We start from the raw sequence: 91,714 nt of genomic DNA, 5'->3' as shown, positions 1-91,714 counted from the left end.
CGGGGCCTGCGGGGCGGCCGGGCGCTCCGGTGCCGGGGCCGAGAACTCGGCGGCCGGGACCGGGGTGGCCGGTGCCTTCGGGGCAGGCCTCGGGCCCGGACGGGGGCCCGCCGACGGCGCGGAGGGCGCTGCCGGGGTGCTGCTGGGGGCCTCGGCGGCGGCCGGCTTGGGGGCCGGGGCGCCGGGCTTCGGGGCAGCGGGACGTGCCGCAGCGGCCGGGGAGGGCGCTGCGGGCTTCGCGGGCGTCGCCTTACGGGGCGCGCCAGGCTTGGCAGCGGGCTTGCCGGCGTTGCCGCCGGGCCCCTGCAATGCGTCGGTCAACTTGCGCACAACCGGCGCCTCGATCGTCGAGGACGCCGAACGGACGAATTCACCGAGTTCTTGGAGCTTGGCCATGACGACCTTGCTCTCGACGCCGAACTCCTTGGCGAGTTCGTATACCCGGACCTTAGCCACTTCGCTCCTTTTAGGTCCGGGTTACCGCCGGACCGTCGCTACTTCATGGGCGTACTCATCGCGTACTCATCGAGTGCTCATCGCAATCTCGACCTACTTCCAACTCGCGAGGTACCTGACCGCACGGGGTCCCGTGCCGTTCACTTTCTTACGGTGTCACCCGTTCGACGAACCGCGTGAGTGCCGCGGTGTCGAACGGCCCCTTGGCCTTGAAGGCCCGGGGGAATGCCCGGCGGCGAACCGCCAGGTCGAGACAGACAGAGGTGGGGTGCACATACGCACCCCGGCCGGGCAGCGTACCGCGTGGATCAGGGGCGCAGGCGCCCTCGTCCACCACGATGCGCAGCAGCTCGCTCTTGGTCACTCGCTCCCGGCATCCCACGCAGGTTCGCTCGGGGCAAGCGCGGGCTTGCGTCCGGCCAGACACGTTTAAGTCTACCTCCCCGTACCGACCTCACCCCTTTGGGGCAAAAATCGAACGGATGTTGTCGTGATCTCAGCGGCGTGCGTCCAAGATCTATTCCCTGGAGCGGCTCCGGGTCAACGCCTTTCCGAGCGCTCCCGGGCCCGCTCGGCCCGCTCGCGGTCGGCGTTCTCCCGCTCCTCGTCCGTCTCGGTGTCCGGCCGGATGTCGATCCGCCAGCCGGTGAGGCGGGCGGCGAGGCGGGCGTTCTGTCCCTCTTTGCCGATCGCCAGCGACAGCTGGTAGTCCGGCACGGTGACGCGGGCGGAGCGGGCGCCGAGGTCGACGACCTCGACCTTGCTCACCCGGGCGGGCGAGAGCGCGTTGGCGACCATCTCGGCCGGGTCGTCGGACCAGTCCACGATGTCGATCTTCTCGCCGTGCAGCTCGGCCATGACGTTGCGCACCCGGCTGCCCATCGGGCCGATGCAGGCACCCTTGGGGTTCAGTCCCGCGCGGGTGGAGCGTACGGCGATCTTGGTGCGGTGACCGGCCTCGCGGGCGATGGCCTCGATGACCACCGAGCCGTCCGCGATCTCCGGGACCTCCAGCGCGAAGAGCTTCTTCACCAGGTTGGGGTGGGTGCGCGAGAGCGTCACCGACGGGCCGCGGACGCCCTTGGCGACCCGGACGACGTACGTACGCAGACGCAGGCCGTGGGTGTACTCCTCGCCCGGGACCTGCTCCTGCACCGGAAGGATGGCTTCCAGCTTGCCGATGTCGACCAGGACGTTCTTGGGGTCCTTGCCCTGCTGGACGACGCCGGTGACGACGTCGCCCTCGTGGCCGGCGTACTCGCCGAAGGTCTTGTCGTCCTCGGCGTCGCGCAGCCGCTGGAGGATGACCTGCTTGGCGGTGGTCGCCGCGATCCGGCCGAATCCGGAGGGGGTGTCGTCGAACTCCTTGGGCTCCTGGCCCTCTTCGAGGTCGGCCGGGTCCTCCTTGGCCCACACGGTGACGTGGCCGTTCTCGTCGAGCTTCACGCGCGCGCGGCGGTAGCTGCCGTCGGTGCGGTGGTACGCGATGAGGAGGGCCGACTCGATCGCCCCGACGAGCACGTCGAAGGGGATCTCCTTGTCCTGCGCCAAGCCCTTCAGAAGCTTCACATCGATGTCCACGGCTACGCCTCCTCTTCCTTCTTGTCCTTGCGGTTGAATTCGATCTCCACGCGCGCCTTGGCGATCTCGTCGAAGGCGAGGCGGCGGGCGGTGGGCTTGCGGCCCTTGACGCCGGGCACTTCGAGGTCGAGCCCGTCCTCGTCGACGGCGAGGATGCGGGCGACCAGCTCGCCGGAGCCGCCGCCGGTCAGGTGGAACCTGGCCAGTCGGCCGGTGGCGCGTACGTAGTGGCGGTGCTCGGTCAGCGGGCGGTCCGCGCCGGGGGAGCTGACTTCGAGGACGTACTCGCCCTCGCCCATCGCGTCGGTCTCATCCAGCTTCTGCGAGATCGCGCGGCTCAGCTCCGCACAGGCGTCCAGCTCCACGCCCTCCTCGGAGTCCACGATGACCCGCAGCACTCCCCGTCGGCCGGCCCGGGACACCTCGATCTCCTCGAGGTCCAGCTGCTGCGCGCTGACGAGCGGTTCCAGCAGCCCGCGCAGCCTCTCGCTCTGGGTGGTGCTCATCCGGGTGACTCCTCGGCCGCGTGTGCTGTTGTGGGGATCGTCGTGCGTCAGGTCAAAGGGTATCCGGTCGCCAGGGGTGTTGCCGTCCGCCTGCCGCTCGGCCGCGGGTACGCTCGCCTGCGGTGATCACATCAGGACAGATCCTGTCAGGACCGGTCCAGGCCCGAAGGAGAAACGTGCGGCGCACGGGGACGACGCGCAGGGGGGCGCTCACCGCGACGGGAGCGCTCGCCCTGGGTGCGGTGCTGACCGGCTGCGGGGGCGACGACGAACCCGCCGGGGGGAAGAAGCCCGCCCGGGACACCACCGCGAAGGCTGAGAAGACACTGCGCGAGAAGGCGGTGCGCGACGGCGCCCTTCTGCTCGCCCAGTACGACCTGGTGGCCGAGGCGCATCCGGCCACGGCGGCGGGACTCGTACCGCTGCGGGCGGCCGTGGCCGAGCACGGCAAGGCGCTGGCGCCGCCGCGCGCGAAGGACGCACCGAAGAAGAACGAATCGGAGAAAGGTGCGCCGAAGGGCGACGAGGCTCCTCCGGCACCCCCCGGTCCGGTGTCGGCCGATCCGAAGGCCGCGGTGCGGGAGCTGGCCGTCGCCGAGCGCCGCCGGGCCGACGCGTACGCCGAGGCCCTGCTGAGCGCCGGACCGGAGCTGGCCCGGCTGCTGGCCTCGGTGGCGGCGGCCGCGGCGGCGCACGCGTATCTGCTGACCGAACTGGCCGAGGAGACAGCCGTATGAGCACCCGTTCGATCCGGCGGTCCGATGACGACTCCGACTCCCCCGAGCTGACCGCCGTACAGGCCGCCCTGGCCGCCGAACACGCCGCCGTGTACGGGTACGGCGTGCTGGGCGGCCGTCTCGACGGGAAGCGGGGATCCGAGGCCCGGTCGGCGCACGACGCGCACCGGGCCCGCCGGGACGCGCTGGCGCGCACCGCCCGGGACCTGGGCGGACGCCCGGTGGCCGCGAACGCCGCGTACGCCCTGCCGTTCGCCGTGCCGGACGGGCGGGCGGCGGTGCGGCTCGCCGCGGTCCTGGAGGACCGGGTCGCGGGCGCCTACGCCGATCTCGTACGGGCCACCGAGGGCCCCCGGCGCAAGGACGCCGCGGGCGCGCTGCGGGAGGCCGCGGTGCGGTCGGCCCGGTGGCGGGGCGGCAACGTAGCCTTTCCGGGGCTCGCCGAGCGGGCCGCCGGCGCGGATCCGGCCGCGACGGGCCCGGTGGAGGCCGCGGGCGCGGACGGGACGCGCTGATCCGAAGGATCCGGAAAGGGAACACACGACGTATGGGTTGCGAACCGCCGCAGCGCCTGGTACGCGCGCTCGGTGAGATGTACGGGGACGCCGCGGCGGCCGACTGGCTGGCCGGGCTCCCCGCGCTGACCGAGCGGGCGCTCGCCGCCGGGGACGGCCTGACCGTGGAGCGGGTGGCCGCCCCCGGCGGGCGCAGCTCCCTGGTGGTGCTGGTGCGGCGGGCCGACGGGACCCCGGCCGCCCTGAAGATCGCCCCGCCGGTCGCCGCGCCGGAGCTGGAGCGGGCGGCGCTGGAGCACTGGAACGGCTGGGGCGCGGTGCAGCCGCTGGACGCCCCGGACCCGGCCGGAGCGGAGTCCGGCGCGTCGGGGGTGCTGCTGCTGGAGCGGCTGCACCCCGAGGTGTCGCTGCGCTCGCTGCCGGAGGCGAAGGCCCTGCTGGAAGCGGCGGGCACGCTGCGCCGGCTGTGGGTGGAGCCGCCCGCCGGGCACACCTTCGAGACGGTGGCCGGTCGGACCAAGGCGCAGAGCGCCGGGATGCGGGCGGCCGCCGAGGCCGACCCGGAGCTGGCGCCGCTGGTGGACGCGGCGCTCGCGGCCCGGGCGGAGCTGGTCGAGAACGCGCCCGAACTGCTTCTGCTGCACGGCAACTTCCGGCAGAGCAAGGTGCTGTCCGGGGAGCGGGCGCCATGGCTGACGGTGGGCCCCGAGCCGCTGGTGGGCGAGCGCGCCTATGACCTGGCGCGGCTGGTGCGGGACCGGGCGGAGGATCTGATCGCCTCCCCCGGCGGCCCGGCGACGGCGCGGCGGCGGGTCAAGAAGCTGGCGGAGTCGCTGGAGGTGGAGCAGGCGCGGCTGCACGGCTGGACGCTGTTCCGGGCGGTCGAGTCGGGCACCCGCGCGCTGGCCGAGGGGCGGCGGCAGATGGGCGAGGTGAACCTGGAGTTCGCGGGCTGGCTGTAACGGTTCTCCGTACGGACGGGAAGGGGCCCCCACGCTCGGTGCGCGGGGGCCCTCGTCGTACGCCGATGTGCCGAGCAGGCACGGGCGAAGGCCCCCGCGCAACGCGTGCGCGGGGGCCTTTCCCATCGGCTGATCAGGCCAGGTCGGCCGTCAGGCGGGCGATCGCCTCGTCGACGGTCAGTTCCTCGCGCTCGCCGGTGCGGCGGTCCTTCAGCTCCAGGACGCCGTCGGCGGAGCGGCGGCCCGCGACCAGGATCTTGGGCACGCCGATCAGCTCGGAGTCGGTGAACTTCACGCCGGGCGAGACGCCGGGGCGGTCGTCGACCAGGACGCGCAGGCCGGCCGCGTTGAGCTTCTCCGAGACCTCCAGGGCCAGTTCGGTCTGGAGGGCCTTGCCCGCGGCGACGACGTGGACGTCGGCCGGGGCGATCTCGCGGGGCCAGCACAGGCCCTTGTCGTCGGCGGTCTGCTCGGTGAGCGCGGCCACGGCGCGGGAGACGCCGATGCCGTACGAGCCCATCGTGACGCGGACGGGCTTGCCCTGCTGGCCGAGGACGTCGAGCTGGAAGGTGTCGGCGTACTTGCGGCCGAGCTGGAAGATGTGGCCGATCTCGATGGCGCGGTCCAGGACGAGGCCGGTGCCGCACTGGGGGCAGGGGTCGCCCTCCTCGACGACGACGACGTCCAGGTACTCGTCGACCTCGAAGTCGCGGCCCGCGACGACGTTCTTCGCGTGCTTGCCCTCCTTGTTGGCGCCGGTGATCCAGGAGGTGCCGGGGGCGACGCGGGGGTCGGCGAGGTAGCGGACCTTCTCCAGGCCCTGGGGGCCGACGTAACCGCGTACGAGGTCGTCGCGGCCGACGAAGTCCTCGGCGGTGACCAGCTCGACGACGGCGGGGGCCAGGTGCTCGCCGAGCTTGCCGAGGTCGACCTCGCGGTGGCCGGGGACGCCGACGGCGACGATCTCGCCGTCCACCTTGACCAGCAGGTTCTTCAGCGTGGCGGAGGCGGGGACGCCCAGGTGCTCGGCGAGGGTCTCGATGGTCGGGGTGTCGGGGGTGTCCAGCTCCTCGACCGCGCCGTGCGCCGAGCCGTCGACCGGGGCGAGCGCGAAGGTCACGGCCTCGGTGTTGGCGGCGTAGTCGCAGTTCGGGCAGTCGGCGAAGGTGTCCTCACCGGCGGCCGCGGGCGCCAGGAACTCCTCGGAGGCGGAGCCGCCCATCGCGCCGGAGACGGCGGAGACGATGCGGTGGTCCAGGCCCAGGCGCTCGAAGATCTTGATGTACGCGGCCCGGTGCAGGGCGTAGGAGTGCGCCAGGCCCTCGTCGGTGGTGTCGAAGCTGTACGAGTCCTTCATCTGGAACTCGCGGCCGCGGAGCACGCCGGAGCGGGGGCGGGCCTCGTCGCGGTACTTCGTCTGGATCTGGTAGAGCATCACCGGCAGGTCCTTGTAGGACGTGCACTGGTCCTTGACGGTCTGGGTGAAGATCTCCTCGTGGGTCGGGCCCAGGAGGTAGTCGCCGCCCTTGCGGTCCTTGAGGCGGAAGAGCAGGTCGCCGTACTCCTCCCAGCGGCCGGACGCCTCGTAGGGCTCCTTGGGCAGCAGGGCGGGCAGCAGGACCTCCTGGGCGCCGATGGCGTCCATCTCCTCGCGGACCACGTTGGAGATGTTGTCCAGGACCTTCTTGCCGAGCGGCAGCCAGGTCCAGATGCCGGCCGCGTTGCGGCGCACGTACCCGGCGCGGACCAGCAGCTTGTGGCTGAGCGTCTCGGCGTCCGCCGGGTCGTCGCGCAGTGTCTTGATCATCAATCGGGACATGCGCTGGACCTGGGCCATGGTGAACTCCTGCTCGCGAAAGTGGTGAGCCCGAGGTTAGCCGGGGGGTGCGGGCAGGCGGAAATCCATTCAGGCCCGGGGCCGCTGGAGCGGCAGGGGCGCTCCCATGACCGCGTACGGCTGCGGGGCGCTCGGGAAGACGACCTGGCGGGCCAGGTCGCGGTAGCCGAGGGCGCGGTAGAGGGCGCGGGCCGGGCTGTCCTTGTCGATCGCCGAGAGGATCGACCGGGGGTGGTCGACGGCGTCGGTGATGGTGGTGATCAGGGTGCGGCCGATGCCGCGCTGCTGGTGGTCGGGGTGGACATGGAGTTCGGTGATGACGAAGGAGTCGTCGAGCCAGCCGTCCGCCCCGGTGGCCCGCAGATAGGGCTCGACGACGGTGGACCACCACTGGGAGCGGTCGTTGGGCAGCCCGTAGACGAAGCCGACGAGCCGTCCGTCGGGGGTGGTGGCGCCGAGTGCCCGGGCGCGGGGGTGTTCCAGGTGCCTGAGGACGATGTGGCGGCGTACGTCGATCTCTTCCCGGCTGAGTCCGAAGGCGGCCGCCTGGACGTGCAGGGCTTCGTCGACGCGGGCGGCGAGGTCGACGGGGCCGATCCGGGCGTCGGGTGCCGCGGGTCCTTCTGCGGGGGCTGCTGCCATGCGGGAACCCTACTGGCCCGGGCGGGTGCCCGGGTGAGCGCGGCGGCTCAGAACAGGACGCTCATGAACGCGCCGACCTCGCGGAAGCCGACGCGGTGGTAGGCCTTGCGGGCGGGGGTGTTGTAGTCGTTCACGTACAGGCTGACGACGGGGGCGACGTCGGCGAGGGCGTAGCGCAGGACGGCGGCCATGCCCGTCTCGGAGAGGCCCTTGCCGCGGTGTTCGGGGGCGACCCAGACGCCTTGGATCTGGCAGGCCTGGGGGGTGGCCGCGCCGATCTCCGCCTTGAAGACGACCTTGCCGTCGTCGATACGGGCGAAGGAGCGGCCGGTGCTGATGAGTTCGGCGACGCGGGCCTGGTAGAGGAGGCCGCCGTCGCCGGCGAGCGGCGAGATGCCGACCTCCTCGGTGAACATGGCGACGCAGGCCGGCATCAGGACCTCCACCTCGTCCTTGCGGATGCGGCGGACGAGCGGGTCGGGCGTGATGTCGGCGGCCGGGCTCTCGGTGACCATGAGGGGCTGGTTGGCGCGGACCTCGCGGGCGGGTCCCCAGCTGGGTTCGAGGAGCCGCCACAGCTGGGTGGTGGGGTCGGCGGGGCCGACGATGGACGAGCAGCGGCGGCCGGCCCGGCGGGCGCGGTCGGCGAAGGCGCGGACGGCTTCGGGCCCGGCACAGATGGGGACGAGGTTGGCGCCGGAGTAGCACAGGGAGCGGAGCCTGCCGTCGGCGTACCAGCCCCACATCTCGCCGCCGAGGCGCCAGGGGTCGAGCCCCGCGACCTGCACGCGGGACGTCACGAAGGCGTTGGCGACGGGCTCGCTCTCGAGAATGGCGAGCGCGGCGCCGAGGTCGCTGGGTTCGAGGACCCGGGTAGTGGTGTGCGTCAACACGAGGGGGCCTCACCATACGGTCTGCTGATTTCCGCACTGTAACCGACAAAACCCTCGAACACCGCTCGAGTCCGGGAGACGGCCTTCGCGGACGCGGCCGCCCCGCCGGGCACGAAGGCTGGCGGGGCGGTGATCGTGCGGAAAGATGCAGGTCAGGCGCCGATGGAGACCTGGGGTTCGCCGGACGCGATGCCGTCCTTCTCCATCTGCTCGGCGATCTTCATGGCCTCTTCGATGAGGGTCTCGACGATCTTCGACTCGGGGACGGTCTTGATGACCTCGCCCTTCACGAAGATCTGGCCCTTGCCGTTGCCGGAGGCGACGCCGAGGTCGGCCTCGCGGGCCTCGCCGGGGCCGTTGACGACGCAGCCCATGACCGCGACGCGCAGCGGCACCTCCATGCCCTCCAGACCGGCGCTGACCTGGTCGGCGAGCTTATAGACGTCGACCTGGGCGCGGCCGCAGGACGGGCAGGAGACGATCTCCAGGCGGCGCTGCTTGAGGTTCAGCGCCTCCAGGATCTGGAGTCCGACCTTGACCTCCTCGGCCGGCGGGGCCGAGAGGGAGACGCGGATGGTGTCGCCGATGCCCTCGGAGAGCAGCGCGCCGAACGCGACGGCGGACTTGATGGTGCCCTGGAACGCCGGTCCAGCCTCGGTGACGCCGAGGTGGAGCGGGTAGTCGCTCTGGGCGGCGAGCTGGCGGTAGGCGTTGACCATGACGACCGGGTCGTTGTGCTTGACCGAGATCTTGATGTCGCCGAAGCCGTGCTCCTCGAAGAGGGACGCCTCCCACAGGGCGGACTCGACGAGGGCCTCGGGGGTGGCCTTGCCGTACTTCTTCAGGAGCCGGGCGTCCAGGGAGCCGGCGTTGACGCCGATCCGGATCGGGGTGCGGGTCTCGGAGGCCGCCTTGGCGATCTCCTTGACCTTGTCGTCGAACTGCTTGATGTTGCCCGGGTTGACCCGGACGGCCGCGCAGCCGGCGTCGATCGCGGCGAAGACGTACTTCGGCTGGAAGTGGATGTCGGCGATCACCGGGATCTGCGACTTCTTCGCGATGGTGGCCAGCGCGTCGGCGTCGTCCTGCGTCGGGCAGGCGACCCGGACGATCTGGCAGCCGGACGCCGTCAGCTCGGCGATCTGCTGGAGCGTGGCGCCGATGTCCGACGTACGGGTCGTCGTCATCGACTGCACGGAAACGGGTGCGTCGCCGCCGACCGCGACCGAGCCGACCTGGATCTGTCGGCTGACCCTTCGGTCGGCGAGCTTGGTCGGAACGGCCGGCATTCCGAGAGAAATCGCAGTCATGCGCTGTGCATCCCCAAGGTGTGGATCAAGGTCCCGAGATCGGCGGGCTCCAGCCTTCGAGGTTACGGCACCGGAGCCCCGGCGGCCGCACCCGTGTCGACATGTCCATCCGTTGGTGAGCGACCGGACACAACGCGTGTGCCCGGTCGCAACCTGTGACGTGGAAGGAACGATCAGGTGATCTTGACGGGGTTCACGATGTCGGCCACCAGGACCAGCAGCGTGAAGCAGATGAAGAGTCCCGCGACCACATAGGCGACCGGCATCAGCCGGGCCACGTCGAACGGGCCCGGGTCGGGGCGCCGGAAGACCTTGGCCACATTGCGCCGCAGCGACTCCCAGAGCGCGCCCGCGATGTGTCCGCCGTCCAGCGGGAGCAGCGGGAGCATGTTGAACAGGAACAGCGACAGGTTGAAGCCGGCGAGCAGGAACAGCATCATCGCGACCTGGTTCTGGGCCGGGATGTCGAGGTTCATCACCTCGCCGCCGATCCGGGCCGCGCCGACCACGCCGACCGGCGAGTCGTCGGCCCGTTCGCCGTCGCTGAAGGCGGCGTCCCAGAGGGCGGGGATCTTGCCGGGCAGGGCGATGATGGAGTCGACGCCGTTCTCGATCATGTCGCCCATGCGGACGACGGAGTCGCCGAAGGAGAGCGGCACGATCTCGGTCTGGGCTGCGAAGCCGAGGTAGCCCGCCGTGACGAACTCGTTCGGGATGACCTCGCCCCGGCTGTCCTTCTTGGCGACCTTGTTCTCGCGCAGGACCGCGTCGAGCGTGACTTCCTTGCCGTCGCGTTCGACGACGATGGTGGCGGGGCCGATCGTCTCGCGGATGCGGTCCGAGAGGGTCGCCCAGTCGTCGACCTTCGTACCGGCGAAGGCGATGATCTTGTCGCCCTCGCGGAGCCCGGCGGCCTTGGCGGGCGAGGGGTCGTCGCCGGCCTTGCAGGTCTGGCGCTTCTCGCTCTGCGAGATCACGCACTGCTGGACGCCGCCGACCTCGGTGGTCTGGGTCTGGAAGCCGAAGGTCATCGCGACGCCCATGAAGATGGCGACCGCGAGGACCAGGTTCATGAAGGGGCCGGCGAACATGACGATGACGCGCTTCCACGGCTTGCGCGTGTAGAAGAGGCGCTTCTCGTCGCCCGGCTCCAGCTCCTCGAAGGCGGCGGAGCGGGCGTCCTCGATCATGCCGCGCCACGGTGAGGTGGAGCGGGCTTCGAGACGGCCGTCGGGGCCCGGCGGGAACATCCCGATCATGCGGATGTAGCCGCCGGCCGGGATGGCCTTGATGCCGTACTCCGTGTCGCCCTTCTTCTTCGACCAGAGCGTGGGGCCGAACCCGACCATGTACTGCGGGACCCGGATGCCGAACATCTTGGCCGTGGAGAGGTGGCCCAGCTCGTGCCAGGCGATGGAGAAGAGCAGGCCCACGACGAAGACGGCGATCCCCAGGACCGTCAGCAGGATCGAGGTCAGACTCATGCGCGCGCCTCCGCTGTCGCTTTCGCCGAGAGTTCCCGGGCCCGTGCGCGGGCCCACGTTTCCGCTTCGAGGACGTCCGCGACGCTGAGCGAGGTTCCCGGGGCGGGGGTGCCGTGTTCGGACACCACAGCCGTGACCGTATCCATGATTCCGTTGAAGGGCAGCTGTCCGGCGAGGAAAGCGTCGACGCATTCCTCGTTGGCCGCGTTGAACACGGCGGGCGCGGTGCCGCCGAGGCCGCCGACGTGCCGGGCGAGACCGACGGACGGGAAGGCCTCGGTGTCCAGCGGGAAGAACTCCCACGTGGAGGCCTTCGACCAGTCGAAGGCGGGGGCCGCGTCCGGGACCCGCTCGGGCCAGCCGAGGCCGATGGCGATGGGGCCGCCCATGTCGGGCGGGGTGGCCTGGGCGAGCGTGGAGCCGTCGGTGAACTCGACCATGGAGTGCACGTACGACTGCGGGTGGACCACGACCTCGATCCGGTCGAACGGGATGTCGTAGAGGAGGTGCGCCTCGATGACCTCCAGGCCCTTGTTGACCAGGGTCGCGGAGTTGATCGTGATGACCGGTCCCATGGCCCAGGTCGGGTGGGCGAGGGCCTGCTCGCGGGTGACGTCGGCCAGCTCCTCGCGCGTACGGCCCCGGAAGGGTCCGCCGGAGGCGGTGACGACGAGTTTGCGGACGTCGGCGCGTTTACCGGCCGCCAGCGCCTGGAAGAGCGCGGCGTGCTCGGAGTCGACCGGGATGATCTGGCCGGGGGCGGCGAGCGCCTTCACCAGCGGGCCGCCGACGATCAGCGACTCCTTGTTGGCGAGGGCGAGCGTGCGGCCCGCGCTCAGCGCGGCGAGGGTCGGGGCGAGCCCGATGGAGCCGGTGATGCCGTTGAGCACGGTGTGGCAGGCGCTCGCGGCGAGGGTGGTGGCCGCGTCGGGTCCGGCGAGGATCTCGGGGAGCGGCTCACCGGCCCCGTACTGGTCCCGCAGCGCCTCGCGCAGGGCGGGGACCGCGTCCTCGGCGGCGACGGCGACCGTGTTCACGCGCAGCCGGCGGGCCTGCTCGGCCAGCAGGGCGACCCGGCCGCCGGCGGCCGAGAGCGCCGTGACCCGGAAGCGGTCGGGGTTGCGCAGGACCAGGTCGATGGCCTGGGTGCCGATGGACCCGGTGGAGCCGAGGATCACGAGATCCCGGCGGCCGTCCGCGGCGTCGAAGAGGAGATGCGGATCGGCGAGGGGGGCGGGGCTGTCGCTCATGCCCCCATTGTTGCCGCTCCGGCTGTGCGCGGGGACAGCGCGTCCCGGGTGAGCCGCGCATCGGCCACGGAGGCGGGGCCGGTCGTCAGCCCTGAAGGGCACGGGCATCAGCCCCCGCGACCCCGTTCAGTGCCCCTGGAGGTCGTGCGCGAAGTCCGCGAACACGTCGTGGAACGCCGGGAACGTCTTGCGTACGCAGCCGGGATCGTCGTACGTCAGGCCCGGTGTGCGCAGTCCGGCGACGGCGAAGGACATCACGATGCGGTGGTCGCCGTGGGTGGCGATCTCGGTGGGCTTCGGCGTACCGGGGTGGATCTCGATCCGGTCCGGGCCGGTGTGCACGGTGATGCCCATGGCGCGCAGGTTCCCGGCGCACGCCTCCAGCCGGTCGCACTCCTTGACCCGGGTGTTGGCGACGTCCTCGATGACGACGGGCCCGTCCGCGTAGGGCGCGATCGCGGCGAGGGTCGGCATGGTGTCGGAGATGTCGCGCATGTTGACGGTGATCCCGCGCAGCCGGCCGCCGGAGCGGACGGTGGTGGCATCGGCGCCGACGCTCACCTCGGCGCCCATGTCCCGCAGGACGTCGACGAAGCGCAGATCGCCCTGGAGCGCGCCGGTGCCGAGGCCGGGGACGGTGACCTCGCGGCCGGTGAGCGCTGCGGCGGCGAAGAAGTAGCTCGCGGTGGAGGCGTCGGGCTCGACGGCGTAGGAGGTGGCCCGGTAGCCGCCGGGAGGGACGGCGAAGGTGTTCCCCTCCCGCTCCACCTCCACGCCGAAGTCGCGCATCATCGCGAGGGTGATCTCGACGTACGGCGCGGAGACCAGCTGGGTGACCTCGATGCGCAGGCCCTTCGCGGTGAGCGGCCCGAGCATCAACAGGGCGGTGAGGTACTGGGACGACTCCCCCGCGTCCAGGGTGAGTTCGCCGCCCTCGATCCCGGCGGCGCGCACGGTCAGCGGGTGGTGCCCTTCTTCTCCCCCGTGGCGCAGGTCGACGCCGAGGGCGGTGAGGGCGCGGGTGAGCGGGGCGAGCGGGCGGCGGCGCATCTGGGCGGAGGCGTCGAAGCGGTACGTGCCGGAGGCGGCGGCCGCGACGAGGGTGGGCAGGAAGCGGGCGGTGGTCGCGCCGTCGCGGCAGTAGACGTCGGCGTCGGTGGCGGCGGGCCCGGCCGGACGCCCCTGGACGCGCCAGCGGTCGGCCTCCTGCTCGACCGCGTAACCGAGGTTCTTCAGCCCTTCGGCGAAGCCCTCGGTGTCGTCCGAGCGCAGCGGCCGCAGCAGGGTGGTGGTGCCGTCGGCCGCGGCGGCGAGGAAGAGGGCGCGGGCGGTGACGGACTTGGAGCCGGGGATGTCGATGACGGTCACGGCGCTCATCCTGCCCTGCGGAGGGCGGGCGGGGCGGGGTGCGTCCGGTGCGTGGACGCGGCGGGCGTGGTGGGCGCTGTAAGCGCTGTGGGCGCACCCGCCGTGCCGGACGTACCCCGTACGGTGCCGTGCCTAGCGGACCGGCCGGTGCTGGTTCTCCTGGACGGAGGGGCCGGGGGTGGCGTCCGCGATCCAGGGGCCCTCGCCACTCGGGTCGATGACGCCCTCCTCCAGCCAGGTGTACGTCCCCGACAGGACGCCGTCGACGACGCGCCGGTCGAGGTCGTCGGTGTTGGACCACAGCCGGCCGAACAGCTCCTCCACCCGGATGCGGGACTGCTGACAGAAGGCATCGGCGAGCTGGTAGGCCTCACGGCCGTGCTCCCCCGCCCCGCGCAGATGCTCGGCACGGACGCAGGCGGCGCTCATCGCGAAGAGTTCGGCGCCGATGTCGACGATCCGGCCGAGGAAGCCCTGTTTGGTCTCCATCCGGCCCTGCCAGCGGGACATGGCGTAGAAGGTGGACCGGGCGAGCTTGCGCGAGCACCGCTCGACGTAGCGGAGATGCCCGGAGAGGTCGCGGTGCCCGGCGGGATGGAACTCCCCGTACGTACGAGGCAGCTGCCCGGCCCCGGTGACGAGCTGGGGCAGCCAACGGGCGTAGAACCCGGCGGCGTTGGCCCCGGCCTTGGCTTTCGCGCCGAGGGGCTTGTCGGGATCGATGATGTCACCGGCGACCTTGAGGTGGGCGTCGACGGCCTCACGGGCGATCAGCAGGTGCATGATCTCGGTGGAGCCCTCGAAGATCCGGTTGATGCGCATGTCGCGGAGCATCTGCTCGGCCGGGACGGCCCGTTCGCCGCGGGCGGCCAGCGAATCGGCGGTCTCGAAACCGCGCCCGCCGCGGATCTGGACGAGTTCGTCGGCGATCAGCCAGCCCATCTCGGAGCCGTACAGCTTGGCGAGGGCGGCCTCGATGCGGATGTCGTTGCGGTCCTCGTCGGCCATCTGCGAGGAGAGGTCGACGATGGCCTCCAGGGCGAAGGTGGTGGCCGCGATGAAGGAGATCTTGGAGCCGACCGCCTCGTGCTTGGCGACGGGCCGGCCCCACTGCTCGCGTACGGCGGACCATTCGCGGGCGATCTTCAGCGACCACTTGCCGACGCCCACGCACATCGCGGGCAGCGAGAGGCGGCCGGTGTTGAGGGTGGTCAGGGCGATCTTCAGCCCGGCCCCCTCGGGCCCGATCCGGCAGGCACCGGGCACCCGGACGCCGTGGAAGCGGGTGACGCCGTTCTCGATGCCGCGCAGCCCCATGAAGGCGTTGCGGTGCTCCACGGTGACGCCGGGGGCGTCGGCCTCGACGACGAAGGCGGTGATGCCACCGGGGTGCCCCTCGGATGCGGGGACCCGGGCCATGACGACGAGCAGATCGGCGACGACGCCGTTGGTGGTCCAGAGCTTCACGCCGTCGAGGAGGTAGTCCGGCCCCTCGGGCACGGCGGTGGTGGCGAGGCGGGCCGGGTCGGAGCCGACGTCCGGTTCGGTCAGCAGGAAGGCGGAGATGTCGGTGGTGGCCAGCCTGGGCAGGTAGACGTCCTTCTGCTCCTGGGTGCCGAAGATCTTCAGGGGCTGCGGTACGCCGATCGACTGATGCGCGGAGAGCAGCGCGCCGATCGCGGGGCTGGCGGAGCCGACGAGAGCGAGCGCCTTGTTGTAGTACACCTGGGTGAGTCCGAGCCCGCCGTACTTGGTCTCGATCTTCATCCCGAGGGCGCCGAGCTCCTTGAGCCCGCTGATGACTTCATCCGGGATCCGCGCCTCGCGTTCGATCCGCGCGCTGTCGATGTGCGTCTCGCAGAACGCCCGCAGCCGCGCCAGGAACTCCTCGCCGCGCCGTATGTCGTCGGGCGGCGGCAGGGGATGCGGATGGATCAGATCGAGCCGGAACCGCCCCAGGAACAGCTCCTTGGCGAAGCTGGGCTTGCGCCAGTCCTGCTCCCGGGCGGCCTCGGCGACCCGTCGCGCTTCACGCTCGGTGACTTTGGGGGCCTTGGGGACCTGGGGCGTGTTGTGTGGTGCGGACATGAGGGACCTCACCTCGCCGCGCATGACCAGGAGGGATGATCCGCCCGGACGCACGGACTGCTAGTCGCTGCTTACTGGTCCGTATGTAACCCGTGTACCCGCGGTTCGGCACCCGCACCAGTCCTCGCGCACGAGGTGGACTGCTCGGGCGAAGGTTCGTGGGTCCGTACTGTGCGTCCTTCACGACTGTGCGTCCTTCACGCACCCTTGGAGGCTCCCGAATGTCCCTGATACCTCCGCTGCTGGGCGGCGCTGTGTTCCTGGCCGGCCTCGCGCTGGCGGCCGACCACCGCGGGGCGGCCCGGTGGGTCGTGGAGGTTCTGCTGAACCCGGCCCACGCCGATCCGAGCCTTCTGCGGCGCTACGCCCGGCGGGGAATCGAACATCCGCAGATGGACTTCTACCGCGACGCACTCCGGCAGCGGCGGCTCGTGCGGTTCTGGGGAGGACTCGCGTCCGCCCTCGGCCTCCTCGTCCTGACGATGAGCACGGTGTTCTTGGTGCTCGGCTGATGGCCGATCGCGGCGGGCGTCCCGCTTCGGGACCGTCTGCCCCGGGAAGAGGCAGGAACGGCCCGAACCCCCGCACAGTGGGTTCGGGCCGTCCGTTGCGCGCCCCCGCCCGTGCTCGCTGTCCGGGCGGGGGCGTGGGCGGGGGTCGTCCGGGGTGTTACAGGGCGAGGCCCGTGAGGACCAGGACGCGTTCGTAGGTGTAGTCGTCCATGGCGTAGCGGACGCCCTCGCGGCCGACGCCGGACTGCTTGGCGCCGCCGTACGGCATCTGGTCGGCGCGGTACGAGGGGACGTCGCCGATGATCACGCCGCCGACCTCCAGGGCGCGGTGGGCGCGGAAGGCGGTCTGGAGGTCGTGGGTGAAGACGCCTGCCTGGAGGCCGTACTTGGAGGAGTTGACGGCGGCGAACGCCTCGGCCTCGCCGTCGACCTTCTGGAGGGACATGACCGGGCCGAAGACCTCTTCGCAGGCGAGCTGCACGTCGTCCGGGAGGCCCGCCAGGACCGTCGGGGTGTAGGTGGCGCCGTCGCGCTTGCCGCCGGTGAGGAGTTCGGCGCCGCCCTGGACGGCCTCGTCGACCCAGGACTCCACGCGCTTCGCCGCGTCCTCGCTGACCAGGGGGCCGACGTCGGTGGTGGCGTCGGCCGGGTCGCCGGTGGCCAAGGCCTCGACGGCGGCGACGATCTTCGGGACCAGGCGGTCGTAGACCGAGGCGTCCGCGATGACGCGCTGGACCGAGATGCAGGACTGGCCGCCCTGGTAGTTGGAGAAGGTGGCGATCCGGGTGGCCGCCCAGTCCAGGTCCTCGTCCGAGGCGTAGTCGCCGAGGACGACCGCCGCGCCGTTGCCGCCCAGCTCCAGGGTGCAGTGCTTGCGCGGCACCGACTCCATGATCGCGTAGCCGACCGGGCCCGAGCCGGTGAAGGAGATGACCGGCAGGCGCTCGTCCTGGACCAGGGCGGGCATCTTGTCGTTCGGGACCGTCAGGACGGACCAGGAGCCCGCCGGGAGGTCGGTCTCGGCCAGCAGCTCGCCCAGGATCAGGGAGGAGATGGGGGTGGCCGGGGCCGGCTTCAGGATGATCGGGGCGCCGACGGCGATGGCCGGGGCCACCTTGTGGGCGCTGAGGTTCAGCGGGAAGTTGAAGGGCGCGATGCCCAAGACCGCTCCGCGCGGGAAGCGGCGGGTCAGGCCCAGGCGGCCCGTGCCGCCGAGGTCGGTGTCCAGGCGCTGCGCCTCGCCGCCGTTGAAGCGGCGGGCCTCCTCGGCCGCGAACCGGAACACCGAGATCGCCCGGCCGACCTCGCCTCGGGCCCACTTGATCGGCTTGCCGTTCTCCGCCGAGATCAGCTGCGCGATCTCCTCGGTGCGCTCCCCCAGCCGCCGTACGACGTGGTCGAGGGCCGCGGCCCTCACGTGCGCCGGGGTGGCGGCGAACTCGTCGCGCACGGCATGGGCGGCGGCGACGGCCTCCTCGACCTGGGCGTCGGTCGGCACGCTGACGGTGCCGACGAGGCGTCCGTCGTACGGGTTGGTGACGTCGAAGCTGTCGGCACCGGTGGCCCGGCGGCCGGCCACCCAGAAGGCATGGGGCGAAGTCATGGAGGTTCCGGCCCTTCGGAGGTCGTGAGGAGGAGATCGTGAGGTGGTGATGACGTACGTCGTGGGCGCCCGGAAGGCTCCCCTCTGTGGTCCCACGGTAGGGCGGACAGGCGCTCAGGGCGTTTGTCCGGCGTGGAGCGGAGCGGGGGCCGGGTGCTCCGAATTGGCGGAAGACGTGTCCGTGGCGCGCGAGACGTCCGCTCGGCGGGTGGCGTTCGGTGCGCGACGGGCGGCGGTCAGTCCTCCGGCAGGTGGCGTTCCGTCCTCGGCGGGCGGCGGTCGGCTCTCCGGCGGGTGGCGGTCACTCCTCGACGGGCGGCGGTCAGTCCTCCGGCGGGTGGCGTTCCGTCCTCGACGGGCGGCGGCCAGCCCTCCGACAGGTGGCGCTCAGCCCTCGACGCGCGGCGGGCGTCCCCCTGCTGGTGGCGTTCACTCCTCGACAGGCGTGCTCGCCGCCGTCGCCTTGAGGGCGAGCCACAGCTCCATGCGGACGTCCGGGTCGTCCAGCGAGCGGCCGAGGATCTCCTCCACCCGGCGCATCCGGTAGCGCAGGGTGTGGCGGTGCACGCCCAGGTCGGCGGCGGCGGCGTCCCACTGGCCGTGGCGGGAGAGCCAGGCGCGCAGGGAGGCCACGAGGTCGCCGCGGCCCTTGGCGTCGTGTTCGCGCAGGGCGCGGAGCATGCCGTCGGCGAAGGCCCGTACGGCGTCGTCGGCGAGGAGCGGGAGGACCGAGCCTGCGGCCAGTTCCTCGTGCTCGACCAGGGCCCTGCCCCGGCGGCGGGCGACGGAGAGGGCCTGTTCGGCCTGCTTGTACGCGGCGGAGACGGCGATCGGGCCGGCGGGGGCGGAGAGCCCCACCACGATGTCGTTGTCCTCGGCGCCGCCTTCGCGCGGGGCGCGGTCGTCCTGGGCCTCGGCGTAAGCCGCGCAGGCGGCGACGGCCGAGCCTCCGTCGGCGGCGAGCACGACGACGCGTTCGCCCTCGGGGACCAGGAGCAGCGCCTCGCCGGTGCGGGCGGCGGCGGCCTCCATCGTCTCGGTCAGCGGCTCGGGTCCGGCGGGCGCGGCGGCTTCGGCGATGAGCAGCCGGAACGGGGCGTCGAGGAGGTCGCCGTAAAGGTCTCCGGCGACGGCCCGGGCGTGGTCGGGCTGCCCGGCGAGCAGCATGCGCAGGACGGCGGCGCCCAGGCGTTGCTCGGCGCCCTGGAGGGAGCGGGAGCGGGCGGTGGTCAGGGTGAGCAGGGCGACGGCGGAGTGCACGGCGTACCGTTCGGCGGTCCCGAGCGCCGCTCCCGTACCGACGGCCAGGGCGCCGCGCGCCCGGCGGCCGGTGCCCAGCGACTGGAGCTCCACCCGGTCCTCGCTGTCGGCGACGACGATGCTGGCGGGTGCGGGCCGGTCCCGGAGGCGTTCGACGTCGGGGGTGAGGGCGGCGGCGCGGCGGGCGGCCCAGTCGGGGGCGGCGGCGAGGACGGCGCCGGAGGTGTCGTACAGGGCGGCCCAGCCGTCGATGTGGGCGGCGAGCCGGGCGAGGAGGTCGGCGGGCCCGTCCCCGGCGAGCGCGGCCTTCGTCAGCTCCCGCTGGGCCTCGAAGCCGGCGGTGACCGCGCGGTACTGGTCGGCGGCGATGGCGGCGGAGACGGCCTTGCTGATGGCGAGGAACGGGGTGCGGCGGGGCACTTCGAGAAGCGGCAGGCCCGCTTCCTCGGCGGCTTCGACGAGCGCTTGCGGGACGTCGTCGTAGTTGACGCCGACCGCGAAGCCGACCCCGGCGACTCCGGCTCCGGCCAGCCGCCGTACGTACCGCCGCATGGAGTCGGCGTTCTCGGCGTCGAGGTTGGTGGCGGTCACGAGGAGGAGTTCGCCGCCGTCCATGTACGGGACGGGGTCGGCGAGCTCGCTGGCGTGGGCCCAGCGCACGGGGGTGTCGAGCCGGTCCGCGCCCGCCCGCACGGTGAGCTTGAGCGCCGAGTGCTGGACGAGCGAGGCGAGCGTGGGGGGCATGGGCCGGGAACCCTCGGGGTCGGGGATGAGGTCGCGCGCGCCGCCGTACGGACGACCGGTCCCCCGGCCGCGACGGCGACCCCGCATTTCGCCGTCCCGTATGAACGACTCCCTCCGATTCTGCCAGGCTGGCAGGGTGCCGGTAACCGCTCTCCGTCGACCGTCGCGTTACTTCCCGGTAGCCGTTTCGGTCGTCTCAGCCGTCCAGGTGGACCAGGAGAGGGGGTGCGTGTTCTCCCTGGACGGTCGTGAGAGAGAGCACCGCGTGCCCGGCCGGAACCTCGTACGCCAGCTCCGAGGCGGACCAGCGCTCGCGCTCCACCTGTCGTACGGTCACGGCGTCCGTGGTCACGGCCTTGCCGGTGACGAGCTTGCGCAGGGCGTGCATGGCGCGGGTGAACGGCTGATCGGCGAAGACGGTGTGCTGGGCGACCTCGCGGGTCTCCACCCATTCCTTGCCCCAGGCCTCGGCGAAGCGTTTGCCTTCCCAGGTGGTGATGCCGGGGAACGTCATCAGACAACCGACCGCACCGAGCAGCGCGGCGTGGAGATGCGGCCCAACATCATCAAGGGATCGCACGGCGAGGACTGCTCCGGCGTTCAACTGCCGCAGCCGTTGCACCGCCCGGACGGAGTCGGTGGTCATGGCGCTCGCGGCGTCATCGAGCACGAGCGCCGCGAACAGCGACGTGTCGCGACGGGCTCCGACGCTGGACACGAACTGCGCGAGGACCAACCGGGTGAGAATGCGCGAGGCCTCGGGGTGGCTCCGCTCGGGCAGCACGATCCGGACACGTACCGGATGCTCCAGGGCGCGCAGGGAGAAGGGCCGTGATCGCCCCCGGGTGTCGAAGAAGGCGCTGAAGGCGGGCCTGTCGAGGAAGGCGACCCGGTCCGCGAGCACCCCGCTGAGATCCGCGGACGTGCCGAGCTGACGTTCGCGTGCGTCGACTTCCCGTAGATAGGAACGGTGCTCCTCCGGATGGAGGTCTTCGCGGAGCCGGTCCAGCGCCTGGCGGCCGCCGTCGAGGAGTTCTCTCAGTTCCGGCAGCGACGGAAAGCGGCCGTGGACGGCGTTGAAGGGACCGATCAGCTGGCCCAGCGTCACGGCGGCGCGGCGGCTGTCGACGTCCGGCAGGTCACCGGTGAAGGCCTCCGACAGGAGCATCGCGGCCTCGTCCGGATCGGTGACCCCGCCATACAGATCGAGGTCGTACAACGACCCGGCATCACCGATCTTCACCACGACGTCGTAGGAATCCTCGGGCCCCAGCTCGACGCCTTCGGCGGAGACGACGACCACGGCCGCCCGGCCGGCCAGAGCCTGGAGGGACAGCGACTCCACCACGGGCCTCACCAGGCGCCGCGTCCGGTCCGGGCCGTGAGGGCCGACGGCAAGGAGTGAGGTGCCGAGGACTGCGGGGTCGAGAGCCGCTCCCGCACCTCGCCGCGCGGAAGGAGTGCGCGGATGCTCCGCATAGGCGCCCATCCTCACCTGCGCGGTCAGCAGATCGTGGGTGGCTGCGCGGACCGGGAGATCGCGGGCTCCGGAGGGATGCAGACAGGCCGCCGCCCCCTGCTTCATCACTCCGTCGACGAAGACACCGGCGGACAGCGCCCCGGCTTCCACTCGCGACCACGCATGACCGATCCGGGCGCAGTCGACATCGTTCATGCGTCGGGCCGCCACCTCGGCGGCCAGCCTGTCGGCGGCCCCGGGCTGTCCCGCCGCCCGCAGGTGCGGCCATCCCGCGGGGTCTTCCCCCGTCCCGGGTGCGGTCTCGGGGAGGGCGACGGGTGCGGCGGGCTTCCGGAAGAAGTCCAGCCACCCGCCCGTCCGGGCGAACGGCCACAGCAGGGCCGCCGCGATCAGGACGTAAATGGCCACGCCCACGACGGCGGCCACCTGCGGATCGCCCCTGAGCACGGACACGGGGACCAGCACATGGAGGATCGCGTAGAAGAAGGGGAGCAGACTCGTTCCCAGGACGATCCACACCACCAGGAGCCCCGAAAGCGCGGCGCCGAGCGCCCTGCCCGGCTGCGGCCTGTCCAGGACGACCCTTCGGTACAGCGCCGGCCAGTTGCCGAGCCGCCCGCAGAAGTAGATCAGGAGGGCGGCGAAGAGGCTGTTGTAGACGGCACTGGCCGTCCGCGCCGACTGCCCGGGCTCACCACGCCACCAGTCGGAGGGTGTGAACAGTTTCAGAGGGAGCCGCTGCACCGCGATGTAGTCGGTGCGCCAGACCGCCCAGGCGAATACGCCACAGGCGATCGAGATGAGCGCGCCCACGACCAGCGCACGGGTGGGCACCTCGTCGGCGTCGTCGGCCGCCTTCGGCCGGTGCCCGTAGCGCCAGAGGCCCGGCTCGGCGTCCGCGCGATGCGCCCGGAGCCAGTTCCGCGCGTCGAAGACGGCCGCGGGAGACCGGGGCGGCACCGGCGGCATGGGGGGCGGAGGCGAGGCCGGCCCGGGGACTCGGGCGATTCCGGCATCGATTCCGAAGGGGCGGTCGAGCCGCCGCGCGTCGGCATCGTCCGCACTCTGCCCGCCCTGCTCACGCCGCGCGTCGTACGTGCCCTCGGTGCCCATTGCCACTGCTCCCCTGACGTGCCAAGGCGGTATTTAGGTGCAGTCGTTCAATCTAGTACCCGGATTCAGCGCCACATGGTCATTCCGGTTGGTGGACCGCCCCGCCCCCCACCTGTCCGCCAAGGACAAGGACACACCCCCACCACTCCCGATCGGAGCATGCCCGCACCCCTCCCCCACCCCTAGCCTGCAAAAAGAAGAGCGTCCGAAACACCCCCAGGAGCCCCGCATGACCGCAATCCCGCAGGAGCGCCGCGTCGTCACTGCCATTCCCGGCCCGAAGTCTGTCGCGTTGCAGGCTCGTCGTACCGCGGCCGTCGCCGCGGGTGTGGGCTCCACGCTGCCGGTGTTCACCGCCCGGGCCGGCGGCGGGATCATCGAGGACGTGGACGGCAACCGGCTGATCGACTTCGGGTCCGGGATCGCCGTGACCTCCGTGGGCGCGTCCGCCGAGGCCGTCGTGCGGCGGGCCTCCGCGCAGCTCGCGGACTTCACCCACACCTGTTTCATGGTCACGCCGTACGAGGGGTACGTCGAGGTCTGCGAGCAGCTCGCCGAGCTGACGCCGGGCGACCACGCGAAGAAGTCCGCGCTGTTCAACTCGGGCGCCGAGGCCGTCGAGAACGCGGTGAAGATCGCCCGCGCGTACACCAAGCGCACCGCCGTCGTCGTCTTCGACCACGGCTACCACGGCCGCACCAACCTCACCATGGGCATGACGGCGAAGAACATGCCGTACAAGCAGGGCTTCGGCCCGTTCGCGCCCGAGGTCTACCGCGTCCCGGTCGCCTACGGCTACCGCTGGCCGACCGGTGCCGAGAACGCCGGGGCCGAGGCGTCCGCGCAGGCCATCGACGCGATCACCAAGCAGATCGGCGCCGACAACGTCGCCGCGATCATCATCGAGCCGGTGCTCGGCGAGGGCGGCTTCATCGAGCCGGCCAAGGGCTTCCTCCCGGCGATCGCCCAGTTCGCCAAGGACAACGGCATCGTCTTCGTCGCGGACGAGATCCAGTCCGGCTTCTGCCGTACCGGCCAGTGGTTCGCCTGCGAGGACGAGGGTGTCGTCCCGGACCTGATCACCACCGCCAAGGGCATCGCGGGCGGCCTGCCGCTCTCCGCCGTGACCGGCCGCGCCGAGATCATGGACGCCGCGCACGCGGGCGGCCTGGGCGGTACGTACGGCGGCAACCCGGTCGCCTGCGCCGGTGCGCTGGGCGCGATCGAGACGATGCGTGAGCTGGACCTGAACGGGAAGGCCAAGCGGATCGAGGAGGTCATGAAGGGCCGCCTCGCCGAGATGCAGGCGAAGCTGCCGAACGGCGACATCATCGGTGACATCCGCGGCCGCGGCGCGATGATCGCGATCGAGCTGGTGAAGTCCGGCACGAAGGACCCGAACCCGGAGGCGGCGGGCGCGCTCGCGAAGGCCTGCCACGCCGAGGGTCTGCTCGTCCTGACCTGTGGCACGTACGGCAACGTCCTGCGCTTCCTGCCGCCGCTGGTGATCGGCGAGGACCTGCTGAACGAGGGCCTCGACATCATCGAGCGGGCGTTCGGCACGCTCTGATTCCTCGAACCCGGGCGCGTACGGCGGCGGCCCCGCGCCGCTGCCGTACGGCGTCCGGGTGAGGGCCTGTGAAGAACGTGTGCGGGGGCGATGGCGGGAGGCGGTGGCGACTGTCGGCCGCCCCTCCGCTGCCGTACGGTTTCGGCAGATGAGAGAAACACCTCGGCCCCGGGAAACCGCGGCCGACTCCGGGTCGGGGCTTCCCCAGCGCCGTCCGGGGCGTGCGTTCGCGCATGCCGGAGCCGATGGCTCCGGGACTCCTCACCGATCGGACGGCCGCCCGCCCCACACCCCCCGGGGCGCGCGGCGAACCGATCTCGCCGGCCATCCCGGAACAACCCCCCCTGTTCCCGGGTGGCCGGCCCCCCTCGTTTCTGGATACGTCTCCGCAGTTCTCGGCCTGCTCGCGGTTCTCTTCGCGCTGATCACCTGGCAGGTCGTCGTCGAAGGTCCGCTGTTCCGGCTGGACGAGCGGGTGGGCGGGAAGCTCTTCGGGGTCGGCCCGGCGTCGCTGACCCAGGTTCTCTCCGACCTCGGTGGGATGGCGGTGGCGCTGCCCGTGCTGACCTGCGCGCTCGCGTACGCCTTGTGGCGCCGTGCCCTGCGGCTCGCCGTGTACGCGGCCCTCACCATGGCGGCGGTGCCGGCTCTGGTGATCCCGCTGAAGGTGGCCACCGCCCGGCAGGGACCGCTGACGGAGGCCGTGAACTACTACCCGTCCGGTCATACGGCGACGGCCGCCGTGGCGTACGGGGCGACCGCCCTGGTGCTGCTGGCGCTGGAGCGACCGGCGTGGCTGCGGGAGGCCTCCTGGCCCCGGGTGTGGATGATGCCCGTCGCCGCGATCCTGCTGACCACGGCGACGGGCATCGGTCTGGTGCTGCACGGCTACCACTGGCCGCTGGACGTGCTGGCCAGTTGGTGCCTGGGGCCGTTGGTGCTGGCGCCCCTGTGGTGGGTCAGCTGCCGAAGTAGGCGTCGAAGTTCCGGCTGAACTCCCAGTTGTTGAAGCGGTCCCAGTTGATCGACCAGGTCATCAGGCCGCGCAGGTCGGACCAGGTTCCGTGGGTCTGGTAGGAGCCGCAGTCGGTCTTCTTGATCAGGCAGTTGAGCGCCTTGTTGACCTCGGCCGGGGTGGTGTGGCCGTTGCCCGCCTGAGTGGAGGCCGGGAGCCCGATGGCGACCTGGTCGGGGCGCAGGCCGGGGAAGACCTTGGTGGTGTCGCCCGCCACCGGGAAGCCCGCGAGCAGCATGTCGGTCATCGCGATGTGGAAGTCCGCGCCGCCCATGGTGTGGTACTGGTTGTCCAGCCCCATGATCGGGCCCGAGTTGTAGTCCTGGACGTGCAGCAGGGTCAGGTCGTCGCGCAGCGCGTGGATGACCGGGAGGTACGCGCCGGCGCGCGGGTCCTGGCCGCCCCAGGGGCCCGAGCCGTAGAACTGGTAGCCGAGCTGGACGAAGAAGGTCTCCGGCGCCATCGTGAGGACGAAGTCGGAGCCGTACTTCGCCTTGAGGGACTTCACCGCGGAGATCAGGTTGACGATCACCGGTGAGGTCGGGCTGCGGAAGTCGGTGTCTCCCGTGTCGAGGGAGAGCGAGTGGCCCTCGAAGTCGATGTCGAGGCCGTCCAGGCCGTAGGTGTCGATGATCTTCGAGACCGAGGTGACGAAGGCGTCCCGGGCGGCGGTGGTGCCGAGCTGCACCTGTCCGTTCTGACCGCCGATCGAGATCAGCACCTTCTTGCCCGCGGCCTGCTTGGCCTTGATCGCGGCCTTGAACTCCGCCTCGGACTCGACGTTCGGGCATTCGGCGACCGGGCAGAGCGAGAAGCGGATGTCGCCGGAGGTGACGGAGGTGGGCTCGCCGAAGGCGAGGTTGATGACGTCCCAGGAGTCGGGCACGTCCGCCATGCGCGTGTAGCCGGAGCCGTTGGCGAAGCTGGAGTGGAGGTAGCCGACGAGCGCCCGGGCGGGGAGCTTGGTGTCGCCGCCTCCGCCGCCCTCCGTGGTGGTCGCGGTGACGGCGGCCGACTTCGCGGACTCCCCGGCCGCGTTGGTGGCGGTCACCTGGAAGCTGTACGCGGTCGAGGGCGTCAGGCCCGTCACGGTGGCGGAAGGACCGGTGGCCGTGGCCACCTTCGTACCGCCGCGGTAGACGTTGTAGCCGCTCGCGCCGGACACGGCGTTCCAGGAGAGCGCCACGGAGGTGGAGGTGAGCGCGGTGGTCTTGAGGCCCGCGGGGACGGCCGGGATCACCACGGGCTCGCCGCCGGGGCCGATGAGGGTGAGGTCGTCGACGTAGTGGTCGGGGGTGCCGTACCAGCCGTGGGTGTAGACGCTCACGGAGGTGGTGGAGGGGCCGGTGGTGAAGGTGGTGGTGAGCTGCTTCCACGCGTCGGGGGACTGGGTCCAGGTGGAGACGTCGGTGGTGCCGGTGCCGGACGCGCCGAGGTAGACGTAACTGCCCTGCACCCAGGCGCTCAACGTGTACGAGGAGTTGGGCTTGACCGTGATGGTCTGGGAGCACTTGGCGTGGTCGCTGCCGGCCGGGGTCGCCTTGAGCGCGTAGTCGCCGGTCCGCTTGGGCGCGGTGACGGCCGCCCCGCTGGAGTTCGCGCAGTCCCAGCCGTCCAGGCCCGCCTCGAAGCCGCCGTTGCGCACCAGGTCCGCGTCCGCGGCGTCCACCGCCGGGGCCGAGGCGACCAGGGCGCCGGCGGCGAGCAGGCCGGCCGAGCAGACGGCCAGAAGTCTGGAGAATCTGACGACGGTTCCGGTGCGTTCCACAACAGCCTCCGCGCAGGGGGGAATTCGGGGTGTGGCGTGCGCACAACATGGTCCAGACCAATCAGGTTGTCAAGACCTCTGGCAGCCTGCTCAGCCCTCAGGGCGTCCGTCGCGGGCGTCACGGGCACCCCGGGCCTCGCGTCCGTCGCGGGCGGCGGCGCCGGCCGCCTCGTGCATCGCGAGTTCGAGGAGCGCGGCGTCGGTGAGGGTCCCCGAGCCGTCCGGCGGGATGAGCCAGCGCACTCCCCCGGTGGCGCGCCCCGGATACGGGACGACGATCCAGGTGCCCTGGCCGCAGCCCCTGATCCCGGTGCCGATCCAGCGGGAAACGGTGCCCGGCGGGACGAAGAAGCCCATGCGGGACTCCCCGAAGTCGGCGAGGACGGGGCCCGGGCGGTCGATGAGGCGGGTGAGGACGTCGAGCGTCGGATAGCCCAGCTCGCCGGGGAGGATCAGCACGTCCCAGCGCCTGCCGGCGGGAAGGAGGGCGATCCCCTGCGGGTTGCGCTCCCATTCCCACCGGCAGGCGCCGGGATCCGGTGCCACCGATGTGAGCCACTCGATCGCGGCTTTCGTTTCCGGTCCCGTCATGACCAGCCTCCCGTGGACGTGGGAACCGGCGGGGTTCCGCCGGTGCGTACACGTGCGAGAGAGCGCTCGGCCCCGGCTATGACGCGGGTTCGGCCCACGCGTGACCGTGACGTGCGTCACATTGCTGGACGGGGTGTCAGCTGTCGAAGCCCAGACCGAGCTTGTCCATGGTCTTCAGCCACAGGTTGCGGTGGCCGCCGTTGCTGTCGGCGCGGGCCAGGGACCGCTTGGTGATCTCGATACCGGCCCAGGCGAAGGGCTCCGGCGGGAAGGGCATCGGCTTGGAGCGGACCATCTTCAGACGGGTCCGTTCGGTCTCCTCGCCGGAGAGCAGATCGAGCATCACATCCGCCCCGAACCGGGTCGACCCGACGCCGAGACCGGTGAATCCGGCGGCGTAGGCGACCCGCCCCTGATGGGCCGTTCCGAAGAATGCCGTGAAGCGGGAACAGGTGTCGATCGCACCGCCCCAGGCGTGCGAGAAATTCAGCCCGGAGAGCTGCGGGAAGCAGGTGAAGAACTGCTCCGCCAATTTCAGGAACGTCTCCGGCCGCTGGTCGAGATCGGCGCTGAGCCGGCCCCCGTACGGATAGATCGCGTCGTATCCGCCCCAGAGGATCCGGTTGTCCGCGGAGAGCCGGAAGTAGTGGAATTGGTTGGCGCTGTCGCCGAGCCCCTGACGGCCCTTCCAGCCGATGGATTCCAGCTGCTCGGGGGTGAGCGGTTCGGTCATCAGCGCGTAGTCGTAGACCGGCACGGTGTAGGGCCGGACGCGCTTGACGAGCGAGGGGAAGATATTGGTCCCGAGCGCGACCCGGCGGGCGAAGACCCTGCCGTACGGGGTGCGGACCGCCATCCCCTCCCCCGAGCGGACGAGGTCGAGGCCGCGCGTGTGCTCGTAGATCCGTACGCCCAGTTCCTGGCAGGCCCGCTTGAGGCCCCAGGCGAGCTTCGCCGGGTGCAGCATCGCGACGCCGCGCCGGTCCCAGAGGCCGCCGAGGAACGTGGGCGAGTCGACCTCGGCGCGCAGGGCGTCCCGGTCCAGGAAGTCGACGCCGGTGATACCGAGCTTGACGATCTCCTCGTGCCATTCCCGCAGCTCTTCGAGCTGGTGGGGCTCGGTGGCGACGTCGATCTCGCCGGTCCGCTCGAATTCGCAGTCGATGCCGTAACGGGCGACGGCGGCCTCGATGGCGTCGAGGTTCCGCTCCCCCAGCTCCTCCAGCCGCGCGATCTCGTCCGGCCACCGCTCCACGCCGTTGGCCAGCCCGTGGGTGAGGGAGGCGGCGCAGAAGCCGCCGTTGCGGCCCGAGGCGGCCCAGCCCACCTCGTGCACCTCGATGAGGACGACGTCCCGCTCAGGGTCGCGCTCCTTGGCGATGAGCGCGGTCCACAGTCCGCTGTAGCCGCCGCCGACGACCAGGAGGTCGGTGTGCTCGTCGCCGGTGAGGGCGGGGAGCGGATCGGGCCTGGCCGGGTCGTCGAGCCAGTAGGAGACCGGCTTGGCGCCGGAGAGGGATTGTGCAGCAGTACGCATGGCAGCTGGGGCCATGGTTTCCAACTCCTTCAGGAATTTCAGGTTCGAGCGGTGCTCTTTCGCCGGTTCGCGATGAGCTGGCCGACGAGAACCATCAGTACCGCAATGATGAACATGGCGGTGCCGATGACATTGATCTGCACGGGCGTGCCGCGCTGGGCCGATCCCCAGACGAACATGGGGAACGTGACGGTGGAGCCCGCGTTGAAATTCGTGATGATGAAATCGTCGAACGAGAGCGCGAAAGCGAGCAGCGCTCCCGCCGCGATGCCGGGGGCGGCGATGGGAAGGGTCACCCGTACGAAGGTCTGCACGGGACCCGCGTACAGGTCGCGGGCGGCTTCCTCCAGTCTCGGGTCCATCGACATGACGCGCGCCTTGACGGCGGTCACCACGAAGCTGAGGCAGAACATGATGTGCGCGATCAGCACGGTCCAGAAACCGAGCTGGGCGCCCATGTTCAGGAAGAGGGTGAGCAGGGAAGCGGCCATGACGACCTCGGGCATCGCCATCGGCAGGAAGATCAGCGAGCTGATCGCGCCGCGCGCCCGGAAGCGGTAGCGGACCAGCGCGAAGGCGACCGCCGTGCCGAGCGCGGTCGCTCCCAGGGTCGCCCAGAAGGCGATCTGGAGGGAGAGCGAGAGCGAGCCGCACATGTCGGCGACGCCGCAGGGGTCCTTCCAGGCGTCCAGCGAGAACCGCTGCCACTCGTAGTTGAACCGCCCCTTGGGCTTGTTGAACGAGAACACCATGACGACGATGTTCGGCAGGATCATGTACGCGAGGGTCAGCAGACCCGCGATGACGACCAGGTTCCGGCGTATCCAGCGCAGTACGGGCATCAGACCAGGTCCTCCGTCCCGGAGCGGCGGATGTAGAAGGTGACCATCAGCAGGACGATCGCCATGAGGATGAACGAGAGCGCGGCGGCCGTCGGATAGTCCAGGACCCGCAGGAACTGGCTCTGGATGACGCTGCCGACCATCTTGGTGTCGGTGGAGCCCAGCAGTTCGGCGTTGACGTAGTCGCCGCTGGCCGGGATGAAGGTCAGCAGGGTGCCGGAGACGACGCCGGGCATGGAGAGCGGGAACGTCACCTTACGGAAGGTGGTGGCGGGGGTGGCGTAGAGGTCGCCCGCCGCCTCGTGCAGCCGGCCGTCGATCCGCTCCAGCGAGGTGTAGAGCGGCAGGATCATGAACGGCAGGAAGTTGTACGTCAGACCGCAGACGACCGCCATCGGGGTGGCGAGGACCCGGTTGGACTCGGTCCAGCCGAGCCAGCTGGTGACGTCCAGGATGTGCAGGGTGTTGAGCACGTCCACGACCGCGCCGCCGTCGGCGAGGATCGTCTTCCAGGCGAGCGTACGGATGAGGAAGCTGGTGAAGAACGGGGCGATGACCAGCACGAGCACGAGGTTGCGCCAGCGGCCCGCCTTGAACGCGATGAGGTAGGCAAGCGGGTAGCCGAGCAGCAGACACAGGATCGTGGCGGTGCCCGCGTACAGCAGGGACCGGATGAACTGCGGGTAGTACTCGCGCAGCGCGTCGACGTACGTCTGGAAGTGCCAGGTGACCTCGAAGCCCTCCTCCAGCGAACCGGTCTGTACGGAGGTGGAGGCCTGGTAGACGAGCGGCAGGGCGAAGAAGACGAGCAGCCAGAGGATGCCGGGGAGCAGCAGCCAGTAGGGGACGAGCCGTTTGCGGGTGGAGGGCTTGCGGAGCGTGAGCTCCCGGGGCTCCTCGGGCTTCGGGGACGGCGCGGGCGGCGCCTCGGTGGCGCTCATTCCGCGTCCTCCACGCTGGTGGCGCCCGCGTCGATGTCCTGGGCGGCGTCGAGTCCGAAGGTGTGGGCGGGGTTCCAGTGCAGGACGACCTCGGCGCCGGGCACCAGGCGGGTGTCGCGCTCGATGTTCTGCTCGTACACCTGGAGGGCGGTTCCGGCCGGGCTCTCGACGACGTACTGGGTGGAGACGCCGATGAAGCTGGAGTCGGTGACGCGGCCGGTGACGCGGTTGCGGCCGGCGGGGACGGAGTCGGCGTCGTCCGCGTGGGCGAGCGATATCTTCTCCGGCCGGATACCGAGGAGAAGCCGGCCGCCGCCGCTGGTGGAGGAGGCCGAACATCGCTCGCGGGGCAGCGAGAGCTTCCCGCCGCCCGCGGCCACCACCAGGTCGTCGCCGGTGGAGACGATCTCGCCCTCGATGAGGTTGGAGGTGCCGAGGAAGTTGGCGACGAAGGTGGTGCGCGGGTTCTCGTAGAGGTCGGCGGGGGCGCCGAGCTGCTCGACGCGGCCGCCGTTCATCACCGCGACGGTGTCGGCCATGGTCATGGCCTCCTCCTGGTCGTGGGTGACGTGCACGAAGGTGATGCCGACCTCGGTCTGGATGCGCTTGAGCTCCAGCTGCATCTGGCGGCGGAGCTTGAGGTCGAGGGCGCCGAGCGGTTCGTCGAGCAGCAGGACCTGCGGGTGGTTGATGAGCGCGCGGGCGACGGCGACGCGCTGCTGCTGGCCGCCGGAGAGCTGGTGCGGTTTGCGGCGGGCGAAGTCCCCGAGCTGGACCAGCTCCAGCATCTCGTCGACCTGCTTCTTCACCGACTTGATGCCGCGCCGCCGCAGCCCGAAGGCGACGTTCTCGGTGATGTCGAGGTGCGGGAAGAGCGCGTAGCTCTGGAAGACGGTGTTGACGGGCCGCTTGTACGGGGGCAGGTCGGTGATGTCCCGGTCGCCGAGGAACACCGTGCCGGTGGTGGCCTCCTCCAGGCCCGCGATCATCCGCAGGGTGGTGGTCTTGCCGCAGCCGGAGGCGCCGAGCAGGGCGAAGAAGGAGCCCTGGGGAACGGTCAGGTCGAGCGGGTGCACGGCGGTGAAGGAGCCGTAGGTCTTGCTGATACCGGCGAGGCGGACATCGCCGCCGGCGGTCTGCTGCTGTGTCATGGGTCGCGGTCCCAGTGTGTTCGGGGGAGGTGAGGAAGGGGTGACCGGGCGGAAGGGGCGCGGCCCGCGGCGGGGCCGGTGGCCGGGGCGCCGGGTCAGGCGCCGATAAGTTTGGCGAACTTCTCCTCGTACGCCGTCTCTTCCTCCGTACTCAGGGAGCGGAAGGCGCGGGACTTCGACGCCATCTCCTTGTCGGGGAGGATCAGGGTGTTGGAGGCCATCGACTTGTCGATCTTCGCCAGTTCCTCGCGTACGCCGTCGACCGGGCAGACGTAGTTGATGTACGCGGCGAGCTGGGCGGCGACCGGCGGCTCGTAGTAGTAGTCGATGAGCTTCTCGGCGTTGGTCTTGTGCCGGGCCTGCGCGGGGACCAGGAGGCTGTCGCTGGAGATGATGTAACCGGCGGCCGGGATGGCGAACTTGATGTCCGGGTTGTCGGCCTGGAGCTGGATGATGTCCCCGGCCCAGCCGACACAGGCGGCGATGTCGCCCTTGCTGAGGTCGGCGGTGTAGTCGTTGCCGGTGAAGCGGCGGATCTGCTTCTTGTCGACGGCCTTCTGGAGGCGGCCGATCGCGCCGTCGAAGTCGGCGTCGGTGAACTTCCCCGGGTCCTTGCCCTGGTCGAGGAGGGTCATGCCGACGGTGTCGCGCATCTCGGAGAGGAAGGAGACGCGGCCCTTGAGCTTCGGGTCGTCGAGGAGCTGGGTGACGGAGTCGACCTTGCGGCCGCCGGTGGCCTTCGCGTTGTACGCGATGACCGTGGGGATGCCGGTCCAGGGGTAGGAGTAGGCGCGGCCGGGGTCCCAGTCGGGGCTGCGGAACTGGGCGGAGACGTTGGCGAAGGCGTGCGGGAGGTTGGAGGCGTCGAGCTTCTGGGCCCAGCCGAGCCGGATGATCCGGGCGGCCAGCCAGTCGGTGACGCAGATGAGGTCGCGTCCGGTGTCCTGCCCGGCCGCGAGCTGCGGTTTGATCTTCCCGAAGAACTCGACGTTGTCGTTGATGTCCTCGGTGTACTTGACCTTGATGCCCGTCCGCTTGGTGAAGGCCGCGAGGGTGGGGCGGCTCTTCTCGTCGTCGCTGACGTCCATGTACTCGGTCCAGTTGGAGAAGTTCACCACCTTCTCCCGCTCCGAGTGGTCGTCGGCGGCGGCTGCTCCCTCGGCGCGTCCGGCGGGCGGGATGCCGCAGGCGCCGAGGGTGGCTATGCCGCCCAGCGCGAGGGCGCCCATGCCGGAGGCGCGCAGCAGGGAACGGCGGGTGAGGGCCCCGCGTCCGCTGGTCAGGGATCGCCTCATGGCCGCCAGTTGGACCGGCGTGAGGCGCTCGGGCTCGTAACTCTCCATACGCTGTTTGCCCTTTCGGGTGGGAGGCCGCGGGGGCCCGCGGTCGTGGACGGGCCCCCGGGATGCGGCAGCTTCTATCGGTCCCCGAAGATCGTGCGGTGCCAGTCCTTGCGGGCGACCGCGGTGTTGTCGTACATGACGTGCTTGACCTGCGTGTACTCCTCGAAGGAGTACGCCGACATGTCCTTGCCGAAGCCACTGGCCTTGTATCCGCCGTGCGGCATCTCGGAGAGGATCGGGATGTGGTCGTTCACCCACACACAGCCCGCCTGGATCTCGCGGGTGGCGCGGTTCGCGCGGTACAGGTCGCGGGTCCAGGCGGAGGCGGCCAGTCCGTACGGGGTGTCGTTGGCGAGCGCGATGCCCTCGTCGTCGGTGTCGAAGGGGAGGACGACCAGGACCGGGCCGAAGATCTCCGACTGGACGACCTCGCTGTCCTGGGCGGCGTCGGCGATGAGGGTCGGCCGGTAGTACGCGCCGTCGGCGAGGTCACCGCCGGGGGCCTCGCCGCCGGTGACGACCCGGGCGTAGCCGCGGGCGCGCTCGACGAAGGCGGCGGCCCGGTCGCGCTGGGCGTGGCTGATGAGGGGGCCGAGGTCGGTGGCCGCGTCAAAGGGGTCGCCGAGGCGGACAGTCTCCATGAGGGCCGCGACGTCGCGGACGAAGGCGTCGTAGAGCGGGCGCTGGACGTAGGCGCGGGTGGCGGCAGTGCAGTCCTGGCCGGTGTTGATGAGGGATCCGGCGACCGCGCCGTGGACGGCGGCCTCCAGGTCGGCGTCGTCGAAGACCACGAAGGGGGCCTTGCCGCCGAGTTCCAGGTGGAGGCGTTTGACGGTGGCGGTGGCGATCTCGGCGACGCGCTTGCCGACGGCGGTGGAGCCGGTGAAGGAGGTCATCACGACGTCGGGGTGGCCCACCAGGTGCTCGCCGGCCTCCTTGCCGGCGCCGGTGACGATGTTGATGACCCCGTCGGGGATACCGGCCTCGGTGGCGGCCTGGGCGAACATCAGCGAGGTCAGCGGGGTGAGTTCGGCGGGCTTGAGGACGATGGTGTTGCCCGCGGCGACGGCCGGGAGGATCTTCCAGGCGGCCATCTGGAGCGGGTAGTTCCAGGGGGCGATGGAGCCGACGACGCCGATCGCCTCACGCCGTACGTACGAGGTGTGGTCGCCGTCGTACTCGGCGGCGGCCTTGCCCTCCAGATGGCGGGCGGCGCCCGCGAAGAAGGCGGCGTTGTCGACGGTGCCGGGCACGTCGAACTCGGTGGAGAGCTTGATCGGCTTGCCGCACTGGAGCGACTCGGCGTACGCGAAGTCGTCGGCCTGCTCGGCGAGGACGGCGGCGAAGCGGTGCAGGGCGTCGGAGCGTTCGCCGGGGGTGGCGCCGGACCAGCCGGGGAAGGCCGCGCGGGCGGCGGCGACGGCCGCGTCCACGTCCTCGGTGCCCGCCAGCTCGTAGCGGAGCACGCTCTCGCCGGTCGCGGGGTTCACGATGTCGTGGTGGCGGCCGGACGTGCCGGGGAGCAGCTTGCCGCCGATGTACTGCGCACCTTCCGCGAAGCGGTCCTGAACCTGGAAGCCGTTGCTCATGACGCTCTCCTCCGCCGCTGTACCCGCTGGGCGGGGTCGGCGTAGCTTCTTCGTGAATTGAGTGCCGATCCTGACAGAGGGGTTCACGCCCAACAAGTGATTCCGTTGTTGCCTTTTGGTTACGCGACGGAATCTGTCGACCATGTGTCGTGTCGGTGCGGAAATCCCCGTACGGAGTGTCAGTGGCGGATGCCACACTCACATGCATGGGACCGATCGATGAACTTCTGGCGGACGTGGCGCGGGGCAAGCGGGTGAAGTATCTGCCGTTCTGGGGGCACCGCCCGCGCCCGGACGGGCAGATCGGGCCGAGCTGTCTGAGCCAGTGGTGGCCGTCGCCGTTCACGGTGGACGGGGTGACGTATGCGAGCGCCGAGCACTGGATGATGGCGGGCAAGGCGCGGCTCTTCGGCGATGCGGAGGCCGAGGCGGCGGCGGTGACCGCGAAGAGCCCGGCGGCGGCGAAGAAGGCGGGGCGGCTGGTGCGCGGCTTCGACGAGGACGTGTGGATACGGGAGCGGTTCGCCCTGGTGGTGGAGGGCAGCGTGCACAAGTTCGGGCAGGACCCGGAGCTGGCCGGCTATCTGCTGTCCACCGGTGACCGCGTGCTGGTGGAGGCGTCCCCGCTGGACCGGATCTGGGGCATCGGGCTCGCGGCGGACGACGCGCGGACGGAGCGGCCGCAGGAATGGCGGGGGAAGAATCTGCTGGGCTTCGCGCTGATGGAGGCGCGGGAGAGGCTGCGGGCGGGCGCGACGGGCTGAGGTGCCGGGCCGCGGCGACACGGGCGGGCGGCGGGCGCGACGGGCTGAGGCGGGGCCTCGCCCCGCTGTGACGCGCCCGGCCGGGCGGGGGACGGGTCCCTCTGCCCGGCCGGGCGTGGCTCGCGCAGCTGCGTGACCTGCTGGTCGCCTCCAGGACGGTCCCTGCCCGGCCGGGCGTAGCGGCGGTGTGCGGGATCCGCTGGCGGCGGTCCTCGCGGCCGTGTGCTGGGTCCGCTAGCGGCGGTCCTCGACGACCAGCGACGTGGCGAACGGGTCGTCGTAATCGCTGTCGTAGTCCCGGTCGCTGTCCCGGTCGGCCGTCGTCGCGGCCCAGATGATCAGGCCGAGGATCGCGGCGCCGACGACGATGCCGACGGAGCCGAGGATGACCCCGGCGAGCGCCATGCCCCGGTTGGTGGCCTCGCCGCGCTTGGCACGGCCGAGGCCGATGATGCCGAAGATCAGCGCGAGGATGCCGAGGATGATGTTGAGGCCGTAGAGGCAGAAGCCGACCACGGAGATGATGCCGATCACCATCGCCGCCGTGCCCAGACCGTTGTTGGGCGCCGGACCCCAGGCGCCCGGACCGACGCCGTAGGCGCCGTAACCCGGGTATCCGCCGTACGGCTGCGCGGGCGGGGCCGGGTAGCCGTAGTGCGCGGCGGGCGGCGGGCCCGCGTGGCCGGGGCCGTTCGGGCCGATCGGCGGCGGCGGTACGTCCGCGGGCGCCCCGAAGCCCCCGGCCCGGGGTATCGGGCCGGTGCCGTCCCCCGGTCCGGCGCTCGGCATGGACGTCACGGTCGGCTGGTCGTGGACCGCGGGCGGCGTGTGCGCGGCGGGCGGCGGCGTCTGCCCGCCCTGCTTGCCCAGATCCACCCTGGTGCTGTCCGGCGGTGCCCACGGATCGCGCGGCGCGGCCCCGCCCCCGGGCTGCTCTGTGTTCTCTGACATGGGCCTCCCCCATCGTGGTCCCGTCATGCTACGGCCAGGCCTGACGGGCCCGGACGCCGCCTGCGATGATCGGTGCGGCCGGTACGCCCGGCCGATGTCACGCCGAACCGGGAGATTTCCGATGACCGATCCGCACCCCTTCATCGCCGGGCTGCCCAAGGCCGAGCTCCATGTCCACCACGTCGGGTCGGCCTCGCCCCGGATCGTCGCCGAGCTGGCCGCCCGCCACCCGGACTCCAAGGTCCCCACGGATCCGGAGGCGCTGGCGGACTACTTCACCTTCACCGACTTCGCGCACTTCATCGAGGTCTATCTGTCGGTGGTGGACCTCGTCCGCACCCCCGAGGACGTCCGGCTGCTGACCTTCGAGGTGGCGCGGGACATGGCCCGGCAGAACATCCGGTACGCGGAGCTGACCGTGACCCCGTTCAGCTCGACCCGCCGGGGCATCCCCGAGGTCGGGTTCATGGAGGCCATCGAGGACGCCCGCAAGGCCGCGGAGGCCGAACTGGGCGTGGTCCTGCGCTGGTGCTTCGACATCCCGGGCGAGGCAGGGCTCCAGGCGGCCGAGGAGACCGCCCGGCTCGCGGTGGAGCGGCGGCCCGACGGGCTCGTCTCGTTCGGTCTGGGCGGGCCGGAGATCGGGGTGGAGCGCCCGCAGTTCAAGCCCTACTTCGACCGGGCCATCGCCGAGGGCCTGCACTCGGTGCCGCACGCCGGGGAGACCACCGGGCCGCAGACGGTCTGGGACGCGCTGACCGCGCTGCGCGCCGAGCGCATCGGGCACGGCACCAGCTCCGTGCAGGACCCGAAGCTGCTGGAGCACCTGGCCGAGCACCGGATCGCCCTGGAGGTCTGCCCGACGTCGAACATCGCCACCCGCGCGGTCACCGACATCGAGCGGCACCCGATCCGCGAGATGGTCCAGGCGGGGGTGCTGGTGACGGTCAACAGCGACGACCCGCCGATGTTCGGCACCGACCTCAACAACGAGTACACGGTGGCGGCCCGGCTGCTGGAGCTGGACGAGCGCGGTATCGCGGACCTCGCGAAGAACGCCGTGGAGGCCTCGTTCCTGGACCCGGCGGGCAAGCGGAAGCTGGCCGAGGAGATCGACACGTACACGACGAACTGGCTCCGGGCCCCCGGCCGCTGATCCCGGTCGTCACAATGGCCTCATGGCCGACACCGTCTCCCGCGTCACCGCCGTCGCGCACCGCGGCGATCCCTACCTCGCCCGCGAGAACACACTGCCCTCGATCCGCTCCGCCCTCGAACGGGGGGCGGACGCGGTCGAGATCGACGTACGGGTGACCCGCGACGGGGTGCCCGTGCTGCTGCACGACGCGACGCTGGAGCGGCTGTGGGGCCACGACCGGCGGCTGGACCGGATCGACCACGCGGAGCTGAAGGAGCTGACCGGCGGCGGGGTGCCCACGCTCCGCGAGGCGCTGCTCGCCGCCGGGGCGCACCGGGTGATGGTGGATCTGCCCGGCTCCACGGACGCCTCGGTGAAGAAGATCGTGGGGACGGTCCGCGAGTGCGGGGCGGGCGAGCGGGCGTACTACTGCGCGAACACGGACGCGATGCTGCGGGTGCGCGCCGCCGACCCGTCCGCCGAGATCGCCCTGACCTGGACCACGCTGGCCCCGCCGCGCCCGGAGCTGCTGGCCGCGGTGAAGCCGCGCTGGCTGAACTACCGGTTCGGCCTGATCAGCCGGGAGCTGGCGGACCGGGCGCACCGGGACGGGCTGCTCGTCTCCGCGTGGACGGCCGACACGAAGCGCACGATGCGCCGGCTGATCGAGCGGGGCGTCGACTCGATCACCACCAACCGGATCGACACGCTCCACCGGCTGCTCGCCAACTCGCCCGGGCGCGGGGGCTCTTGATCGGTCCGGCATGACGGAGGGCCTCGCGAGGGCCCGCAAGAACCCCAGGACCACGCAAGGGCCCGCACCGCCCGCCGCCGCACCCACCCCACGCGGCACGCGGGCCCCTCCGCCACCGAGGAGCCAGCCGTCATGGCCCCCAGGACCAGCCCGCAGGCAGCCCCCGCCCGGATACGTTCCGACGTCGCGCACAACGCGCGGGTGTGGAACTACTGGCTGGGCGGCAAGGACAACTACCCGGTGGACCGGGCGGTGGGCGACCAGGTCACCGGGATGTATCCGAGCATCGGTGAAGTGGCCCGCACGGACCGGGCGTTCCTCGGCCGGGCGGTGCGCCATCTGGCGGGAACGCCACCCCGCCGATCACCGCCCGCAGCCGGGAGGAGTTCGCCTCGTTCCTGGACGGTCTGGAGATCCTGGAGCCGTGAGGCTCAGGCGCTCGCCGCGGGGACGGGTGCGGCCGCTGCCGTCTGCTCCAGCGCCTCCAGCCGCTTGATCATGCGGCGGACGATCAGCAGCGGGATGACGCCGAAGACCCCGAAGGACATGTCGATCACGCTCCACCAGAACGGGATCCCGCGGATCGGGCCGCAGATCAGGGCGAGCGGGATGATCCCGGCGCAGGCGATCATGCCGAACTCGATGACCCAGATGTTGCGGACCGGGTCGCGGTAGGGGCCGTAGAAGGCGACCGCGATGACCAGGTGGGCAAAGGCCAGCCAGTCGGTGCCGTACAGCATGAAGGGCTGCTCGCGGTCGATGGTGTCGAGCCCTTCGCTGACCCGGGTGATCCACTCCATCAGACCGGGGAAGTGCTCGGGGACCGGGGAGGCGGAGGCGCTCAGCAGCTCCTGTGTCCAGCGGAGTTCGGTGACGAGCGGGAAGGCCGTGAGCCCGCTCAGCACCAGACAGACGATGAAGAAGACCAGCCACCTGCGTATCCCCCGTGTGAGGGCCTGTCTTTCGCTCATATCCGCAGCGTACGCCCGGGTTTACCGCCCCTTTACGGCACCCCTGTCACCGCTTCACAAGCCGACGATGGAGTTCCACTTCTTGGCGAAGTCCATCCGCTCCTCGGAGGTGATGTCGCGGGCGATGGCGAGCCGTTGGCGCATCGCGTCGTCGGGGAAGATCAGCGGGTCCTCGGCGAGTGCGGCCGTCTCCTCGTCCTTGGAGGAGGCGAGGACGTCACGGGCGGCGGGGACCGGGCAGACGTAGTTGACCCAGGTGGCGAGTTCGGCGGCGACCTCGGGTTCGTAGTAGTAGTCCACCAGGCGTTCGGCGTTGCGCTTGTGGCGGGCGAGGTTGGGGATCATCAGGGACTCGGCCCACAGTTCGGCGCCCTCCTCGGGGACGACGAACTCGATGTCCGGGTTGTCGGCCTGGAGCTGGATGACGTCACCGGAGTAGGCCTGGCAGGCGAGCACATCGCCGGTGGCGAGGTCCTTGATGTAGTCGTTGCCGGTGAAGCGGCGGATGTGCTTGGAGCGGACCCGCTTCTCGGTCTGCTCGCAGATCTCGTGGAAGTCGTCGGCCGTCCAACGGGTGATGTCGACGCCGTTGCCCTGCATCAGCAGCGCGAACGACTCGTCGAGCCCGGAGAGCAGGGTGACCCGGCCGCGCAGGTCGTCGGCCCACAGGTCGCCTGTGGACCGGATCTCGCGGCCGAGCTTCTTGCGGTTGTACGCGATGCCGGTGATGCCGGACTGCCAGGGGACGCTGTGGCGACGCCCCTCGTCGAAGGCGGGCGAACGCAGTTGCGGGTCGAGGTACTTGGCGACGTTGGGCTGCTTGGCCCGGTCCATCTCCTGGACCCAGCCGAGCCGGACGAAACGGGCGGCCATCCAGTCGCTGATGACGATCAGGTCCCGGCCGGTCTGCTGGTGGTTCATCAGCGCGGGGCTGATCTTCCCGAAGAACTCGTCGTTGTCGTTGATCTCCTCGGTGTACGTCACGGAGATCCCGGTCCGCTTCGAGAAGGCGTTCAGCGTGGGCCGCTTGGACTCGTCCTCGTCGTCGGTGTCGATGTAGAGGGGCCAGTTGGCGAAGTTCAGGGTGTGGTCGGTGGCCGAACTGTCGTGCCCGGCACGGTCCCCCGGCTCGACGAAGGCCGCGGGCACCCCGCAGCCGGCCAGCGTGGCACCGGCCGCTCCGGCCCCGAGGGCGCGCAGCAGGGACCGGCGGGACATGGGGTTCTTCCTGATCGCTCGCACCCGCGCAGAATGCCGGTCGGCGCCCGCGCGGACAATGGACCAAGCGTCCAGCGCGGCGGGCCCGCCCCGCACACCTTGTCCAGCGCACACGGAGACGGCCCCGGGCCGGAGCCCGGGGCCGTACGACCGTGACGACGATCCGAGGATCAGTCCTCGATGGACGTCATGACGTGCTTGATGCGGGTGTAGTCCTCGAAGCCGTACGCCGAGAGGTCCTTGCCGTAGCCGGACTTCTTGAACCCGCCGTGCGGCATCTCGGCGACCAGCGGGATGTGGGTGTTGATCCACACGCAGCCGAAGTCGAGGTTCTTGGACATGCGCATGGCGCGGGCGTGGTTCTGCGTCCAGACCGAGGAGGCGAGCGCGTACTCGACGCCGTTGGCGTACGTGACGGCCTGGTCCTCGTCGGTGAAGGACTGGACGGTGATGACGGGGCCGAAGACCTCGCTCTGGATGATCTCGTCGTCCTGCTTGAGGCCGGAGACGACGGTCGGGGCGTAGAAGTAGCCCTTGTCGCCGACCCGGTGGCCGCCCGCCTCGACCTTGGCGTGGGCGGGGAGCCGCTCGATGAAGCCGCTGACCTGCTTGAGCTGGTTGGCGTTGTTGAGCGGGCCGTACGCCGCGTCCTCGTCGTCCGGCTGCCCGGTCTTCGTGTCGGCGGCGGCCTTGGCGAGCGCGGTGACGAACTCGTCGTGGATCGACTCGTGGACCAGGACGCGGGTGGCGGCCGTACAGTCCTGGCCGGCGTTGAAGAAGCCCGCCTCGGAGACGCCCGAGACCGTCTTGGCGATGTCGGCGTCCTCGAAGACCACGACGGGCGCCTTGCCGCCGAGCTCCAGGTGGACGCGCTTGACGTCCTTGGCGGCGGACTCGGCGACCTGCATGCCGGCCCGTACCGAACCGGTGATGGAGGCCATCGCCGGGGTCGGGTGCTCGACCATGGCACGGCCGGTGTCCCGGTCGCCGCACAGGACGTTGAAGACGCCCTTGGGCAGGATCTGCCCGATGATCTCGGCCATGAGGACCGTCGACGCCGGGGTGGTGTCGGACGGCTTGATGACGACCGTGTTGCCCGCGGCGAGCGCCGGGGCGAACTTCCACACGGCCATCATCATCGGGTAGTTCCACGGCGCGACCTGGGCGCAGACGCCGACCGGCTCGCGGCGGACGATGGAGGTCAGGCCCTCCATGTACTCGCCGGCCGAGCGGCCCTCCAGGAGGCGGGCGGCCCCCGCGAAGAAGCGGATCTGGTCCACCATCGGCGGGATCTCTTCGCTGCGGGTGAGGCCGATCGGCTTGCCGGTGTTCTCCGACTCGGCGGCGATGAGGTCCTCGGCCCGCTCCTCGAACGCGTCCGCGATCTTGAGCAGGGCCTTCTGGCGCTCGGCGGGCGTGGTGTCGCGCCAGGCGGGGAAGGCCGCCGCTGCGGCCTCCATGGCGGCATCGACGTCGGCCTGGCCCGAGAGCGGCGAGGTTGCGTAGACCTCTTCCGTCACCGGGCTGACCACATCGATGGTCCGCCCGTCCGCGGCGTCCCGGAACTCTCCGTTGATGTAGTTGCGCAGACGGCGCACCTCGGTGGTCACAACCACCCCTCCTGTCGGCTGTCCGATGGGTGAGACATCCACCCTAGTCGCTTCGGTGACGCTTTCGACATACCCAACCGCCCTCAACTTCGGATTCAGTCGACTCTGAGCACTCTCTCAACGAATTTCATCGATCTGGGGTTGCGAGACAGACGAGGAGCGGTGCATGGTGGGTGCGTGGCCAGTCGCAGCGCAGACTCCAGGACAGGGAACGGATCACCGCCGGCGGTCGATGCCGTCTCCCTCGCAATCATCGAGCAGCTCCAGGAGGACGGACGGCGTCCGTACGCCGCGATCGGCAAGGCCGTCGGCCTGTCCGAAGCGGCCGTGCGCCAGCGCGTCCAGAAGCTGCTCGACCAGGGCGTGATGCAGATCGTCGCCGTCACGGACCCGCTCACCGTGGGATTCCGGCGGCAGGCGATGGTCGGCATCAATGTCGAGGGCGACCTCGATCCGGTGGCCGAAGCCCTGTCGGCCATGGCCGAGTGCGAGTACGTGGTCATGACCGCGGGCTCCTTCGACCTGATGGTGGAGATCGTCTGCGAGGACGACGACCACCTGCTGGAGACGATCAACAAACGCATCCGGACCCTTCCCGGCGTGCGCTCCACCGAGAGCTTTGTTTACCTCAAGCTCAAGAAGCAGACCTATATGTGGGGAACCCGATAGCCGTGAGCAAGGACCTCAGCCGAACCGCGTACGACCACCTGTGGATGCACTTCACCCGCATGTCGGACTACGAGAACGCGCCCGTTCCCACCATCGTGCGTGGCGAGGGAACGTACATCTTCGACGACAAGGGCAAGCGCTACCTGGACGGCCTCTCCGGCCTGTTCGTGGTCAACGCCGGTCACGGTCGTCACGAGCTCGCCGAGACGGCGTACAAGCAGGGCCAGGAGCTCGCCTTCTTCCCGGTGTGGTCCTACGCCCACCCGAAGGCCGTCGAGCTGGCCGAGCGGCTCGCCGACTACGCCCCGGGCGACCTCAACAAGGTCTTCTTCACCACCGGTGGCGGCGAGGCCGTCGAGACCGCCTGGAAGCTGGCCAAGCAGTACTTCAAGCTCAAGGGCCGGCCGACCAAGTACAAGGTCATCTCGCGTGCGGTCGCCTACCACGGCACCCCGCAGGGCGCGCTGTCCATCACCGGGCTCCCGGCCCTCAAGGCCCCCTTCGAGCCGCTGGTCCCCGGCGCGCACAAGGTGCCGAACACCAACATCTACCGCGCCCCGCTCTTCGGCGACGACCCGGAGGCCTTCGGCCGCTGGGCCGCCGACCAGATCGAGCAGGAGATCCTGTTCGAGGGCCCCGAGACCGTCGCGGCCGTCTTCCTGGAGCCCGTGCAGAACGCGGGCGGCTGTTTCCCGCCGCCGCCCGGCTACTTCCAGCGGGTCCGCGAGATCTGCGACAAGTACGACGTGCTGCTCGTCTCCGACGAGGTCATCTGCGCCTTCGGCCGGCTCGGCACGATCTTCGCCTGCGACAAGTTCGGCTACGTGCCGGACATGATCACCTGCGCGAAGGGCATGACCTCGGGCTACTCCCCGATCGGCGCCTGCATCGTCTCGGACCGGATCGCGGAGCCGTTCTACGAGGGCGGCAACACCTTCCTGCACGGCTACACCTTCGGCGGCCACCCGGTCTCCGCGGCCGTGGGCCTCGCCAACCTCGACATCTTCGAGCGCGAGAACCTCAACCAGCACGTCCTCGACAACGAGAACGCCTTCCTGACGACGCTCCAGAAGCTGCACGACCTGCCGATCGTCGGCGACGTCCGCGGCAACGGGTACTTCTACGGCATCGAGCTGGTGAAGGACAAGGCGACCAAGGAGACGTTCACCGACGAGGAGACCGAGCGCGTCCTGTACGGCTTCCTCTCCAAGGCGCTGTTCGAGAACGGCCTCTACTGCCGGGCCGACGACCGTGGCGACCCGGTCATCCAGCTCGCCCCGCCGCTGATCTCCGACCAGTCCACGTTCGACGAGATCGAGGGCATCCTGCGGACCGTCCTCACGGAGGCGTGGACCAAGCTCTGACCGCCACCAGGTCCCCCGGTCGATAGCCGCCCAGCGGTCATTTCATCGGCCCACGCGGCCCGGATACGCCCCTTCGAGTGAGAAGGGGGTATCCGGGCCGCGTGCCGTGCTCCCGGACCGGTCCGACTATCTACGGTGCCCAGTGACCGATCGGCCGCGTCTTCGTTCCCCCGTACGGGGGAACGGGAAATCTGACCTGAACCGAGGTGTACGCCATGGTGGCCCCGCCGGACAACGATGTGATCTGGGCGCGTTCACTGCACCACTCCCACAACGGATCGCCCGGTCTCGGCGGTGTCTCCATCGGCGTCCGGGACGCGGAGATCCTCGCCGTGACCGGCCCGCGCGGCAGCGGGAAGACGACGCTGCTGCACTGTCTCTCGGGCCGGCTGGTGCCCCAGGAGGGCGAGGTCTGGTTCAACAGCGTCCCCGTCCACACCATGGCCCCCCGGGTCCGCGAACAGCTGCGCCGGGAACGCTTCGGCTGGATCGCCGCCGACCCGGAGCTGGTCCCGGAGCTGACCGTCTGGGAGAACACCGCGCTGCCCCTGCTGCTGCGCGGTGTGTCGCACCGGGCCGCCAGGAAGGCCGCCACCGAATGGCTGGAGCGCCTGGACATCGCCGCGTTCGCCAAGAAGCGGCCGCACGCCCTGCTCCAGGCGCAGCGCCAGCGGATCTCCGTGGCCCGCGCCCTGTGCGGCGCACCGACCGTGATCTTCGCGGACGAGCCCACCGCGACCCTGCACCGCGCGGACCGCTCCCAGGTGCTGCGCACGTTCACCACGGCGGCCCGCTCGCACGGCATCACCGTCGTGCTGGCCACCCATGACGCGGAGGTCGCGGCGCTCGCCGACCGGACCGTGCCCCTGCTGGACGGCCGCCGCGTCGCCACCGTCACCCTGCCTTCGAAACCGGAAGCGGAGGGCCGCGCGGCGTGCTCGCTCTCCGTCTAGCCCGCGGTTCCCATCCCCTCGTCCTGGTCCGGCGGCTGCTGGTGGCCGCCGCGTCGGCCGGTGTCGGATTCCTCCTCCTGTGCGCCCTCGGGTACGCCGCCGCGCACCCCGCGTCCGCCGGTTCGGTGCTGCGGCTGCTGTGGTGCTTCGTGCCGCTGGCCGCCACCGTGCAGTTCGCCGTGGCGGTGGCCCGGACCGACCCGAGCACCCGGCCCCGGCCGGGCCTCTCCTCGCTGGGCCTCGGCCCGGTCCGGCTGTCCGCGCTGGCCGCGGTCTCCACGGCCGTGTCGACCACCCTCGGCTCGATGGTGGCGCTGTTGTTCTTCCTGCATCTGCGCGGCGATCTGACCGGGATGCCGTTCGACGGGGACGCGGCGGAGTTCCTCGGCGCGGGCACCCCGCTGCCGCTGGCCGCCGCCCTGATGCTGCTGGCGCTCGTGCCGGTGGCCGCGTCGACGGCGAGCGCGCTGGCGCTGCGGTCGCGGCCCGACCCGGCCCGGGACACCTTCGGCTCCGAGGAGCTGCCGGAGCCCGCACCGGCCCCGGCCGGGCTCCCCTGGGGCGTGGCGCTGACGGCGGCCGGACTCGCGGTCGAGGCGATCGCCTCGCGGGGTGCGGCGGGGAACGCGTTCCCGCTGCCCGGACGGTACGACTCCACTCCGGTGGCGGTCCTGATCGGGTGGACGCTGACCGCGGTCGGCCTGGCGCTGGCCGGACCGAGCCTGACGTATCTGTGCGGCCGGGCCTTGCAGTCGGTGCGCCCCGGGGCCGTACGGCTGCTGGCGGGCCGGGTCCTGATGGACGAGGCACGCCGGATCGGCCGCCCGCTCGGCATCGTCTGCGCGGTGGTGTCCGCGGCGGTCGCCGCTTCGGCGCTGTACGGGGGCGATCAGCGCCCGTACGGTCCGCTCACCGCACTCGGCGCGGTGCTGGTCCTCGGCTGTACGACGGCGACGCTGCTGACGTCGGCGCTGGAGGCCAAGCACGCCCGCGCCCATACGGCGGAGGCGCTGCTCAGGATGGGCGCCCCGGCGGCCACGCTGCGCCGGGCGACGCTGCTGCGGGCGGGCGCGCTGCTGGCCCTGTTCGCCCCGCTGACCTGGGTGATCGCGCAGCTCGCGGCGCTTCCGCTGGCGTAGTTCAGGGGTGAGCGGCGAGGCGGTCGGCGAGGGTGTCGAAGAAGGCCTCCCAGCCGTCCTCGGCCGCCGCGTACTGCTCGGGGGTGAGGTTCCCGCCGCGCTGCTGGAAGGCCAGTTCGGTCCGGCCGCCCCCGAGGTCGCTGAAGGTGACGGTCACGGTCTCGCCCTCGGCGTCCTCGGGGGCGGAGCCGTCCTTCAGCGTGAAGACCAGCCCGTCGGGTTCGCTGACCTCGCGGTAGACCCCGTGGAAGGGCATCTCGACGCCCGGCATCACGATGACCAGGCTCCACGAGCCCCCGGGCCGTACGTCCATCGCCACCCGGTCCAGGGGGACGTCCGCCTGGCCCCCGTACCAGGCGGCGAAGTCCTCCGGTGACGTCCAGGCGGCGAAGACCCGCTGCTGCGGGGCGTCGAGGACGCGGGTGAGGTCGATGCCCTCGCGGGTGCCACCGGTCATGGTTCACGGTCCTTCGTCGCTGTCACTGTCGCTGTCGCTGCCGTACGGGTACGGGGCTCCGGACCTCCAGCTTGCCGGGCCCTGGCCGCGCTGTCGCGGCGTACGGCACGCGCTCCGGCGGCGCGGTCAGGGCCGCAGCAGTCCGGCGAGGGTGGCGTACGCGCTCTCCCAGCCCCATGCCTCGCGGACCCACGCCCGGCCCTTCTCCCCCATCGCCGTGGCCGCCGCCCGGTCCCGCAGCAGCGCGACGAGCCGGTCCGCGACGGCGGCCGTATCGCGCCCGTCGACCAGGTACCCGGTCTCCCCGTCCCGTACGGTGTCGGGCGCGCCGCCCGAATCGCCGACGAGGACCGGCAGCCCGGCGGCCGCCGCTTCCAGGAAGACGATGCCGAGCCCCTCCACCTCCAGGCCGCGTCTGCGGGTGCGGCAGGGCATGGCGAAGACGTCGGCGGCCGCGTAGTGCTCCGGCATCTCCGGGTGCGGCCGTCCGCCGGCGAGGACCACCGCGTGCGCGACCCCGGTGTCGGCGGCGAGCCGGTGCAGGGTCCGGGCGTACGGTCCGTCGCCGGTCAGCAGGAGTACGGCGTCGGGCACCGAGCGCAGGACGGCGGGGAGGGCGCGGATCAGGGTGTCCTGCCCCTTGCGCGGGACGAGCCGCGCGGCACACAGGATCACGGGCCGCGCGCCGAGGCCGTACCGCCGGCGGACGCTGTTGCGCGCACTGGGGCGTACGCGCGCCCGGGGCGGTCCGCCGCCGTGTGCCCCTTCGCGTCCGCCGTCGCGCGCCGGATCCCGTACGGCTTCGCGCGCCCCGGGCCGTACGGCGAAGGCCTCCGCGTCCACGCCCGGTGCCAGGCGCACCATGCGGCGGGCGGCGGCCGGACCGAGCGCGGCGGCGATGGGCGCGCGGGTGGCCGCCCCCAGATAGGTCACCGCGTCCGTCCGCTCACCGATCCGCCGGAGCAGGGACCGGGCCCCCGGGGTACGGGCCCACCACACCTCGTGCCCGTGCGTCGTGGCGACGGCCCGCCGCACCCCGCTCTCCCGGCGCAGCCGGTCCGCCATGAGCCCGAGCGGGGCGGCGGCCCCGAACCAGACGCTGTCGCAGCCGTGGCGGCGGGCGAGTCCGGCGGCGCGGGCGGCGACGCGCGGGACGGGGAGCAGCATCCGGGCCGGGTCGCGGACCACGGGGTAGGGCAGGGCCGCGTCATGAACGGCCGCCCCGGGTTCGGCCGAGGTGTAGACGACGACGGCGTCCGTGGGGAACCGGTCGGTCATCGCCCGCACGAAGGTCTCGATGCCGCCCTGGCGCGGCGGGAAGTCGTTGGTCACCACGAGGGTGCGGCCGCCGGTCATCGGGACACCTGCTTCCGTACGCGTACGAGAAAGGGGGGCTGGTCGGGTGTCTGCCGGGCCGCCGCCCACGCCACGAGGACCAGCGGGTGCACCAGATAGCCGACCCGGCTCGCGGGCATGAACGCGATGGCCAGAAGCAGCCCGAGCGCGAGCCTCACCGCCGCGTCCGCCGTCGTCGCCGGGGGCCGGACGAGGAGGGAGAGGGCGATCAGGAGGGCGCTCACCCCGAGCAGCAGGAGGGCCAGGGTGCGGCCGCCGGGGACGTGGGTGGCCAGCAGATGGCCGGGGAGCGGGCTCGCGGCGGACGAGACCGCGTCGGTCAGCCCGAGCGGGAAGTCGACGACATGGGCCCGGAAGGCTCCCGGGTCGCGCAGTGCGACGGGAAGGACGAGGGCGGCGGCGGTGAGCAGGGCGACGATCCCGCAGCGCGCGGCAGCGCGGTCCGCCGTCCGGCCCGCTGACCGGGAGGCCGCCGCCAGCAGGGCCAGGGCCACCGGAATCGCGGGCCAGGCCGTCCACTTGAGGGCGGCGGCCGCGCCGAGCGCCAGCCCGGCCGCGCCCGCTCGTTCCCGTCCGGCCAGGGCGAGCCCGAGGCACATCAGCCCGGCCACCGGCAGATCGACGCCCCCGACCGCGAGCGGCAGCGCGACCAGCGGGCAGGCGGCGATCCACCGCAGCGGTGCGCTCCGGAACCCCGCCGGGAGGGCGAACGCGAGCGCGCCGAGGAACGCCGCGCCCATCCACAGCCGGGGGTCGGTGAGCGGGCCGGGCCCGGCCACGGCCTCCGGCAGACCGAAGACGGCCATGCCCGGGAGGTACGGGTTGAAGTCCTCCGGAACCATGGGCCGTTGGAGATACGGGGTTCCCTTGGCGAGCAGCAGCCCGGCCGACCGTGCGACCACCCGCACCTCCAACTGCGCCTGTTCCACGGCGAGAAGCCACAGCAGGGGCAGCAGCACCGCCCCGGCGACGGCGACCGCACCGGCCGTACGGGGGCTCCGCCCACGCGCGGCGAGCAGCGCGGCGGCCAGGTAGCCGAGCGCCGCCACGCTTCCCCAGACGCGGTGCGGGCCGAGCGAGGAGCAGACGGCGAGCCCGAGGGCGGCAGCCGCGCAGAGCGCCCACCAGCGGGCGCCGGAAGGGAGCGATGGCGGCTTTCCGCACTGGTCAGGAGGGGTGAGAGGCGTGGTCGTTGCCATGGATCCGAGGCTAGGAACGGGCCGTTCGCGGATCGTCACACCACCGTCCGGTCCTCGGGGTCAACCCGTGGCATGAGCCGGCGCGGGGAATTCCACCCGTGCTCCGATGTGCCGGACCTCGGCGGTGACGAAGAATCTCCGTATGACGCGCACCATCACGCCGGACCGCCCGGCCGCCACCGCCCCCGAAGCCCCGCCGCCGGACCGCGGGCTGCGACGACGGCTGCGGGACTGGGCGGCGGCACCCTCGTACGCCTGGCTGACCGCGGCGGGGCTGACGCTCTTCGCGGTGGTGGAGCTGGCCCTCGTACCGGGTTCGGCGGCCACGGCGTTCGGGGTGCTCGTCTGCACGGCTTCGCTGGCGCTGCGGGCGATGTGGCCCGCCGTCGGGTTCCTGACCGTGGGCGCGGCCCTGCTGAGCTTCGGGACCGACGGCAACATGGCGTACGCGACCATCGCCGGTTCCCTGATCGGCTGTTACACCCTGGGGCGGCACCGGGTGCAGCATCCGGCGATCCTCGTGCTGGCCGGTTCGCTGGCGGCGCTGACGGTCAACCTGGTGCACATCGACCGGTGGGCCCGGGACGGCTCCCCCGGGCTGCCCGCGCTCCAGGGCACCGACCGGTTCAGTCTCGGGCTGTACGCGGAGACGCTGGTGCTGACGGTGCTGATCCTGGGCGCGGTGAGCACGGGCGACGCGGTGCGGGCACGCGAGGAGACCCGGCACACCCGGGCGGCCGCCCAGTCCCGGCTGCTGGAGATGGAGCGACGGCAGGCGGCCGAGGCGGAACGGGCCGCGATAGCGAGGGAGTTGCACGACATGATCGCCCACTCGGTGTCGGTGATCGCGGTCCGGGCCGAGAGCGCCACGTACACGACTCCGGATCTCTCGCCCCCGGCGCGGGACGCCTTCCAGGAGATCGCGGGCACCGCACGCTCCTCGATGGCGGAGCTGCGGCGGCTGCTCGGGGTGCTGCGGACGGGCGACGCCACCTCACCGGCCCCGCTCACCGCCCCGCAGCCCTCCCTGGCCGGACTCGATGAACTCCTGGACCAGCACCGGGCGGTGGGCGGTGCGGCCGGGCTGCGGATCAGCGGCGAGCGGGTTCCGCTGCCCGCGTCCTGGGAGCTGTCGGCGTACCGGATCGCCCAGGAGGCCCTGACGAACACCCGTCGGCACGCCCCGGGTTCGCACGCGGTCGTGGAACTCCACTACGGCACGCGCGTGTTGACGGTGCGCGTGACCGATGACGGGCCCGGCCCCGATCCTTCCGCCCCCACCGGGCGGGCGGGGCACGGGCTGGTGGGGATGGCCGAACGTGCCTCCCTGCTCGGCGGAGCGCTCACCACGGGCCGGGGTCCGGCCGGCGGCTTCCTCGTGGAGGCGGAGCTGCCGTGGTGATCCGGGTGCTGGTGGCCGACGACCAGGCCGTCGTCCGCACGGCGTTCGCCGGCCTGCTGAACACGCAGGACGACATCGAGGTGGTCGGAGAGGCGGAGGACGGCGAACAGGCCGTGCTCGGCGCGGCCGAACTGCGTCCCGATGTGGTCCTGTTGGACATCCGGATGCCCCGCCTCGGCGGCATCGACGCGGCGCGCGAGATCGTCGCGGCGTCGAACGGGGCGACCAGGGCGCTGATGCTGACGACGTTCGGCCTGGACGAGTACGTGTACGACGCTCTCACCGCCGGAGCCAGCGGCTTCCTGCTGAAGGACGCGACCTTTCCCGAACTGCTGCACGCGGTACGGGTGGTGGCGGGCGGTCACGCCCTGCTGGCCCCCGAGATCACCGGGCGGCTGATCGCGGAGTTCGCCCGGCAGCGGGTCAGCGCTCCCCCGCCGCGCTCGATCGAGGGGCTGACCGCGCGCGAGGCCGAGGTGCTCGTCCTGATCGCCCGGGGGCTGTCCAACGCGGACATCGCCGACCGGCTGACCATCACCGACCACACGGTGAAGACCCACATCAACCGGCTGTTCGCGAAGATGGGGCTGCGGGACCGGGCGCAGGCGGTGATCCTGGCGTACGAACTGGGGCTGGTGGTGGCGGGAGCCAACCACCCACGGCCGGACGGCCCCTGAGGGTCACGCCGGGTCGTCGGGGTCGGGTGAGGCGCTGGGACTCGGGGCGCCCGCCAGCACCACCGTCTCCGCCGCGTCGAAGCGGACGCCCACGACCGCGCCCTCGTCCGGGGTGTCCCGCAGGGCGCATTCGGCCTCCAGCACCGGCGCGTTCTCGGGCAGCAGCCGTACGGTCACATGGTTCCCCTGGAAGGTGCGGACGCCGACCGTGCAGCGCAGGCCGTCCTCGGGGGCGCCGATCCGGACCCCGGCGGGCCGGACCAGGAGATCGGTCTCGCCCTGCGGGGAGCCCTCGGGCACCGGGATCTTGCCCCAGGCGGTGGCGGCGGCCTGGCCGGTGACCGTGGCGGGGGTGACGTTGTCGAAGCCGAGGAACCGGGCGACGAACGCGGAGGCCGGGCGCTGCCAGACGTCCAGCGGGGTGCCCTCCTGCGCGATCCGGCCGTCCCGCATCACGACGACCCGGTCGGCGAGCGCGAACGCCTCGCCCTGGTCGTGCGTGACGGCCAGCACGGTGGTTCCCAACTCCTGGAAGAGCGTGCGGAGTTCCACGACGAGCCGTTCGCGCAGGCTCCGGTCGAGCTGCCCGAGCGGCTCGTCGAGCATCAGGAGCTTCGGGCGCGGGGCGAGCGCGCGGGCCAGGGCGACGCGCTGCTGTTCGCCGCCGGAGAGCGCGGCGACGGCCCGGCGTTCCGCGCCCGGCAGGCCGACCAGCTCCAGGAGTTCGCGGACCCGGCGCTCGGTCTCGGCCCGCCCGGTGCCGTGCATCCGCAGCCCGAAGGCGACGTTGGAGCCGACGTCGCGGTGCGGGAAGAGCTGGTGGTCCTGGAACATCAGGCCGAGCCCGCGCCGGTGCACGGGGACGCCCGCCTGGTCCTGTCCGGCCAGCAGGACCCGGCCGCCGTCCATGGGCTGGAGCCCGGCGACGGCCCGCAGCAGGGTGGACTTCCCGCTGCCGCTGGGCCCGAGGACGCAGACGATCCGGTGGTCGGCGACCTCCAGGTCCACCGCGTCGAGCGCGGCCCGCTTCCCGAACCGTACGGTGGCGGCCTGCAAGCTCAGCATGTCGTTCAGAACTCCCCGGATCGGTCGGTGCGGATACGCTCCAGGAGCAGCAGCGACACCGCGCACACCAGCATCAGAATCGTGCTCAGGGCCATCGCCTGGCCGTAGTTGAGCTCCCCGGACCGGCCCAGCAGCCGGGCCACGGCGACCGGCAGGGTCGGATTGTCGGGGCGCGCGATGAACACCGTCGCGCCGAACTCCCCGAGGGAGACCGCGAACGCGAAGCCCGCCGCGACGAGCACCGCCCGTCGCACCAGCGGCAGATCGACCTCCCGCCAGGCCCGCAGCGGCGATGCCCCGAGCACGGCGGCGGCCTCCCGCAGCCGGTCGTCGACCGCGCGCAGCACCGGCAGCATGGTCCGTACGACGAAGGGGACGCCGACCAGCGCCTGGGCCAGCGGGACCAGGATCCAGGAGGTCCGCAGGTCGAGCGGCGGCTTGTCCAGGGTGATCAGGAAGCCGAAGCCGACGGTCACGGCGGAGACCCCGAGGGGCAGCATCAGCAGCGCGTCGAAGCCCCGGACCAGCCGCCCGGCCCGCCGGGTCAGGGCCGCAGCCGCGAGCCCGCCGACGACGAGGGCGATGAGGGTCGCGACGAGCGCGTACCGCAGGGAGTTGCCGACGGCCTCCAGCGGCGGCACCAGGAAGGTGGAGGAGCCGCCCGCCCCGACCGACTGGAGGGCCTCGTAGTAGCCGAAGCCGTAGCTGCCGGGCCCGTCGAAGGAACGCTCCACCAGCACACCGAGCGGCAGCAGGATCAGCAGCAGTGCCGTCAGCAGTACGCCGCCGAGCAGCGCCCACTGACCCACGCCACGCGGCCTGCGGGAGGTCTGCGCCGGGTCGACGAGCTTCAGCGCCCGTTCCCGGCGGCGTACGGTCGCGGCGTGCACGGCGAGGATTCCGCCGACCGCGGCGAACTGCACCAGGGTCAGCACGGCGGCGGTCGGCAGGTCCAGCAGCTGCGCGGTCTGCCGGTAGATCTCCACCTCCAGGGTGGAGTACGCCGGTCCGCCGAGGATCTGTACGACGCCGAAGGAGGTGAACGTGAAGAGGAAGACCATCAGTGCTGCGGCCGCGACGGCGGGGGCGAGCGCGGGCAGCGTCACGCGGCGGAACGCGGCGAACCGTCCGGCCCCCAGCACCCGCGCGGCCTCCTCCTGGCGCGGGTCGAGCTGCGACCAGAGCCCGCCCACCGTCCGTACGACCACCGCGTAGTTGAAGAAGACGTGGGCCAGCAGGATCGCCCACACGGTGGTGTCGAGGCGGACGCCCCACAGCTCGTCGAGGAGCCCGCCGCGCCCGAGCAGCGCCAGGAACGCGGTGCCGACGACGACGGTGGGCAGCACGAACGGCACGGTGACGACCGCCCGCAGCACCTGTTTGCCCGGGAAGTCGAAGCGGGCGAAGACGTATGCCCCGGGGAGGGCGATCAGCAGGGTGAGCGCGGTCGAGGCGAGGGCCTGCCAGGTGGTGAACCAGAGGACGTCGAGGATGTCCGGCCGGCTCAGCACCTCGCCGATCCGCCCGAACTGCCAGTCGCCCTCCGCCTTGATCCCGCGGCCGACGATGGCGGTCACGGGATAGGCGAAGAACAGCGCGAAGAACGCGACGGGCACGGCCATCAGGCCGAGCCGCACCGCGGCCCCGCGCCGCCCGGACCCGCGACCGGCGGGCCGGGCGGACCGCTTCTCGATCCCTACTTCAGGACCAGCGACTGCCACGACTGGATCCACTGCTCACGGTTGGCGGCGATCTTCTCGGGCGTGACGGCGGGAGGCGTGTCGACCTTCTCGCCGTGCTTCGTGAACAGCTCCGGCAGCTCGGCGTCCGTCACGACCGGGTTGACGAACATGTTGAGCGGCATGTCCTCCTGGAACGTCTTGCTGATCATGAAGTCCAGCAGCGCCTTGCCGCCCGCCTCGTTCTTCGCCCCGGTGAGCAGCCCGGCGTATTCGGTCTGCCGGAAGCAGGTGCCGGTGGCGACTCCGGTGGGGGCCTCCTTCGGCTGCGGGTCGGCGTAGAGCACCTCGACGGGCGGGCTGGAGGCGTAGGAGACGACGAGCGGCCGGTCGGCCTTGGCCTTCTTGCCGCCCGCGGAGCCGGAGAACTCCTCGTTGTACGCCTGCTCCCAGCCGTCCACGACCTTGACGCCGTTGGCCTTCAGCTTCTTCCAGTACGCCTCGTAGCCGTCCTCGCCCTCGGCGGCGATGGTGCCGAGGAGGAAGCCGAGACCGGGCGAGGAGCTGGCCGCGTTCTCCGTGACGAGGAGGTTCTTGTACGCGGGCTTCAGCAGGTCCGCGAAGGTCTTCGGCGGCGCGAGCTTCTTGTCGGCGAAGTACTTCTTGTCGTAGTTGACGCAGATGTCACCGGTGTCGACGGGCGTGACGCGGTGCTTCTCGTCCGTCTGCGTGTCCGGCGCGACCCGGTTCAGGCCCTTGGCCTCGTACGCGGTGAAGAGACCGTTGTCGAGGGCGCGGGAGAGCAGGGTGTTGTCGACGCCGAAGAAGACGTCACCGCGCGGGGAGCCCTTGGTCAGGATCTCCTGGTTGAGCGCGGCCCCGGCGTCGCCGCTCTTGAGGGTCTTGACCGTGTAGCCGGTCTCCTTCGTGAACGCCTTCAGCACGTCTTCCGAGACGTTGAAGGAGTCGTGGCTGACCAGGGTCACGGTCTTGGAGCCGCTGCCCTTGGACGCCCCGGAGCCCGCCGAGCCGTCCTCGCTGCCGCAGCCGGCGAGCACGGTGACGCCGAGCGCCGCCGCGAGCGCGGTCGCCGCGTACTTCTTGGTGGTGTTCATGTGATTCCTCCTGGAGGTGACCAGGAAGAGACGCGGCCCCGCCCGCTGTCCGGCGAACCGGAAGCGGGCAGGGCGCAACAGCTTGAGTAAGGTCCGAACTTCCTACCCGGAATGACCCGGGCGAGGTTCAGAGGGTCTGCGGCCAACCTGTCCTTGGTGCCGCACTCTCAGCGCTGTGGCGCTCCCCTGTCGGAATATGAAGTTGATTTCGGCCCAGGCTACACCGGCGGTTTTCGGCCGGACCGGAGAGGCCGGGGAACTCCGGCGCCCGGAGGCCGCCCGCCCGAGAACCTCCTACGCCAGGCCCTAGGGGGTGTCTTGCCGATCATGCCGGGCTCGCGTGCCCTGGCACCGCACCTCGCGGCGTTGTCGTCGGTCGCCGACGCTCCTTCCCCAAGCTCTCAACTCCGTTCGAGCAGGGGAGACCCCATCCGACTCCCTCCTCCGCCTTGCGATGCACGGCACCAGACCCCGCTCCCTGATCCGGCCTGATCGACAAGACACCCCCTAACGCTCGGAGGCCGCCAGCTGACCGCAGGCCCCGTCGATCTCCTGGCCGCGGGTGTCCCGGACGGTGACGGGCACGCCGTGGGCCGCGATGGCCTCGACGAACGCCTTCTCGTCCTCGGGGCGCGAGGCGGTCCACTTGGAGCCGGGCGTGGGGTTCAGCGGGATCAGGTTGACGTGCACCCGCTTGCCCTTGAGGAGCCGGCCGAGCAGGTCGCCGCGCCAGGCCTGGTCGTTGATGTCGCGGATCAGGGCGTACTCGATGGAGATCCGGCGGCCGGACTTCTCGGCGTACTCCCAGGCGGCGTCCAGGACCTCGCGGACCTTCCACCGGGTGTTGACGGGGACCAGGGTGTCGCGGAGCTCGTCGTCCGGGGCGTGCAGCGAGACGGCGAGGCGGCACTTGAAGCCCTCGTCGGCGAAGCGCAGCATGGCCGGGACGAGGCCCACGGTGGAGACGGTGATCCCGCGCTGCGAGAGACCGAGGCCGTCCGGCTCGGGGTCGGTGAGCCGGCGGATGGCGCCGACGACCCGCTTGTAGTTGGCGAGGGGCTCGCCCATGCCCATGAAGACGATGTTGGAGAGCCGGGCGGGACCGCCGGGCACCTCGCCGTCGCGCAGGGCGCGCATGCCGTCGACGATCTGGTGCACGATCTCGGCGGTCGACAGATTGCGGTCGAGACCGGCCTGCCCCGTGGCGCAGAAGGGGCAGTTCATCCCGCAGCCGGCCTGCGAGGAGATGCACATCGTGACGCGCTCCGGATAGCGCATCAGGACGGACTCGACGAGCGTCCCGTCGTGCAGCTTCCACAGGGTTTTACGGGTGGTGTCGTCGTCGCAGCTGATGTGCCGGATGACGGACATCAGCTCGGGGAACAGCGCCTCGGCGAGCTTCTCCCGCGACGCGGCCGGGATGTTGGTCCACTCCGCCGGGTCGTGCGCGTACCGCGCGAAGTAGTGCTGCGAGAGCTGCTGGGCGCGGAACGGCTTCTCGCCGGTCGCGGCGACCGCTTCCTTGCGCTCGGCGGGCGTGAGGTCGGCGAGGTGCCGCGGCGGCTTCTTGGCTCCGCGGGGCGCGACGAAAGTGAGTTCTCCGGGCTTAGGCATGGTTCATCCAGTGTCGCAGACATACGGGTGAGGGCCCGCCGCCCTGTGGACGACGGACCCTCACTCGTGGAACGTGCAGGTGGGACGGGGTCCCGGGGTGCCGTGGCGGTCAGCCGGAACCGACGAACAGCACCAGCAGCAGCCACACGACCGGTGCGGTCGGCAGGAGCGAGTCCAGCCGGTCCATGATGCCGCCGTGGCCGGGGAGCAGGGTGCCCATGTCCTTGATCCCGAGGTCCCGCTTGATCATGGACTCGCCCAGGTCGCCCAGGGTGGCGCTGGCCGCGACCGCGAGGCCGAGCAGCAGGCCCTGCCACCAGGCGCCGTCGTCGATCAGGAACTCCATGCAGAGCGCGCCGGCGACCATGGCGAAGGCGACCGCGCCGAGCAGCCCCTCACGGGTCTTGCCGGGGCTGATGCGCGGAGCGAGCTTGTGCTTGCCGAACCGCCAGCCGACCGCGTACGCCCCGGTGTCACTGACCACCGTGAGGACGAGGAAGGTCAGGACCCGCCACGGCCCGTCGTCCGCCGTCAGCAGCAGGGCGACGAAGGTGGCCAGGAAGGGGACGTAGAACGCCGCGAAGACCCCGGCGGTGACGTCCTTGAGATATCCCTCCGGTGGCTCGGTCATCCGCCAGACCAGCACCGCGAGGGCGGTCAGGGCCATGGCGACCCAGGCTCCCTCGGGGCCCCGGGCGTAACCGGCGATAACCATCGCGGCTCCGCCGACGGCCAGCGGGATCAGGGGCGCCTTGATGCCCTTGCGCTCCTGGAGACGGGAGGTGAGCTCCCAGAGGCCGACGACGACGGCGATCACTATGACGCCGATGAAGACGGCCTTCACGATGAACAGCGAGACGCCGATGACGGCGCCGAGACCCACGCCGACCCCTATGGCGGCGCGCAGATCACGCCCCGCGCGCTTCTTCTGCGGCGGGGACGGCAGCGGGGTGGACATGGGCTCCTGCGGCATCTCGTCACGGAACAGGGGGCCGCTGATGTGCGCGGCCCCGTCCCGGTCGTCGCGGCTCTGCGGCTCTCTGTCTGCGTCTCTACCTGCGTCGGGAACGTCCGGCACGATGGGCATGGGCCGAGTCTGCTGGGCGCCGTGCACATCGTGGGCAGGACCCGCCGGGGCAGCCCTCATCTCGGGCGTGCCCCAGTATCCGGCTCCTTGCGGGGCGCCCCAGGAAGAGTCGTTCATCAGACTTCGAGCAGCTCGGCTTCCTTGTGCTTGAGCAGCTCGTCCACCTGCGCGACGTACTTCGCGGTGGTGTCGTCGAGCTCCTTCTCGGCGCGGCGCACCTCGTCCTCGCCGGACTCCTTGTCCTTGACGAGCTTGTCGAGGTTCTCCTTGGCCTTGCGGCGGATGGAGCGGATCGAGATCTTGGAGTCCTCGGCCTTGGTCTTGGCGACCTTGATGTACTCCTTGCGGCGGTCCTGGGTGAGCTCGGGGAAGGTCACCCGGATGATGTTGCCGTCGTTGCTCGGGTTGACGCCGAGGTCGGAGTCGCGGATCGCCTGCTCGATGTTGCGCAGAGCGGTCTTGTCGAACGGCGTCACGACGGCCATCCGCGGCTCGGGAACCGAGAACGAGGCCAGCTGGTTGATCGGGGTCAGCGCGCCGTAGTAGTCGGCGACGATCTTGTTGAACATCGCCGGGTGCGCACGGCCGGTACGGATCGCGGCGAAGTCCTCTTTCGCGACGACAACGGCCTTCTCCATCTTCTCCTCGGCCTCGAGGAGGATTTCTTCGATCACCACGTGCTCCTGCGTGTCTTGGGTGGGCCCGGCGTCGTCATCGCCGCGCCCCTGCGGGTCCTGCGTCGCGTCCTCACCTGCACGGTGTCCGACCGGCAGGCCGTTGTCCATCCTGGGGGGCCGTCAGGCCCGGGTGCTCTCGTCGCTCACGAGCGTGCCGATCTTCTCACCCTTGACCGCGCGAGCGATATTGCCCAGGGCGGTCAGCTCGAAGACGAGGATCGGCAGCTTGTTGTCACGGCAGAGCGTGATGGCGGTGGCATCGGCGACCTTCAGGTCGCGGGCGATCACCTCGCCGTACTCCAGTGCGTCGAACTTCACCGCGCCGGGGTTGGTCTTGGGGTCGGAGTCGTAGACCCCGTCCACACCGTTCTTCCCCATGAGCAGCGCCTCGGCGTCGATCTCCAGGGCGCGCTGCGCGGCGGTGGTGTCGGTGGAGAAGTAGGGCATGCCCATACCGGCGCCGAAGATCACCACGCGCCCCTTCTCCAGGTGCCGTACGGCACGGAGCGGGATGTACGGCTCGGCGACCTGGCCCATGGTGATGGCGGTCTGGACGCGCGAGTCGATGCCTTCCTTCTCCAGGAAGTCCTGGAGCGCCAGGCAGTTCATGACGGTGCCGAGCATGCCCATGTAGTCGGACCGGGCCCGGTCCATGCCGCGCTGCTGAAGCTCGGCACCACGGAAGAAGTTGCCTCCTCCGATGACCACCGCGATCTGGGCGCCGTCGCGGACGACGGCGGCGATCTCGCGGGCGATGGTGTGCACGACGTCGGGGTCGACGCCGAGACCGCCGCCGCCGGCGAATGCCTCACCGGAGAGCTTCAGCATGAAGCGCCCGGAACCCTTGTCGTCGTCGCGCTTGTCGTCGGCCTGAATGGCGTCCGCGCCCTTGTCCATGGAAATTCTCCTCGTGCACATACGAAGAAGGCCATTGCCGGTGGGTCTGATGTCCCTACAGCGGCAATGGCCTCCTCGTCAGATCTGCGGTCGTCCGGCGTGGGTGCGGCCGTCGACTGCGTCAGACCCTATCGGGTCCGACGCTGTTCGCCCGGACGGACTCAGATGCCGACCTTGATGCGCGAGAAGCGCTTCAGGGTGACACCGGCCTCGTCCAGGACCTTCTGGACGGACTTCTTGGCGTCCAGCGCGTACGGCTGGCCCAGGAGGGTGGCCTCCTTGAAGAAGCCGTTGACCCGACCCTCGACGATCTTCGGGAGGGCGGCCTCGGGCTTGCCCTCGGCGCGGGTGGTCTCCTCGGCGACGCGGCGCTCGGCCTCGACGACCTCGGCCGGGACGTCCTCGCGGGACAGGTACTTCGGGGCGAAGGCGGCGATGTGCTGCGCGATGCCCTTGGCCAGCTCGGCGTCGGCCTTGTCCAGCTCGACCAGAACACCGATCTGCGGGGGCAGGTCGGGCATGGTGCGGTGCATGTACACGGAGACGTACTCGCCGGTGAACTGCGCGAAGCGGTCCAGGACGATCTTCTCGCCGAGGTTGGCGTTGGCCTCGTCGACGTACGCCTGGACGGTCTTGCCGGGCTCGATCTCGGAGGCGAGGAGCGCGGCGATGTCGGCCGGGGAGGTCGCGGCGACGTGCGCGGCGAGCGTGTTGGCGACGGCCTGGAACTTGTCACCCTTGGCGACGAAGTCCGTCTCGCACTTCAGCTCGAGCAGAACGCCGGACGTCTTGTCCTCGGAGATGAGGGAGACGACGGCGCCGTTCTCGGCGGAACGGCCCTCGCGCTTGGCGACGCCCTTCTGGCCCTTGATACGGAGCGCCTCGACGGCCTTGTCGACGTTGCCGTCGGCCTCGTCGAGCGCCTTCTTGCAGTCCATCATGCCGGCGCCGGTGAGCTCGCGGAGCTTCTTGACGTCAGCGGCGGTGTAGTTCGCCATGAGTCTGTATGTCTCTCTCGAAGTCTGAAAGATCTACGGGTGAACGGCGGGGGGGACGCGTGTGGCGTCGGCCCCCGCCGTCAGCAGCCGTGACGGATGTCAGGCCTGCTCGGCGTCCGCGGCCGGAGCCTCGGCCTCGGCGACGGCCTCGGCCGGCTTCTCGGCGTCGGCGACCTTCTCGGTCTCGGCGGAGGACTGGGCCTCGGCGGCAGCCGCGGTCTCGTCCTTCTTGTCGCCCTCGAGCAGGTCGCGCTCCCACTCGGCGAGGGGCTCGCCGGCGGCCTTCTCGCCCGGCTTCGAGTCACCGGTGGCGGCACCGGAGCGGGCGATGAGGCCCTCGGCGACGGCGTCGGCGATCACGCGGGTGAGCAGGGTGACGGAGCGGATCGCGTCGTCGTTGCCCGGAATCTTGTAGTCGACCTCGTCGGGGTCGCAGTTGGTGTCGAGGATCGCGACGACCGGGATGTGGAGCTTGCGCGCCTCACCGACGGCGATGTGCTCCTTCTTGGTGTCGACGATCCAGACGGCGCTGGGCACCTTCTGCATCTCGCGGATACCACCGAGGGTCTTCTCCAGCTTGGCCTTCTCGCGCGAGAGGACCAGGAGCTCCTTCTTGGTGAGGCCGGAGGCGGCCACGTCCTCGAAGTCGATGAGCTCCAGCTCCTTCAGGCGCTGGAGGCGCTTGTAGACGGTGGAGAAGTTGGTGAGCATGCCACCGAGCCAACGCTGGTTGACGTACGGCATGCCGACGCGCGTCGCCTGCTCGGCGATGGCCTCCTGGGCCTGCTTCTTCGTACCCACGAACATGATGGAGCCGCCGTGGGCGACGGTCTCCTTGACGAACTCGTAGGCGCGGTCGATGTACGACAGCGACTGGAGCAGGTCGATGATGTAGATGCCGTTGCGCTCGGTGAAGATGAAGCGCTTCATCTTCGGGTTCCAGCGACGGGTCTGGTGACCGAAGTGGACGCCGCTTTCCAGCAGCTCCCGCATCGTGACGACGGCCATGGCCGTACTCCTTGAGGTACTCGGTTATCGCGACCGCAGGTTTGCGTTCGCGCCTGACGCCCCGACGCGCCGTGCCACGAGGGACCGAGGAGCGCGGCCACCTCCGGGAAGAGGGAGGTGGCGGGGCGTGCGAAGTCGACCCGGTGACCCGGATCGCCGTAAGAAGTGTACGGGACCGGGTGAGTGCCGGGTGACGGCGATGTCCATGGCCGGGTGACGGCAGTGCCACGGGCGGGTGACGGGGATGTCCACAACCGGCGAGTAGTCCACAGGAACGGTCCATGATCCCCGGAATCCCGGCCTCCGGGACATGGTGGCGGACATGCGCCACCAGCCCGGCCCACGCCGCTTCCCCGCCCACCGTCCCCTGCTGTTGCTCCTGTTCCTGGGGCTGCTGCTGTACGTACTGCTACCGGCCGGTCCGGCTGGGCTGGCAGGGCAGTCCGTGCCGGACACGGCTGTCGTGCCGGCCGGGGCGTCGGTGTCGCTTCCGGATGCGGATGCGGATGCCGGCGCGGATGCCGATGTGGACACGGGCGACGGGGACACGGGCGGCCGGGACACAGACGGACGGGTCACAGACGACCTGGACACGGACAGCGGGGCGCGGAGCTGGCCGCTGGCGGGGAGGCCTGCGCTGTTACGGGGGTGGGAGCCGCCCGCCGGTCCGTACGGGCCCGGCCACCGCGGCGTGGACCTCGCGGCGGAGCCGGGCGCCCGGGTGCTGGCCGCCGCCGACGGCCGGGTGTCGTTCGCGGGGCGGGTGGCGGGACGCGGGGTGCTCGCCATCGAGGTGGCCGGGAGCGGTTCGCCGCCGCTGCGCACCACGTACGAGCCGGTGCGGTCGCTGGTCGAGAAGGGCGCGAACGTGCGCGCGGGCCAGCCGGTCGCGGTGCTGGAGGCGGGGCCGTTCCACTGTGCGGCGGGCTGCCTGCACTGGGGGCTGCGGCGCGGGGACGCCTATCTGGACCCGCTCTCGCTGCTGCCGCCCGGACTGTTACGGAGAGGGCCTTCGCGGTTGCTGCCGGTGTTCGGGGTGCCGGAGCCGGGCCCGCCCAGCCCCTCCGGCGTTCGAGGAGCGGGGTCCGGGGCGGAGCCGCACCCACCACCCAGCTCCTCCGGCGTTCGAAAAACGGGGTCCGGGGCAGAGCCGCACCCACCCCCCAGCCCCTCCGGCGCTTGAGGAGCGGGGTCCGGGGCAGAGCCCCGGTTCGGGAAGCGGCGGGGCGTTCCGCCGGAGGCAAGGGCGGGTCAGCCGCTCACACCGCGCAGGACCATCGCGACGGCGGTGTCCGCGATGACGCCCGGCTCTTCGGCGACACCCAGTTCGATCCGGCGTACGGCGGCGTCGACCGACCCCTGGAGGAGCATGGCGGCCAGCCTCGGCTGCGTATGGCCCAGATCGCCGAGCGCTTCGACGATCATGGCGATCAGCCCGCCGTGCGCGGCCCGGATCTTCTCCCGGGCGCCGGCGTCCAGCTCGCTCGCGGAGATGGCGACGACCGCGCGGTGGCGGCGGTCGCCGACGAGGTCGAGCTGCCGGCGCACATACGCCTCGATCTTCGCCTCGGGCGTCTCGGCGCGCTGCATGGCGTTCTCGACCTCGGCCGCCCAGACGGGGAAGTCGACGGCGCACAGCTCCTCGACGACGGCGGCGCGGGAGCGGAAGTACTCGTACACGGAGGACCGCGCGAGGCCCGTGCGCTCGGCGAGTGCGGGGAAGGTCAACGCTTCCGTACCGCCCTCGGACAGCAGGGAGCGCGCGGCGTCCAGGAGGGCGCCGCGCTGCATGGTCCGGTGCTCGGCCACGGAGGCCGCTCGAATCCTGGGCACGCATCCACTCTACGGCGGCGGGCGCGCGGAGGAAGGGCACAGCCACCGATCGGACGGCCGGAGAGGGACGGCGAAGTGCCTGGAGACGGCCGACGTGCGCCGGGCAGGGGGACACCGGCGGGACGTCAGCGGCCCGCGTCGGCCAGCTTCGCCCGGAGCTGGAGCACGGACTTGGTGTGGATCTGGCTGACCCGGCTCTCGGTCACCCCGAGGACGTTCCCGATCTCCGCGAGGGTGAGGCCCTCGTAGTAGTAGAGGGTCACCACCGTCTTCTCGCGGTCGGGGAGGGTGTTGATGGCCCGGGCGAGCAGTCTTCGCAGCTCGCGGTCCTCGGCGACCTCCACCGGATTGTCGGCGGCGGTGTCCTCCAGGGTGTCCATGAGGCTCAGCCGGTCGCCGCCCTCGCCGCCGACGTGCAGCAGCTCTTCCAGGGCGACGACGTTCGCCAGCGACAACTGGCTGAAAACGGCGTGCAGTTCCTCCAGCGCGATGCCCATCTCCGAGGCGACCTCGGCCTCCGAGGGCGTACGCCGGAACTGTGCCTCCAGCGTGGCGTACGCGCGCTCCACGTTCCGCGCCTTCTGCCGGACGGAGCGCGGAATCCAGTCCAGTGCCCGGAGTTCGTCGATCATGGCGCCGCGGATCCTGGTGATCGCGTACGTCTCGAACTTGATGGCCCGCTCGATGTCGAACTTCTCGATGGCGTCGATCAGTCCGAAGACCCCGGAAGAGACGAAGTCGGCCTGCTCGACGTTGGAGGGCAGCCCCACGCTCACCCGGCCCGCGACGTACTTCACGAGCGGCGAGTAGTGCAGGATCAGCTGCTCCCGCAGCCGCTCGTCTCCCGTGGTCTTGTAGGAACGCCACAACTCGTCGAGGGAGGAGGGAGCGGGAGGGCGCACAGTGCCACGCGCAACCGGTGGTTTCGCCGCGCGGTCAGACCCGGAGGTGTGCTGGGGCATGTGGTGCCTTGAGCCGTTCTGCCGTGAAGTGCTGGGGGACTTGTGTCTGAAGCGGAATCCTTGTGAGCGTAGCGTGACTGCGGCGTCGCAGTCCGCGCAGGACGGGAGTTCCCCGCCGCGCGATTGCCTGTCGCCCCTTACGTCGTCCGCGCCCGCCCGGGACCGGGGCCGTCGCCGTTGGCGCGGGCCCCGGACAGGTCACCGATCGATCGTGCGAGGTCATCGGCCTTACCTTTTCACCCGAATGCTCCAGGTCAAGTATCGCCTCGCCGCGCGTCGTCGTTGCGTGCCGAAGGAAGCGTCAACCGCCAGCCGTCGCCTTCGCGTTCGACGAACCCCAGTGAGTGGAGTTCGTACAGTCGACCGAGCGTTTCGTCGGCCGAGGTCCCCGCGGTGCGCGCGAGGTCACGGGGGTGGGTGACCCCGTGGTAGGGGAGCGCATCGAGGACCCGTGCGGTGACCGCGTCCAGGTGGTCCCTGGGCAGCACCGGGCCGCGGCGGGCCGGCGGGAGGTCGCCGATGTCCCCGACCAGCTCGACGACTTCGTCCGCGTCGGTGACGAGTACGCCCTCGCCGCGCAGCAGCTCGTGGACCCCTGCCGACAGTCCGCTGGTGGCCGGCCCCGGCACGCCCATCGAGAAGCGGCCGAGCCGTTGGGCCTGGCGGGCGGTGACCAGCGAACCGCTGCGGTATTCGGCCTCGACCACGACCGTGCCCCTGGTCAGCGCGGCGATGACGCGGTTGCGCAGGACGAACCGGCTGCGGGTGGGGTGGGCGGTCGGCGGCAACTCGGCGACGACGAGCCCCTGTTGGGCGATGCGCCCGAGCAACTCGGCGTGCCCGCGCGGGTAGGGTACGTCGACACCGCAGGCCAGCACCGCTGTCGTCGCCCCGCCCGCGGCCAGCGCGCCCCGGTGGGCGGCCCCGTCGACCCCGAACGCCGCCCCCGACACGACCACCCAGCCGCGCTCGGCGAGCCCGGAGCCGAGGGTGGCCGCCATGTGCGCCCCGTACGGAGTGCAGGCCCTCGCACCGACCACCGCGACCGAGCGCAGGGACCAGAGCCGCAGGTCGGGCCGCCCCCGCACCCAGAGCCCGACGGGCCGCGCGTCGCCGAGGTCGTCCAGCTGGCTCGGCCACTCCCGGTCACCCGGGCAGACGAAGCGCCCGCCCGCCTCCTCGACCGCGGCCAGGTCCCGCCTCGGCTCCACGGCGGCCGCCCGCAGCCGGTAACCCCCGAGCCGCGCGGCGGTCATCCCCGGCAGCTTCTCGGCGGAGCCGTCCTCGACGGTGAGCCTCCGCATCAGCTCGACCGGACCGGTAAGCCGAAGCCACCGCCCGGCCCGCTCGTCCCCCGGCTCCAACACCCGCGTCAACGCGGCCCGGGCCAACCGCTGGTCCTCGCGATCCCGGCCCCCGTCACGCTCCCGCTCGGGGCCGCGCTCCCGATCCGGCCCGCGCACGGGATCCGGGCCACGCTCCCGGTCAGCCCCGTGCTCCGGGCCCCGCCCAGCCGTCCCAACCCTCCCGGGCCCGGGCCCGGAGTCCGGGCCGTCGCCTCGCGCCCGGACATCCGGCCGACCCCAGCCGCGATCCCGGTCCGGGCCGCGCCCCCGATCAAGCCCGCACACAAGATCCGGCCCACGCTCCCGGTCAACCCCACGCTCCGGGTCCCGCCCAGCCGTCCCAACCCTCCCGGGCCCGGGCCCGGAGTCCGGGCCGCCGCCTCGCGCCCGGACATCCGGCCGACCCCAACCTCGATCCCGGTCCGGGCCGCGCCCCCGATCAAGCCCGCGCACAGGATCCGGCGCCCACGCTCCCCGTCAACCCCATGCTCCGGGCCCGGCTCCCGATCAAGCCCACGCGCGGGGCCCAGCCCCCGCCCCCGCTCACCGCCGGGCTCCCCGCCCTCCGCGGCCCCGTCCGCCGGACCCGGCCCGCACGCAGAGTCCACCCCAAGCGCCTCACCGCACCCCCGCCCCCGCCCGGGGCCCATGCCCCGGCCACGCCCCCGCTCCCCCGTAACCCCCGTCACCGCTCCCCCGCCCCCATCGGCACCCCGCGCTGGATGCCCGTCCGTAGTTCCAGGGCGACCGCCACGTCCTCGGCGTTCGGGCGGTCGGCGCCTCTCAGGTCCGCCACCGTCCAGGCCACCCTCAGCACCCGGTCCAGGCCGCGGGCCGTGAGGATGCCGCGTTCCAGGTCCCGTTCCGCCGCTGCCAGTGCCCCCGGGGCCACGAGCAGGCGGGTTCGCAGTTCGTGGCCCGCGACCTCGCTGTTCGTGGTCCACGGGGTGCCGGCCAGCCGCTCGGCCGCCCGGGCCCTCGCCTCCCGTACCCGTGCGGCGACGACCGCCGTCGACTCGCCCCGGCCACCCTGGCCCAGGAGGTCCGCGCGGTCGACCGGCTCCACCTCGACCCGCAGGTCCACCCGGTCGAGCAGGGGTCCGGACAGCCGGGCCTGGTAGCGGCGGACCACCGAGGGCGGGCACTCGCAGCCCGCGCCGGTGAGCGTGTGCCGACCGCAGGGACACGGGTTGGCCGCCAGCACCATCAGGAACCGGGCGGGCAGCCGCACCACCCCCGCCGCCCGCGCCACCACCACATGGCCCGACTCCAGCGGCTGGCGCAGCGCGTCCAGGGCCTTGCCCGAGAATTCGGGGGCCTCGTCGAGGAAGAGCACGCCACGGTGGGCCAGCGAGACCGCCCCCGGCCTGGGGATTCCATGGCCGCCGCCCACCAGGGACTGCATGGTCGCCGAGTGGTGCGGGGCGCAGTAGGGCGCCCGGGAGACGAGCGGTTCACCCGGGGGGAGGATGCCCGCCACGGAGTGGACCGCCGTCACTTCGAGGGATTCCTGCCGGGTCAGCGGGGGCAGGACCGCCGGCAACCGCTCGGCCAGCATCGTCTTGCCCGCGCCCGGCGGACCCGAGAGAAGTAGGTGGTGCCCGCCGGCCGCGGCCACCTCCAGAGCCTGGCGCGGGCGCAGCTGTCCCGCGACGTCCGCCAGGTCCGGCCGGTGCCCGTCGCCCCGCGCGGCGGCCGGTGCGAGCCCCGTACCGAGGCCGGTGCCGGGGATCATGAGCCCGGCCAGCATGGCGTCCGGGCGCCCCTGGCCGTCGGCGGGCTCATCGGGCACCGGTTCGTCGCACAGGACGGCGATGAGCTGGCGCAGGCTCCGGACGCCGAGGACCGAGACCCCCGGCACCAGGGCCGCCTCCCCGGCCGTCTGCTCGGGGACGACGACCTGCTCGTACCCCGCTTCGGCCGCCGCGAGGACCGCGGGCAGCACGCCCCGTACCGGACGCACCCGGCCGTCCAGACCCAGTTCCCCGATCATCACCACGTCAGCGACCATCGCGGGGTCGATCCGCTCCGCCGCGCCGAGCACGGCACACGCCACGGCGAGATCGAAACCCGAACCGCTCTTCGGGACGGACGCCGGGGAGAGCCCGACCGTGAGCTTCTTCTGCGGCCACTCGGCCCCGGAATTGACGACGGCCGCCCGCACCCGGTCCCGGCTCTCCACCAGGCTCTTGTCCGGCAGCCCGACCAGGGTGAACGCCGCCACCCCCGGCTCCAGGTCCGCCTGGACCTCCACCACCACACCCTCGACGCCGACCAGCGCCACGGAACACGCGCGTGCGAAGCCCATCAGGACACCCCCCGGGCGTGCTCCGCGACCGGGGCCCCGCGCCGGGGCACGATCACCCCGACCAGATCGATGCGGACCCCGCCGGGCGGTGGCCCGTCGTGCCGCTCCAGCCAGATCTCGGCGAGCCGCCGCAGCCGGTCCGCCTTGACCGGGCCGACCGCGGCCATGGGGTGTTCGAACCCGTCCGACCTGCGCGTCTTCACCTCGCAGACGACCAGCGCGTCCCCGTCCCTGGCCACGATGTCGATCTCCCCGGCGCGACAGCGCCAGTTCCGCCCGACCACCGTCATCCCGGCGTCCGTCAGCAGCCGCGCCGCCAGATCCTCGCCGTACCGCCCGAGTGCCCCCCGTGCGTTCATATCGGCACCACCTCCGGCACCGACTGTGACCCGGCCCGCCGAAAGATGTGGATCTTGGTGGACAACTCCGCGGATGTGGAAAACCCGGCCACCCACACGGGTGACCGGGCTTCTCCGTACGACGTACGACATGCGGCGCGCGACATGCGGCGCGCGACATGCGACGCGCGTGTCGGCGGCCCCGGCTCCAGGGGGCCGCCTGGGGTCAGCCTCCCGGAAGTTCCAGATCGCTCTTGTTGAGCTCTTCGATGTTGACGTCCTTGAAGGTCAGCACGCGGACCTGCTTGACGAACCTGGCAGGCCGGTACATGTCCCAGACCCAGGCGTCCGCCATGGACACCTCGAAGAAAACCTCACCCTGGACGGAGTGCACCTGCATCTCGTAGTCGTTGGTGAGGTAGAAGCGCCGTTCGGTCTCGATCACATATTTGAACAGACCGACGACATCGCGGTACTCCCGGTAGAGCTTCAGCTCCATCTCGGTCTCGTACTTCTCGAGGTCCTCGGCGCTCATGGCATGTTTCCCCTTCAGCCGTGCGTGCCCCCATTGTGCGTCAGCCTTCGGCACCCCTGGACGATTAGACGATTTCGGGGGCCAGAACCAGCGGATCGCGCGGGGGACCCTCGTCGAGGAGCGTGCGCAGCAGCTCGGCGAGTCTGGTCGGGTACACCGTCTCACGCGTCGCGAGCAGTTCGGCGGAGGTCCACCACCTCAGACCGGCGACGCTGCGCAGCTCCAGGTCGGTGAGGCCCTGCGGGGCCGTGGCGGTCTGCGTCGTACGGGCGAGGTAGTACCACTCGTCCTGGTCCCAGCGGCGTCCGTCGAACGGGAAGGAGCAGATCCGGGTCCAGAGCAGCGGGCCCAGCTCGATGTCCGTGATCCCGGTCTCCTCGGCGAGCTCCCGGCGGGCCGCCTGCTCCCTGGTCTCGTCGCCCTCCAGGCCGCCGCCCGGGGTGAACCACCAGGTGTCGGCCGGGTCGTCCGGCTCATGGCCGTGCAGCAGCAGGACGCGGTCGTCGGGGTCCAGCAGGACCACCCGGGCGACCTTGCGGGCGACGGAGGTCACCGGGCCCCTCCGGCGGGCGTCTTCCGGCGGCCCAGGCGGGCCGCCACGGGCCCGTACACCGCCCCGCCGAGGATCAGGACGACGCCCACCAGGATCGCGCCCAGCTGGAGCGGCAGGGGCCCGGCGGCGGACACCCCGCCGGGCAGCGCGACGAACGAGGAGGGCCGGTCGATCATCCCGTTCATCGGCCAGGCCACCGCGTCCACCCGGGCCTGGACGGCGCTCAGCGGTACGGAGCCCTGGCCGGCGTCCTGGAGGTGGACCCGGGAGTCCAGGGAGGTGGCCCGTTCGTCGCCGAGGAGGAAGATCTTGCCCTGCGGCACGGTGGCGGAGAATTCCTGGGGCGAGGCCGGGGCCTTGCCGCCGGCGGCCGCCGCGCCCCGGTCGACGTACGGCTCGTCGACGGGGGTTCCGTTCACGGTGAGGCGGCCTTCCTTGTCGCAGCAGGCCACCTTGTCGCCGCCGATCCCGACGACGCGCTTCACCATCGGTGTGGCGGCCCAGACCTCGTCGGTGAAGACCACCACGTCACCGCGCCGGACGTCGGCCCCGTCTATCCGCTCGGCGAGCACCCGGTCGCCGGGGTTCACCGTCGGGGCCATGGAGTCGGTCGGGATCGTGTACGGCTGGTAGACCACCGCCGCCCAGGCGAAACCGCCGAGGAAGAGCACACAGCCGACGGCCACGGCGAGGCCCGACACCATGGCGCCGAGCCGGCCGCGGCCGTCTTTCCCGTTTCCTGTACCGCTCATCCCAGCGCTCCCCCGTCGGAGATCGACAATCGCTGATCCGAGTCGGCACCCTACCCGGCGGTACGCCGGGCGGTCAGCCTCCGGCGGCGCCACAACACGAGGGGCACCGCTCCGGCTACACCCAGTGCCGCCGGAGCCATCGCGGCGGCCGCGTTCAGACCGGGCTGGTCGAAGGTGTCCGGGACCGGAAGGGTCGCCCAGCGGCCCAGCGGCCAGGCGACGACGATCGCCCGGCCGACGACCTCGTCGTTGGAGACCGTGCCCTCACCCGGCAGCTCCTGGTGGTAGCGCGAGTCCAGGGAGTTCTGCCGGTGGTCGCCCATGACGAAGATCCGGCCCTCGGGCACCTTGATCGGGCCGAAGGGCTTGTCGTTGCACGGGGTGTTCCCGGGGAAGATGAACGACTTCTCGTCCAGGCTCTTCCCGTTGACCGTGACCGGGCCGTTCTCCTTGCACTCCACGGTGTCGCCGCCGACCGCGATGACCCGCTTGATCAGGTCCTTCTCCTCGGCGGACGGCATCAGGCCGATGAAGCTCAGGAACTTCTGCACCGCGTTGGGCTCCGGGGTCGCGGTGTCCTCCAGCCAGCCGCCCGGGTCGTGGAACACCACGACCTCGCCGCGCTCCGGCTCCGCGCCGAACCACGGGGTCAGCTTGTCGACCAGCACCCGGTCGCCCCGCTGGAGCGTGTTCTGCATGGAGTCCGAGGGGATCGAGAACGCCTGGACCAGGAACGTCTTGATCAGCAGCGCCAGGATCAGGGCGATGCCGACGAGCAGCGGCAGCTCCACCCAGAAGGAACGCTGCTTCTTGGGACGGCTGCCACCGCCGCCCGGGCTGTCGCCGTCGTCGCCGGATCCGCCGCCCTCACCCCCCGGCGGGACCGCCCCGCCCGCGGGAGACTCGTCGCGCTCCGGCCGGTCCTCGGGTTCGTCGTGTCCGGATCGTGCGCCGACCGCCAAATCCCCCACATCCACTCCTCAGTACGTGCCACTGCCCGCGCCCCATCGGACGCAGGCCCACCACTCCCATAACGAGCGGGAGTTCCGCAGGGGTCGGGAGCCGGACCATTCCATCGCGATCCGGAGGTGCCACACTATTCGACCGGGCCGGACCCGCCGCCTCCGATGCCCGCGAGTCCGGGACAGCACGGAAGGTGTCGCGTTCCTCCAGCGTGCTCCAGTGGCCGAACGGCCAGGCGATCACGACGGCCCGCCCCACGACCTCCTCCTCGGAGACCGTGCCCCGGTCGGGTTCGTCGAGGTGGAAGCGGGAGTCGGCGGAGTCGGACCGGTGGTCCCCCATCACGAACAGCCGCCCCTCGGGGACCTTCACCTCGAACGAGATGGCCGAGGGCCGGTCGTCGGGGTGGAGGTACGTCTCGGCCAGCGGTACGCCGTTGACGGTGACCCGGCCCTCCTCGCCGCAGCACTTCACGGTGTCGCCGCCGACCGCGATCACCCGCTTGATCAGATCCTGCTCGTCGTCGGAGGGCAGCAGTCCGATGAAGGTCAGCAGTTCGGTGGCCTGCTTGACGCCGATCGGCTGTTCCTTCTGCTGTCCGGGGTTCTCCTGCTGGAGCCAGCCGCCGGGGTCCTTGAAGACCACGACGTCGCCGCGCTGCGGCTTGGACCCGAACCACGGGGTCAGTTTGTCGACCAGCACGCGGTCGCCGATCCGGATGGTCTGCTCCATCGACCCGGACGGGATGACGAACGCCTGGACCAGGAACGTCTTCAGGACGAGCGCGATCAGCAGCGCCACGACGACGAGGACGGGTATCTCCTTCACCGCGGACCTGCGGCGCTTGCGCCGGACCTTCTTGGCGAGCTTGCGGCGCTCCGCCCGGGTGGGCAGCGAGCGCGGCCCGGTCGGCCTGGTCCCGGTCGGCAGGGCCGCGCGGGGGTCGGATGCGCCGCGCGGGCGTCCGCGCTTACCCATGCGCCGCGCCCGGTGCCCGTACGTCACCGAAGGCGCCGGTCCCGGTCAGCGAGCCGATCCGGGCGGGCGGCCAGCCCAGCCAGTCCACCCGTCCGGTGACCCGCTCGACGGGGACCATCCCGCCGCCGGGCGATCCGAGGTGGTCCCGGGAGTCGCTGGAGCGGCTCCGGTGGTCGCCCATCATCCACAGGGTGCCGGCGGACACCACGATGTCGAAGGGCGCCCGGGAAGCGCTGTCTCCGGGGTACAGATACGGCTCGTCCACCACGGTGCCGTTGACCGCGAGCCTCCCCTGGGCGTCGCAGCACACGACGCGGTCACCGCCCACGCCCACCACCCGCTTCACGAAGTCGGTGTCGGCGGGCTCCGCGAGCCCCAGGGAGGCCGCCGCCCCGCGCACCAGCCCGGCCAGGGGGTTGGCGTCGAGGTCCTCCCGTACGAACGATCCCGTGCCGTCGAAGACGACCACGTCGCCGCGTTGGGGCTCGGCGCCGAAACGGTACGCCAGCTTGTTCACGAGCACCCGGTCACCGACCCGCAGCGTGGGCTCCATCGAGCGGCTGGGGATCAGGAAGGGCTGGACCACGTAGGAGCTGAACAGCAGCAGGGCGACGGTGGCCAGGACCGCCCCCGCGAGCACCCGCCGCCAGGACAGCACGGAGGCGAGGCGGGCCCGCGTACGCGAAAAGCGCGACCTCTCCCCGGACCCCGCGTCGGGTTCCGAGGAGCGGTCGCGCTCCGAGTGCTGTGCTTGCGTGTCCATCGCGGCCGAAGCTTATCCGGCCGGGCTGTGGACGGGTCATCCGCAGGGGGATGACCGGGCGACAGCTCAGTTGTCGCGCTTCTCCTTGATCTTCGCGGCCTTGCCGCGCAGCTCACGGAGGAAGTACAGCTTGGCGCGGCGGACGTCACCGCGGGTGACGAGCTCGATCTTCTCGAAGATCGGGCTGTGCACCGGGAAGGTGCGCTCGACGCCGACGGAGAAGGAGACCTTGCGGACCGTGAAGGTCTCGCTGACGCCCGCGCCCTGGCGGCGGATGACAACACCCTTGAACTGCTGGATACGGGAGCGGTTGCCCTCGATCACGCGCACGTGGACGTTGACGGTGTCACCGGGGCGGAACGCCGGGACGTCCGAACGGAGGGTGGCGGCATTGACGCCATCGAGCAGGGAAGCCATGGTTTCTGCTTTCTTCGCCGATGCCACAGGTCATCGACGGAATGTCGTTGAAGAGTTCGGAGTGCTGATCGCGTCGGGCGGGCGTCTTTCCCCCTGTGGCAGGGGCGCACACCGGACGTACAGCAGCGGCCTATTCTTCCACGGCGGTGGGCCTGCGCCAAAATCGGCCGCCGGGCTCCGGTGCGAAGCCGAGGATGGAAAGGATCTCGCGGTCCTTCTTGTCGAAGGCGCTCGCCTCGCACCGCTCGATCAGGTCGGGGCGGTTGAGGGCGGTACGGGCGAAGGCCTGGTCGCGCCGCCAGCGCGCGATCTTCCCGTGGTGGCCGCTGAGCAGGACGTCCGGGATGGACCGGCCGCGCCACTCGGGCGGCTTGGTGTAGACGGGGCCCTCCAGGAGGTTGGCCATCGCGCCCGGGGCGAAGGAGTCGTCCCGGTGGGATTCGGCGTTGCCGAGGACTCCGGGCAGCAGCCGGGCCACCGCCTCCGTGATCACCAGGACAGCCGCTTCCCCGCCGGCCAGGACGTAATCCCCGATGGAGACCTCGACGACGCGGAGCCGGGTGGCGTACTCGTCGATCACCCGGCGGTCGATGCCCTCGTACCGGGCGGGGGTGAAGAGCAGCCAGGGCTCGGCGGAGAGTTCGACGGCCAGTTCCTGGGTGAACGGCCGGCCGCTGGGTGTGGGCACGACGAGGACCGGGGAGTGCGCCCCGGCCTCGTAGCCGTCGGCCAGGGACGCGTCCAGGGCCTCGCCCCAGGGCTCGGTCTTCATGACCATGCCGGGTCCGCCGCCGTAGGGGGTGTCGTCGACCGTGTTGTGCCGGTCGTACGTCCACTCCCGCAGGTCGTGGACGTGGACGTCCAGCACGCCGCGGGCGCGGGCCTTGCCGACGAGGGAGACGTTCAGCGGTTCCAGGTACTCGGGGAAGATCGTGACGACGTCGAGCCGCATCAGGCGTCGCCCCTCGGGGCCTCGTCCGCGTCCCCGGAGGTCGCGTCGCCGGCGGCCGTCTCGCCGGTCTCCTCGTCGCGGGAGGAGGCGATCACGGCCTGGCTCTCGTCGATCAGACCGGGCGGCGGGGTGATGACCGCACGCTGCTCCTCCAGGTCGATCTCGGTGACGATCTCCTCGACGAAGGGGATCATCACCTCGCTGCCGTCGGGGCGCTCCACGATGAACAGGTCCTGCGAGGGCAGGTGGGAGATCTCGGTGATCCGGCCGATCCCGGTGCCGTCGGCGAGCACGACGTCGAGGTCGATCAGCTGGTGGTCGTAGAACTCGTCCTCCTCCTCGGGCAGTTCGTCCGGGTCCACCTCGGCGATCAGGAGGGTGTTGCGGAGGGCCTCGGCGGCGGTGCGGTCGCGTACGCCCTCGAAGCGCAGCAGGAGCCGGCCACTGTGGACCCGGCCCGCCTCGACCGTCAGCGGACCCGTCGCCGCCGGTTCGGTGGCCAGGACGGCGCCGGGGCCGAGCCGCAGCTCCGGCTCGTCCGTTCGTACCTCGACGGTGACCTCGCCCTTGATGCCGTGGGCGCGGCCGATCCGCGCGACTACCAGCTGCACGCTGTTCTCCGGGTTCTCCGATTGATGGGGTGCGGACGTGGCGGGGGAGACGTCCGGGTGACCGACGACAAAGGCCGGGGACGGCCCGAAGGCCCTCCCCGGCCCTGGCCGGTGTTCAACTCGCTGATCAGCGAACCTGGTCCACATCGACGAGGTCGACGCGGATACCGCGGCCGCCGATGGCACCCACGACCGTGCGCAGGGCGCGAGCGGTGCGGCCGTTACGGCCGATCACCTTGCCGAGGTCGTCGGGGTGGACCCGGACCTCCAGCACGCGCCCGCGGCGCAGGGTGCGCTCGGCAACCTGCACGTCGTCGGGGTTGTCGACGATGCCCTTCACGAGGTGCTCGAGAGCCTCCTCGAGCATGCTCAGGCCTCGGTCGACTCGGTGGACTCGGCGGCGTCAGCCGCCTCGTCCGCCTTCTTGTCGGACTTCTTGGCCTTGGGGGTGATGGCCTCACCCTTGGCCTCGTCGCCGTCCGCGGACAGCGCCTCGAACAGCGCGCGCTTGTCAGCCTTGGGCTCCGGCTGGAGCAGCGGCGCGGGGGCCGGGAGACCCTTGTGGGCCTGCCAGTCACCGGTGAGCTTCAGGATCGCGAGAACCGGCTCGGTCGGCTGGGCGCCGACGGACAGCCAGTACTGCGCGCGCTCCGAGTTGACCTCGATGCGCGAGGGGTTCTGCACCGGGTGGTACAGGCCGATCTCCTCGATGGCCCGGCCGTCACGGCGGGTACGGGAGTCGGCGACGACGATGCGGTAGTGAGGCGAACGGATCTTGCCCAGACGCTTCAGCTTGATCTTGACTGCCACGGAAGTGGTGTCTCCTGGTCTCTGACGTGGTTGGGCACAACGAAGATGCCACGTGGGGTTGCGGTACTCGTGTGCCCGATGGACGCGTCAGCCGGAGGAGAGAGGGGTCCTGTGCGACTGTCGAGTACAGCTAGCCATTGTGCCACACCACATCGGCTCACCCCACCGCGACCGCCGCTTCCGGGATCCGGAACGGCTTGCCGCAGCCGCCGCAGACGATCGGCGCCTGCGCCAGGACCGACGGGACGACGCGGACGTTGCGTCCGCAGTCGCAGACGGCCTTGACCCGCACGCCGCCCCCGGAGGAACCGTGCCGGGCGGCAGGTCCGCGGAAGGAGCGCTTGGTGTCGGCGGCGGTGGCGACGGTGTGCGCCTTGAGGGCGCGCTGTAGCCGTTCGGTGGTCGGACGGTACCGGCGCTTGGCTTCCGGATTCAGCGTGACCAGCGAGAATCCGCTGCTGGGGTGGGGTTCCTCGGAATGATCGAGGCCCAGCTCCTCGGCGATCGCGAGGAAGCGTCGGTTGTGGTAGCGGCCGGCGCGGGAGGTGTCTCTGACTCCTCTCGCGGCGGCGATGCCGTGGACTGCCTCGTGGAGCAGTCGCTCGAAGGAGAGCTCGGCGCCACAGGCGGACGAGGACTCTCCGATCAGGGACTCGGGCGCGGCAAGATCGGGCAGCTCGGGGTGGTACCGCTGAATGTCGGCCCACGCCTGTGCCAGCTCTGCGGCAAGTACAGGTGGTGTCGTGCTCACGTCGTGACAACGAGCCCGAGTGCCGTGGTGTTCCTATTCCGGGGCATCCCAAATAATTTGCACGTACCAGTCAGTTGCCCTTGATGCGTCCGGACGAGGGCGGGTACGCAGAACTGCGGAGAAGACGCACAGCTCGCACCAAGGTGGTGCACAGCGTGCGGTACGCCCGGTGGCGGGGATGTGAGGTGCGCGGACGGCGCGCGGCCCTGACGAATCCGCCCGGAAGACTACCCTCCTCTCCGCTCGACGTGCCCGGTGCGGGGTGTCGGGTAAGACTGGTCGGAGAGCAGACGTGGGACGGGGCGCACGACCGGGGCACGCAAGCACTGCTCCACAACCCCTGGACGGAACGGCGGATGCGCAGTTCTCTGACTACGGGGGTGCGGAACACTCGCACACGGGGGACGTCCACTCGGGCACGACCGACCTCTTGGCGGATTGGGGCACTTTCCATGACACCAACGCTCGTCCGGAACCAGCTGGGCGCGGACGCCTCCGCGCCGGCGGACGCCGGTACCCGCGCACGCGACTGGGCCGAGATCCAGGAACGCATGCTCGCGCCGCTCTACGAGGCGGTGTACGACCGGATGGAAGTCGGGGCCGCCACCCGGATGCTGTCCCTCGGCTGCGGTTCGGGCCTCGCGATGCTCGTCGCGGCGGCCCGGGGGGCGCAGGTCACGGGTGTGGACTCCGACCGGGAGCGCCTGGCGCTGGCCCGCGCGCGGCTGCTGCCCGACGCCGGCTGGGACGACGCGCCCGCGCACTCCCCGCATCCGGCCCGCCGCCGGGCCCGGCTGGTGGAGGACGGGGGTCCCGCGCCCGTCGGCGCTGACGGCGCTCCGTACAACCTGATCACGGTCTTCGAGCCGATCGGCTGCGCGGCCGGGGACTCCGAGGGGCTGGTGCCGGCGCTGCGCTCGGCGGTGCCGCTGGCGGTCCGGGGCGCGGCGGTGGTGCTGGCCGGCTGGGGTCCGCCGGAGCGCTGTGCCACGGCCGCGGTGCTGCGGGTGGCCGCCCGGCTCGCGGATTCCGCGCGTCCGCCGCGTACGGAGCCCGGCCGGTGGCGGCCCACGCTCCGGGACGATCTGGAGGACGTGGCCGCGCGGGCCGGGCTGAAGCCGGACGGTTCGGGGCGGGTGTCCTGCCCGTTCGGTTACGCGGACGTGGGCAGCGCGGTGCGCGGGCTGCTGTCCACCGGGCTCTTCGACGCCGCCGTACGGGCCACGGACCGCTCCCAGGTGGAGAAGGAGATCGCGGAGGCCCTGCATCCGTACCGGCGGGAGGACGGCACGGTGTGGATGCCGAACGTCTTCCGCTATCTGGTCTGCGTGACCTGAATGCCGTACGCGTAAGGGGCGCCCTTGAGAGAGGGCGCCCCTTACGCATGCCGTGCTCGCTTACATGAACTTCTTGAACTCGTCCGGGAGCTCGAAGTCCTTGCCGCCGTCCTGGGCGGGAAGGCCGAACGCGCCGCCCTGGGCCGCCGCCTGCTCGCGGCGGGCCGCAGCGGCCTGCTCCTCGGCCTTGCGCTTCATCGGGTTGCCGCTCTTGCGCTTGCCCTTGGCCTGCTTGACCTGCTTCTTCTGCCGGCCGGGGCCGCCGCCCATGCCGGGCATCCCCGGCATCCCGGGCATGCCGCCGCCCTGGGCCATCTTCGACATCATCTTGCGGGCCTCGAAGAAGCGCTCCACCAGGCTCTTGACCGCGGAGACCTCGACACCCGAACCCTTGGCGATACGGGCCCGGCGCGAACCGTTGATGATCGTCGGCTCGGCGCGCTCCTTGGGCGTCATCGACTTGATGATCGCGGCGGTGCGGTCGATGTCGCGCTCGTCGATGTTGTTGATCTGGTCCTTGATCTGCCCCATGCCGGGCAGCATGCCGAGCAGCTTGGAGATGGAGCCCATCTTGCGGACCTGCTCCATCTGGGCCAGGAAGTCGTCGAGGGTGAAGTCCTTCCCACCCTTGCTCGACTGGAGCTTCGAGGCCATTTTGGCGGCCTCTTCCTGGCTGAACGTCTTCTCCGCCTGCTCGATCAGGGTGAGCAGGTCACCCATGTCGAGGATGCGGGAGGCCATCCGGTCCGGGTGGAACGCGTCGAAGTCCTCCAGCTTCTCGCCGTTCGACGCGAACATGACCTGCTTGCCCGTGACATGGGCGATCGACAGGGCCGCGCCACCGCGGGCGTCGCCGTCGAGCTTGGAGAGGACCACGCCGTCGAAGCCGACGCCGTCGCGGAAGGCCTCGGCGGTGTTGACCGCGTCCTGACCGATCATCGCGTCGACGACGAAGAGGATCTCGTCGGGGCTGACGGCGTCGCGGATGTCCGCGGCCTGCTGCATCAGCTCCTGGTCGATGCCGAGGCGGCCGGCGGTGTCGACGATGACGATGTCGTGGACCTTGGCCTTGGCGAACTCGATGGAGTCCTTGGCGACCTGGACCGGGTCGCCGACGCCGTTGCCCGGCTCGGGGGCGTACACCGCGACGCCGGCGCGCTCGGCGACGACGCTCAGCTGGTTGACGGCGTTGGGGCGCTGGAGGTCACAGGCGACCAGCAGCGGGGAGTGGCCCTGGCCCTTGAGCCAGAGGCCGAGCTTTCCGGCCAGCGTCGTCTTACCGGCGCCCTGGAGGCCGGCGAGCATGATCACGGTGGGCGCGGTCTTGGCGAACCGCAGCCGCCGGGTCTCGCCGCCGAGGATGGCGACGAGCTCCTCGTTGACGATCTTGACGACCTGCTGGGCGGGGTTCAGCGCCTGGGAGACCTCGGCGCCGCGCGCCCGCTCCTTGACGTTGGCGATGAAGGCCCGGACCACGGGCAGGGCGACGTCGGCTTCGAGCAGGGCGATACGGATCTCGCGTGCCGTGGCGTCGATGTCGGCCTCGGACAAGCGGCCCTTGCCCCTGAGGTTCTTGAAAGTCGCGCTAAGGCGGTCGGAGAGAGTATCGAACACGGCGCTCGTCGGTCCTCAGGGTCGGGGGCGGGGCAGGTCAGTCGCCCTCCAGGGTATCCGTCCCCCGGAGAAGCCGAAGCCCTCGCCCGGAAGGTTCCGGGCGAGGGCTTTCCACGAGGGGTCAGCCGAGGGCCTTCTCGACCTCCCGGGCGACCTCGGAGGCCCGGGCCGGGGAGAGGGGTTCGCCGTCGGTCCCGGTGACGTAGAAGGCGTCCACGGCGTTGGCGCCGAGCGTGGAGACATGGGCGCTCCGCACCCGCACGGCACTGCCTTCCAGGGCGTTGCCGATGCGGTGCAGCAGGCCCGGGGCGTCCTGGGCGCGGACCTCGATGACGGTGGCGCGGCGGGAGCCCGCGGCGGCCACGGCGACCCGGGGCGGCGGGGCCTTGACGCCGCGCCGGCGCGGATAGGCGGCTTCGCGCTCGGCGAGGCGCGCCCGGATGTCCAGGGAGCCGTCCAGGGCGCGTACGAGGTCGGCGCGGAGGCGGGCGGCCTGCGGGAGCGATCCGTACTCGGCGGCGACCCGCCAGCTGAGCAGCAGCAGGTCCGCGCTCTCCCCCACCTCGTTCGGCAGCTCCACCGCGCGCAGGTCGGCGGCGCGCACGGTGAGGCGGTGCAGGGCGAGGACTCCGGCGGCGGCGGGCAGGACGCCGGGGCGGTCGGGCAGGGCGATGAGGAGTTCGACGCCGACGGGTTCCACTTCGCCGTCCCCGGCGGGCTCCTCGGACTGGGTGTGCAGGGCGAGGACGGGTTCGCCGGTGCGCAGGGCCTCGATGGCGAGGCGTTCGTGCTCGGCGCTGGGGGCCTCGTCGTCGGGATCGTCGGGGAACTCCCCGGCGAGGACGGCTCCGACCCGTTTGACCAGGTCGGCGACGAGGGAGGCGCGCCAGGCGGACCAGGCGGCGGGGCCGGTGGCGAGCGCGTCGGCCTCGGTGAGGGCGTGCAGCAGCTCCAGGGTGGAGGCGTTGGAGACGGCCCCGGCGACGGCCTGGACGGTGGCGGGGTCGTCGAGATCGCGCCGGGTGGCGGTGTCGACGAGCAGCAGATGGTGGCGTACGAGGGTGGCGATGACGCCCACGTCGTGCTTGTCGAAGCCGATCCGGGTGGCCATGTCCCGGGCGATGACCTCGCCGGCCACGGAGTGGTCGCCGGGCCAGCCCTTGCCGATGTCGTGCAGGAGGGCGGCGACCAGGAGGAGGTCGGGTCGGTGGACGCGGCGGGTGAGGGAGGCGGCGCGGACGGCGGTCTCCACGAGGTGCCGGTCGACGGTCCAGGTGTGGACGGGGTTGCGCTGGGGGCGGCAGTGGACGCGTTCCCAGTCGGGCAGCAGCCGGGTGATGATCCCTTCCGCTTCGAGCGCCTCCCAGACGCCGACGGTGGCCTCCCCCGCGCCGAGCAGGGTGACCAGTTCCTCGCGGGCCTCGGGGGGCCACGGGACCGGCAGCGGCCGGGCGGTGGCCGCCAGGTGGCGTACGAGGTGGCGGGAGAGCGGGAGTCCGGCCTCGGCGGCGGCCGCGGCGGCGCGCAGGGTGAGGACCGGGTCGCGTTCGGGGCGGGCGGCGCGGGCGAGGACCACTTCGCCGTCCGCGTCGACCACGCCGTCGGCGAGCGGGGTGCGCTCGGGGGTGGGTTTGGTGCCGAGGCCGCCGCTGAGCAGGGCGCGGAGCTTGGGGCGGGCGGAGCGGGCGCGCAGCACCCGGTTGACCTCGCGCCAGGTGACGTCGGTGGCGTACGAGACCGTGCGCGCGGCCTCGTAGACCTGGCGCAGCAGGGTGTCGGCGTCGAGGAGGCCGAGGGCGGCGGCGACCTGGTCCTGTTCCTGGAGGGCGAGGCGGTCGGTGGCGCGCCCGGTGGTGAGGTGGAGGGCGTCGCGGGCGTCGAGGAGGGTGCGGCGGGCCTGGTCGAGTCCTTCACGCGGGGCGTCGGCGACCCAGGATGCGGCGACCGCGCGCAGGGCGGTGGCGTCGCGGAGGCCGCCGCGGGCCTCCTTGAGGTCGGGTTCCAGGAGGAACTGGAGCTCGCCCGTCCGCTCCGCGCGTTCCCGGCAGAGCTCGTGGAGGGCGGGGAGCCGTTTGGGGGCCTGGTTGCGCCAGTCGGCGAGGATCGCGGTGCGCAGCCCGGCGGCGAGGCCGAGGTCCCCGGCGACCGGGCGGGCGTCCAGCAGGCCGAGCTGGACCTTGAGGTCCTCGCTCGCCGTCCTCCGGGCTTCGCCGGGGGTGCGTACGGAGTGGTCGAGGGCGAGGCCCAGGTCCCAGACCGGGTACCAGACGGCGTCCGCGAGGGCGGAGATCGCGGCCGCGTCGGCACTGCCGTCATGGAGCAGGAGCAGGTCGAGGTCGCTGCGCGGGGAGAGTTCGCCGCGGCCGTAGCCGCCGACGGCGACGAGGGCGGCGCCGCGTACCCCGGCCCGGGTCGCGGCGGCGGTGAACAGGCCGGTGAGCCATTCGTCGGTGAGGCGGGCGAGGGCCGCACGGCGCGGCGGCCCGGACCGCGCCTCCTGCTGGAGGAGGCGCAGCCGGGCCGCCGCGTAGCCGCTGGGTCCCGAGCCTTCGGTTTCGGTGGTCACTTCGGTACTCGTCACCCAGCTGCCTTCCGTTCGTGGGCCGTCGGTCAGAGGGCGTCCGGGCCGCGCTCGCCGGTCCGTACCCGGACGGCGGTGTCGACCGGAACGCTCCAGACCTTGCCGTCACCGATCTTGCCGGTCCGGGCGGCCTTGACGACGACCTCGATGAGCTGTTCGGCGTCCTCGTCCTCGACGAGGACCTCGATGCGGATCTTGGGGACCAGGTCGACGGTGTACTCGGCGCCCCGGTAGACCTCGGTGTGGCCGCGCTGCCGCCCGTAACCGCTGGCCTCGGTGACGGTGAGCCCCTGGACGCCGAAGGCCTGGAGGGCCTCCTTGATCTCGTCCAGCCGGTGGGGCTTCACGACCGCGGTGATGAGCTTCATGCGTCCACCTTCTTTGCCTTCGGTGCTGCCGTCGTGTCGGGGGCGGGGGCGGTGGTGCGGGAGACCGAGCCTCCGCCGGTGCCGCTGAAGTCGTACGCCGTCTCGGCGTGCTCGACCTGGTCGATGCCGGAGATCTCGTCGTCCTCGGAGACCCGCATCCCGATCGTCTTGTGGATCGCCAGGGCGATGACCGCGGAGACGACGAGAGAGTACGCGAGGACCGCGACGACGCCGACGACCTGCTTGCCGAGCTGATCGACACCACCGCCGTAGAAGAGACCGGCGGCGTCGGACTGGACGCCTCCGGTGGCGAAGAACCCGACCAGGATGGAGCCGATGATGCCGCCGACGAGGTGGACGCCGACGACGTCCAGGGAGTCGTCGTAGCCGAACTTGTACTTCAGGCCGACCGCCATGGCGCACAGGACACCGGCGATACCGCCGACCGCGATCGCGCCGAGCGGGGAGACGGAGCCGCCCGCCGGGGTGATGGCGACGAGACCGGCGACCGCGCCGGACGCGGCGCCCAGGGTGGTGAAGGAGCCGTGGCGCAGCTTCTCGTAGATCAGCCAGCCGAGGACGGCCGCGGCGGTGGCGACCTGGGTGTTCAGGAACATGACCGCGCCGACGCCGTCGTCGTTGCCGAGCCAGGATCCGGCGTTGAAGCCGAACCAGCCGAACCACAGGAGGGCGGCGCCGAGCATGACGAGCGGCAGGCTGTGCGGCCGCATCGGGTCCTTCTTGAAGCCGATGCGCTTGCCGATGACCAGGATGACGCCGAGGGCGGCGGCACCGGCGTTGATGTGGACGGCCGTACCACCGGCGAAGTCGATGACGCCCATCTCGAAGAGCCAGCCGCCGGAGCCCCAGACCCAGTGGGCCACGGGGAAGTAGACGATGGTGACCCACAGGACGATGAACAGCGCCCACGCGGTGAACTTCACTCGGTCGGCGAGCGCACCGCTGATCAGGGCCGGGGTGAGAACGGCGAACATCAGCTGGAAGGCGGCGAAGACGTACACCGGGATGGTGGTGCCGTCCCAGAGTTCGGTGAGGCCGATTCCGCTGAGGCCGACGTAGTCGCCGCTCCAGCCGATGACCGAACCGATATCGGAGCCGAAGGCGAGGCTGAACCCGTAGAGCACCCACAGGATCGTGACGATCCCGAGGCTGATGAAGCTCATCATCAGCATGTTCAGGGTGCTCTTGACGCGGACCATGCCTCCGTAGAAGAAGGCCAGGCCGGGGGTCATGAGCATCACCAGGGCCGAGCAGATGAGCATGAACCCGGTGTTGGCGGCAGACAGCTCAGGGGCGTCTGCGGCAAGCGTCGTGATGCCTGGGGGCATCGGCGTCTCCTCGTCGTCGGTGCGGCCGCGGCGTGCGGGGGAATGCTGCGGGACCACTGGGGGAACAGGTGCGGGCCGGTTATGAGCCACGAGGTTGACCCAGGGCCGTTTCATGGGATGCCGCACGATGTTTCGCGAGCGTGACGAAGAGGGATCGCGTGTTACGGCCGAATGAATCCGGGGTGGCGCGTCCGGTGCGCTGCCTACCATGCAGCGCACGCCGCATACGGCGCGGTTGAAACGCCCGAGGGGCCGGTCCTGGGCCCGGAAAGCATGAAACCGGCCACGGCGACCCTCCGTGTGACCAGGCGATGGGGGAGCCGAGTCGGGGTGTACGGAAGGGACGCCGCGGCCGGGGCCGGGGGTGCCGGTCAGACCGCTTCGGCGGTCTCCGGCAGCTGTTCGTGCAGCAGCTCGGTGAGCCGGGCGACGTCGGCGACATCGCCGAAGTCCCTGGCAGCGGTGTCGACGGTCTTGCGCAGGCGGGTGTTGACCCGCTCGGAGCGGACCTTCTTGGCGATCTTCAGGGCCTGTCCGGCGAGCACGGTGGACTGCTCCGGCTCGCGCTGGAGGAGATGGACGGTGGCCATGCCGATGAGGTTGAGCGCGTAGGAGCGCTGGTGCTCGTCGTCCTCGCCGAACAGTTCGACGGCCTTCTCCATGACGGGTTCGGCGAGCGAGGCGTAGGTGGGGCTGCGGCCGGCGACATAGGCCAGGTCGCGGTAGGAGTGGGCGTTCTCGCCGTTCAGCTCGGCCTCGGAGAAGAAGCGGATCCAGTCGGGCTCGGGCTCGCCGTCGAGTCCGGCGTCCAGGAAGGTGTCCTCGGCCATCCGGACGGCCCGCTTGCACTTGCTGGGCTGGCCCATGTTGGCGTAGGCGCGGGCCTCCATCGCATACAGCATGGCCTGCGTACGGGAGGTGGCACAGTCGCGGCTGCCGTACTGCGCGAGGTGGATCAGCTCCAGGGCGTCGTCGGGGCGGCCCAGGTGGATCATCTGGCGGCTCATGCTGGAGAGGATGTAGCTGCCGAGCGGTTTGTCGCCGGCCTCCTTGGCGGCGTGCAGGGCGAGCACGAAGTACTTCTGGGCGGTGGGCTGGAGGCCGACGTCGTAGCTCATCCAGCCCGCCAGCTCGGCCAGTTCGGCGGCGCAGCGGAAGAGCCGCTGGGCGGTGGGGCCCGGCTGGGGTTCCTGGAGCAGGTCGGTGACCTCGTGCAGCTGCCCGACGACGGCCTTGCGGCGTAGTCCGCCGCCGCACTGGGCGTCCCACTGCCGGAACATCGCGGTGGTCGACTCCAGCAGGTCCAGCTCGGGCCGGGAGAGCCGGGAGGGACGGTGGTCGGCGGCCGGGGCCTCCGGTTCGCCGGTCCCCTGCACGGGGACGGGCACCAGCCAGCGCTGCATCGGCTCGATGAGCGCGGGCCCCGCGGCCAGCGCCAGCGAGCTGCCGAGGAAGCCGCGCCGGGCGAGCATCAGGTCGCTGCGGGAGAACTCGCTGAGCAGGGCGACGGTCTGCGGGCCGGCCCAGGGCAGGTCGACGCCAGCCACCGAGGGTGACTGGTGGGCGGTGCGCAGCCCGAGCTGCTCGACGGCGACGACGGCGCCGAAGCGCTCCGAGAACAGCTCGGAGAGGATGCGCGGGATCGGCTCCCGGGGCTGCTCGCCGTCGAGCCAGCGCCGCACCCGGGAGGTGTCGGTGCTGATGTGGTGGGCGCCCATCTGCCGGGCCCGCCGGTTGACCTGGCGCGCCAGCTCGCCCTTGGACCAGCCACTGCGCACGAACCACGAGCCCAACTGCTCGTTGGGACGCTTTCCGGCATCCGTGTCGCCTGCGCCGCTGCCACTCACTGGAACGCCCCCATCCCGCTGAAACCTCATCGCGCGAACCATTATCAGAATGCCGTGCATCGGTGCTGTCCGTACGGGAGTTGGATGCCCTCGAACAGGAAATCGGGTTGCCTGCGGCATACCCGTGGGTGCACATACTCCCAGAGTTCGTGTACCGACGGTAATCCTACGATCACCCCTCTCGCGAGGGGGATTGAAGAAACGCCACCATTCGCCACCCCTTCGAATGAACCCGACTGCCGCTGCGCGCGCTTGACTTGAGGAATCAGGACCGAGGGCGAGCGCACGGAAGCACTCGGGGGCGCGTACACCGTGTCGCACTCCCTTTCGTGCCACCGCGTACGCCCCTCGATCGAGTTGCAGCGACGGAGGGTTACCCGAGCGACGCGGGTCGTAACCACCGGCGAGCCGGACCCGTTGGAGGGGGCATGGGCTTCACGATCGGCGGCATCCGGGAGATGCGATCCGGTGCGCGGCGACGCCACCGCGGCACCGAGGGCACGGCGGTGGCCGAGTACACAGGGCTGTGGGGCTGGGCGGTGGCGCCCGGGGCACGGGCCGAGGCCGGCGCCTGCTCGTGCGGCGATCCGGTGTGCCCCTCCCCCGGCGCCCACCCGCTGCACTTCGCCCAGGAGGTTCCGGCGGGCACCGGCCTGGACCGCGCGGCGGACGCCTGGGCGCAGACACCGGGCGCCGCGATGCTGCTGCCGGTGGGCCGCTCCTTCGACGTCCTGGACGTCGTGGAGCAGGCCGGGCGGCGGGCGCTGGTGCGGATGGAGCGGATGGGGCTGCCGCTGGGCCCGGTCACGGTGACGCCGACCGGGCGGGCGCAGTTCTTCGTCGCCCCCGGGGCCGCCGCCGAGCTGCCCGAGCTGCTCTACCGGATGGGCTGGGACGACGCGGGCCTGGATCTGCGCGCCCTGGGCCCGGGGACGCACATCACCGCCCCGCCGTCCGACCTCGGCGGCCTCGGCCCGGTCCGCTGGCTGCGGCCCCCGGTGCTGGACACGGCGGCCGCTCCCCCGCAGGCGCGACTGCTGCTGGGGACGCTGGCGTACGTCTGCCACCGCTCGTAGAGGTCACGGAAACGGCGGACGGGCGGCGGGCTCCTCGAAGGAGCCGCCGCCCGTCCGCCGTACCGGGTGCGGGGCGGTTCAGTCGCCGATCAGGGCGTCCACGAAGGCGCCCGGCTCGAACGGGGCGAGGTCGTCCGGCCCCTCGCCGAGGCCGATCAGCTTCACGGGTACGCCCAGCTCGCGCTGGACCGCGATGACGATGCCGCCCTTGGCGGTGCCGTCGAGCTTGGTGAGGACGATGCCGGTGATGTCCACGACCTCCGCGAAGACCCGGGCCTGGACGAGACCGTTCTGTCCGGTGGTGGCGTCGAGGACGAGCAGCACCTCGTCCAGCGGGCCGTGCTTCTCCACGACGCGCTTGACCTTGCCCAGCTCGTCCATGAGGCCGGTCTTGGTGTGCAGCCGGCCGGCGGTGTCGATGAGCACGACGTCCGCGCCCTCGGCGATGCCTTCCTTGACCGCGTCGTAGGCGATCGACGCCGGGTCGCCGCCCTCGGGGCCCCGGACCGTACGGGCCCCGACGCGCTCGCCCCAGGTCTGGAGCTGGTCGGCGGCGGCGGCGCGGAAGGTGTCGGCCGCGCCGAGCACCACGCTGCGGCCGTCGGCGACGAGCACCCGGGCCAGCTTGCCGGTGGTGGTGGTCTTGCCGGTGCCGTTGACGCCGACGACCATGACGACGCCGGGGGTCTCCGCGCCGCCCTCGGTCTTGACCTCGCGGTCGAGGTCCGGGCCGAGCAGGGTGATCAGCTCCTCGCGGAGCAGGGTGCGCAGCTCTTCCGGGGTACGGGTGCCGAGCACACGGACGCGCTCACGGAGCCGCTCGACCAGTTCCTGGGTGGGGGCGACGCCGACGTCGGCGGTGAGGAGCGTGTCCTCGATCTCCTCCCAGGTGTCCTCGTCGAGGTTGTCCCGGGAGAGCAGGGTGAGGAGCCCCTTGCCGAGCGAGTTCTGCGAGCGGGCGAGCCGGGCCCGCAGGCGGACGAGCCGGCCGGCGGTGGGCTCGGGGATCTCCAGCGCGGGGGCCTCGGGGGCCTCGGCGACCGGAGCCTCCTCCTCCACGGGCGCGGTGGCGTCCGGGAGGCCGACTTCGTCGATGGTGCGCCGCGCTTCGTCGCGCGGCGTCTCGGCCTCCTCGCCGACCTGCGGTTCGGCGGGAGGGGTGATGGTCGGCGTGCTCGGCGGCGGGGGCGGCAGCTGCTTCTTCTTGCGGCTGCCGACCACGAGCCCGCCGACCAGGCCGACAGCGACCAGGGCGATGACTACAGCGAGGATGACGATTTCGACGAGTTCCATAACCCGTCCAGTATCGGCCACGGCCGTCCCGCGGGCGCTGCCCCGGCAGTCCCCCGGCGATCCGGCGGGCCCCCTATGCACCTTTTGGCCGCAATACGGGCACGAGCCCCTACACTTCTGACGCCTCGTCAGGTACGGTGCGGCCGCCCGATCGCACCGTCGCCCGCCCGCCTGCCCGTTCAGCCGCCCGTCTGCCCGCTCCGGCGAAGGGACGCCCCCGATGGCCTTCACAGTGGTCCGGTTCAATCTCGTCGAGCCCGACGCCACCCCGCAATCACTCTCGGCCCGCTACCGCGCCGCCCTGGAGATGGCGGCGTACGCGGACGAGCACGGGGTCGACACGGTGCAGACCGAGGAGCACCACGGGGTGGCGAACTCCTGGCTGCCCTCCCCGTTCACCTTCGCCGGAGCGGTCTTCGGCGCCACCCGCCGGATCGCGGTGACCGTCTCGGCGATCATCGGGCCGCTGCACGATCCGCTGCGGCTCGCGGAGGACATCGCCGTGCTGGACCTGCTGAGCGCGGGCCGGCTGGTGACGGTGGCGGGGATCGGCTACCGCCCGGAGGAGTACGAGCGGGCCGGGGTCGAGTGGGGCCGGCGCGGCAGGCTCCAGGACGAGCTGCTGGAGACGCTGCTGGCGGCGTGGACCGGGGAGCCGTTCCCGTACCGGGGCCGTACGGTACGCGTCACCCCGCGCCCGTACACGCGGCCGCACCCGATGCTGTTGGTCGGCGGCAGCTCACGGGCGGCGGCGCGGCGGGCGGCCCGGCTGGGGCTGCCGCTGTTCCCGAGCGCGCATCTGCCGGAGCTGGAGGCGTACTACCGGGAGCAGTGCGCCGAGCACGGGACGGAGGGCTTCTGCATGATGCCCGCGGAGCGCACCCCGCTGCTGCATGTCTCGGACGACCCGGAGCGGACGTGGGCGCTGTACGGGGAGCACCTGCTGCACGAGGCGCGGACGTACGCCTCCTGGCAGTCCAAGGACATCCGCTCGGCGGTGCGCTCGGCGGCGACGACGGTGGCGGAGCTGCGCGAGGAGGGGGTGTACCGGATCGTCACGCCGGACGAACTGGCGGGCCTGGGGGCGGAGAGCCTGGTGCTGCATCCGCTGTGCGGCGGAATGCCGGTGGAGGAGGGGTGGCGGAGCCTGCGGCTGTTCTGCGAGGCGGTGGCACGGGAAAGGCCGACGGCCCCGGCTCAAGGGTGAGCCGGGGCCGTCGGTGAAGAGGAGAGGGGCAGCGGGGATGGGCCCGTCTCCTCCAGTACGGGGGGGGTCAGCCCATCTCCTCCAGCGTTTTGCCCTTGGTCTCCTTCACGAACTTGAGCACGAAGGGGATCGAGAGCACGGCGAAGCAGGCGTAGATGATGTACGTCCCCGAGAGGTTCCAGTCGGCCAGGCTCGGGAAGCTGGCGGTGATCGCCCAGTTGGCCATCCACTGCGCGAAGACGGCCACACCGAGGGCGGCGGCGCGCAGGCGGTTCGGGAACATCTCGCCCAGGAAGACCCAGACGACGACACCCCACGACAGGGCGAAGAAGAGCACGAAGACGTGGGCGGCGACCAGCGCCGTGGCGCCCTGGGCGGTGGGGAGCTTGCCGTCGACCAGATCGGCGGAGAAGGCCCAGGCCTCGACGGCGAGCGCGACCGCCATACCGACGGAGCCGACGAGGGCGAGCGGCCTGCGGCCCACCCGGTCGACCAGCACCATCGCGATCACCGTGCCGATGATGTTGATGATCGAGGTGGTGAACGAGTAGAAGAACGAGTCGGTCGGGTCGATGCCGACGGACTGCCACAGCGTCGCCGAGTAGTAGAACGCCACGTTGATGCCGACGAGCTGCTGGAACATCGAGAGGCCGATGCCGACCCAGACGATCGGCAGGAAGAAGAAGCGGTTGCCGAGCAGGTCCTTGAAGGAGGACTTGTGCTCGCGGTGCATGGCCGTCTCGATCTCGGTGACGCGCGCGTCGAGGTCGATCTTGTCGCCCTCGACCTCTTCGAGGATCTTGCGGGCCTCGGCCTTCTTGCCGACCGAGATGAGGAAGCGGGGGGACTCGGGGATGGCGAAGGAGAGGAGCCCGTACAGGATGGCCGGGACGACCATCACGCCGAGCATCCACTGCCAGGCCTCCAGGCCCAGGATCTCGCCGCGCTGATCGCCGTCGGCGATCTGGAGGACGGCGTAGTTGACCAGCTGGGAGACGGCGATGCCGATGACGATCGCGGCCTGCTGGAAGGAGCCGAGCCGGCCGCGGTAGGCGGGCGGGGAGACCTCGGCGATGTAGGCCGGGCCGATCACGGACGCCATGCCGATGGCGAAGCCGCCGATGATGCGCCACATCGCCAGGTCCCAGAGCGCGAACGGCAGTGCGGAGCCGATCGCGCTGGCGGTGAAGAGCACCGAGGCGATCTGCATGCAGCGGATGCGGCCGATCCGGTCCGCGGTCCGGCCGGCGGTGGCGGCGCCGATCGCACAGCCGATCAGCGCGATGGCGATGACCTGGGCGAGCGTTCCGGAGCCGATGTCGTACCGGTCGCGGATCGCCTCGACGGCGCCGTTGATGACGGAGCTGTCGTAGCCGAAGAGGAAGCCGCCCATCGCCGCGGCCGCGGTGATGAAGATGACGTGGCCGAGGTGCTCCGGGTGGGCCGCCCTCGCCCCGGACTCGGGTCCGTTCGCTGTGCTGCTGGTCACGTGAACTCCTGATGCCTGGCCGGGGGTCAGACGTGGGGTGTGAGCCTTCCCAGTGGCGCACACCATCCGGCTCGCCACCACTTGAAGACCAAATCAACTTCGCAGAGGTTATGCGTTCAAGAATCGAAGTCAAATAGCGGGTCTGGTGCCGTGTACCCCGGGGTGCGCAAAAGGTGCGTTGAACCTCTGATGATTCGGTAAAGAGTCAGAGTCAGCGCAGCCGCTGGCTGATGACCTTCGAGACCCCGTCGCCCTGCATGGACACGCCGTACAGCGCGTCGGCGACCTCCATCGTCCGCTTCTGATGGGTGATCACGATCAGCTGCGAGCTCTCCTGGAGCTCCTCCATGATCCGGATCAGCCGCTGAAGGTTGGTGTCGTCGAGCGCGGCCTCGACCTCGTCCATCACGTAGAACGGGCTGGGCCGGGCCTTGAAGATCGAGACCAGCAGCGCCACCGCCGTGAGGGACCGCTCGCCGCCCGAGAGCAGGGAGAGCCGCTTCACCTTCTTGCCCGGCGGGCGGGCCTCGACGTCCACGCCGGTGGTGAGCATGTTGTCCGGGTCGGTGAGGATGAGCCGGCCCTCGCCGCCGGGGAAGAGCCGCGAGAACACGCCCTCGAACTGCCGGGCGGTGTCGTGGTAGGCCTCGGTGAAGACCTGCTCGACCCGCTCGTCGACCTCCTTGATCACCTGGAGCAGATCGGCCCGGGTCTTCTTCAGGTCTTCAAGCTGCTCGGACAGGAACTTGTGCCGTTCCTCCAGCGCCGAGAACTCCTCCAGCGCGAGCGGATTCACCTTCCCGAGTTGCTGGTACGCCCGTTCGGCCGACCGCAGGCGCTTCTCCTGCTCGGGCCGCCGGTACGGCTTCGGCTGGTTGCGCGGGTGCTCCGGGTCCTCCGGCAGCTCCTCGCCCTCGGCGGCGGGCGACGGCGGTACCAGCTGGTCGGGGCCGTACTCGGAGACCAGCCCGGCGGGCTCCACGCCCAGCTCCTCCAGGGCCTTCGTCTCCAGCTGCTCGATCCGCAGCCGCTTCTCGGCGCCCAGCACCTCGCCCCGGTGGACCGAGTCGGTGAGCTTGTCCAGCTCGCCCTTCAGCTCCCGGCCCCGGTCGCGCTCGACGGCCAGCTCGCGTTCCCGCTCGCCCTTCGCCGCCTCGGCCGCCGTCCGCTCCTGGTCGGCCCGTACGAGGGACACCTCGACGTGGGCCAGCAGCTGACGGGCGCCCGAGGC

The 91,714-nt window shown here is 71.5% G+C and carries 83 protein-coding genes, 1 pseudogene and 1 riboswitch (1 of these 85 cut by a window edge); of the genes and pseudogenes, 20 read left to right on the top strand and 64 right to left on the bottom strand.

From position 1 onward, the window contains the following. From A3Q37_RS35425 to rimP, 4 genes are all read right to left on the bottom strand, one after another. A partial coding sequence (locus A3Q37_RS35425) for a translation initiation factor IF-2 N-terminal domain-containing protein (protein ID WP_176711356.1) occupies window positions 1-456 on the bottom strand: 456 nt, incomplete at its 3' end. 148 nt (window positions 457-604) lie between these two features. Further along, entirely contained in the window at window positions 605-883 is a 279-nt protein-coding gene (locus A3Q37_RS06295; RefSeq protein ID WP_006127967.1) for a YlxR family protein, read from the bottom strand. Between the two features lie 113 nt (window positions 884-996). After that, a complete protein-coding gene (gene nusA / locus A3Q37_RS06290; protein ID WP_006127966.1) occupies window positions 997-2,037 on the bottom strand; it encodes a transcription termination factor NusA in 1,041 nt (346 codons plus the stop codon). 2 nt (window positions 2,038-2,039) lie between these two features. Beyond that, window positions 2,040-2,543: a ribosome maturation factor RimP gene (gene rimP / locus A3Q37_RS06285; protein ID WP_065478684.1), complete on the bottom strand. Its 504-nt coding sequence runs from the start codon at window positions 2,541-2,543 to the stop codon at window positions 2,040-2,042. A 176-nt stretch (window positions 2,544-2,719) separates the two neighbouring features. Between rimP and A3Q37_RS06280 the strand changes: the two genes are divergently transcribed. The 3 genes from A3Q37_RS06280 to A3Q37_RS06270 are packed head-to-tail and all read left to right on the top strand — an operon-like array spanning window position 2,720 to window position 4,757. Further along, window positions 2,720-3,280 (top strand): hypothetical protein, encoded by a 561-nt coding sequence (locus A3Q37_RS06280; protein WP_065478681.1) that lies wholly within the window; start codon window positions 2,720-2,722, stop codon window positions 3,278-3,280. Further along, on the top strand, window positions 3,277-3,795 hold the full coding sequence (locus tag A3Q37_RS06275) for a ferritin-like domain-containing protein (RefSeq protein WP_065478677.1): 519 nt from the start codon (window positions 3,277-3,279) through the stop codon (window positions 3,793-3,795). Before A3Q37_RS06280 ends, A3Q37_RS06275 begins: the two co-directional genes overlap by 4 nt. A gap of 32 nt (window positions 3,796-3,827) precedes the next feature. Beyond that, a complete protein-coding gene (locus tag A3Q37_RS06270; RefSeq protein WP_065478674.1) occupies window positions 3,828-4,757 on the top strand; it encodes an aminoglycoside phosphotransferase family protein in 930 nt (309 codons plus the stop codon). 133 nt (window positions 4,758-4,890) lie between these two features. On the opposite strand, the gene A3Q37_RS06265 is transcribed toward A3Q37_RS06270, so the two are convergent. The 8 genes from A3Q37_RS06265 to A3Q37_RS06230 form a co-directional block, all read right to left on the bottom strand. Further along, window positions 4,891-6,594: a proline--tRNA ligase gene (locus A3Q37_RS06265; RefSeq protein WP_065478671.1), complete on the bottom strand. Its 1,704-nt coding sequence runs from the start codon at window positions 6,592-6,594 to the stop codon at window positions 4,891-4,893. Between the two features lie 69 nt (window positions 6,595-6,663). Next, a complete protein-coding gene (locus A3Q37_RS06260; RefSeq protein WP_065478667.1) occupies window positions 6,664-7,236 on the bottom strand; it encodes a GNAT family N-acetyltransferase in 573 nt (190 codons plus the stop codon). A gap of 47 nt (window positions 7,237-7,283) precedes the next feature. Then, window positions 7,284-8,129, bottom strand: coding sequence for a GNAT family N-acetyltransferase (locus tag A3Q37_RS06255; protein WP_065478660.1), 846 nt, complete (start codon window positions 8,127-8,129; stop codon window positions 7,284-7,286). A 152-nt stretch (window positions 8,130-8,281) separates the two neighbouring features. After that, a complete protein-coding gene (gene ispG, locus A3Q37_RS06250) occupies window positions 8,282-9,439 on the bottom strand; it encodes a flavodoxin-dependent (E)-4-hydroxy-3-methylbut-2-enyl-diphosphate synthase (protein ID WP_065478657.1) in 1,158 nt (385 codons plus the stop codon). 173 nt (window positions 9,440-9,612) lie between these two features. Further along, a complete protein-coding gene (locus A3Q37_RS06245; RefSeq protein ID WP_065478653.1) occupies window positions 9,613-10,923 on the bottom strand; it encodes an RIP metalloprotease in 1,311 nt (436 codons plus the stop codon). Then, on the bottom strand, window positions 10,920-12,173 hold the full coding sequence (dxr, locus tag A3Q37_RS06240) for a 1-deoxy-D-xylulose-5-phosphate reductoisomerase (RefSeq protein WP_065478650.1): 1,254 nt from the start codon (window positions 12,171-12,173) through the stop codon (window positions 10,920-10,922). Before dxr ends, A3Q37_RS06245 begins: the two co-directional genes overlap by 4 nt. 126 nt (window positions 12,174-12,299) lie before the next feature. Then, window positions 12,300-13,541 carry a 3-phosphoshikimate 1-carboxyvinyltransferase gene (gene aroA, locus A3Q37_RS06235; RefSeq protein ID WP_065478647.1) on the bottom strand — a complete coding sequence of 414 codons (1,242 nt, stop codon included), beginning with the start codon at window positions 13,539-13,541 and terminating at the stop codon, window positions 12,300-12,302. A 132-nt stretch (window positions 13,542-13,673) separates the two neighbouring features. After that, window positions 13,674-15,629 carry an acyl-CoA dehydrogenase family protein gene (locus A3Q37_RS06230; RefSeq protein WP_065478644.1) on the bottom strand — a complete coding sequence of 652 codons (1,956 nt, stop codon included), beginning with the start codon at window positions 15,627-15,629 and terminating at the stop codon, window positions 13,674-13,676. 221 nt (window positions 15,630-15,850) lie between these two features. On the opposite strand from A3Q37_RS06230, the gene A3Q37_RS06225 reads away from it, so the two are divergent. Then, window positions 15,851-16,141 (top strand): hypothetical protein, encoded by a 291-nt coding sequence (locus A3Q37_RS06225; RefSeq protein WP_065478639.1) that lies wholly within the window; start codon window positions 15,851-15,853, stop codon window positions 16,139-16,141. Between the two features lie 157 nt (window positions 16,142-16,298). Here A3Q37_RS06225 and A3Q37_RS06220 read toward each other — a convergent pair whose 3' ends face one another. The 3 genes from A3Q37_RS06220 to A3Q37_RS06210 form a co-directional block, all read right to left on the bottom strand. Further along, complete coding sequence (locus tag A3Q37_RS06220) at window positions 16,299-17,744, bottom strand: aldehyde dehydrogenase family protein (RefSeq protein ID WP_065478637.1); 1,446 nt, start codon at window positions 17,742-17,744, stop codon at window positions 16,299-16,301. Between the two features lie 429 nt (window positions 17,745-18,173). Then, window positions 18,174-19,748, bottom strand: a complete 1,575-nt coding sequence (locus A3Q37_RS06215; RefSeq protein ID WP_065478634.1) for a PucR family transcriptional regulator — start codon at window positions 19,746-19,748, stop codon at window positions 18,174-18,176. Window positions 19,749-19,944: 196 nt separating this feature from the next. Further along, window positions 19,945-22,341: an ATP/GTP-binding protein gene (locus tag A3Q37_RS06210; protein WP_065478631.1), complete on the bottom strand. Its 2,397-nt coding sequence runs from the start codon at window positions 22,339-22,341 to the stop codon at window positions 19,945-19,947. 229 nt (window positions 22,342-22,570) lie between these two features. On the opposite strand from A3Q37_RS06210, the gene gabT reads away from it, so the two are divergent. Both gabT and A3Q37_RS06200 read left to right on the top strand, forming a co-directional pair. Further along, window positions 22,571-23,911: a 4-aminobutyrate--2-oxoglutarate transaminase gene (gabT, locus tag A3Q37_RS06205; RefSeq protein WP_065478627.1), complete on the top strand. Its 1,341-nt coding sequence runs from the start codon at window positions 22,571-22,573 to the stop codon at window positions 23,909-23,911. A gap of 148 nt (window positions 23,912-24,059) precedes the next feature. Then, window positions 24,060-24,905, top strand: a complete 846-nt coding sequence (locus A3Q37_RS06200) for a phosphatase PAP2 family protein (protein WP_065478624.1) — start codon at window positions 24,060-24,062, stop codon at window positions 24,903-24,905. Here the strand turns inward: A3Q37_RS06200 and A3Q37_RS06195 are convergent. The 8 genes from A3Q37_RS06195 to A3Q37_RS06160 all read right to left on the bottom strand — a co-directional run bounded on the left by A3Q37_RS06195 (window position 24,871) and on the right by A3Q37_RS06160 (window position 34,688). Then, window positions 24,871-26,694 (bottom strand): chitinase, encoded by a 1,824-nt coding sequence (locus A3Q37_RS06195; RefSeq protein WP_065478622.1) that lies wholly within the window; start codon window positions 26,692-26,694, stop codon window positions 24,871-24,873. The two genes, A3Q37_RS06200 and A3Q37_RS06195, sit on opposite strands and share 35 nt — an antisense overlap. Before the next feature lie 90 nt (window positions 26,695-26,784). After that, a complete protein-coding gene (locus A3Q37_RS06190) occupies window positions 26,785-27,285 on the bottom strand; it encodes a hypothetical protein (protein ID WP_065478619.1) in 501 nt (166 codons plus the stop codon). 136 nt (window positions 27,286-27,421) lie between these two features. After that, complete coding sequence (locus A3Q37_RS06185) at window positions 27,422-28,837, bottom strand: FAD-binding oxidoreductase (protein WP_065478615.1); 1,416 nt, start codon at window positions 28,835-28,837, stop codon at window positions 27,422-27,424. A 23-nt stretch (window positions 28,838-28,860) separates the two neighbouring features. Beyond that, on the bottom strand, window positions 28,861-29,664 hold the full coding sequence (locus tag A3Q37_RS06180; RefSeq protein WP_065478613.1) for an ABC transporter permease: 804 nt from the start codon (window positions 29,662-29,664) through the stop codon (window positions 28,861-28,863). Beyond that, window positions 29,664-30,605 carry an ABC transporter permease gene (locus tag A3Q37_RS06175; RefSeq protein WP_065478610.1) on the bottom strand — a complete coding sequence of 314 codons (942 nt, stop codon included), beginning with the start codon at window positions 30,603-30,605 and terminating at the stop codon, window positions 29,664-29,666. The genes A3Q37_RS06180 and A3Q37_RS06175 overlap by 1 nt, the downstream gene beginning before the upstream one ends. Further along, window positions 30,602-31,756, bottom strand: a complete 1,155-nt coding sequence (locus A3Q37_RS06170; protein WP_065478607.1) for an ABC transporter ATP-binding protein — start codon at window positions 31,754-31,756, stop codon at window positions 30,602-30,604. The genes A3Q37_RS06175 and A3Q37_RS06170 overlap by 4 nt, the downstream gene beginning before the upstream one ends. A gap of 95 nt (window positions 31,757-31,851) precedes the next feature. Beyond that, a complete protein-coding gene (locus A3Q37_RS06165) occupies window positions 31,852-33,099 on the bottom strand; it encodes a PotD/PotF family extracellular solute-binding protein (RefSeq protein WP_065478605.1) in 1,248 nt (415 codons plus the stop codon). Window positions 33,100-33,173: 74 nt separating this feature from the next. Next, the gene (locus A3Q37_RS06160) at window positions 33,174-34,688 is read right to left on the bottom strand and encodes a gamma-aminobutyraldehyde dehydrogenase (RefSeq protein ID WP_065478603.1); all 1,515 of its coding nucleotides are present in this window, start codon (window positions 34,686-34,688) and stop codon (window positions 33,174-33,176) included. A gap of 206 nt (window positions 34,689-34,894) precedes the next feature. Here A3Q37_RS06160 and A3Q37_RS06155 point away from each other — a divergent pair, with 206 nt between their 5' ends. Continuing rightward, window positions 34,895-35,452 carry an NADAR family protein gene (locus tag A3Q37_RS06155; RefSeq protein WP_065478600.1) on the top strand — a complete coding sequence of 186 codons (558 nt, stop codon included), beginning with the start codon at window positions 34,895-34,897 and terminating at the stop codon, window positions 35,450-35,452. 234 nt (window positions 35,453-35,686) lie between these two features. On the opposite strand, the gene A3Q37_RS06150 is transcribed toward A3Q37_RS06155, so the two are convergent. Continuing rightward, a complete protein-coding gene (locus A3Q37_RS06150; RefSeq protein ID WP_079137678.1) occupies window positions 35,687-36,403 on the bottom strand; it encodes a DUF4190 domain-containing protein in 717 nt (238 codons plus the stop codon). Window positions 36,404-36,524: 121 nt separating this feature from the next. Here A3Q37_RS06150 and A3Q37_RS06145 point away from each other — a divergent pair, with 121 nt between their 5' ends. The 3 genes and pseudogenes from A3Q37_RS06145 to A3Q37_RS35420 form a co-directional block, all read left to right on the top strand. Continuing rightward, window positions 36,525-37,559, top strand: a complete 1,035-nt coding sequence (locus tag A3Q37_RS06145; protein ID WP_065478594.1) for an adenosine deaminase — start codon at window positions 36,525-36,527, stop codon at window positions 37,557-37,559. A gap of 22 nt (window positions 37,560-37,581) precedes the next feature. Next, entirely contained in the window at window positions 37,582-38,295 is a 714-nt protein-coding gene (locus tag A3Q37_RS06140; protein ID WP_065478591.1) for a glycerophosphodiester phosphodiesterase, read from the top strand. Between the two features lie 132 nt (window positions 38,296-38,427). Then, window positions 38,428-38,643, top strand: a pseudogene (locus A3Q37_RS35420) (SAM-dependent methyltransferase); the annotation flags it as partial. A gap of 83 nt (window positions 38,644-38,726) precedes the next feature. On the opposite strand, the gene A3Q37_RS06135 reads toward A3Q37_RS35420, so the two are convergent. The 3 genes from A3Q37_RS06135 to A3Q37_RS06125 form a co-directional block, all read right to left on the bottom strand. Continuing rightward, window positions 38,727-39,266: a hypothetical protein gene (locus A3Q37_RS06135; protein ID WP_065478589.1), complete on the bottom strand. Its 540-nt coding sequence runs from the start codon at window positions 39,264-39,266 to the stop codon at window positions 38,727-38,729. Window positions 39,267-39,320: 54 nt separating this feature from the next. Next, on the bottom strand, window positions 39,321-40,484 hold the full coding sequence (locus tag A3Q37_RS06130; RefSeq protein ID WP_065478586.1) for a spermidine/putrescine ABC transporter substrate-binding protein: 1,164 nt from the start codon (window positions 40,482-40,484) through the stop codon (window positions 39,321-39,323). A gap of 170 nt (window positions 40,485-40,654) precedes the next feature. Then, a complete protein-coding gene (locus A3Q37_RS06125; RefSeq protein WP_065478583.1) occupies window positions 40,655-42,094 on the bottom strand; it encodes a gamma-aminobutyraldehyde dehydrogenase in 1,440 nt (479 codons plus the stop codon). Window positions 42,095-42,271: 177 nt separating this feature from the next. Between A3Q37_RS06125 and A3Q37_RS06120 the strand changes: the two genes are divergently transcribed. From A3Q37_RS06120 to A3Q37_RS06105, 4 genes are all read left to right on the top strand, one after another. Then, window positions 42,272-42,763: an Lrp/AsnC family transcriptional regulator gene (locus tag A3Q37_RS06120; protein WP_012378816.1), complete on the top strand. Its 492-nt coding sequence runs from the start codon at window positions 42,272-42,274 to the stop codon at window positions 42,761-42,763. Then, the gene (locus tag A3Q37_RS06115) at window positions 42,748-44,127 is read left to right on the top strand and encodes an aspartate aminotransferase family protein (RefSeq protein WP_079137677.1); all 1,380 of its coding nucleotides are present in this window, start codon (window positions 42,748-42,750) and stop codon (window positions 44,125-44,127) included. The genes A3Q37_RS06120 and A3Q37_RS06115 overlap by 16 nt, the downstream gene beginning before the upstream one ends. Before the next feature lie 215 nt (window positions 44,128-44,342). Continuing rightward, the gene (locus tag A3Q37_RS06110; RefSeq protein ID WP_065478738.1) at window positions 44,343-45,080 is read left to right on the top strand and encodes an ABC transporter ATP-binding protein; all 738 of its coding nucleotides are present in this window, start codon (window positions 44,343-44,345) and stop codon (window positions 45,078-45,080) included. Then, a complete protein-coding gene (locus A3Q37_RS06105) occupies window positions 45,062-46,219 on the top strand; it encodes a hypothetical protein (protein WP_065478578.1) in 1,158 nt (385 codons plus the stop codon). Before A3Q37_RS06110 ends, A3Q37_RS06105 begins: the two co-directional genes overlap by 19 nt. 1 nt (window position 46,220) lies before the next feature. On the opposite strand, the gene A3Q37_RS06100 is transcribed toward A3Q37_RS06105, so the two are convergent. The 3 genes from A3Q37_RS06100 to A3Q37_RS06090 all read right to left on the bottom strand — a co-directional run bounded on the left by A3Q37_RS06100 (window position 46,221) and on the right by A3Q37_RS06090 (window position 49,231). Beyond that, window positions 46,221-46,676: an SRPBCC domain-containing protein gene (locus tag A3Q37_RS06100; RefSeq protein ID WP_065478568.1), complete on the bottom strand. Its 456-nt coding sequence runs from the start codon at window positions 46,674-46,676 to the stop codon at window positions 46,221-46,223. A gap of 126 nt (window positions 46,677-46,802) precedes the next feature. Then, entirely contained in the window at window positions 46,803-48,032 is a 1,230-nt protein-coding gene (locus tag A3Q37_RS06095) for a glycosyltransferase family 4 protein (protein ID WP_065478565.1), read from the bottom strand. Next, entirely contained in the window at window positions 48,029-49,231 is a 1,203-nt protein-coding gene (locus A3Q37_RS06090) for a hypothetical protein (protein ID WP_065478561.1), read from the bottom strand. The genes A3Q37_RS06095 and A3Q37_RS06090 overlap by 4 nt, the downstream gene beginning before the upstream one ends. A gap of 142 nt (window positions 49,232-49,373) precedes the next feature. On the opposite strand from A3Q37_RS06090, the gene A3Q37_RS06085 reads away from it, so the two are divergent. Beyond that, window positions 49,374-50,633, top strand: a complete 1,260-nt coding sequence (locus A3Q37_RS06085) for a sensor histidine kinase (RefSeq protein ID WP_065478735.1) — start codon at window positions 49,374-49,376, stop codon at window positions 50,631-50,633. After that, on the top strand, window positions 50,627-51,310 hold the full coding sequence (locus A3Q37_RS06080) for a response regulator transcription factor (RefSeq protein ID WP_065478558.1): 684 nt from the start codon (window positions 50,627-50,629) through the stop codon (window positions 51,308-51,310). The genes A3Q37_RS06085 and A3Q37_RS06080 overlap by 7 nt, the downstream gene beginning before the upstream one ends. Window positions 51,311-51,313: 3 nt before the next feature. Here A3Q37_RS06080 and A3Q37_RS06075 read toward each other — a convergent pair whose 3' ends face one another. The 9 genes from A3Q37_RS06075 to rpsB all read right to left on the bottom strand — a co-directional run bounded on the left by A3Q37_RS06075 (window position 51,314) and on the right by rpsB (window position 61,450). After that, window positions 51,314-52,375, bottom strand: coding sequence for an ABC transporter ATP-binding protein (locus A3Q37_RS06075; protein WP_065478555.1), 1,062 nt, complete (start codon window positions 52,373-52,375; stop codon window positions 51,314-51,316). A 5-nt stretch (window positions 52,376-52,380) separates the two neighbouring features. Then, window positions 52,381-53,997 carry an iron ABC transporter permease gene (locus tag A3Q37_RS06070; RefSeq protein ID WP_065478732.1) on the bottom strand — a complete coding sequence of 539 codons (1,617 nt, stop codon included), beginning with the start codon at window positions 53,995-53,997 and terminating at the stop codon, window positions 52,381-52,383. A gap of 74 nt (window positions 53,998-54,071) precedes the next feature. Next, window positions 54,072-55,169 (bottom strand): thiamine ABC transporter substrate binding subunit, encoded by a 1,098-nt coding sequence (locus A3Q37_RS06065; protein WP_065478553.1) that lies wholly within the window; start codon window positions 55,167-55,169, stop codon window positions 54,072-54,074. Window positions 55,170-55,250: 81 nt separating this feature from the next. Continuing rightward, window positions 55,251-55,367, bottom strand: a riboswitch (TPP riboswitch). Between the two features lie 309 nt (window positions 55,368-55,676). Beyond that, window positions 55,677-56,783: a 23S rRNA (adenine(2503)-C(2))-methyltransferase RlmN gene (gene rlmN / locus A3Q37_RS06060; RefSeq protein ID WP_006127920.1), complete on the bottom strand. Its 1,107-nt coding sequence runs from the start codon at window positions 56,781-56,783 to the stop codon at window positions 55,677-55,679. Between the two features lie 109 nt (window positions 56,784-56,892). After that, window positions 56,893-57,987, bottom strand: coding sequence for a phosphatidate cytidylyltransferase (locus A3Q37_RS06055; RefSeq protein WP_065478550.1), 1,095 nt, complete (start codon window positions 57,985-57,987; stop codon window positions 56,893-56,895). Beyond that, the gene (gene frr / locus A3Q37_RS06050; RefSeq protein ID WP_006127917.1) at window positions 57,987-58,544 is read right to left on the bottom strand and encodes a ribosome recycling factor; all 558 of its coding nucleotides are present in this window, start codon (window positions 58,542-58,544) and stop codon (window positions 57,987-57,989) included. The genes A3Q37_RS06055 and frr overlap by 1 nt, the downstream gene beginning before the upstream one ends. A gap of 123 nt (window positions 58,545-58,667) precedes the next feature. Then, the gene (gene pyrH / locus A3Q37_RS06045; protein ID WP_006127916.1) at window positions 58,668-59,444 is read right to left on the bottom strand and encodes a UMP kinase; all 777 of its coding nucleotides are present in this window, start codon (window positions 59,442-59,444) and stop codon (window positions 58,668-58,670) included. A gap of 161 nt (window positions 59,445-59,605) precedes the next feature. Continuing rightward, window positions 59,606-60,442 (bottom strand): translation elongation factor Ts, encoded by an 837-nt coding sequence (gene tsf, locus A3Q37_RS06040; RefSeq protein WP_006127914.1) that lies wholly within the window; start codon window positions 60,440-60,442, stop codon window positions 59,606-59,608. A 99-nt stretch (window positions 60,443-60,541) separates the two neighbouring features. After that, entirely contained in the window at window positions 60,542-61,450 is a 909-nt protein-coding gene (rpsB, locus tag A3Q37_RS06035) for a 30S ribosomal protein S2 (protein ID WP_065478547.1), read from the bottom strand. A gap of 322 nt (window positions 61,451-61,772) precedes the next feature. Here rpsB and A3Q37_RS06030 point away from each other — a divergent pair, with 322 nt between their 5' ends. Further along, on the top strand, window positions 61,773-62,633 hold the full coding sequence (locus tag A3Q37_RS06030) for a murein hydrolase activator EnvC (RefSeq protein WP_065478729.1): 861 nt from the start codon (window positions 61,773-61,775) through the stop codon (window positions 62,631-62,633). 68 nt (window positions 62,634-62,701) lie between these two features. Here the strand turns inward: A3Q37_RS06030 and A3Q37_RS06025 are convergent, their stop codons facing one another. The 17 genes from A3Q37_RS06025 to A3Q37_RS05940 all read right to left on the bottom strand — a co-directional run bounded on the left by A3Q37_RS06025 (window position 62,702) and on the right by A3Q37_RS05940 (window position 76,322). Beyond that, a complete protein-coding gene (locus A3Q37_RS06025) occupies window positions 62,702-63,259 on the bottom strand; it encodes a TetR/AcrR family transcriptional regulator (RefSeq protein WP_029182420.1) in 558 nt (185 codons plus the stop codon). A 149-nt stretch (window positions 63,260-63,408) separates the two neighbouring features. Continuing rightward, on the bottom strand, window positions 63,409-64,245 hold the full coding sequence (gene whiG / locus A3Q37_RS06020) for an RNA polymerase sigma factor WhiG (RefSeq protein WP_006127910.1): 837 nt from the start codon (window positions 64,243-64,245) through the stop codon (window positions 63,409-63,411). Window positions 64,246-64,499: 254 nt separating this feature from the next. Then, window positions 64,500-65,636: a DNA-processing protein DprA gene (dprA, locus tag A3Q37_RS06015; protein ID WP_255311751.1), complete on the bottom strand. Its 1,137-nt coding sequence runs from the start codon at window positions 65,634-65,636 to the stop codon at window positions 64,500-64,502. A gap of 640 nt (window positions 65,637-66,276) precedes the next feature. Next, the gene (locus A3Q37_RS06005) at window positions 66,277-67,899 is read right to left on the bottom strand and encodes a YifB family Mg chelatase-like AAA ATPase (RefSeq protein ID WP_065478541.1); all 1,623 of its coding nucleotides are present in this window, start codon (window positions 67,897-67,899) and stop codon (window positions 66,277-66,279) included. Beyond that, entirely contained in the window at window positions 67,899-68,258 is a 360-nt protein-coding gene (locus tag A3Q37_RS06000) for a YraN family protein (protein WP_065478538.1), read from the bottom strand. Before A3Q37_RS06000 ends, A3Q37_RS06005 begins: the two co-directional genes overlap by 1 nt. 205 nt (window positions 68,259-68,463) lie before the next feature. After that, window positions 68,464-68,772 (bottom strand): DUF2469 domain-containing protein, encoded by a 309-nt coding sequence (locus A3Q37_RS05995; protein WP_003965949.1) that lies wholly within the window; start codon window positions 68,770-68,772, stop codon window positions 68,464-68,466. 64 nt (window positions 68,773-68,836) lie between these two features. Then, a complete protein-coding gene (locus tag A3Q37_RS05990) occupies window positions 68,837-69,325 on the bottom strand; it encodes an NUDIX hydrolase (RefSeq protein ID WP_065478534.1) in 489 nt (162 codons plus the stop codon). Continuing rightward, entirely contained in the window at window positions 69,322-70,077 is a 756-nt protein-coding gene (gene lepB / locus A3Q37_RS05985; protein WP_065478531.1) for a signal peptidase I, read from the bottom strand. Before lepB (A3Q37_RS05985) ends, A3Q37_RS05990 begins: the two co-directional genes overlap by 4 nt. Window positions 70,078-70,127: 50 nt before the next feature. Further along, window positions 70,128-71,039 carry a signal peptidase I gene (gene lepB / locus A3Q37_RS05980; protein WP_065478528.1) on the bottom strand — a complete coding sequence of 304 codons (912 nt, stop codon included), beginning with the start codon at window positions 71,037-71,039 and terminating at the stop codon, window positions 70,128-70,130. Next, window positions 70,945-72,018: a signal peptidase I gene (gene lepB / locus A3Q37_RS05975; RefSeq protein WP_065478721.1), complete on the bottom strand. Its 1,074-nt coding sequence runs from the start codon at window positions 72,016-72,018 to the stop codon at window positions 70,945-70,947. Before lepB (A3Q37_RS05975) ends, lepB (A3Q37_RS05980) begins: the two co-directional genes overlap by 95 nt. Then, window positions 72,011-72,781 (bottom strand): signal peptidase I, encoded by a 771-nt coding sequence (gene lepB / locus A3Q37_RS05970; RefSeq protein ID WP_065478525.1) that lies wholly within the window; start codon window positions 72,779-72,781, stop codon window positions 72,011-72,013. Before lepB (A3Q37_RS05970) ends, lepB (A3Q37_RS05975) begins: the two co-directional genes overlap by 8 nt. 66 nt (window positions 72,782-72,847) lie before the next feature. Beyond that, entirely contained in the window at window positions 72,848-73,198 is a 351-nt protein-coding gene (rplS, locus tag A3Q37_RS05965) for a 50S ribosomal protein L19 (RefSeq protein ID WP_010061961.1), read from the bottom strand. Between the two features lie 130 nt (window positions 73,199-73,328). Continuing rightward, the gene (gene trmD / locus A3Q37_RS05960) at window positions 73,329-74,150 is read right to left on the bottom strand and encodes a tRNA (guanosine(37)-N1)-methyltransferase TrmD (protein WP_065478522.1); all 822 of its coding nucleotides are present in this window, start codon (window positions 74,148-74,150) and stop codon (window positions 73,329-73,331) included. Then, window positions 74,150-74,761, bottom strand: coding sequence for a ribosome maturation factor RimM (gene rimM, locus A3Q37_RS05955; protein WP_065478519.1), 612 nt, complete (start codon window positions 74,759-74,761; stop codon window positions 74,150-74,152). Before rimM ends, trmD begins: the two co-directional genes overlap by 1 nt. Before the next feature lie 127 nt (window positions 74,762-74,888). Next, window positions 74,889-75,128, bottom strand: coding sequence for an RNA-binding protein (locus tag A3Q37_RS05950; RefSeq protein WP_003965959.1), 240 nt, complete (start codon window positions 75,126-75,128; stop codon window positions 74,889-74,891). A gap of 2 nt (window positions 75,129-75,130) precedes the next feature. Continuing rightward, entirely contained in the window at window positions 75,131-75,571 is a 441-nt protein-coding gene (rpsP, locus tag A3Q37_RS05945) for a 30S ribosomal protein S16 (RefSeq protein WP_006127898.1), read from the bottom strand. Window positions 75,572-75,728: 157 nt separating this feature from the next. Beyond that, window positions 75,729-76,322, bottom strand: coding sequence for a hypothetical protein (locus A3Q37_RS05940; protein ID WP_065478517.1), 594 nt, complete (start codon window positions 76,320-76,322; stop codon window positions 75,729-75,731). Window positions 76,323-76,774: 452 nt separating this feature from the next. Between A3Q37_RS05940 and A3Q37_RS05935 the strand changes: the two genes are divergently transcribed. Then, entirely contained in the window at window positions 76,775-77,659 is an 885-nt protein-coding gene (locus tag A3Q37_RS05935) for a methyltransferase domain-containing protein (protein ID WP_065478514.1), read from the top strand. 60 nt (window positions 77,660-77,719) lie between these two features. Here A3Q37_RS05935 and ffh read toward each other — a convergent pair whose 3' ends face one another. The 5 genes from ffh to A3Q37_RS05910 all read right to left on the bottom strand — a co-directional run bounded on the left by ffh (window position 77,720) and on the right by A3Q37_RS05910 (window position 85,418). After that, window positions 77,720-79,273 (bottom strand): signal recognition particle protein, encoded by a 1,554-nt coding sequence (ffh, locus tag A3Q37_RS05930; RefSeq protein ID WP_065478511.1) that lies wholly within the window; start codon window positions 79,271-79,273, stop codon window positions 77,720-77,722. 121 nt (window positions 79,274-79,394) lie between these two features. Next, on the bottom strand, window positions 79,395-81,854 hold the full coding sequence (locus tag A3Q37_RS05925; RefSeq protein ID WP_065478508.1) for a [protein-PII] uridylyltransferase: 2,460 nt from the start codon (window positions 81,852-81,854) through the stop codon (window positions 79,395-79,397). Between the two features lie 29 nt (window positions 81,855-81,883). After that, the gene (locus tag A3Q37_RS05920; protein ID WP_006127894.1) at window positions 81,884-82,222 is read right to left on the bottom strand and encodes a P-II family nitrogen regulator; all 339 of its coding nucleotides are present in this window, start codon (window positions 82,220-82,222) and stop codon (window positions 81,884-81,886) included. After that, window positions 82,219-83,571: an ammonium transporter gene (locus A3Q37_RS05915; RefSeq protein WP_065478505.1), complete on the bottom strand. Its 1,353-nt coding sequence runs from the start codon at window positions 83,569-83,571 to the stop codon at window positions 82,219-82,221. Before A3Q37_RS05915 ends, A3Q37_RS05920 begins: the two co-directional genes overlap by 4 nt. Before the next feature lie 371 nt (window positions 83,572-83,942). Then, on the bottom strand, window positions 83,943-85,418 hold the full coding sequence (locus tag A3Q37_RS05910; RefSeq protein WP_006127892.1) for a hypothetical protein: 1,476 nt from the start codon (window positions 85,416-85,418) through the stop codon (window positions 83,943-83,945). Between the two features lie 428 nt (window positions 85,419-85,846). Here A3Q37_RS05910 and A3Q37_RS05905 point away from each other — a divergent pair, with 428 nt between their 5' ends. Further along, window positions 85,847-86,494: a bifunctional DNA primase/polymerase gene (locus A3Q37_RS05905; protein ID WP_065478502.1), complete on the top strand. Its 648-nt coding sequence runs from the start codon at window positions 85,847-85,849 to the stop codon at window positions 86,492-86,494. Between the two features lie 78 nt (window positions 86,495-86,572). On the opposite strand, the gene ftsY is transcribed toward A3Q37_RS05905, so the two are convergent. Continuing rightward, on the bottom strand, window positions 86,573-87,787 hold the full coding sequence (gene ftsY / locus A3Q37_RS05900; RefSeq protein ID WP_065478499.1) for a signal recognition particle-docking protein FtsY: 1,215 nt from the start codon (window positions 87,785-87,787) through the stop codon (window positions 86,573-86,575). 220 nt (window positions 87,788-88,007) lie between these two features. Between ftsY and A3Q37_RS05895 the strand changes: the two genes are divergently transcribed. After that, window positions 88,008-88,994 carry an LLM class flavin-dependent oxidoreductase gene (locus tag A3Q37_RS05895; RefSeq protein ID WP_065478497.1) on the top strand — a complete coding sequence of 329 codons (987 nt, stop codon included), beginning with the start codon at window positions 88,008-88,010 and terminating at the stop codon, window positions 88,992-88,994. 67 nt (window positions 88,995-89,061) lie between these two features. Here A3Q37_RS05895 and A3Q37_RS05890 read toward each other — a convergent pair whose 3' ends face one another. Together A3Q37_RS05890 and A3Q37_RS05885 are read right to left on the bottom strand one after the other, a co-directional pair. Next, window positions 89,062-90,483 (bottom strand): sugar porter family MFS transporter, encoded by a 1,422-nt coding sequence (locus tag A3Q37_RS05890; RefSeq protein WP_065478494.1) that lies wholly within the window; start codon window positions 90,481-90,483, stop codon window positions 89,062-89,064. Window positions 90,484-90,694: 211 nt separating this feature from the next. After that, window positions 90,695-91,714, bottom strand: partial view of an AAA family ATPase gene (locus tag A3Q37_RS05885; protein WP_065478490.1) — the 3' end only. 2,703 nt of this gene lie beyond the right edge of the window; the window shows 1,020 of its 3,723 coding nt (coding positions 2,704-3,723); its start codon lies off the right edge, out of view — the gene reads right to left on this strand; the stop codon is at window positions 90,695-90,697.

Origin of the sequence: Streptomyces sp. PTY087I2 (assembly GCF_001687325.1) — a bacterium.
Taxonomy (GTDB): domain Bacteria; phylum Actinomycetota; class Actinomycetes; order Streptomycetales; family Streptomycetaceae; genus Streptomyces.
The sequence above is the reverse complement of the archived record's forward strand: the minus strand, read 5'-3'. Positions and strand labels throughout refer to the sequence as shown.

Bases quoted from the DNA above. Each gene is read 5' to 3' on its own strand.
- A3Q37_RS06170 (WP_065478607.1), bottom strand. From the start codon at position 31,756: ATGACACAGCAGCAGACCGCCGGCGGCGATGTCCGCCTCGCCGGTATC.
- A3Q37_RS06055 (WP_065478550.1), bottom strand. From the start codon at position 57,987: ATGAACGACTCTTCCTGGGGCGCCCCGCAAGGAGCCGGATACTGGGGC.
- A3Q37_RS06165 (WP_065478605.1), bottom strand. From the start codon at position 33,099: ATGGAGAGTTACGAGCCCGAGCGCCTCACGCCGGTCCAACTGGCGGCC.
- A3Q37_RS06180 (WP_065478613.1), bottom strand. From the start codon at position 29,664: ATGCCCGTACTGCGCTGGATACGCCGGAACCTGGTCGTCATCGCGGGT.
- A3Q37_RS06215 (WP_065478634.1), bottom strand. From the start codon at position 19,748: ATGCCCCCCACGCTCGCCTCGCTCGTCCAGCACTCGGCGCTCAAGCTC.
- ftsY (WP_065478499.1), bottom strand. From the start codon at position 87,787: ATGGAACTCGTCGAAATCGTCATCCTCGCTGTAGTCATCGCCCTGGTC.
- A3Q37_RS06090 (WP_065478561.1), bottom strand. From the start codon at position 49,231: ATGGCAACGACCACGCCTCTCACCCCTCCTGACCAGTGCGGAAAGCCG.
- A3Q37_RS05995 (WP_003965949.1), bottom strand. From the start codon at position 68,772: ATGAGCGCCGAGGACCTCGAGAAGTACGAGACCGAGATGGAGCTGAAG.
- A3Q37_RS06155 (WP_065478600.1), top strand. From the start codon at position 34,895: ATGGGACCGATCGATGAACTTCTGGCGGACGTGGCGCGGGGCAAGCGG.
- A3Q37_RS06220 (WP_065478637.1), bottom strand. From the start codon at position 17,744: ATGACTTCGCCCCATGCCTTCTGGGTGGCCGGCCGCCGGGCCACCGGT.
- ispG (WP_065478657.1), bottom strand. From the start codon at position 9,439: ATGACTGCGATTTCTCTCGGAATGCCGGCCGTTCCGACCAAGCTCGCC.
- A3Q37_RS06225 (WP_065478639.1), top strand. From the start codon at position 15,851: ATGTCCCTGATACCTCCGCTGCTGGGCGGCGCTGTGTTCCTGGCCGGC.
- A3Q37_RS06095 (WP_065478565.1), bottom strand. From the start codon at position 48,032: ATGACCGGCGGCCGCACCCTCGTGGTGACCAACGACTTCCCGCCGCGC.
- rimP (WP_065478684.1), bottom strand. From the start codon at position 2,543: ATGAGCACCACCCAGAGCGAGAGGCTGCGCGGGCTGCTGGAACCGCTC.
- dxr (WP_065478650.1), bottom strand. From the start codon at position 12,173: ATGAGCGACAGCCCCGCCCCCCTCGCCGATCCGCATCTCCTCTTCGAC.
- rplS (WP_010061961.1), bottom strand. From the start codon at position 73,198: ATGGCTTCCCTGCTCGATGGCGTCAATGCCGCCACCCTCCGTTCGGAC.
- A3Q37_RS06075 (WP_065478555.1), bottom strand. From the start codon at position 52,375: ATGCTGAGCTTGCAGGCCGCCACCGTACGGTTCGGGAAGCGGGCCGCG.
- A3Q37_RS06065 (WP_065478553.1), bottom strand. From the start codon at position 55,169: ATGAACACCACCAAGAAGTACGCGGCGACCGCGCTCGCGGCGGCGCTC.
- rpsB (WP_065478547.1), bottom strand. From the start codon at position 61,450: ATGGCCGTCGTCACGATGCGGGAGCTGCTGGAAAGCGGCGTCCACTTC.
- A3Q37_RS06135 (WP_065478589.1), bottom strand. From the start codon at position 39,266: ATGAGCGAAAGACAGGCCCTCACACGGGGGATACGCAGGTGGCTGGTC.
- rlmN (WP_006127920.1), bottom strand. From the start codon at position 56,783: ATGCCTAAGCCCGGAGAACTCACTTTCGTCGCGCCCCGCGGAGCCAAG.
- gabT (WP_065478627.1), top strand. From the start codon at position 22,571: ATGACCGCAATCCCGCAGGAGCGCCGCGTCGTCACTGCCATTCCCGGC.
- A3Q37_RS06160 (WP_065478603.1), bottom strand. From the start codon at position 34,688: ATGAGCAACGGCTTCCAGGTTCAGGACCGCTTCGCGGAAGGTGCGCAG.
- A3Q37_RS05935 (WP_065478514.1), top strand. From the start codon at position 76,775: ATGACACCAACGCTCGTCCGGAACCAGCTGGGCGCGGACGCCTCCGCG.
- A3Q37_RS05895 (WP_065478497.1), top strand. From the start codon at position 88,008: ATGGCCTTCACAGTGGTCCGGTTCAATCTCGTCGAGCCCGACGCCACC.
- A3Q37_RS06260 (WP_065478667.1), bottom strand. From the start codon at position 7,236: ATGGCAGCAGCCCCCGCAGAAGGACCCGCGGCACCCGACGCCCGGATC.
- pyrH (WP_006127916.1), bottom strand. From the start codon at position 59,444: ATGGACAAGGGCGCGGACGCCATTCAGGCCGACGACAAGCGCGACGAC.
- A3Q37_RS06265 (WP_065478671.1), bottom strand. From the start codon at position 6,594: ATGGCCCAGGTCCAGCGCATGTCCCGATTGATGATCAAGACACTGCGC.
- A3Q37_RS06245 (WP_065478653.1), bottom strand. From the start codon at position 10,923: ATGAGTCTGACCTCGATCCTGCTGACGGTCCTGGGGATCGCCGTCTTC.
- A3Q37_RS06185 (WP_065478615.1), bottom strand. From the start codon at position 28,837: ATGGCCCCAGCTGCCATGCGTACTGCTGCACAATCCCTCTCCGGCGCC.
- A3Q37_RS06005 (WP_065478541.1), bottom strand. From the start codon at position 67,899: ATGGGCTTCGCACGCGCGTGTTCCGTGGCGCTGGTCGGCGTCGAGGGT.
- lepB (WP_065478721.1), bottom strand. From the start codon at position 72,018: ATGGGTAAGCGCGGACGCCCGCGCGGCGCATCCGACCCCCGCGCGGCC.
- lepB (WP_065478525.1), bottom strand. From the start codon at position 72,781: ATGGACACGCAAGCACAGCACTCGGAGCGCGACCGCTCCTCGGAACCC.
- A3Q37_RS06030 (WP_065478729.1), top strand. From the start codon at position 61,773: ATGCGCCACCAGCCCGGCCCACGCCGCTTCCCCGCCCACCGTCCCCTG.
- A3Q37_RS06145 (WP_065478594.1), top strand. From the start codon at position 36,525: ATGACCGATCCGCACCCCTTCATCGCCGGGCTGCCCAAGGCCGAGCTC.
- A3Q37_RS05915 (WP_065478505.1), bottom strand. From the start codon at position 83,571: ATGCCCCCAGGCATCACGACGCTTGCCGCAGACGCCCCTGAGCTGTCT.
- A3Q37_RS06200 (WP_065478624.1), top strand. From the start codon at position 24,060: ATGAGAGAAACACCTCGGCCCCGGGAAACCGCGGCCGACTCCGGGTCG.
- A3Q37_RS06085 (WP_065478735.1), top strand. From the start codon at position 49,374: ATGACGCGCACCATCACGCCGGACCGCCCGGCCGCCACCGCCCCCGAA.
- A3Q37_RS06100 (WP_065478568.1), bottom strand. From the start codon at position 46,676: ATGACCGGTGGCACCCGCGAGGGCATCGACCTCACCCGCGTCCTCGAC.
- trmD (WP_065478522.1), bottom strand. From the start codon at position 74,150: ATGCGGCTCGACGTCGTCACGATCTTCCCCGAGTACCTGGAACCGCTG.
- A3Q37_RS06140 (WP_065478591.1), top strand. From the start codon at position 37,582: ATGGCCGACACCGTCTCCCGCGTCACCGCCGTCGCGCACCGCGGCGAT.
- A3Q37_RS06210 (WP_065478631.1), bottom strand. From the start codon at position 22,341: ATGGGCACCGAGGGCACGTACGACGCGCGGCGTGAGCAGGGCGGGCAG.
- A3Q37_RS06230 (WP_065478644.1), bottom strand. From the start codon at position 15,629: ATGTCCGCACCACACAACACGCCCCAGGTCCCCAAGGCCCCCAAAGTC.
- A3Q37_RS05905 (WP_065478502.1), top strand. From the start codon at position 85,847: ATGGGCTTCACGATCGGCGGCATCCGGGAGATGCGATCCGGTGCGCGG.
- A3Q37_RS05920 (WP_006127894.1), bottom strand. From the start codon at position 82,222: ATGAAGCTCATCACCGCGGTCGTGAAGCCCCACCGGCTGGACGAGATC.
- A3Q37_RS06000 (WP_065478538.1), bottom strand. From the start codon at position 68,258: ATGAACGCACGGGGGGCACTCGGGCGGTACGGCGAGGATCTGGCGGCG.
- lepB (WP_065478531.1), bottom strand. From the start codon at position 70,077: ATGAGCGGTACAGGAAACGGGAAAGACGGCCGCGGCCGGCTCGGCGCC.
- A3Q37_RS05950 (WP_003965959.1), bottom strand. From the start codon at position 75,128: ATGCTCGAGGAGGCTCTCGAGCACCTCGTGAAGGGCATCGTCGACAAC.
- A3Q37_RS06070 (WP_065478732.1), bottom strand. From the start codon at position 53,997: ATGGCCGTGCCCGTCGCGTTCTTCGCGCTGTTCTTCGCCTATCCCGTG.
- A3Q37_RS06150 (WP_079137678.1), bottom strand. From the start codon at position 36,403: ATGTCAGAGAACACAGAGCAGCCCGGGGGCGGGGCCGCGCCGCGCGAT.
- A3Q37_RS06110 (WP_065478738.1), top strand. From the start codon at position 44,343: ATGGTGGCCCCGCCGGACAACGATGTGATCTGGGCGCGTTCACTGCAC.
- tsf (WP_006127914.1), bottom strand. From the start codon at position 60,442: ATGGCGAACTACACCGCCGCTGACGTCAAGAAGCTCCGCGAGCTCACC.
- A3Q37_RS06175 (WP_065478610.1), bottom strand. From the start codon at position 30,605: ATGAGCGCCACCGAGGCGCCGCCCGCGCCGTCCCCGAAGCCCGAGGAG.
- A3Q37_RS06130 (WP_065478586.1), bottom strand. From the start codon at position 40,484: ATGTCCCGCCGGTCCCTGCTGCGCGCCCTCGGGGCCGGAGCGGCCGGT.
- A3Q37_RS06270 (WP_065478674.1), top strand. From the start codon at position 3,828: ATGGGTTGCGAACCGCCGCAGCGCCTGGTACGCGCGCTCGGTGAGATG.
- A3Q37_RS06275 (WP_065478677.1), top strand. From the start codon at position 3,277: ATGAGCACCCGTTCGATCCGGCGGTCCGATGACGACTCCGACTCCCCC.
- whiG (WP_006127910.1), bottom strand. From the start codon at position 64,245: ATGCCCCAGCACACCTCCGGGTCTGACCGCGCGGCGAAACCACCGGTT.
- A3Q37_RS06190 (WP_065478619.1), bottom strand. From the start codon at position 27,285: ATGACGGGACCGGAAACGAAAGCCGCGATCGAGTGGCTCACATCGGTG.